This window comes from Paraburkholderia sp. EG286A (assembly GCF_040965375.1).
Lineage (GTDB): Bacteria > Pseudomonadota > Gammaproteobacteria > Burkholderiales > Burkholderiaceae > Paraburkholderia.
In genome coordinates this window covers 1-114,879 of record NZ_JBFRCB010000004.1, presented here as the reverse complement: position 1 = coordinate 114,879, position 114,879 = coordinate 1, and the positions used below count along the sequence as shown (strand labels likewise).

General features: G+C 64.1%; 95 protein-coding genes and 5 pseudogenes (1 of these 100 only partly in view). 54 read left to right on the top strand and 46 right to left on the bottom strand.

Annotated features, from left to right (window positions below; all coding sequences use genetic code 11):
- Positions 1-165, bottom strand: the 5' end (the start) of a protein-coding gene (locus tag AB4Y35_RS19390) for an ABC transporter ATP-binding protein (protein ID WP_368705514.1). The gene continues 834 nt to the left of window position 1, outside the view; the window shows 165 of its 999 coding nt (coding positions 1-165); its start codon is at positions 163-165; its stop codon lies beyond the left edge, outside the window.
- Positions 166-486: 321 nt separating this feature from the next.
- On the opposite strand from AB4Y35_RS19390, the gene AB4Y35_RS19385 reads away from it, so the two are divergent.
- Complete coding sequence (locus tag AB4Y35_RS19385; protein WP_368705513.1) at positions 487-1,290, top strand: transporter substrate-binding domain-containing protein; 804 nt, start codon at positions 487-489, stop codon at positions 1,288-1,290.
- A 70-nt stretch (positions 1,291-1,360) separates the two neighbouring features.
- Here AB4Y35_RS19385 and AB4Y35_RS19380 read toward each other — a convergent pair whose 3' ends face one another.
- Genes AB4Y35_RS19380 through AB4Y35_RS19370 form a run of 3 tightly spaced genes read right to left on the bottom strand, consistent with a single transcriptional unit; the run spans position 1,361 to position 5,416 of the window.
- Positions 1,361-2,683: a cytochrome c gene (locus tag AB4Y35_RS19380; RefSeq protein ID WP_368705512.1), complete on the bottom strand. Its 1,323-nt coding sequence runs from the start codon at positions 2,681-2,683 to the stop codon at positions 1,361-1,363.
- Positions 2,684-2,694: 11 nt separating this feature from the next.
- Positions 2,695-4,959, bottom strand: coding sequence for a molybdopterin cofactor-binding domain-containing protein (locus tag AB4Y35_RS19375; RefSeq protein ID WP_368705511.1), 2,265 nt, complete (start codon positions 4,957-4,959; stop codon positions 2,695-2,697).
- Position 4,960: 1 nt separating this feature from the next.
- A complete protein-coding gene (locus AB4Y35_RS19370) occupies positions 4,961-5,416 on the bottom strand; it encodes a (2Fe-2S)-binding protein (RefSeq protein ID WP_368689981.1) in 456 nt (151 codons plus the stop codon).
- A 499-nt stretch (positions 5,417-5,915) separates the two neighbouring features.
- Here AB4Y35_RS19370 and AB4Y35_RS19365 point away from each other — a divergent pair.
- Positions 5,916-6,212 (top strand): annotated as a pseudogene (locus AB4Y35_RS19365) (lysylphosphatidylglycerol synthase domain-containing protein); the annotation flags it as partial.
- A 156-nt stretch (positions 6,213-6,368) separates the two neighbouring features.
- Here AB4Y35_RS19365 and AB4Y35_RS19360 read toward each other — a convergent pair.
- Positions 6,369-6,590, bottom strand: a complete 222-nt coding sequence (locus AB4Y35_RS19360; protein ID WP_368690012.1) for a dodecin family protein — start codon at positions 6,588-6,590, stop codon at positions 6,369-6,371.
- Positions 6,591-6,893: 303 nt separating this feature from the next.
- Here AB4Y35_RS19360 and AB4Y35_RS19355 point away from each other — a divergent pair, with 303 nt between their 5' ends.
- The 10 genes from AB4Y35_RS19355 (at position 6,894) to AB4Y35_RS19310 (ending at position 17,279) form a co-directional block, all read left to right on the top strand.
- On the top strand, positions 6,894-8,408 hold the full coding sequence (locus tag AB4Y35_RS19355) for an ATPase domain-containing protein (RefSeq protein ID WP_368706112.1): 1,515 nt from the start codon (positions 6,894-6,896) through the stop codon (positions 8,406-8,408).
- On the top strand, positions 8,395-10,464 hold the full coding sequence (locus tag AB4Y35_RS19350; RefSeq protein ID WP_368705510.1) for an ATP-binding protein: 2,070 nt from the start codon (positions 8,395-8,397) through the stop codon (positions 10,462-10,464). Before AB4Y35_RS19355 ends, AB4Y35_RS19350 begins: the two co-directional genes overlap by 14 nt.
- 208 nt (positions 10,465-10,672) lie before the next feature.
- Positions 10,673-10,846 (top strand): hypothetical protein, encoded by a 174-nt coding sequence (locus AB4Y35_RS19345; protein WP_368705509.1) that lies wholly within the window; start codon positions 10,673-10,675, stop codon positions 10,844-10,846.
- Between the two features lie 50 nt (positions 10,847-10,896).
- Complete coding sequence (locus AB4Y35_RS19340) at positions 10,897-12,066, top strand: MFS transporter (RefSeq protein WP_368705508.1); 1,170 nt, start codon at positions 10,897-10,899, stop codon at positions 12,064-12,066.
- A 174-nt stretch (positions 12,067-12,240) separates the two neighbouring features.
- Positions 12,241-13,128, top strand: a complete 888-nt coding sequence (locus AB4Y35_RS19335; protein WP_368705507.1) for a hypothetical protein — start codon at positions 12,241-12,243, stop codon at positions 13,126-13,128.
- 148 nt (positions 13,129-13,276) lie between these two features.
- On the top strand, positions 13,277-13,849 hold the full coding sequence (locus tag AB4Y35_RS19330) for a TetR/AcrR family transcriptional regulator (RefSeq protein WP_368705506.1): 573 nt from the start codon (positions 13,277-13,279) through the stop codon (positions 13,847-13,849).
- Positions 13,850-13,924: 75 nt separating this feature from the next.
- A complete protein-coding gene (locus AB4Y35_RS19325; RefSeq protein ID WP_368705505.1) occupies positions 13,925-14,806 on the top strand; it encodes an NAD(P)H-binding protein in 882 nt (293 codons plus the stop codon).
- 44 nt (positions 14,807-14,850) lie between these two features.
- Complete coding sequence (locus tag AB4Y35_RS19320) at positions 14,851-15,567, top strand: SDR family oxidoreductase (protein WP_368705504.1); 717 nt, start codon at positions 14,851-14,853, stop codon at positions 15,565-15,567.
- 372 nt (positions 15,568-15,939) lie between these two features.
- Positions 15,940-16,776, top strand: a complete 837-nt coding sequence (locus AB4Y35_RS19315; RefSeq protein ID WP_368705503.1) for a hypothetical protein — start codon at positions 15,940-15,942, stop codon at positions 16,774-16,776.
- A gap of 116 nt (positions 16,777-16,892) precedes the next feature.
- Positions 16,893-17,279, top strand: coding sequence for a porin (locus tag AB4Y35_RS19310; protein ID WP_368705502.1), 387 nt, complete (start codon positions 16,893-16,895; stop codon positions 17,277-17,279).
- 12 nt (positions 17,280-17,291) lie between these two features.
- Here the strand turns inward: AB4Y35_RS19310 and AB4Y35_RS19305 are convergent, their stop codons facing one another.
- Positions 17,292-17,786, bottom strand: coding sequence for an SET domain-containing protein (locus AB4Y35_RS19305; RefSeq protein ID WP_368705501.1), 495 nt, complete (start codon positions 17,784-17,786; stop codon positions 17,292-17,294).
- 259 nt (positions 17,787-18,045) lie between these two features.
- On the opposite strand from AB4Y35_RS19305, the gene AB4Y35_RS19300 reads away from it, so the two are divergent.
- From AB4Y35_RS19300 to AB4Y35_RS19290, 3 genes are all read left to right on the top strand, one after another.
- Complete coding sequence (locus AB4Y35_RS19300) at positions 18,046-18,501, top strand: MarR family winged helix-turn-helix transcriptional regulator (RefSeq protein WP_368705500.1); 456 nt, start codon at positions 18,046-18,048, stop codon at positions 18,499-18,501.
- A 262-nt stretch (positions 18,502-18,763) separates the two neighbouring features.
- Positions 18,764-18,955 carry a hypothetical protein gene (locus tag AB4Y35_RS19295; RefSeq protein ID WP_368705499.1) on the top strand — a complete coding sequence of 64 codons (192 nt, stop codon included), beginning with the start codon at positions 18,764-18,766 and terminating at the stop codon, positions 18,953-18,955.
- Between the two features lie 149 nt (positions 18,956-19,104).
- Positions 19,105-19,419: a hypothetical protein gene (locus AB4Y35_RS19290; RefSeq protein WP_368705498.1), complete on the top strand. Its 315-nt coding sequence runs from the start codon at positions 19,105-19,107 to the stop codon at positions 19,417-19,419.
- Between the two features lie 3 nt (positions 19,420-19,422).
- Here AB4Y35_RS19290 and AB4Y35_RS19285 read toward each other — a convergent pair whose 3' ends face one another.
- From AB4Y35_RS19285 to AB4Y35_RS19255, 7 genes are all read right to left on the bottom strand, one after another.
- Positions 19,423-19,836 (bottom strand): VOC family protein, encoded by a 414-nt coding sequence (locus tag AB4Y35_RS19285; RefSeq protein ID WP_368690025.1) that lies wholly within the window; start codon positions 19,834-19,836, stop codon positions 19,423-19,425.
- A gap of 27 nt (positions 19,837-19,863) precedes the next feature.
- The gene (locus AB4Y35_RS19280; protein ID WP_368706111.1) at positions 19,864-20,397 is read right to left on the bottom strand and encodes a helix-turn-helix transcriptional regulator; all 534 of its coding nucleotides are present in this window, start codon (positions 20,395-20,397) and stop codon (positions 19,864-19,866) included.
- A 98-nt stretch (positions 20,398-20,495) separates the two neighbouring features.
- Positions 20,496-20,861, bottom strand: a complete 366-nt coding sequence (locus AB4Y35_RS19275) for a hypothetical protein (protein WP_368705497.1) — start codon at positions 20,859-20,861, stop codon at positions 20,496-20,498.
- A gap of 266 nt (positions 20,862-21,127) precedes the next feature.
- A complete protein-coding gene (locus AB4Y35_RS19270; RefSeq protein ID WP_368690027.1) occupies positions 21,128-21,895 on the bottom strand; it encodes an ABC transporter ATP-binding protein in 768 nt (255 codons plus the stop codon).
- Positions 21,896-21,929: 34 nt separating this feature from the next.
- Positions 21,930-22,643: an ABC transporter permease gene (locus tag AB4Y35_RS19265; protein ID WP_324140692.1), complete on the bottom strand. Its 714-nt coding sequence runs from the start codon at positions 22,641-22,643 to the stop codon at positions 21,930-21,932.
- Positions 22,640-23,329, bottom strand: a complete 690-nt coding sequence (locus AB4Y35_RS19260) for an ABC transporter permease (protein ID WP_069263215.1) — start codon at positions 23,327-23,329, stop codon at positions 22,640-22,642. The genes AB4Y35_RS19265 and AB4Y35_RS19260 overlap by 4 nt, the downstream gene beginning before the upstream one ends.
- A gap of 64 nt (positions 23,330-23,393) precedes the next feature.
- Positions 23,394-24,152 (bottom strand): ABC transporter substrate-binding protein, encoded by a 759-nt coding sequence (locus AB4Y35_RS19255; RefSeq protein ID WP_368705496.1) that lies wholly within the window; start codon positions 24,150-24,152, stop codon positions 23,394-23,396.
- A 266-nt stretch (positions 24,153-24,418) separates the two neighbouring features.
- Here AB4Y35_RS19255 and hutH point away from each other — a divergent pair, with 266 nt between their 5' ends.
- Positions 24,419-25,957, top strand: a complete 1,539-nt coding sequence (hutH, locus tag AB4Y35_RS19250; RefSeq protein WP_368705495.1) for a histidine ammonia-lyase — start codon at positions 24,419-24,421, stop codon at positions 25,955-25,957.
- 49 nt (positions 25,958-26,006) lie between these two features.
- Positions 26,007-27,695: a urocanate hydratase gene (gene hutU, locus AB4Y35_RS19245; protein ID WP_368705494.1), complete on the top strand. Its 1,689-nt coding sequence runs from the start codon at positions 26,007-26,009 to the stop codon at positions 27,693-27,695.
- 53 nt (positions 27,696-27,748) lie between these two features.
- Here hutU and AB4Y35_RS19240 read toward each other — a convergent pair whose 3' ends face one another.
- Complete coding sequence (locus AB4Y35_RS19240) at positions 27,749-28,426, bottom strand: helix-turn-helix domain-containing protein (RefSeq protein WP_368705493.1); 678 nt, start codon at positions 28,424-28,426, stop codon at positions 27,749-27,751.
- Positions 28,427-28,528: 102 nt separating this feature from the next.
- Between AB4Y35_RS19240 and AB4Y35_RS19235 the strand changes: the two genes are divergently transcribed.
- The 4 genes from AB4Y35_RS19235 to AB4Y35_RS19220 are packed head-to-tail and all read left to right on the top strand — an operon-like array spanning position 28,529 to position 32,984.
- Positions 28,529-29,815 carry an MFS transporter gene (locus AB4Y35_RS19235; protein ID WP_368705492.1) on the top strand — a complete coding sequence of 429 codons (1,287 nt, stop codon included), beginning with the start codon at positions 28,529-28,531 and terminating at the stop codon, positions 29,813-29,815.
- 26 nt (positions 29,816-29,841) lie between these two features.
- On the top strand, positions 29,842-31,368 hold the full coding sequence (locus tag AB4Y35_RS19230; protein WP_368705491.1) for an amidase: 1,527 nt from the start codon (positions 29,842-29,844) through the stop codon (positions 31,366-31,368).
- Between the two features lie 2 nt (positions 31,369-31,370).
- The gene (locus AB4Y35_RS19225; protein ID WP_368705490.1) at positions 31,371-31,724 is read left to right on the top strand and encodes a RidA family protein; all 354 of its coding nucleotides are present in this window, start codon (positions 31,371-31,373) and stop codon (positions 31,722-31,724) included.
- 27 nt (positions 31,725-31,751) lie between these two features.
- Positions 31,752-32,984, top strand: a complete 1,233-nt coding sequence (locus AB4Y35_RS19220; RefSeq protein ID WP_368705489.1) for an NAD(P)/FAD-dependent oxidoreductase — start codon at positions 31,752-31,754, stop codon at positions 32,982-32,984.
- 26 nt (positions 32,985-33,010) lie between these two features.
- Here the strand turns inward: AB4Y35_RS19220 and AB4Y35_RS19215 are convergent, their stop codons facing one another.
- The 5 genes from AB4Y35_RS19215 to AB4Y35_RS19195 all read right to left on the bottom strand — a co-directional run bounded on the left by AB4Y35_RS19215 (position 33,011) and on the right by AB4Y35_RS19195 (position 37,388).
- Entirely contained in the window at positions 33,011-33,802 is a 792-nt protein-coding gene (locus AB4Y35_RS19215) for a MipA/OmpV family protein (protein WP_368705488.1), read from the bottom strand.
- On the bottom strand, positions 33,799-34,626 hold the full coding sequence (locus AB4Y35_RS19210; protein WP_368706110.1) for an alpha/beta hydrolase: 828 nt from the start codon (positions 34,624-34,626) through the stop codon (positions 33,799-33,801). Before AB4Y35_RS19210 ends, AB4Y35_RS19215 begins: the two co-directional genes overlap by 4 nt.
- A gap of 94 nt (positions 34,627-34,720) precedes the next feature.
- A complete protein-coding gene (locus AB4Y35_RS19205; RefSeq protein ID WP_368705487.1) occupies positions 34,721-35,497 on the bottom strand; it encodes a DUF4118 domain-containing protein in 777 nt (258 codons plus the stop codon).
- 245 nt (positions 35,498-35,742) lie between these two features.
- A complete protein-coding gene (locus tag AB4Y35_RS19200) occupies positions 35,743-37,077 on the bottom strand; it encodes an AAA-associated domain-containing protein (RefSeq protein ID WP_368705486.1) in 1,335 nt (444 codons plus the stop codon).
- 170 nt (positions 37,078-37,247) lie between these two features.
- The gene (locus AB4Y35_RS19195) at positions 37,248-37,388 is read right to left on the bottom strand and encodes a hypothetical protein (protein WP_368705485.1); all 141 of its coding nucleotides are present in this window, start codon (positions 37,386-37,388) and stop codon (positions 37,248-37,250) included.
- Between the two features lie 1,064 nt (positions 37,389-38,452).
- On the opposite strand from AB4Y35_RS19195, the gene AB4Y35_RS19190 reads away from it, so the two are divergent.
- From AB4Y35_RS19190 to AB4Y35_RS19180, 3 genes are all read left to right on the top strand, one after another.
- Positions 38,453-39,934, top strand: a complete 1,482-nt coding sequence (locus tag AB4Y35_RS19190) for a carbohydrate porin (protein ID WP_368705484.1) — start codon at positions 38,453-38,455, stop codon at positions 39,932-39,934.
- 202 nt (positions 39,935-40,136) lie between these two features.
- Positions 40,137-40,652, top strand: a complete 516-nt coding sequence (locus tag AB4Y35_RS19185) for a hypothetical protein (RefSeq protein ID WP_368705483.1) — start codon at positions 40,137-40,139, stop codon at positions 40,650-40,652.
- Positions 40,653-40,814: 162 nt separating this feature from the next.
- Positions 40,815-41,012, top strand: a complete 198-nt coding sequence (locus tag AB4Y35_RS19180; RefSeq protein ID WP_368705482.1) for a hypothetical protein — start codon at positions 40,815-40,817, stop codon at positions 41,010-41,012.
- Positions 41,013-41,019: 7 nt separating this feature from the next.
- On the opposite strand, the gene AB4Y35_RS19175 is transcribed toward AB4Y35_RS19180, so the two are convergent.
- Together AB4Y35_RS19175 and AB4Y35_RS19170 are read right to left on the bottom strand one after the other, a co-directional pair.
- Positions 41,020-42,060, bottom strand: coding sequence for a hypothetical protein (locus AB4Y35_RS19175; RefSeq protein WP_368705481.1), 1,041 nt, complete (start codon positions 42,058-42,060; stop codon positions 41,020-41,022).
- A gap of 103 nt (positions 42,061-42,163) precedes the next feature.
- A complete protein-coding gene (locus AB4Y35_RS19170) occupies positions 42,164-43,054 on the bottom strand; it encodes a LysR substrate-binding domain-containing protein (protein WP_368705480.1) in 891 nt (296 codons plus the stop codon).
- Between the two features lie 121 nt (positions 43,055-43,175).
- Here AB4Y35_RS19170 and AB4Y35_RS19165 point away from each other — a divergent pair, with 121 nt between their 5' ends.
- The 8 genes from AB4Y35_RS19165 to AB4Y35_RS19130 all read left to right on the top strand — a co-directional run bounded on the left by AB4Y35_RS19165 (position 43,176) and on the right by AB4Y35_RS19130 (position 53,808).
- Positions 43,176-44,024, top strand: coding sequence for a class II aldolase/adducin family protein (locus tag AB4Y35_RS19165; protein ID WP_368705479.1), 849 nt, complete (start codon positions 43,176-43,178; stop codon positions 44,022-44,024).
- A 107-nt stretch (positions 44,025-44,131) separates the two neighbouring features.
- Positions 44,132-45,454 carry an MFS transporter gene (locus AB4Y35_RS19160; RefSeq protein WP_368705478.1) on the top strand — a complete coding sequence of 441 codons (1,323 nt, stop codon included), beginning with the start codon at positions 44,132-44,134 and terminating at the stop codon, positions 45,452-45,454.
- A gap of 540 nt (positions 45,455-45,994) precedes the next feature.
- Positions 45,995-48,508 carry a type VI secretion system Vgr family protein gene (locus AB4Y35_RS19155; RefSeq protein WP_368705477.1) on the top strand — a complete coding sequence of 838 codons (2,514 nt, stop codon included), beginning with the start codon at positions 45,995-45,997 and terminating at the stop codon, positions 48,506-48,508.
- Positions 48,501-50,447, top strand: a complete 1,947-nt coding sequence (locus tag AB4Y35_RS19150) for a hypothetical protein (protein WP_368705476.1) — start codon at positions 48,501-48,503, stop codon at positions 50,445-50,447. Before AB4Y35_RS19155 ends, AB4Y35_RS19150 begins: the two co-directional genes overlap by 8 nt.
- On the top strand, positions 50,437-51,159 hold the full coding sequence (locus AB4Y35_RS19145) for a hypothetical protein (protein ID WP_368705475.1): 723 nt from the start codon (positions 50,437-50,439) through the stop codon (positions 51,157-51,159). The genes AB4Y35_RS19150 and AB4Y35_RS19145 overlap by 11 nt, the downstream gene beginning before the upstream one ends.
- Positions 51,160-51,190: 31 nt before the next feature.
- The gene (locus AB4Y35_RS19140; protein WP_368705474.1) at positions 51,191-51,901 is read left to right on the top strand and encodes a hypothetical protein; all 711 of its coding nucleotides are present in this window, start codon (positions 51,191-51,193) and stop codon (positions 51,899-51,901) included.
- Positions 51,902-52,150: 249 nt separating this feature from the next.
- A complete protein-coding gene (locus AB4Y35_RS19135; protein WP_368705473.1) occupies positions 52,151-52,411 on the top strand; it encodes a PAAR domain-containing protein in 261 nt (86 codons plus the stop codon).
- Positions 52,408-53,808, top strand: a complete 1,401-nt coding sequence (locus AB4Y35_RS19130) for a hypothetical protein (protein ID WP_368705472.1) — start codon at positions 52,408-52,410, stop codon at positions 53,806-53,808. The genes AB4Y35_RS19135 and AB4Y35_RS19130 overlap by 4 nt, the downstream gene beginning before the upstream one ends.
- 85 nt (positions 53,809-53,893) lie before the next feature.
- On the opposite strand, the gene AB4Y35_RS19125 is transcribed toward AB4Y35_RS19130, so the two are convergent.
- From AB4Y35_RS19125 to AB4Y35_RS19110, 4 genes are read right to left on the bottom strand one after another with little or no spacing between them, the layout of a single operon-like run.
- Complete coding sequence (locus AB4Y35_RS19125) at positions 53,894-55,399, bottom strand: efflux transporter outer membrane subunit (protein ID WP_368705471.1); 1,506 nt, start codon at positions 55,397-55,399, stop codon at positions 53,894-53,896.
- Between the two features lie 2 nt (positions 55,400-55,401).
- Positions 55,402-58,629: an efflux RND transporter permease subunit gene (locus tag AB4Y35_RS19120; protein ID WP_368705470.1), complete on the bottom strand. Its 3,228-nt coding sequence runs from the start codon at positions 58,627-58,629 to the stop codon at positions 55,402-55,404.
- A 6-nt stretch (positions 58,630-58,635) separates the two neighbouring features.
- Positions 58,636-61,737: an efflux RND transporter permease subunit gene (locus AB4Y35_RS19115; RefSeq protein ID WP_368705469.1), complete on the bottom strand. Its 3,102-nt coding sequence runs from the start codon at positions 61,735-61,737 to the stop codon at positions 58,636-58,638.
- Between the two features lie 12 nt (positions 61,738-61,749).
- Positions 61,750-62,928 (bottom strand): efflux RND transporter periplasmic adaptor subunit, encoded by a 1,179-nt coding sequence (locus AB4Y35_RS19110; protein WP_368705468.1) that lies wholly within the window; start codon positions 62,926-62,928, stop codon positions 61,750-61,752.
- Between the two features lie 359 nt (positions 62,929-63,287).
- Between AB4Y35_RS19110 and AB4Y35_RS19105 the strand changes: the two genes are divergently transcribed.
- Positions 63,288-64,766 (top strand): PAS domain-containing sensor histidine kinase, encoded by a 1,479-nt coding sequence (locus AB4Y35_RS19105; RefSeq protein ID WP_368705467.1) that lies wholly within the window; start codon positions 63,288-63,290, stop codon positions 64,764-64,766.
- Positions 64,751-66,106 carry a sigma-54-dependent transcriptional regulator gene (locus AB4Y35_RS19100; protein WP_368705466.1) on the top strand — a complete coding sequence of 452 codons (1,356 nt, stop codon included), beginning with the start codon at positions 64,751-64,753 and terminating at the stop codon, positions 66,104-66,106. The genes AB4Y35_RS19105 and AB4Y35_RS19100 overlap by 16 nt, the downstream gene beginning before the upstream one ends.
- Positions 66,107-66,153: 47 nt before the next feature.
- Here the strand turns inward: AB4Y35_RS19100 and AB4Y35_RS19095 are convergent, their stop codons facing one another.
- From AB4Y35_RS19095 to AB4Y35_RS19085, 3 genes and pseudogenes are all read right to left on the bottom strand, one after another.
- Complete coding sequence (locus AB4Y35_RS19095) at positions 66,154-66,972, bottom strand: sulfotransferase (protein ID WP_368705465.1); 819 nt, start codon at positions 66,970-66,972, stop codon at positions 66,154-66,156.
- A gap of 143 nt (positions 66,973-67,115) precedes the next feature.
- Positions 67,116-68,099, bottom strand: a complete 984-nt coding sequence (locus AB4Y35_RS19090; protein ID WP_368705464.1) for an alpha/beta hydrolase family protein — start codon at positions 68,097-68,099, stop codon at positions 67,116-67,118.
- Positions 68,100-68,243: 144 nt separating this feature from the next.
- Positions 68,244-68,441: pseudogene (locus AB4Y35_RS19085) on the bottom strand (ester cyclase); the annotation flags it as partial.
- Positions 68,442-68,691: 250 nt separating this feature from the next.
- Here AB4Y35_RS19085 and AB4Y35_RS19080 point away from each other — a divergent pair.
- The 3 genes and pseudogenes from AB4Y35_RS19080 to AB4Y35_RS19070 form a co-directional block, all read left to right on the top strand.
- A pseudogene (locus AB4Y35_RS19080) lies at positions 68,692-70,959 on the top strand (FdhF/YdeP family oxidoreductase); the annotation flags it as partial.
- Positions 70,960-71,057: 98 nt separating this feature from the next.
- A complete protein-coding gene (locus tag AB4Y35_RS19075; protein ID WP_368705463.1) occupies positions 71,058-71,543 on the top strand; it encodes a GNAT family N-acetyltransferase in 486 nt (161 codons plus the stop codon).
- Between the two features lie 45 nt (positions 71,544-71,588).
- Complete coding sequence (locus AB4Y35_RS19070; RefSeq protein ID WP_368705462.1) at positions 71,589-73,007, top strand: cation:proton antiporter; 1,419 nt, start codon at positions 71,589-71,591, stop codon at positions 73,005-73,007.
- 61 nt (positions 73,008-73,068) lie between these two features.
- Here the strand turns inward: AB4Y35_RS19070 and AB4Y35_RS19065 are convergent, their stop codons facing one another.
- From AB4Y35_RS19065 to AB4Y35_RS19055, 3 genes are read right to left on the bottom strand one after another with little or no spacing between them, the layout of a single operon-like run.
- Positions 73,069-73,500: a CBS domain-containing protein gene (locus AB4Y35_RS19065; protein WP_368705461.1), complete on the bottom strand. Its 432-nt coding sequence runs from the start codon at positions 73,498-73,500 to the stop codon at positions 73,069-73,071.
- 33 nt (positions 73,501-73,533) lie between these two features.
- Positions 73,534-73,716, bottom strand: coding sequence for a hypothetical protein (locus tag AB4Y35_RS19060; RefSeq protein WP_368696471.1), 183 nt, complete (start codon positions 73,714-73,716; stop codon positions 73,534-73,536).
- 51 nt (positions 73,717-73,767) lie between these two features.
- Positions 73,768-74,169 (bottom strand): BON domain-containing protein, encoded by a 402-nt coding sequence (locus AB4Y35_RS19055; protein WP_368705460.1) that lies wholly within the window; start codon positions 74,167-74,169, stop codon positions 73,768-73,770.
- A 155-nt stretch (positions 74,170-74,324) separates the two neighbouring features.
- Between AB4Y35_RS19055 and AB4Y35_RS19050 the strand changes: the two genes are divergently transcribed.
- The 3 genes from AB4Y35_RS19050 (at position 74,325) to AB4Y35_RS19040 (ending at position 75,914) form a co-directional block, all read left to right on the top strand.
- A complete protein-coding gene (locus AB4Y35_RS19050; RefSeq protein WP_110386875.1) occupies positions 74,325-74,486 on the top strand; it encodes a DUF1328 domain-containing protein in 162 nt (53 codons plus the stop codon).
- A gap of 72 nt (positions 74,487-74,558) precedes the next feature.
- Positions 74,559-75,578 carry a chemotaxis protein CheB gene (locus AB4Y35_RS19045; protein WP_368705459.1) on the top strand — a complete coding sequence of 340 codons (1,020 nt, stop codon included), beginning with the start codon at positions 74,559-74,561 and terminating at the stop codon, positions 75,576-75,578.
- Between the two features lie 48 nt (positions 75,579-75,626).
- Entirely contained in the window at positions 75,627-75,914 is a 288-nt protein-coding gene (locus tag AB4Y35_RS19040; protein WP_342923133.1) for a DUF1488 domain-containing protein, read from the top strand.
- On the opposite strand, the gene tkt is transcribed toward AB4Y35_RS19040, so the two are convergent.
- Positions 75,915-78,038 carry a transketolase gene (tkt, locus tag AB4Y35_RS19035; protein ID WP_368705458.1) on the bottom strand — a complete coding sequence of 708 codons (2,124 nt, stop codon included), beginning with the start codon at positions 78,036-78,038 and terminating at the stop codon, positions 75,915-75,917.
- Positions 78,039-78,200: 162 nt separating this feature from the next.
- Here tkt and AB4Y35_RS19030 point away from each other — a divergent pair, with 162 nt between their 5' ends.
- From AB4Y35_RS19030 to treA, 3 genes are all read left to right on the top strand, one after another.
- Entirely contained in the window at positions 78,201-79,229 is a 1,029-nt protein-coding gene (locus tag AB4Y35_RS19030; protein ID WP_368705457.1) for an SDR family oxidoreductase, read from the top strand.
- 224 nt (positions 79,230-79,453) lie between these two features.
- Positions 79,454-79,756 (top strand): chemotaxis protein, encoded by a 303-nt coding sequence (locus AB4Y35_RS19025; protein WP_368690059.1) that lies wholly within the window; start codon positions 79,454-79,456, stop codon positions 79,754-79,756.
- 306 nt (positions 79,757-80,062) lie between these two features.
- The gene (treA, locus tag AB4Y35_RS19020) at positions 80,063-81,757 is read left to right on the top strand and encodes an alpha,alpha-trehalase TreA (RefSeq protein WP_368705456.1); all 1,695 of its coding nucleotides are present in this window, start codon (positions 80,063-80,065) and stop codon (positions 81,755-81,757) included.
- Positions 81,758-81,829: 72 nt separating this feature from the next.
- Here treA and AB4Y35_RS19015 read toward each other — a convergent pair whose 3' ends face one another.
- Both AB4Y35_RS19015 and AB4Y35_RS19010 read right to left on the bottom strand, forming a co-directional pair.
- Positions 81,830-82,321 (bottom strand): methylated-DNA--[protein]-cysteine S-methyltransferase, encoded by a 492-nt coding sequence (locus AB4Y35_RS19015; RefSeq protein WP_368705455.1) that lies wholly within the window; start codon positions 82,319-82,321, stop codon positions 81,830-81,832.
- Positions 82,318-83,766, bottom strand: a complete 1,449-nt coding sequence (locus tag AB4Y35_RS19010) for an AlkA N-terminal domain-containing protein (protein ID WP_368690062.1) — start codon at positions 83,764-83,766, stop codon at positions 82,318-82,320. Before AB4Y35_RS19010 ends, AB4Y35_RS19015 begins: the two co-directional genes overlap by 4 nt.
- A gap of 209 nt (positions 83,767-83,975) precedes the next feature.
- Between AB4Y35_RS19010 and AB4Y35_RS19005 the strand changes: the two genes are divergently transcribed.
- Positions 83,976-84,881 (top strand): TauD/TfdA dioxygenase family protein, encoded by a 906-nt coding sequence (locus AB4Y35_RS19005; RefSeq protein WP_368705454.1) that lies wholly within the window; start codon positions 83,976-83,978, stop codon positions 84,879-84,881.
- 106 nt (positions 84,882-84,987) lie between these two features.
- On the opposite strand, the gene AB4Y35_RS19000 is transcribed toward AB4Y35_RS19005, so the two are convergent.
- The 8 genes and pseudogenes from AB4Y35_RS19000 to AB4Y35_RS18965 form a co-directional block, all read right to left on the bottom strand.
- Entirely contained in the window at positions 84,988-85,392 is a 405-nt protein-coding gene (locus AB4Y35_RS19000) for an avidin/streptavidin family protein (protein ID WP_368705453.1), read from the bottom strand.
- A 339-nt stretch (positions 85,393-85,731) separates the two neighbouring features.
- On the bottom strand, positions 85,732-87,864 hold the full coding sequence (locus AB4Y35_RS18995; protein ID WP_368705452.1) for a phosphocholine-specific phospholipase C: 2,133 nt from the start codon (positions 87,862-87,864) through the stop codon (positions 85,732-85,734).
- Between the two features lie 149 nt (positions 87,865-88,013).
- Positions 88,014-88,280 carry a hypothetical protein gene (locus AB4Y35_RS18990; protein ID WP_368705451.1) on the bottom strand — a complete coding sequence of 89 codons (267 nt, stop codon included), beginning with the start codon at positions 88,278-88,280 and terminating at the stop codon, positions 88,014-88,016.
- Between the two features lie 11 nt (positions 88,281-88,291).
- Positions 88,292-90,355, bottom strand: a complete 2,064-nt coding sequence (locus AB4Y35_RS18985; protein ID WP_368705450.1) for a LamG-like jellyroll fold domain-containing protein — start codon at positions 90,353-90,355, stop codon at positions 88,292-88,294.
- Positions 90,356-90,456: 101 nt separating this feature from the next.
- Positions 90,457-91,347, bottom strand: a complete 891-nt coding sequence (locus AB4Y35_RS18980; protein ID WP_368705449.1) for a LysR substrate-binding domain-containing protein — start codon at positions 91,345-91,347, stop codon at positions 90,457-90,459.
- A 1,096-nt stretch (positions 91,348-92,443) separates the two neighbouring features.
- Positions 92,444-92,542 (bottom strand): annotated as a pseudogene (locus tag AB4Y35_RS18975) (quinone oxidoreductase); the annotation flags it as partial.
- Between the two features lie 62 nt (positions 92,543-92,604).
- Positions 92,605-94,002, bottom strand: coding sequence for a dihydrolipoyl dehydrogenase (locus AB4Y35_RS18970; protein ID WP_368705448.1), 1,398 nt, complete (start codon positions 94,000-94,002; stop codon positions 92,605-92,607).
- A gap of 131 nt (positions 94,003-94,133) precedes the next feature.
- Complete coding sequence (locus AB4Y35_RS18965) at positions 94,134-95,048, bottom strand: LysR family transcriptional regulator (RefSeq protein WP_368705447.1); 915 nt, start codon at positions 95,046-95,048, stop codon at positions 94,134-94,136.
- 125 nt (positions 95,049-95,173) lie between these two features.
- On the opposite strand from AB4Y35_RS18965, the gene AB4Y35_RS18960 reads away from it, so the two are divergent.
- Complete coding sequence (locus AB4Y35_RS18960; protein WP_368705446.1) at positions 95,174-96,097, top strand: DMT family transporter; 924 nt, start codon at positions 95,174-95,176, stop codon at positions 96,095-96,097.
- Positions 96,098-96,213: 116 nt separating this feature from the next.
- The gene (locus tag AB4Y35_RS18955; protein WP_368705445.1) at positions 96,214-97,587 is read left to right on the top strand and encodes an LLM class flavin-dependent oxidoreductase; all 1,374 of its coding nucleotides are present in this window, start codon (positions 96,214-96,216) and stop codon (positions 97,585-97,587) included.
- A 147-nt stretch (positions 97,588-97,734) separates the two neighbouring features.
- Here the strand turns inward: AB4Y35_RS18955 and AB4Y35_RS18950 are convergent, their stop codons facing one another.
- Complete coding sequence (locus tag AB4Y35_RS18950; protein WP_368706109.1) at positions 97,735-98,535, bottom strand: MetQ/NlpA family lipoprotein; 801 nt, start codon at positions 98,533-98,535, stop codon at positions 97,735-97,737.
- Positions 98,536-98,724: 189 nt separating this feature from the next.
- Between AB4Y35_RS18950 and AB4Y35_RS18945 the strand changes: the two genes are divergently transcribed.
- Entirely contained in the window at positions 98,725-100,227 is a 1,503-nt protein-coding gene (locus AB4Y35_RS18945; RefSeq protein WP_368705444.1) for an MFS transporter, read from the top strand.
- On the opposite strand, the gene AB4Y35_RS18940 is transcribed toward AB4Y35_RS18945, so the two are convergent.
- Positions 100,209-101,033 carry a phosphate/phosphite/phosphonate ABC transporter substrate-binding protein gene (locus tag AB4Y35_RS18940; RefSeq protein WP_368705443.1) on the bottom strand — a complete coding sequence of 275 codons (825 nt, stop codon included), beginning with the start codon at positions 101,031-101,033 and terminating at the stop codon, positions 100,209-100,211. The two genes, AB4Y35_RS18945 and AB4Y35_RS18940, sit on opposite strands and share 19 nt — an antisense overlap.
- A gap of 167 nt (positions 101,034-101,200) precedes the next feature.
- Between AB4Y35_RS18940 and AB4Y35_RS18935 the strand changes: the two genes are divergently transcribed.
- The gene (locus AB4Y35_RS18935) at positions 101,201-102,163 is read left to right on the top strand and encodes a fatty acid desaturase (protein ID WP_368690074.1); all 963 of its coding nucleotides are present in this window, start codon (positions 101,201-101,203) and stop codon (positions 102,161-102,163) included.
- 3 nt (positions 102,164-102,166) lie between these two features.
- On the opposite strand, the gene AB4Y35_RS18930 is transcribed toward AB4Y35_RS18935, so the two are convergent.
- Positions 102,167-103,339: an epoxide hydrolase family protein gene (locus AB4Y35_RS18930; RefSeq protein ID WP_368705442.1), complete on the bottom strand. Its 1,173-nt coding sequence runs from the start codon at positions 103,337-103,339 to the stop codon at positions 102,167-102,169.
- Between the two features lie 370 nt (positions 103,340-103,709).
- Between AB4Y35_RS18930 and AB4Y35_RS18925 the strand changes: the two genes are divergently transcribed.
- From AB4Y35_RS18925 to AB4Y35_RS18910, 4 genes are all read left to right on the top strand, one after another.
- Complete coding sequence (locus AB4Y35_RS18925; protein WP_368705441.1) at positions 103,710-104,735, top strand: amidohydrolase family protein; 1,026 nt, start codon at positions 103,710-103,712, stop codon at positions 104,733-104,735.
- 88 nt (positions 104,736-104,823) lie between these two features.
- Positions 104,824-105,552: a substrate-binding domain-containing protein gene (locus AB4Y35_RS18920; RefSeq protein ID WP_368705440.1), complete on the top strand. Its 729-nt coding sequence runs from the start codon at positions 104,824-104,826 to the stop codon at positions 105,550-105,552.
- Between the two features lie 192 nt (positions 105,553-105,744).
- Positions 105,745-107,520 carry a tannase/feruloyl esterase family alpha/beta hydrolase gene (locus AB4Y35_RS18915; protein WP_368705439.1) on the top strand — a complete coding sequence of 592 codons (1,776 nt, stop codon included), beginning with the start codon at positions 105,745-105,747 and terminating at the stop codon, positions 107,518-107,520.
- Positions 107,521-108,043: 523 nt separating this feature from the next.
- Complete coding sequence (locus AB4Y35_RS18910; protein ID WP_321924504.1) at positions 108,044-109,393, top strand: aromatic acid/H+ symport family MFS transporter; 1,350 nt, start codon at positions 108,044-108,046, stop codon at positions 109,391-109,393.
- 121 nt (positions 109,394-109,514) lie between these two features.
- Here the strand turns inward: AB4Y35_RS18910 and AB4Y35_RS18905 are convergent, their stop codons facing one another.
- On the bottom strand, positions 109,515-111,101 hold the full coding sequence (locus AB4Y35_RS18905; protein WP_368705438.1) for a methyl-accepting chemotaxis protein: 1,587 nt from the start codon (positions 111,099-111,101) through the stop codon (positions 109,515-109,517).
- 826 nt (positions 111,102-111,927) lie between these two features.
- Here AB4Y35_RS18905 and AB4Y35_RS18900 point away from each other — a divergent pair.
- The gene (locus tag AB4Y35_RS18900; protein WP_368705437.1) at positions 111,928-114,300 is read left to right on the top strand and encodes a DUF2345 domain-containing protein; all 2,373 of its coding nucleotides are present in this window, start codon (positions 111,928-111,930) and stop codon (positions 114,298-114,300) included.
- A gap of 4 nt (positions 114,301-114,304) precedes the next feature.
- Positions 114,305-114,879, top strand: a pseudogene (locus tag AB4Y35_RS18895) (hypothetical protein); the annotation flags it as partial.

The following is a 114,879-nucleotide window of genomic DNA, read 5'->3' as shown; positions in this document are numbered from 1 at the left end:
GACGATGCCGCAGATGATGCTGATCAGCGTCGTCTTGCCCGCGCCATTTGGCCCCAGCAGCGCGAAGATTTCGCCCCGCTGGATGTCCAGATCGATGTTCGTGAGCGCCCGGAGTCCCGATGCATAGACTTTCGAGAGATTCTCGATGGAGAGGATCGTTTGCATGTGCGTGACATTACCAGAAGCGGGTAAAAGTCACCGGGCGGCCCAACGCGGGACGTCGGAGATCGCCAGGGAAAACCCTCTCATGTCATTCCCATTCGCTGGGAATCGTATCGTTCGGGAATGGGGCGCGCGGTCTCGGCGGCCTCGTCGCTAGTCCCATTCTGCGCGCCGCCTAGCGCGGGAATGTACTCAGTTGTGCGGGCTACGATCGCGCTGCCGATCGTAGTATTCTCTAGCGACGCGGCCTCGGGGGGCGCAGATGTGCCATCACGAAGCAGTGCAGACATCCACATAAAGATCCACATAAAGAGGAGAGGTTGAATGAAGTTGACGAAGCTCCTGTTCACAAGCGCGCTTGCCGTATCGGCTCTGGGATTTACCGCCATTTCCGCCCACGCGGAAGATCTGCTGGATTCCGTCAAACAGGCCGGGGTGCTCAAGATCGGTCTGGAAGGCACCTATCCCCCGTTCGATTCCCGTGACAGCAAGGGCGAACTCGTCGGCTTCGACGTCGACGTCGCGAAGGCCGTGGCGGCCAAGCTCGGGGTCAAGCCCGAGTTCATTCCGACCGAGTGGAGCGGCATCATCGCGGCGCTGCAGGCCGGCAAGTTCGACGTGATCGTCAATCAGGTGACCGTCACGCCGCAACGTCAGCAGGCGCTCGACTTCAGCCAGCCGTACACGTACTCGGCCGCGCAGCTGATCCAGCGCTCCGACGACAAACGCGAATTCAAGACGCTCGACGAATTCAAGGGCGACAAGAAGCTCGGTGTGACGCTCGGCACCAACTATGACCAGATGGCGCGCGCCGTGCCCGGCATCAACGTGCAAACCTATCCCGGCGCGCCCGAGAAGCTGCGCGACCTGGCCGCGAAGCGCATCGACGCGACGATGGACGACCGCCTGATGCTGCCGTACATCATCAAGACGTCGAATCTGCCGCTGCGTCCGGGCGCCGTGTTGCCGGGCGCCGATCAGCAAATGGCCATTCCGTTCCGCAAGGGCAATCCGAAGTTCGAGAAGGCGATCAACGACGCGCTCACCTCGCTCAAGCAGGACGGCACGCTCAAGAAGATCTCCATGCAGTGGTTCGGCCAGGACGTGACGCAACCGCTCTCGCACTAACGCTACAGGCATTTCGCAATACTCGCGCCGGCCGCTTTCCTGGCCGGCGCGCTCGCTGCAACCCTCCTTCCTACCGCGCCGCCTGCGTCCTCGTCCGCAGCTTCGCGACTTCCGCCGCGCCCACTCCGCCTGCCTTGTTGTTCCAGCCCGCACGCACGAACGTGAGTACATCGGCGATCTGCTTGTCGCTTAGGACATCTGCATAAGCGGGCATGGGGTACGGCGCGGGCATGCCCTGGATCACGAGATCGCCCGTGCCGTTGAGCGTGACGTTGATGAGCGACGACGGGTCTTTCTCCAGCACGTTCGGATTGCCCGCGAGCGGCGCGAACATCGGCGCGAAGCCGCGCCCGTCGGCGCCATGGCAATGCATGCAATACGCCGTGTAGACGCGCGCGCCCGCATCGCTCGCCGGGCGCGAGAGCGACACTTTCGTCGCCTGCGCATCATAGGCGTAGGCCGATGCGCCGTCGCCGCCCTTCGCCGGCAGCGACTTCAGGTAGACCGCGATCGCGTTGACGTCCGCGTCGTTCATGGCCTGGGTGCTCTTGTTGACCACGTCGGTCATCGCGCCGAACGCCGAGGCGTGCTGGTTCGCGCCCGTCTTCAGGAACTGCGCGAGGTCCGCTGCGCTCCAGCGCCCGAGGCCCGTGTTGTGCGCGCCGGTCAGGTTCGAGGCGAACCAGCCGTCGAGCAGGGCGCCCGTGAGCCAGGCGTCGCCGCTTTCGTCGAGCGCCTTCTCGTTGAAGCCGATGCCGCGCGGCGTGTGGCACGAGCCGCAATGGCCGAGACCCTGCACGAGATACGCGCCGCGGTTCCATGCCACGTCCTTGCCCGCCTTGTCCTGGTACGCGCCCTTCTCGAGGAAGACGGCGTTCCAGATCTTGAGCGGCCAGCGCATGTTCATCGGCCACCTGATGTCGGCGTCGCGGTTGCTCTGCTTGACCGGCTGCACGCCTTGCATGAAGTACGCGTAGAGCGCGGCGACGTCCTCGTCGCGCACCTTCGCATATGACGGATAAGGCATCGCCGGATAGAGGTTGTGGCCGTCCTTGGCGACGCCCTCGCGCATCGCGCGCGCGAAGTCCGCTTGCGTATAGCCGCCAATGCCGGTGTCCGGGTCGGGCGTGATGTTGGTCGAGTAGATGCGGCCAAGCGGCGTGTTCATGGGCAGGCCGCCCGCGAACGGCTTGCCGTGCGGCGCCGTATGGCACGCCGCGCAGTCGCCCACGGCGGCGAGGTAGGCACCGTGCTGGATCGTGGCGGCGTCGGCGGCGCCCGCCGCGAGGGCGGGGCGCGCGCTCACGCACGCGAATGCCGCGAGCGCGAGCGTGGCGCCGGCAAAGCGGCGCAGGCCGCGGGCTCGTTGGGATGCGTCGATCGTGTTCGTCATGGTTCGCTCCCTCAAGCCGACTGCGCGGACGCGCCCGCGTTCACGAGCTGGCGGCCCACGGGCAGGTGCCGCAGACGTTTTCCGGTCGCCGCATAGATCGCATTCGCCACGGCCGGTATGACCGCCGAGGTCCCGGGCTCGCCGATCCCGCCGGGCGCTTCGGCGCTCTTCACCAGATGCACTTCGATCACCGGCATCTGGTCGATGCGCATGATCCGGTAGTCGGTGAAGTTGGTTTGCGTGACGCGTCCGCGCTCGATCGTGATCTCGCCCCACAGCGCGGCCGTGATGCCGAACACGATGCCGCCCTGGATCTGCGCCTCGATGGTCTCGGGATTCACGGCCATGCCGCAATCTACGGCGCAGACCACGCGGTTCACACGCACCTCGCCGTCGTCCACGGTGACGTCCGCGACCATGCTGAGGAAGCTGCCGAACGCGTGCATCACCGCAACGCCGCGCCCCTGGCCCTTCGGCATGGGTGGTCCCCAGTTCGCGGCGCGCGTGGCCACGTCGAGCACATTGAGCGCGCGCGGCGATTTGCCGAGCAGGTTGCGGCGGTAGGTGACCGGATCGGTTTTCGCGGCCACCGCGAGTTCGTCGATGAAGCTCTCCACCACGAACGTGCCGCGCGTGGGCCCCACGCCGCGCCAGAACGCGGTGGGCACCGCGTGCGGCTCCTGGCGCACGTATTCGATCAACTGGTTCGGCAGGTCGTAGGGCAGGTCGGCGGCGACTTCCACGGCATCGGGATCGACGCCGTGCTGGAACGCGGGGGGCGCAAAGCGCGCCATGATCGAGGAGCCCGCGATGCGGTGCTGCCAGGCCACGGGCTTGCCGTTCGCGTCGAGCCCGGCCGAGAGACGGTCGTAGTAATACGGCCGGTACATGTCGTGCTGGATATCTTCTTCGCGCGTATAGAAGACCTTGACCGGCACGTCGAGCTGTTTGGCGATCTTGACGGCCTGGGTAATGAAATCGGTTTCGAGCCGCCGCCCGAAGCCGCCGCCCAGCAGGTGATTGTGCAGCGTGACCTGCTCGGGCTTCAGACCCGTGACGGCCACGGCTGCGTCCACGGCGCGCGTGGGCACCTGGCTGCCCACCCAGATTTCGCAGCTATCGGGTTGCACGTGGACCGTGCAGTTGACCGGCTCCATCGTTGCGTGCGCAAGGAACGGCTGCTGATAGACGGCGTCGATGCGCGTTTTCGCGCCGCCGAATCCGTGCTGCACGTCGCCATCCTTGCGCGCGACGGCACCCTCGCGTTGCGAGGCGCTCGCGAGATCGGCGACGATCTGCTGCATCGACACGTTCGCGCCCGCGCCCTCGTTCCACTCGACGACGAGCGCCGCAGCGCCCCGTTTCGCGGCCCACGTGTGCGCGCCGACTACGGCCACGGCGTTGTCGATCTTCACGACCTGCGTGACGCCGGGCACCTGCTTCGCGTGCGTGTCGTCGACCTTCGCGAGCGTGCCGCCAAATACAGGGCAGTTCACGATGGCCGCGTAGACCATGTCGGGCAGGCGCACGTCGAGGCCGAAAAGCGCCGAGCCGTCCACCTTCTCGGGCGAGTCGAGGCGCTTTGTGGGCTTGCCGACCAGCGTGAAGTCTTTCGGGTCCTTGAGCGCGACCTTCTGCGGTACGGGCAGATGGGCGGCCGCATCGACGAGCTGGCCATAGGCGATGCGCCGGCCGCTCGCGTCGTGCAGCACCTCGCCCGCTTTGGCGTGGCAGGTGGCCGGATCGACTTGCCACTGCTGCGCCGCCGCCTGGATCAGAACGGTGCGCGCGGCCGCGCCCGCTTCGCGCATGGGCTGCCAGGCAAAGCGAATCGACGTCGAGCCGCCCGTGAGCTGGCCGCCCAGCAGCGGGTCGGTGAAGAGCTTCGCATTGGGCGGCGCGTGATCAATCGTGACGCTATCGAGCGGCACTTCGAGTTCTTCCGCGATCAGCATCGGAATCGAGGTGTACACGCCTTGCCCCATCTCCACCTTCGGGACGATCAGCGTGACCTTGCCCGAGCGGTCGATCTGCACGAACGCGTTCGGCTCGAACACGCCGTCTTGCGGGGCTTCGTTGCCGTCGCCGCCAACGACCGACTGACGCGTCTGGCTGTCACCCTGCGCGCCGGCGGAAAAGCTGATGCCGAGCAGCAGGCCGCCGCCCGCCGCTGCGCCGAGCTTGAGAAACGTGCGGCGCGAGAGTGGGCCACTCATGGAGACATGCTGCTTGCGTTCTGGCGCGCCGTTTTGCGCATCGAGGAGACCCTGTGACATCTCAGGCCTCCTTCGCGGCTTGCTTGATGGCGGCGCGAATGCGCGCATAGGTGCCACAGCGGCAGATGTTGCCCGCCATGGCGGCGTCGATATCCGCGTCGCTCGGGTTCGGATTCGCGGCGATGAGCGCTGTCGCCGACATCACCTGTCCCGATTGACAGTAGCCGCACTGCACGACGTCGATCTCGCGCCAGGCCTTCTGCACCTTCTGTCCGGCGGGGGTGGCGCCGATCGCCTCGATGGTGGTGATCCTGCGGCCCGCAACGGCCGCGACGGGCAGCACGCACGAGCGCGCCGCCTCGCCGTCGAGATGCACCGTGCAAGCGCCGCACTGTGCAATGCCACAGCCGAACTTCGTGCCGGTGAGGCCGACGATGTCGCGCAGGACCCAGAGCAGCGGCATGTCGGGCGGCGCGTCGACCGTATGAGTTTCTCCGTTGATCGTTAGCGTCGTCATGGAGCGGCTCTCCGAGAGTGGGGATTTGTCGTTCTCGATCGTGCAATCGAAGCGTCCGCGCGCCGGCTGTTCTGCGTGGCTTGCCTAATGAGCCAGCCAAAGCGCAGGCCCGTGGGCACGGCCTTTCGATAACCGCACGAGTGTAGCGCCGCCGTTAAATACGTGCAGAAAACGGTTCGGGTGTGGTGACTCGCTTACGGCGTTTCTAAAGCGCTGGTGAGCGTGAATCGCGCGATATCTCCCGCCGCGTAGGTTTCACCGGCGACGCGCATCGTTTGCCGTCGTCGAGTTCGACCGTGGAGTATGGCCCCGGCGTCTGCCAGGTTGCGCAGCGTGTAGATGTTGCCAGGTTCGGCGCCCGGCATATCGGGTCGCTGTGCCACCGAGCCGCTCGCGATGAGCACGGCGTCGAAGGCCCCGGCGATGGCGAGCCTCGTCGTCGATCTTCAGCTAACGCTGATCAGCGAGATGCTCTTTGCTATTGCGGCCATCGCCTGTTCAGTCACTTCAATGCATCGCAACGGCGCTGGAGCTCTGGCTCGCGCTCTATTTTCTCGGAGCGAAAGGAAGCTTTCTGCAGGCAATCGTACTCGAGTCGCTCATCCAGGCGCTCAGTAGTGTCGCGTTCTTTGTGCCTGGCGGACTCGGCGTTCAGGAGGGGGGATTCTTGCTGATCGGCACGGTACTCGGTTTCAATCCGCAGACTTGCCTCGCACTTGCGGGTGCGCGAAGGTTTCGTGACATCATCGTCTTTGTGCCCGGGCTCGTCGCATGGCAAGTCGCGGAATGCGCGTGACGAGCGACGCGCGCCGGCCGGTTCCGCAACAGGCGGCGAAACAGCGAACTCCGGCGCAAGCGCTTCCGATCGTGAAGCGCAGTAGAGGGACCAAAGCGCGCGCCACTTCCCCATTGCTTCACGGCGCCCGGGGCGCAATCGTGGCCTGCGATCTTCTCAGGTCTCGTACTTGAAGGACACGGATACCCGGGTCCGATATTCAACGACCTTGCCGTTTTCGATCTTGATGTCGAGTTTGCAGACTTCGGCGATTCGCAGGTCGCGCAACGACGCGGCTGCGGTTTCCACTGCATTTTTTGCGGCTTCCTCCCAGGAAGTCGTGCTCGTGCCGATGATTTCCGTCACCTTATAGACGCTGGAATCCGTGCTTTTGGTCATGGTCTTTCTCCGTGTTGAGATGGGCGATGGACCGCCACGCGCATTCCGCGTGCCTCGCAGATACGCTGGGAGACACGCTCCATGGCCGCCGCACGGAAACCCGGCGCTCGCTTCGCGATCTCCTCCGGCAGCTTCCATCGGGCGGCGGAAGGAGGGCGGCGGAAGGAGGGCGGCGGAAGGAGGGCGGGCATGCGTTTTGCGCACGTAGCGCGCCGCATTCATTGCATCGAGACGGATTCAGTGAGCCAGGCCGCCCGCGATGCGGGAATAGCGCGTCAAACACCGAGCAGTCAGGAGCGCCTGATGGACGATGAGACCAAAGCCAAGCCGATCGTGCGCACTGGCGTTCCCGGGCTGGACGATGTCCTGGCGGGAGGGCTGACTCAGGGAAACCTGTTCCTTCTCGAAGGGAGCCCCGGCACCGGGAAAACGACCATCGCCCTGCGGTTTCTCCTTGAAGGTGTCGAGGCGGGCGATCAGGGCCTTTACATCACGCTGTCCGAAACGGAGCGGGAATTGCGCGACGGCGCCGCGTCGCATGGCTGGCAACTGGGCGATCGCGTCGCCGTGTTCGAGGTGGTGCCCCCGGAGAGCCTGCTCGATGCGGATCAGCAACAGAGTCTGCTGTATTCGTCCGATCTCGAGCTCGGGGAGACGACCCGCCTGATCTTTGATGCCTTCGAACGAGTTCGGCCCAGGCGGGTCGTCCTCGACAGCCTGTCGGAAATCCGTCTGCTCGCGCAGAGTTCGCTGCGTTACCGCCGCCAGGTGCTCGCCATCAAGCATTACTTCTCGCGACAGGGAGCGACCGTCCTCTTGCTCGACGACCTGACTGCAGATGCCGCAGACAAAACCGTACACAGCGTCGCCCACGGCGTCATCAAGCTCGAAGAACTTGCCCCTGACTATGGAGCCGAGCGGCGCAGGTTGAGGATTTCCAAGTACCGGGGGCAGGCGTTCCGTGGTGGCTATCACGACTTCACCATCAAACGCGGAGGTGTTGCCGTGTTTCCCCGACTCGTTGCCGCGGAACATCGCGTCAGGTTTGCACGCGAGCAAATGACGAGCGGCGTGGCGGAACTCGATGCGCTTCTCGGCGGCGGCATCGAACAGGGCTCGAGCACTTTGGTGTTAGGACCGGCGGGCACTGGCAAAAGCATTTTTGTGCTTCAGTTCATTTCGGCTGCGGTCGCCCGGGGCGAGAAGGCGGCGCTGTTCGCCTTCGACGAAGAACTTGGACTGCTCTTTGACCGGACCCGCGCGTTGGGTTTCGACCTTGAAGCGATGCGCGACGCCGGACGGCTGCATGTGGAGCAGGTCGATGCCGCGGAACTCTCGCCTGGCGAGTTCGCCCAGCGCGTACGCACTTGCGTCGATCACTCCGAGGCCAAAACGGTGGCCATCGACAGCCTCAACGGTTACCAGGCTGCCATGCCGCAGGAGAACGCGCTCGTCCTGCATATCCACGAATTGCTGCAATACCTCAACAGGCAAGGCGCGACGACTTTCCTGACGGTAGCGCAGCATGGGCTCGTTGGCGACATGAAGGCGCCCGTCGACGTCACGTATCTTGCCGACACGGTCATCCTGCTGCGGTATTTCGAGGCACTGGGAAGCGTGCGACGTGCGGTGTCGATCATCAAGAAGCGCACCGGTCGTCACGAGGAGACGATCCGGGAATTTCGCATTGGGCGATTCGGTCTGAACGTCGGGGCACCGCTCGACAGCTTCCAGGGCATCCTGCGCGGTGTACCCACGTTCGTGGGTAACACAGGGCCGCTCATGCCGACGGGCGCCGCTGGCAATGAAAGCACCTGATTTCAATCGCTGTCCCGCACTGGTTTTTACACCTGTTGGGCGAGACGCTGTCGTTGCCACGGCTCTCCTGAAGGAGGCAGGCGCGCTGGCGTGCGTATGTGGCGATTTCGAGCAATTCGTCGCAAAGCTCGGTGAGGGAATTTGTTGCGCGATCGTGACCGACGAGGGGCTGCGAGGTGCCGACCTCAAGCCACTCGAAAACTGGGTTTCGGCGCAGCCCACATGGTCGGACCTTCCGTTCATCATCCTTACGCAGCGCGGGGGCGCGCCGGATCGGGACCCCGAACTGGCCCGACTCGCGGCGACGCTGGGAAACGCGACGTTCATCGAGCGCCCGTTTCATCCGCGGACGTTTATCAGCGCGGTTGGCACCGCGCTGCGTGGCCGGGCGCGGCAGTTCGAAGCCCGTCTGCGTATCGATGAACTGCGCGAAGGCGAGGCGCGCCTGCATACCGCACTCACGGCAGGGAAACTGGGCTCATGGGAGCTGGACCTGTCGACGTTCGCACTCGTGGCCTCGCCTGCGTGTCACGCGATTTTCGGGCTTGCGTCAGGCGAGCCTTTCACGTACACCGATCTCATTGCCGGCATCAGTCGCGACGACAGGCCCCGCATAACCGACGCAATCAATCGCAGCCTCGCGACCGGCTGCGATTTCGCACTCGAACTCTGTACGATCTGGCCAGACGGGACGGTGCATTGGGCGGACATGCGCGCGCGGCTGGTTCGAGACGGCACTCGAAAGATCGCGCGGCTCGTCGGGGTGACATCCGATATCACCCTGCGCAAGGCGGCGGAAGACAGCCTGCAGCGGGTCAACGACATGCTCGAGGCAAGGGTTGCCCAGCGCACTGCGGAGCTCGAGCGTACCCACCAGCTCGTGCTGGACGAGATCCGGCAGCGCGAGCGCGCGGAAGAGTTGCTGCGCCAGGTTCAGAAGATGGAAATGATCGGGCAGTTGACGGGCGGGGTTGCCCACGATTTCAACAACCTGCTGATGGCCATCATGGCCAATCTCGAACTGCTGCGCAAACAGCCGCGGGACGCCATTCGAGCAACGCGACTGATCGACGGCGCGCTTAGGGGAGCACAGCGTGGCGCCGCGCTTACGCAGCGCCTTCTGGCCTTCGCGCGGCAGCAGGATCTCAAGGTCGAGCCGACCCACCTCCCCACCGTGGTTCGTGGCATGATCGATCTCCTGGAGCGGTCGATTGGGCCGCGAGTGGCGCTGGAGCTGAGTTTGCCGGAGGGCATTCCGCTTACCCTTGCCGATGGGAATCAGGTCGAACTCGCGCTCCTGAACCTGGTGGTCAACGCCCGCGACGCGATGCCGGAGGGAGGGGCGTTGTCGATAGCGGTCGATGACATACACACGTGTTGCGACAACGGACTGCCTGCGGGCGATTACGTACGCATCATCGTCACTGATACCGGGAAAGGCATGGATCCGGACACCCTTGCGAAAGCAACCGAGCCGTTCTTTACAACGAAAGAGCTCGGCAAAGGGACGGGGTTGGGTCTCTCGATGATTCACGGACTCGCGCTGCAACTGAACGGCGCCCTGCGCCTCGAGAGCGAGGCGGGACGAGGGACGCGGGTAGAGTTATGGCTGCCCGTTACCTCGCGACGCGTCACGCCCGATGACCTGCAGCACGATGCGCAGCCGGAGGGCAGCGCAATCGATCCGATCCAGGCGAGCATTCTTCTCGTCGATGACGATGCCCTGATCGCAACGAGCACTGCGTACCTCCTTCAGGATATGGGACATGAGGTGATCGAAGCCGACTCGGGCGCAGGCGCACTCGAGATCCTGAAGGCGGGGCGCAAGATCGATCTCCTGCTCACCGACTATTCGATGCCACGAATGACGGGCCTGGAGCTGGCGCTGGCCGCACGCGAGTTGCGCCCGGCACTCCCTGTGATCCTGGCCACTGGCTACGCAGAGCTTCCGCAGGGAGCCGACGTCGAAATCCAGAGACTTCGTAAACCGTATCAGCAACACCAGCTTGTCGCGGAGATAGCGAAGGCCCTTACCAAGGCCAGGGCCATCGGGTAGTGGTCCGACGCCACGTTGCCTATCCCCCTCTTCAATGCCGGTGGTTTCACCGCCAGCCTCGCCACTGTCCGAAAGCCGTGCTCAAGGTTCGGTCGTGCCAGTGCGGCCGTCGAGCCTTAGGCGCGCCTAAACGAGCGACGCTACGGCCGCGCGGAATGTCGCTTGCGCTCGAACCCATCGAGAGCTGAGGAGCTTATCGAGGGACGACATGGAAAAAGCGCAAGACACGTCGCAGCGTAGCGAAACTACACATTTTGACCAGGGAGCCGAGGCATCTCCCTTGCCACTGTGGCAGTACGCGAAGGAAAGCAGGGTGCCCGGCACGAAATCGATACCGCTTCGCGCGGTGGCCATCGACAAGGCCACCCGCGATGGCGCCTGAAGGCTCGCACAGTGGCCGCGCGTACATGGCAGGGCAGGCTGAACCGGCGCATGTCGCTCATCACGGCGGCGGTGCTGCTCGGCGTGATCTACGCGGGGAGCACCATGGTCACGCCGCTCTATCCGCTTTATCAACGCAGCTTCGGCCTTTCCGAACTGACGGTCACGCTCGTCTACGCCACTTACGTAACCGGCAATCTCGTAGCGCTGTTCGCGTTTGGGCGCGTCTCCGATCAGGCAGGGCGGCGCGCCGTCAGCCTCATCGTGCTCGCCGTGGCGATCGTGAGTGCGCTGGTGTTCCTGTTCGCCGTGCACCCCGTCATGCTCTTTCTCGGGCGCGCACTTAGCGGGCTCGCCATTGGTGTTGGCGCAGCGAGCGCAACGGCATGGATCGCGGAGTTGTACGCCGCCGACGACAAGGCGAGTGCGAGCCGGCTCGCTGCGGCCGTCAATCTCGCGGGCCTCGCGGTCGGCGTGCTGATCGCGGGCCTCCTTGCACAGTTCGCGCCGTGGCCGTTGCGCCTGCCCTTCATCGTTTATCTGGCCGTGCTCGTGGTAACGGCAGCATCGACGGCGCTCGCCTGCGAAACGGTCGAATCGCCCACGCATTCGCCCGCGCAGCTTTCGCTCAAGCCACGTGTCGGGGTGCCACGCGATCTGCGCTTCGCTTTCGTGGCGCCCGCCGTGACGGCTTTCGCTACCTTCGCGCTACTGGGGTTCTACGCTGCACTGCTGCCCAATCTGCTCGCCGGGAGCATGCGCATACACAGTCCTGCGCTGAGCGGCGCGGTGGTTGCCGAACTCTTCCTGGCCGGGGCGCTTACGGTCATCGCGACGCCCATGCTTGCGGCGCGGACCGCGATGTCGGCGGGGCTATGGTTTTTGCCGCCCAGCCTCGCCATCCTCCTGTGGGCGCAGATTGACGGCTCGCTCGCCTGGCTACTGGCGGCGACGGCGCTTTGCGGTGTTGCGAGCGCGTGGGGATTTCGCGGTAGTCTCCAGGAGATCAACCGCATCGCTCCCCAGGACAAGCGCGCGGAATTGCTATCGGCCTATCTGTTGTGCTGCTACACCGGAAACTCGGTGCCTGCAGTCGGCGTTGCGCTGCTTGCGGGCGCGGTTGGCCATCTGTGGGCCAATGTGGTGTTCGCAGTCTTCTGTGCCGCGCTCGCGTGCGTCGCACTCGCGGTCGGCGCACGAGTGGCGCGCCGGGCGGCATGAGAGGAGCGGGTGCGAATCAATCGCCGCAGAGGCATGATCCGTGCGCAGAATCCAGAAGACACAATACTTGTGGACGAGATCCACCTAACTCAAGGCATGCTCATGCCCCGTCTCCTTGAACCAGAGATGACCCGGTCTCCCCGATGTTCAGTCACCGGGTGGCTACGCGGTACGGTGTGTATTCTCATCCTCGCCGCATGGTACCCGTCATCCATCGTGCAGGCCGCTCAAACGGTCGACAATGCCACCATCTTGCGCGCCACCTACGAGACCCTGAAACCACAACTCGACCAGAACGCATTTCATCGGAGGCTGTACCTCGATTCCCGCGAGTCCTCATCCACGGTCGCAGGCGAAATCTACGCTGTGATGGACTACCCGTTCACGAAGGTCAGCCGTATCCTCGATGCCCTGTCGCACGGCCCAAAGAACTGGTGCGACATACTGATCCTGCATCCCAATGTAAAGTACTGCCATGTTTCGCATAGCAGCAGCGCAGACACGCTGACTGTCAACGTCAGCCAGGACCAGGTGCCCGAAGAGAAGCTCGCTTCCACTTACCGCCTTCAATTCGAATACGATCCGGCGATGACCAGCCCGGGATATTTCCGGATAAACCTCCACGCCGCGAGCGGACCGCTGGACACCCGCGATTACCAGATCGTTCTGGAAGCGGTGTCTCTCAGAAGTGATCGCACGTTTCTGCACTTGACCTACGCATACAGCTACGGCGTATTCGGGCGTCTCGCCATGAAGGGCTATCTGGCAACTTTCGGTCGCGGCAAGGTCGGATTCACCAATATCGCGGGTCCGTCCGCGACAGAGCCGAAATACGCCGATGGGGTGCGCGGCCTCGTCGAACGCAATACCATGCGTTATTACCTGGCTATCGATGCCTTTATCGGCGAACCGTCCAGCCTGCCCGATACGCGCCTGGAGCAACGCCTGAATGAGTGGTTCAGCGCCAGCGAGCAATATCCGCGACAACTGCACGAAATCGACCGGCAGCATTACATCGATATGAAACAGGCAGAGTGCCGGCGCTTGCAGACAAGCCAGTAGGTCGTGATGCGGTCGTCTCGGACATGAGTGATGCCGAATCGGGTTTCCGGCTGCCCCGCGACGCCCGAACACCCCAAACTCACCTTGACTTCCATTTAGATGATGACTACCATCTAAACAACATCGAATCACGGAGCGGGGTCGCATCATGAGGAAGTCGAAAGTCGAAACGGCGCAGACGCGGGAGCGCATCGTGGAAGTCGCCGCTGAAGCATTCAGGGCGAATGGCATCCACGCAACGGGCCTCGCCGACGTGATGGCCGCCGCCGGGCTTTCGCATGGCGGCTTTTACCGCCATTTCGAGTCGAAGGACCAGCTGGTTGCCGAGGCGTGCGAAGCGGGGCTGGCCGGCATCGTCGAAAACCTCGTCGCCGCTGCGGATGGGGCCACGGGCGAGGACGCGTTCCGGGCGGTCGTGGACGCGTACATGTCCACCGGTCATCGAGACGCGCGCGCGAACGGTTGCCCGCTTGCCGGCATGGGCAGCGAGCTGGCGCGCGCGGACGACGCGACGCGCGCGGCGGCGTCGCGCGGTTTCGACGCGCTCGTCGACATGCTGGCGGCGCGCATGGCGTCACCGGAGGAAGAGGCGGACCGCTCGCAGGCCGTTTTCGCGCTCGCGGCCATGATCGGCGCGCTGACCATGGCGCGCATCATCCCCGATCCGGACGCTTCCGCGTCGCTGCTGGAAGACGTCAGGCAACGCATCGAAACGATCTGAACGAAAACTGTCGCCAGAGACTGGCGATTTATTTCGGGTACACATGTGCATATGCACTTTAACGGAGAGCTCATCATGCAACAGCGTAAATTCCTGATTACCGGCGCCACGGGAAAAACCGGCGTGCACGTGGTCAATAACCTGCTCGAAGCCGGACACGCGGTTCGCGCGATGGTCCGTACGGAAGACGCGCGCAGTGCCGCGCTGCGCGCCGCCGGCGCCGAAGTGGTGGTGGGCGATCTGCTCGATCACGACGACCTGATCCGCGCCACCTCGGGCGTGACGGGCGCTTATCTCTGCTATCCCGTTCGGCCCGGGTTCATTCAGGGCACCGCGTATTTCGCGGACGCCGCGCGCCGCGCCGGTCTCGAAGTCGTCGTGGAAATGTCGCAGATTTCCGCGCGCGAGAATGCGAAGAGCCACGCCGCGCGCGATCACTGGATCGCCGAGCGCGTGCTCGACTGGTCGGGGGTGCCGACCATTCATGTTCGCCCGACCTTCTTTTCCGAATGGCTGATCTTCCCGTGGGTGCGCGACACCATCGTCCAGCAAGGACAGATCACGCTGCCTTACGGCGCGGGTCGCCACGCGCCGATCACCGCCGTTGACCAGGCCCGCTTCATCGCCACGGTGCTCGCGCAACCCTCGGGCCATATTGGCAAGCGCTACGAACTTTGCGGGCCGGTCGAACTCGACCACCAGGGCATTGCCGACGAGATCGGCAAGGTCATCGACCGGAAGATCGCTTATCGCCCCGGTACACTCGATGAATATCGCGCGCATTTGCAGAAGTACGACCTTCCCGAGTTTACGATCCAGCACTTCATCGAAGTCGCTGTCGACTATCAGAACGGCGTGTTCAAGGGGACCGATAGCATCATCGAGGAAGTGACCGGCAAGGCGCCGCAGACGGTCGAGGCGTTCGTTCGCGAGCACCGCGAGCTCTTCCGGGCCTGATTCAAACGAACACTTTGCATGATCAATTTCATTGGAGATTCAAAATGAAAATCAGGAATTCCGTCGTGTTTGTAACCGGTGCAAGCCGTGGCCTCGGTCTGGCCTTTGCACGCGAGGCCCTGGCCCGCGGGGCCGCAAAGGTCTACGCTGGGGTGCGCAACCCGGAAGGCTTCAACGAACCCGGCATCGTTCCGGTCAAGATCGACGTGACGGATCCGGCCTCAGTTACGGCTGCCGCGAAGATCGCCTCGGACGTGACACTGCTCGTGAACAACGCAGGGATTGCGGAAATTCTCGCGTCCCCGCTTGCGGAAGAGGCAGAAGACCAGGCGCGGCGCATCTTCGAAACGAACTTTTATGGCGTGATTCGCACGACACGCGCGTTCGAATCCGTGCTGCCCAGCGACGGCAACGGCGGCGTGATCAACGTGCTCTCCGATGTCTCGTGGCGAGCCGTGCCGTTCCTCGCGCCGTATTCCGCTTCGAAGGCGGCGGCATGGAGCTACACCAACAACATCCGCCTGCACTTCAGGGAGCGCAAGGTCGGCGTGGTCGGCGTGCATGTGGGCTTCGTGGATACCGATCTCACGAAGGATTTCGACGTGCCGAAAGTCAGTCCAGTCGATGTCGTTCGCCAGGCCTACGACGCGCTCGAAGCGGGAGAGAGCGAAGTGCTCGCGGATGCAGGCAGCCGTGAGTTGAAGCAATCGCTTTCGGCGGCGGTGCCGGGGTATATCGATCCTTCGGCGCTGATGGCATAGTGTGCCGTACTCGGCGGCAAAGTGCCGGTGCGCCGCGCGCATGAAGACTGCGCGGCTCCGGCCCTCGATATCGGCCGGATGTAGAGCGAAGTGCCGGAAGCGACAGGTTTCGAATCATCGCTTCGTTCGATAAATGATTCGAACTGCGAATGTTTGAATTCGTGTATCGGCAGTTAAGGCGAGTAGTCCCTCCGTTGCGTTCTCTGTGTGAGATTCCCCACACAACCCGCATTTACGGTCTTGAGCGTCGTGTCAAAACCGCTGATTGTTGAAGAGAGGGCTCCCGCCACGCGAATGTCACGAACATGCTTCGAAGAGCAGCCGGCTGTGCAGTCTCTCGTTTCTTTGAAGCGCAAGCACGCGGAGCCGCACATGTTCAACAGCACCGTACTCGAAGTCGGCATTGGCCTGGTATTCTGCTATTTCGCGGTGAGCCTTGCCGTCAGCACCGTGACCGAGCTTTTCGCGTCGCTTTTGCAGTTGCGCGCGAAGTGTCTGCTATCCGGCGTCAAGCAGATCCTGAACGACCCGCAGTTCAACGGCATGGCGCGCGACCTCTACAACCACGCGCTCGTGAGCCCGCGCGACGCCGGTGACGCGACGAATGCGAGCGACCTGAAGTACAAGCCCTCCTATATTCCGTCGAAGGACTTTGCCCTGGCGATGATCGATATCCTTCGGCGCGCCCCCGGTGCCGACCAGGACATCGGCCAGTCGATTGCCACCATCCAGAACCAGCAGTTGAGGGAGGTGTTGCAGGCGATGTACCGGCACGCCAACCAGGATGTCGGCCAGTTTTCCGACGCGCTCGGCAAGTGGTTCGACAACGGGATGGACAGGCTTTCCGGCACCTACAAGCGCTGGTCGCAGTTCATTTCATTTGCCGTGGCGCTTGTCATCGTGATTGCACTGAACATCGATACGGTTTTTCTGTTCAGGATTCTATGGATGCATCCCTCGCTCGCGGGTGCGCTGCACGGGAACGCGTCTGCCGATGCGGTTTCGCTGATGAACCAGTTGCCGATCGGCTGGCAAAGGGATGGCGCCTACGCCGACGGCGTGGCCTGGATGATCGTCGGCTGGCTGCTCACGGCGAGCGCGACGTTGTTCGGCGCGCCGTTCTGGTTCGACCTGCTGCAAAACGTGACGAACCTGCGTGGAACCGGGCCGTCCACCGACGATGCCGCACGCAAAGCGGCTTCGAACTGAGAGCCCACGGGTTCAATCACCTCTCGGCAAAATCAGCTCGGCATCGAGCCCAACGGTACGCCCCTCCACCACCCGATTGCGTAGCACGAGCGTGCCGCCATGCGCGCTTCGGCTTCGTGTGGACCCGCACACAACTGGGCGGCCTCGACACGATCAACGGCGCGGACAGCCTCGGCCTCGTGCAGAACGGGCAGGGCGCGAGCTTCAGCAACTACGAGGTGAACGCGAGCTACCCGTTCACGCCGCAATTCAGCCTGAACGGCGCGTACACCTACACACAGGGCGCGCTCTCGAGTTCAGGCGGCGAGCATCACCCGCGCTGGCACGAGGTGTCGGTGCAGGCCGACTATTTCCTCTCGAAGCGCACCGACGTCTATGCGCAGGCGAGCCACCAGCACATCAGTGCGGATGGATCGGGTCTGGGTGCGGATATCGGCGGGCAGTCGCCGTCGTCGACGAATCAACAGACGGTTGTCGCGATCGGCATGCGGCACCGGTTCTAGGCGGCGGGCAGCCTAAAGCAGGCTGACAACGCTGACGATGCTACTCACGCCGGTGTCAGCGATAACACCAACGCCAACACCGGCTCCGGCGAGCATCGTCCCACGGCACGCCGGCGCGCCGCAGCGGCAGATGTATTCGCGCACGCTGTCTTCGCAGGCGTCGTCGGGCAGTTCGAGTGCGTAGTCGATGAACAGCTCTTCGCCCGGCAGGATGTCGCGGCACGCGTCGATGAATACGTGACCGTCGATTTCGATGGTTTCGCAGTTCGCCTGGCACGCGTGATTGAGCCAGCGCGCCCAGTTGCCGCCCTGGCCGCCGTCGATCACGCGTCCATCGGAAAGGCCAAAGAGAAACGTATGCGCGCCGTCTTCACGCAGACGATAACGCCGGGCCGCGCTACGCCAGCTCATGATCTTGCCTTTGTATTCGAAGATGCGCTCGCCGGCCCGCAGGGCACGCAACGCATAGACGCCTTTTCCGTGCACCGGCGATTGCCGGACAGTCATTCGTTTGCTCATGGCCATCTTCGCGCGTTGAACGCGTGCAGTATAAGCGGCCACGATGAATGCGAGTGATGAAAATGGATATGGCCAACGACGCTGCGTATGGCGCCTTCGCACAGTGCGTGCACCGTATTGAAGCGGACGGCGTCCGATTCTTCGTTTCTGACAAGTGTGCGCCCCACAGTTGACCTCGCGGGCAGGATCAGGGCAACATACCCGGGTTTCTTTCGCGGGTTTCCGGATCCAATTCTCGAGTGGGCATATGGCAAGCACGAATGAGCCAGGCGCAGACGCCTCGCTGACCTATCGGCTGAAAGCACTGACCAAGATCGCCGACCGCATGAGCAGCGAGATGTCGCGCGACAAGCTGGGGGTGCCGTATCCGGAGGCGAGCATCATCGCCGCGATCGGCACGTTCGGTCCGCAAACCGTGATGGACATCTCGCGGCGCGCCAACCTCGACAAGAGCCAGGCGAGCCGCACGGTCGAGGCCATGCTCTCGAAGGAGATCCTCGCGCGCACGGGCAACGACAAGGACGGACGCAGCGTCATCATTTCGCTCACCGCCGAAGGCCGCAAGATATTCAGGAAGATCGGCCCGACCCTGGACAAGCGCGAAAGCGACCTCTACCACGGGCTGAACGAGGCCGAGCGCGTTGCGCTGCGCTTTTTGCTCGACAAGGTCCTCGCGTCACACGGCTGGGACGCCACGCCCTGACCGCTTCCCGGTTCGCGCCTGAATATCTGGTACGCGAACGTCATTGAATTGTCATCAAATTGCCACCGCGAAGCGTAGCACCGCTTCGCGGTGCGCCAGGCGTTAACGCTCAGTGGCGCCCAAGCATAAAAGAATGGCATTTGAAGCAAAAAGCGCTTCAATGGATTGCCGTATCGTTCGCTCACATCGAAAAACATGCTGGTTGCGCCTGCGAATCGCCGGCCGCCACATGCGGATCTAATTTCATTGGAGCAGGACGGACATGAAAGACATCATCGCGGAAAGCCAGGAGACGAGCGCCGAGGATCGCGCAACACATGCCGTGCCACGCAGCGGCGCGGATCGCGCGAGCCGCGGCGCGGCTGCGCGTTCGCCTTCGAACTGGGCGTGGGCGACGCCGACCAGTCAGTACGACTGGATGGATGGCCACGCGCCGTTCGCTGCGCTCGATTAACAAAAATGTCAATGATCTGAAGAAGGATGCGCTCAATTAAGCGCTCTTACGCGACAGGATGTCGCCTGCGCGCGGATTATTTCGGCACTATAGTTGACTTGTCATGTAACTGAAAGTGAACGGCAGGCAACGCCGGAATGGAGGCAAGGATGTTCAGGAACATTAGCGAAACGTATCTGGACCTGGTGGGCGATCGCACGCGCGTGGAAACCTCACGAGTCACGCAGACACTATTCATGAAGGACAGGCTGGGCAGCCAGCTTCTGGTGATCACCCAGCGGGGCAAGCCGCAGGCCGTATTCCCGGCGACGGATCGCAATATCGAGGTGATCTTGTGTGCTGGCTTGCGCATACACGAATACGTCATGCTCGACGGCGAGATCGACTATCAGGAAATCGCCGAAAGCCGCGACCATTTCGAAGACGCGGCCGAAGGCATCGCCTTCGAAGCCGCGCATGCCTAGCCGCTATGCCTGCTTCGGCGCCTGGATCATCTTCCAGCCGTTGCCGGCAGGATCGCGAAAGCCCGCGTCGACGCTGCCGTAGCGGTCGACCGGCTCCTGGGTGAATTCCACGCCCAGACCCTTCAGGCGCTCGTAGCTCGCGCGGCAGTCCGCCACGGCGAGCACGAGGGGCGGCATGGCGCCCTTGGCGACCATGGCGCGCAGCGTTTGCGCAGTGGCCTCATCGTGAACGGGCGGCCCGGGCAGGAACAGCCCGAGCTGGAACGATGGCTGCTCCGGGTGCTGGACCGTGAGCCAGCGGTACGCGCCATTGCGCACGTCGGTATGCACACGGAATCCGAGTTTGTCGACGTAGAACTTGAGCGCCTCGTCCTGGTCGTCGACGTACAGGCCCACCACATTGATACCCTGATTCATAACACCTCCCTGGTTAGTGATCGCACTTCAGGGCCGCACTTTAGCCTTGCCCGCACGCCGCCGCTTCTCCAAAACTGCTGTGGTGAGGTCGGGGCGCTGCGCGGCTTTCAGCACGCAGGCGGGCACCCGGTCGATCTCGGGCAGGTTGGCCCGCGCCTGAACGCGCATGGCGCTGGGGCTCGAGCCGGTCACGTCGCGAAACGTGCGGCCAAAGGTGCCGAGACTCTCCCAGCCGGTGGCGAAAGCGATATCCGTGATGTCGAGATCGGTGTCGCGCAGCAGGGTGGTGGCCTGCTCGATGCGCCGCGTGAGCAGGTAGCGATGCGGCGGGAGCCCGAAAGCGCGCTTGAAGGAGCGTGCGAAATGCGCTTCGGATACGCCGCTGACCTCGGCCAGGCGCTTGACGGGCCACGCCTCGTGAGAGGCGGCGTCTATGCGGTCTTTCGCGCGCAACAGACGGCGCAGCAGGGCCGGGTCCAGCAGGGGTTCGGCGTCGGGCGGTTCAGGATGCGCGTCGGTGAGCGTGGGCGCATCGGCGTGGAGGGCTGCGCTGGCTGGCATGCATTCGTCTTGAGTGGGCGGCATGCCGGTAGTGTAGGCCCAACGGCGCTCGATCGCCGACGATCGGCTTTCGACTGGTTGGGCCTGCCAGGCGTCGCTCACTGCGATTCGACGAACTCGATGATCTCGCCGTTGTCGCGCTTGAGGTACAGGTCGGCGCCTTTCATGCGCACTTCGTTGCACGAATACGGCATCTTGCTGCCTTTGCTGCAGATCTTGCCGTCCTCGGCTTTCCAGTCGCCGTGGTCGGCAAAGCCTTTGCTCGACTTGAAGTCGTAGTCGCCGTTATTGCCGTACTGCACATGCCACGTGCTGCCGTCGGCGATCTTGATGTCGAATGCCTTGCCCGAGAGGCGTTGCTGGAGGTCGGCCGCGCTGGGGCTCGCGGAACCGTCCGGGAATGCCGCTGCGTCGGCAAAAGCCGTAGCGGGAACGATGAGCAGGAGGGCAAGCAGCTTGTTCATGGGAGGTCTCCTGAAAAGCCGGATTACTGCCTTGCTTCGACACGATGGAGCGGCGCGCTCGTCCAGCGGATAGCCCGACGCGAGGCGTGGAGGCGGGCGTTGGGCGTCGCTCCCGTTGACGTTTTCACTATAGCGCCGGGCGCTTGCGCCAATGTGGCCTGGCGCACACAAGGCGTGTAACCGGGGCAGCACTTCGATGCCCGCGCATCGTTGCACATGCCCCCGAGGTGCGCTGGCGGGCCTCGAAACGACAGCCCGCCACGACCTTACTTCAGCCGTCCCGCGAGGAACTGCTGGAGCCGCTCGCTGCGCGGCGCATTGAGCACGTCCTTGGGGTCGCCTTGCTCTTCGATCTTGCCCTTGTGCAGAAACACGACGTGATTCGACACGTTGCGCGCGAAGCCCATTTCGTGCGTGACGACGATCATGGTGCGGCCTTCCTCCGCGAGCTTCTGCATGACCTTGAGCACTTCGCCCACAAGCTCGGGGTCGAGCGCGGAAGTGGGCTCGTCGAACAGCATCACTTCGGGCTCCATGGCCAGCGCGCGAGCGATCGCCACGCGCTGCTGCTGGCCGCCGGAAAGATGCGAGGGGTACTTGTGCTCGACGCCGGCGGCCAGCCCCACCTTGTCGAGGTACTTGCGCGCGCGGGCCTCGGCTTCGCTGCGGGAGAGGCCGAGCACGCTGACCGGCGCCTCGATGATATTCTCGAGCACGGTCATGTGCGCCCAGAGATTGAAGTGCTGAAAGACCATCGAAAGGCGCGTGCGCATTTTCTGGAGCTGCTTCGGATCGCTCACGCGCAGCGCGCCGCCGCGGTCGGCGCTCGTGCGGATCTCCTCGCCGTTGAGCGTGATGCGTCCCGAGCAGGGCGATTCGAGAAAGTTAATGCAACGCAGGAACGTGCTCTTTCCCGAACCGCTCGATCCGATCAGGCTGATCACGTCGCCAGCCTTTGCCTTGAGCGATACGCCCTTCAAAACCTCGTTCTCGCCGAACTTCTTGTGCAGGTCGTCGACAATCAGCTTGTACATACTCGGTTCACTCCATCAAAACTGCGTGAAATTCTTAGTGGCCTTGCGGCTTCAGATACGCCAGCACACGTGTTTCGAGGCGGCGGAAACCCCAGATCAGGGCGAAGACGATGGACGCATAGAGCGCCGCCGCGATGCCGTACGCCTGGAACGTCATATAGGTGGCGGAATTCGCATCGCGGGCCACTTTCAGGATGTCGGGCACGGTCGCGGTAAACGCCAGCGTCGTGGCGTGCAGCATGAGGATCACCTCGTTGCTGTACGAGGGCAGCGCGCGCCGAAATGCCGAAGGCAGAATGATGCGCGTGTAGATCTTGGTCTTCGACATGCCATACGCCTGGGCCGCTTCGATTTCGCCATACGCGGTCTCGCGAATCGCGCCCGCGAAGATTTCGGTGGCGTAAGCGCACTCGTTCAAGGCAAACGCCAGCAGCGTGCAATTCATGGCACTGCGAAAGAAGTCGCCAAGAACCGGATTGGCCTGCACGAAATGCAGGCTGTAGAGGCCGGTGTAGAAGAGCAGCAGCTGCACATAGAGTGGCGTGCCGCGGAACACGTACGTATAGACCCAAACCGGCCGCGAAAGCCACGGGTTGCGCGACGCGCGCGCAATGGCGAGCGGCACGGCAAGCAGGAAGCCCGCCACGATCGACACGACCAGCAGCCAGAGCGTGATGGCGAGGCCGCTCGTGTTGAAGCCGTCGCTGAACAGATAGTTGGGCCAGTATTGACGAAGCAGTTCGATCACAGCGCTGCCCTCCGCACACCGGTCGAATAGCGCTTTTCGAGGCGGTGCAGTGCCAGGTTGGAAACCGTGGTGATGGCGAGATAGATCGCGCCGGTCACGAGCGTGAAAAAGAAGAACGCCTGGGTGGCCTTGCCCGCGTCCTGTGCGGCCTTCACCACATCGGCGAGACCGATGATCGAGACGAGCGCCGTGGCCTTCACGAGCACCTGCCAGTTATTGCCGATGCCCGGCAGCGCGAAACGCATCATCTGCGGGAACAGAATGCGCGTGAACACGCGCGTGGAACTCATGCCGTAGGCGAAACCGGCTTCGATCTGCCCGCGCGGCACGGCGAGAAACGCGCCGCGGAAGGTCTCCGTGAAGTACGCGCCGTAAATGAAGCCGAGTGTGATGACGCCGGCCACGAACGGATCGATGTCGATCTGGTCCATGCCCATCATGTCGGTCACGTCGTTGAGCCAGATCTGGATGCTGTAGAACAGCAGCAGCATGAGCACGAGATCGGGCACCGCGCGAATGAGCGTGGTGTACGCCGTGCCGATGCGCGCAAGCATGCGGTTGGGCGAGAGCTTCGCGGCAGCGCCCGCAAGCCCGAGCAGAAACGCGGCGCCGAGCGAAAGCACCGCGAGCTTGATGGTTTCCCACGTGCCCGCAAGGAGCAGCGGGCCGAAGCCTTGAAAGACCATGGAAGGTGTCCTCGTTCAGGGGAGCGGCGCTCCCCCTGGTTATTGCAGATGAAGACGGCGGTGCTTAACCGCCGTACACGTCGAAGTCGAAATACTTCGACTCGATCTTCTTGTACGTGCCGTCCTTGATCATGTCGGCGATCGTCTTGTCGATCTTCGCCTTGAGGTCGGCATCGTCCTTGCGCAAGCCGATGGCGGCGGCGCCCGTGGGGATCTCCGCGCCCGCGAACGCAAAGCCTGCGCCACGCGGCGTCTTCAGGAAGCCGAGATTGGCCTGCACTTCGTCTTGCAGCGCGGCGTCGAGGCGCCCCGACTGCAGATCCAGATAGACCTGGTCCTGGTTCTGGTAGGGAATCACGTTGATGCCCTTGGGCGCCCAGTTCTGCTTCGCGTAGGTTTCCTGAATCGAGCCTTGCTCGACGCCCACCGTCTTGCCCTGCAGCGAAGCGATGGTCGGCTGCAGCGGCGAGCCTTGCTTCGCGACGAGGCGAGTAGGCGTGTTGAACAGCTTCGCCGAGAAGGCGATCTGCTGCTCGCGCTGCGGGGTGATCGTGAGCGCGGACAGGGCGCCGTCGAACTTCTTGGCCTTGAGGCCCGGGATCATGCCGTCGAAATCCTGCTCGACCCACACGCATTTGGCGTTCAGGCGCCGGCAGATTTCGTTGCCGAGGTCGATGTCGAAACCGACCAGCTTGCCATCGGTCGCCTTCGACTCGAACGGCGCGTAGCTCGCGTCGGTGCCGAAGCGGATGGTCGACCAGTCTTTCGCGTACGCGCCACCGGCGGCAAGGGCGAGGGCGACACACAAGGCAAGTTTCTTCATGAAGTCTCCGATAGGAATGGTTGGCATGTGGCCGGTCATGGACTGGAGGTTCGGCACGGCAAGTTGTCTATACAATTATCGATGTGTCGGAAAGACCGGCAATCGGTGTTATCACCTGGGGATTTCACTGTGCCACAATCGAAAGATGGCGTAATTCAGGCGTCAGGAAGCGGGAATGCGGGTATACGTGGAGCAGATTGAACTTGTATAGACAAGCTCGCTTCGGTAATCTGATTCCACCTTGTCCAGACAACTTTGACACCGCAATGAACATCAAACTCACTCCCGGCCATCTGACCCTGTCCCAACTGCGCCAGATCGCGCGTGCCGATGAAAACGGCGGCGTGAAGCTCGAACTCGATCCGGCCAGCTTTGCGGCCATCGACGCAGGCGCACGCGCCGTTGCCGAGATCACGGCGAAGGGCGAGCCCGCCTACGGCATCAACACGGGCTTCGGGCGTCTGGCGAGCACGCATATTCCGCGTGAGCAGCTCGAACTGCTGCAGCGCAATCTGGTGCTCTCGCACGCCGTGGGCGTGGGCGAGCCGATGTCGCGTCCGGTCGTGCGTCTGCTCATGGCGCTGAAGCTGTCGAGTCTGGGCCGCGGCCATTCGGGCATTCGCCGCGAAGTGATGGACACGCTCATCACGCTGTTCAATGCCGACGTGCTGCCCGTGATTCCGGTGAAGGGTTCCGTGGGTGCTTCGGGCGACCTCGCGCCGCTCGCGCATATGTCCTGCGTGCTGCTGGGTGTGGGCGACGTGTTCGCGAAGGGCGAGCGCATGAGCGCGGTCGAGGGCCTGCGTCTCGTCGGTCTCAAGCCGCTCGCGCTGCAGGCGAAGGAAGGCCTCGCGCTGCTCAACGGCACGCAGGCTTCCGCCGCGCTTGCGATCTACAACATGTTCGCGATCGAGGACCTGTACCGCACGGCACTCGTCTCGGGCGCGCTCTGCGTGGACGCGGCGGCAGGTTCGGTGAAGCCGTTCGACGCGCGCATTCACGAACTGCGCGGCCATCGCGGCCAGATCGAGGCGGCCTCGGCCTACCGCACGCTGCTCGAAGGTTCGGCGATCAACCTCTCGCACCGCGACTGCGGCAAGGTCCAGGACCCGTACTCGCTGCGCTGCCAGCCGCAGGTGATGGGCGCGTGTCTGGACCAGATGCGCCACGCAGCGCAAGTGCTGCTCGTCGAAGCGAACGCGGTGTCGGACAATCCGCTGATCTTCCCGGAAACGAACGAAGTGCTCTCGGGCGGCAACTTCCACGCGGAACCGGTGGCCTTTGCCGCTGACAACCTCGCGCTGGCCGCCGCCGAAATCGGCGCACTGGCCGAGCGCCGCATCGCGCTGCTGATCGACGCGACGCTTTCGGGCCTGCCGCCTTTCCTCGTCAAGGACGGCGGCGTGAACTCGGGCTTCATGATCGCGCACGTCACGGCGGCTGCACTGGCCTCGGAAAACAAGACGCTCGCGCATCCGGCTTCGGTCGATTCGCTGCCGACTTCGGCAAACCAGGAAGACCACGTGTCGATGGCGACGTTCGCCGCGCGCAAGCTCGCCGACATTGCCGACAACACGGCCAACATCCTCGCGATCGAACTGCTCGCCGCGGCCCAGGGCGTGGACCTGCGCGCACCGCATCACACGAGCCCGGCGCTCGCGCATGTAATGGAGTCGGTGCGCGCCGAGGTGCCGCATTACGACCTCGATCGCTACTTCGCGCCGGACATCGCCGCGATGACGAAGCTCGTGCAGAACGGCGCGATCGCCAAACACAGCCCGCTGGCGTTCGAGTCCGAGCAATAAGCGCCGAAGGCCAGATAAAAACCTGAATAACATCCGAGACGAAGACGTTATGAACCAACCGAACTTCACCGACCCGCGCCTCGACCCGACCCGCACGACCCGCGCACCGCGCGGCAGCGAGAAGGTCTGCAAGACCTGGCTGGCGGAAGCCGCCTACCGGATGCTCCAGAACAATCTGGACCCCGAAGTCGCCGAGCATCCGCATGCGCTCGTGGTGTACGGCGGCATTGGCCGCGCCGCGCGCAACTGGGAGTGCTTCGACCAGATCCTCGCGTCGCTCAAGGACCTGAACGAGGACGAGACGCTGCTGATCCAGTCGGGCAAGCCCGTGGGCGTGTTCCGCACGCATGCCGACGCCCCGCGCGTGCTGCTCGCGAATTCGAACCTCGTGCCGCACTGGGCCACGTGGGAGCACTTCCACGAACTGGACCGCAAGGGCCTCATGATGTACGGCCAGATGACGGCGGGCAGCTGGATCTACATCGGCTCGCAGGGCATCGTGCAGGGCACCTACGAGACGTTCTATTCGGTCGCGAACCAGCACTTCAACGGCGACCCGAAGGGCCGCTGGATCCTCACGGGCGGTCTCGGCGGCATGGGCGGCGCGCAGCCGCTCGCGGCGACGATGGCGGGCTTCTCGATGATCGCGGTGGAATGCGACGAGACGCGCATCGACTTCCGCCTGAAGACGCGCTACGTGGACCGCAAGGCCAAGACCATCGACGAGGCGCTGGCCATCGTCGAGGAAGCGAAGAAAACGGGCAAGCCGGTTTCGGTGGGCCTGCTCGGCAATGCCGCCGACGTGTTCGCCGAGTTCGTGAAGCGCGGCATCACGCCTGACTGCGTGACGGACCAGACGAGCGCGCACGATCCGATCCACGGCTACCTGCCGCAGGGCTGGAGCGTGGAGCAGTGGCGCGAAGCGCAGAAGGTGGCGCCCGAGTCCATCGTAAAGGTCGCGAAGGAGTCGATGGCCCATCAGGTGCGCGCGATGCTCACGCTGCAGGAGCGCGGCGCGGCCACGCTCGACTACGGCAACAACATCCGCCAGATGGCGCTGGAAATGGGCGTGGAAAACGCGTTCGATTTCCCGGGCTTCGTGCCGGCGTATATCCGCCCGCTGTTCTGCGAGGGCAAGGGCCCGTTCCGCTGGGTGGCGCTCTCGGGTGACCCCGAGGACATCTACAAGACCGATGCCAAGGTCAAGGAGCTGATCCCGGACGATCCGCACCTGCACAACTGGCTCGACATGGCGCGCGAGCGCATCGCGTTCCAGGGCCTGCCCGCGCGTATCTGCTGGGTGGGCGTGAAGGATCGCTACCGTCTGGGCCAGGCGTTCAACGAGATGGTCAAGAACGGCGAGCTGAAGGCGCCGGTCGTGATCGGCCGCGACCACCTCGACACCGGCTCGGTGGCGAGCCCGAACCGCGAAACGGAATCGATGAAGGACGGCTCGGACGCGGTGAGCGACTGGCCGCTGCTCAATGCGCTGCTGAACACGGCGGGTGGCGCGTCGTGGGTCTCGCTGCACCATGGCGGCGGCGTGGGCATGGGCTTCTCGCAGCACTCGGGCGTGGTGATCGTGGCGGACGGCACGCAGTCGGCGCACGAGCGTCTGGGCCGCGTGCTGCTCAACGATCCGGCCACGGGCGTGATGCGCCACGCGGACGCCGGCTACGAACTCGCGCAGCAAACGGCGCGCGAAGCGGGTCTCAAGCTGCCGATGCTCGGCCGATGAGCGGCGTGACGCCGCCGTTCAAACGCGGCGGCGTCACGTTTGCGAGCGCTCGCTCAGAGCGTTTCGGGCAGCCGGTGTGAGTCGTTGTCGACGCAACAAACAAGCACCTCGGCATCCTCGGCACCCGTGCTGAGATAGACGTGCCCCACGGCGCTGTCGAAATAGAGGCTGTCGCCGGGCGACAGCCTGAAGACCGTGCCGTTTTCAAAATGCAATTCCAGTTCCCCGCCCAGCAGGAATAGAAACTCCTCGCCGCTGTGGCGGATGTAATCGGGAAACGCGTCCATCGTGCGGGCGTGGATGCGTCCGCGCATCGGCACCATGCGCTTGCCCGTGAGATCGTTGGCGATCATGCCGTACTCGTAGTTCGGCGTGTCGTAGATCATCTGCTTGCCCGCGCGCGTGAGCGACGGCTTCATCGGGCCGGCCGCCTTGCGCTTCCTGCGCCCGAAGATCGTGTCGAAGTCCACGTTCAGCGCGTGCGCGAGTGCCGCGAACTTGTCATAGGTGAGCGCAATGTCGCCGCGTTCGGCCTTCGAAATCGTCGAGACGGCGATTCCCGACAACTCCGATAGCTGCATCAATGTCAGCTCGCGCGCCTTGCGCGCCTCGCGCAGACGCGCGCCAACGGCCGCGTGATCGATTTCCGTTGCCGCCTGCCCGGTTGCTTTCCCGGTTGCGTGCTCAGTTGCGTGCTCAGTTGCGTGATTACGTGCTGCGCTTTTTGCCATGGAAGGGCCGGTTCCCGGTTACGGGTTTTGTCGTATACGAGAAATTATTTTTTCTCGTATATGATAACTCGCATCTCGACTCCCCTTTGAAGGAGCAGCGTCGTGGCCTCAATCGCACTGGGAAAAACGGGTCTTTCGAAGGGCCAGGTCATTGCCGCGACGACGCTGGGCACGGCGCTCGAGTACTACGACTTCACGATCTACAGCTTCTTCGCGATCCAGATCGGCAAGCTGTTCTTTCCCTCTGCATCACCGGTCAACCAGTTCCTGCTTTCCATCGGCCTGTTCGGCGTGGGCTTCGTGGTGCGTCCACTCGGCGGCATCGTCATCGGCGCCTATGCGGACCGCGCCGGGCGCAAGCGCGCCATGGTGCTCACCATCATGATGATGGCGCTGAGCTGCGCGCTGATCGCCTGCGCGCCGCCGTACGCGGTGGCGGGCATCGCCGCGCCGCTCATCGTGCTCGCGGCGCGCCTGATCCAGGGCTTCGCGGCGGGTGGCGAGTTCGGCCCCGGCACCACGCTGCTCGTCGAATATGCGAGCGACAACACGCGCGCCTTCTTCGCAAGCTGGAACTTCGCGGCGACGGCGCTGGGCCTTGCGCTCGGCGCGACGGTCGCCACGCTCGTGAACGTGCTGCTGCCCAAAGAGGCGGTCGACAGCTGGGGCTGGCGCGTTCCATTTCTCGTCGGCATCGTGGCGGCGCCCGTGGGCATGCTGATCCGTCGCCGCCTCGAAGAGACGCTGAGCGCCGCACCGGCGCACGGCGCACGCCGAAGCGGCGCGTTGAACTCGGCGCTCACCACGCATCTGAAACTCACGATACTCGGCACTTTCGCCGAACTCGGCGGTTCGGTCTCCATCTACATCACGGCGTTCTTTCTGCCGAATCACGCTGTGCGCGTGTTGCATCTTTCGTCCACGGCGGCCGTCGCGTCCGGCGTGGTCAGCTCGCTCGTGCTGTTCGTCGCCGCGCCGCTCGTGGGCAAGCTCGCCGACCGCTACACCCGCAAGCGCGTACTCGTGATCTCGCGCGTCGTGCTCCTGCTGAGCGTCTATCCGGCGTTCGCCTGGCTTTCCGCCGCGCCTTCCATGGCGCTGCTCTGCGCGGTGTCCGCCTTCCTCTCCGTGTTCGTGGCGGGGCAGGTCGTGCCGGTGCTCGTGATGATCCCCGAACTGTTCCCGCGCGAAGTGCGGGCCACCGGCATTGCGCTGACCTACGTCGTGAGCGCCTCGATCTTCGGCGGATTTTCGCCACTTGTGGCAAGCTGGATCGTCGCGCGCACCGGCAATCCGCTCGCGCCCGCCTGGTATGTCGCGGCTGCCTGCGCCATTTCGCTGATCCCGCTCGTCTGGCTGCGCGACCGTACCGGCGAGGCCATCGGCTGAACATCTTTTCATCAGGAAACCGAACGATGCTCGACAAGACCGAACTGGTCAGCCTGTCCGCCGTCGAATTGCGCCGCCTGATCGGCGCCAAAGCCATTTCGCCCGTCGAACTGCTCGATGCGTGCATCGAACGCATCGAAGCCGTGAATCCGGCCGTCAACGCGATTACGGCGACCTGTTTCGACGCCGCGCGCGAAGCGGCCAAAGCGGCCGAGCAGGCCGTCATGGACGGCAAGCCGCTCGGCCTGCTGCACGGTCTGCCGCTCGGCGTGAAAGATCTCGAAGACACGGCGGGCCTGCTTACGACCTACGGCTCGCCGATGTCGCGCGGGCACGTGCCTTCGCGCGACGTGGTGCTCGTGGAGCGCCTGCGCGCGGCGGGCGCGATTCTCGTGGCGAAGACCAACGTGCCGGAGCTAGGCGCGGGCGCAAATACGCGCAATCCGGTATGGGGTGCAACAGGCAATCCGTTCAACCCCGCGCTCAATGCCGGCGGCTCGTCGGGCGGCTCGGCGGCAGCGCTCGCGTGCGACATGCTGCCGGTTTGCACGGGCTCCGACACAGGTGGTTCGCTGCGCATTCCCGCCGCGAAGTGCGGGGTAGTGGGCTTCCGTCCGTCGCCGGGGCTCGTGCCCAATTCGCGCCGCCTGCTGGGCTGGACGCCGATCTCGGTGGTCGGGCCGATGGGGCGCGACGTCGCCGAAGCGGCGCTGCAACTCGCGGCAACCGCGGGCGAATCGGCTGGCGATCCGCTGAGCTATGCCGTGGATGTCAACGCGTTCGCCTTGCCTGCGCCCATTGATCCGTCGACGCTGCGCATTGGCTATACCGAAGACTTCGGCTGCTGCGACGTCGACCCGCAGATTCGCGCCGTGTTCCGCGCGCGCATGGCGGAACTCGAACGCATCGTCCATACGTGCGAGCCGGTGGCGTTCGATCTGGGCGACGTGCATCGCTGCTTCGACGTGATCCGCGCGGAGAGCTTCGTCGCGGGCCTGCATGCCGCCTATACGCGCGACCCGGGCGCGCTCGGTCCGAACACGCGCGCGAATTACGAAATGGGCGCGAAGATGTCGCTCTCGGACAGCGCGTGGGCGCAAGCCGAGCAAACGCGCATCTACCAGCGCTTCCAGTGCGCGTTCGCGCGCTACGACGTGATCGTTTCGCCCACCACGCCGGTGACGCCGTTCCCGTGGACCGAGCTCTATGCCGCGCAGATCGACGGCCGCGCACAGGAGAATTACTACCGCTGGCTCGCGCTCACGTACGTCGTTACGCTCACCACGCATCCGGCGCTCGCGCTGCCGTGCGGCGTCGATCACGCGGGCATGCCGTTCGGACTCCAGATCGTGGGTCCGTTCCGCGGCGACATGAAAACGCTCGCCGTCTCGCAGGCGCTGGAAACGGCGTTTTCGGCGTATCCTCATCTGCGTCGTCCGCGCCCCGATCTCGCGCGCCTGACGCAAGCCAATCCGGCGCTGACGTCCATCGTCACGGCGCCTCCCATTTACGACCCGGCCGGCAGCGACGCTGCCGGTCTTTCGGCGGTGTGAACATGAGCAACGATATCCAAAGACTGCAAACCAACGCGCGCATGAGCCAGGTGGTGATCGCCAGCGGCGTGGTGTATCTCTCGGGCCAGGTGCCCGATACCGCAGGCGCGTCGATCGACGTCCAGGCTACCGAAATCCTCACGCGTATCGACAAGCTGCTCGCATCGGCGGGCGTGGACAAAACGCGCGTGCTGACCGCGAACGTGTGGCTCAGCGACCCGAAGCATTTCGACGCGTTCAATGCCATATGGGACGCCTGGGTTCCGCAAGGGCACGCGCCCACGCGCGCCTGTGTGCAGGCCTTGCTGATGCGCCCGGGCCTCGACGTCGAAGTGGCCGTCACCGCGCTCGCCTGAGTGCCTTCGAGCCAGGAACATTGCGTGATGAAATTCGATTCGGTCGTGCTTGGCGGCGGTATCGTCGGCGTCTCGGTGGCCTTGCAGTTGCAGCGGCGCGGTCTCTCGGTCGCGCTCGTGGACCGCAGGGCGCCGGGCAATGAAACATCGCACGGCAACGGGGGATTGATTCAGCGCGAGGGCGTCTACCCCTATGCGTTTCCGCGCGAGCTTGCCACGCTGCTGCGCTACGCGCGCAACCGCTCGACGGACGTGCGCTATCACCCGGGGGCGATGCCGAAACTGCTGCCGTTTCTCTATCGCTACTGGCACCATTCGCGCGCCGATCGGCACGCCGAAATCGCGCGCGCGTATGCCACGCTCATCGAGCATTGCGTGATCGAGCATCGCGCGCTGATCGAGGCGGCGGGCGCACAGGCGCTGTTACGCACCAACGGCTGGATGAAGGTGTTTCGCAGCGCGGCGGCCATGGACGCCACGCTGGCCGAGGCGCAGCGCTGGCAGCGCGAGTACGGCGTGGGCCACGAGGCGCTGGACGCCGCGGCGCTGCGCGCCGCCGAGCCTGCGCTCAGTCACACGCTGGTGGGCGGCGTGCGCTACACCGATTCCGATTCGGTTAGCGATCCGAAGGGATTAGTGACGGCGTACTCGAAGCTCTTCGAACAGCTCGGCGGCCGCTTGCTGATCGGCGACGCCGCGACGCTCGAACCGTCGTGGCGCGTCATGACACAGGATGGCCCCGTGCTGGCGAAGTCGGCAGTCATCGCCATGGGGCCGTGGTCGGGCGATCTCACGGCGCGGCTCGGTTACGAGTTGCCGCTCGCCGTGAAACGCGGCTATCACATGCATTACGCGGTTACGAATGGCGCGAAGCTGAATCAGCCGGTGCTCGACGCCGAAGCGGGCTTCCTGATTACACCGATGGTGCGCGGCACGCGTCTCACGACCGGCGTCGAACTCGGCTTGCGCGATGCGCCCAAGACGCCCGTTCAGCTCGAAGCCGTGGAGCCGCTCGCGCGCGAAATCTTCGCGCTTGGCGCGCGGCTCGATGCCGAGCCGTGGCTGGGCCGCCGCCCCTGCACGCCCGACATGATGCCGATCATCGGGCCTGCGCCGAAGCACGACGACCTCTGGTTCGCTTTCGGCCACGCGCATCACGGCCTCACGCTCGGCCCGGTCACGGGGCGCCTGATCGCGGAAATGATGACGGGCGCGCCGACGGTGGTGGATCCCCGGCCATTTCGCGCCGATCGGTTTTGACGGCGCGCGCACCGGCGCACACGTGGTCAGAACCGGTAATTGAGCCCCGCGAACGCCGTGATCTCGCGGCGGCTCTCGGTGATCGGGCTGTCGGCGGCGTAATGCTGAAGGCGTCCGAACGTCGCGTTCACCGAACCGACCCAGTGCTTCGAGAAGTCATGCGTCATATAGAACGTCATGTGCAGATCGCGAATGCCGGCGCCCGGCGCATAGGTCGGCAAGCCGGATGCCGCACTCTCGTCCGGCGTCACACCGAATAACGTACGCGTGTAGACGCCGTTGGCCCACGTGAGCCCCGGTCCCACCGAGAACAGCCATCCCGTCAGCGGCAGCGACACATACAGGTCGGCCGTTGCCGTCGTGCCTTGCCCGTGGCCGCTGATGTCCTGATACATGGCAACGGCGCCGGTGAACGCCCACGCCGTGTAATCGGCGAAGAGGCGCAGCTTCGGGCCGTCATCGACATTGCTCAGGCCGTGCAGATGCGGGTCGTCCGACACGGTGCGCGACTGGAAGTCGAAGCTCAGCGAAGCGCCCACATGGTAGTTCTCCGCGGAAATCACGTTCACGCCCAGCACGTCCGGCCCTTGCGAGAAGAAGTGGTCGCGGTACGAGATATCGAGCGACGGGAACGGATAGACCTTCATGTGGCGCGCGCCCGGATACTCGGGCGCGAAATAGGCGCCCGGACCGATCGAGACTTTCCACGGCGAGTCGGTTGTTGCGGTGCTGGACGTATCGGTGTCGGCCCACGCGTGCGAGGCCAGGGTCAGCGCGGCGACGCACGCCAGCCCTTTGATTGCTACGGATGGCTTCACGTATTTTTCCTTCCCACTGCCGCCAGTTGGCGCAGGCGCCGGGCGAGCGCCTTGGAGACGACCGGCGCGTCCTTCGCGCCGCGCGCGACTTCGCTCTCGCGCAGGAACAGGGCCGTTTCGCGCGCAACGATCTCGCGTTCGTTGTCCGAGGTGATCATGTGATACGAATCGTCGAGCCAGAGCGTGCGCAGGAAGTTCGAGCCGATGCGGTCGATCACGTGGCGCGGGTTGCGCGGGCTCGACGTTTCGTCGTCGATCGCGTGGATCACGAGCGTGTCGTTCTCGATCGCGGCGACATCCTTGCGGGCCGCGCGCGCGAGGCGCAGCGCCTGATGCAGCGCGGGCAGGGCAATCGTCGAGGGGCCGACCTCGCTGAAGTCGCTGCGCTGCATGGCGCGCGCGATCTTCTTGCGCAGCGCTTCGTTGCGCACGCCGAACGGTTCGGCCTCGCGATAGCGGTAGCGGTGGCGCAGCGGTGTGAAGTATGCCCAGTCGAGCAGGAAGCGATACCACGGGATCGCCCAGCCGTCGTAGGCGAGCGTGAGCGAGAGCAGCACGAGCGACTGCGCGGCGGGCCGCTCGCGAATCAGACGCAGCGCAAGCGCGCCGCCGATCGACAGCCCGCAGATCGAGACGCGCTCGTAGCGCGCCGCCAGGGCGTCGAACTCGCGCGCGGCATTTTCGACCCATTGTTCCATCGGCAACTGGCCGGCGCCGGCGCTATAACCGTCGATGACGGGCGCGCATACCGTGAACCCTTCTCCTTGCAGATAGCGCGCGAGATAGCGCAGCTCGATCGGCGAGCTGGAGAGTCCGTGAAGCATGAGCACGGCGTGGCCGTCGCCTTCGCAGAAGAAGCGCGTGGATTGCACGGCTGGCGCTTCGGCAGCGGCCAGCTCCAAATCGAGCGTCGCCATGTCAGCTCTCCGTGCGCAGCACGAGAAAATCGCCCGCGTGAGTGGTGAAGCGTTCGCAGTTGCAATTGACGTGCCGGTACTCGCGCCTGGGCTGCTCGCTGCGCAGGCGCACGCGATGATGGCCCGGCGACAGGGCGTGCGTGAGGCGCTGCACGTCGTCGGGATGCAGCGCGTCGAAGAGCGGGCCGGGCGCGACTTCGGCGGCGGCCGGCAGCGCTTGCGACATGCTCTGTCCCACGCTCGCGCGCTGGGCGGCATTGCGCTCGAGCCCCTTGATGAGGATGAAGCCTTCGTGATGCTGCGCGAGATGCCGCAGCAGGCGGTGCGTTTCGTCGACGGCGCGGCGCGCCAGCGCGCGTTCGTTGTCGTGACGCAGCAGCATTTCGTAGCGGGACTGGGCGACCGACGTAATCAACTGCGCGCGAAACTGCTCGCGCCGCAGACGCTCGATCAGCGTGATCACGATGATCGTGACGAGCGGGTACGACACCATCAGGATCACATCGCGGGTGTCGAGGAACGTAATGTAATTGTAGGGAGGCACGAACATATAGTCCGCAATGGCGAGACCCAGCGCCATCACGGTCAGCGCAGGCGCGAGGCCGAGGAAGTATTCGACCAGCGAAGCGGCGATACAGAACGTCGTGCCCGGCATCATCGGGCCGAGCAGGGGGTGCAGTGCGAAGCGGATGGCGCTCGCGAGCGCGAGCGCGCCAGCGGCAATGCACCACCGGCGCGGGCCTCTCGGCGCCCAGTGGCGGGCGTTACGGACTTTCATGATTTCCCGGGTCGCCCGCCGCGTGACGGGCCGTCGCGCGCGTATTGCGCATGGGCAATCGCTGACGCTTTAGTTGTAAGCAGTGCAAGGAATTCGACAGGAACGGCGAGAAGCGGCCGCGGTGACCGACCCGTCACCGTCAGCGCTCTGACGAATTTTTGTGTGTGTCGAATATTACCACTGTTTACAAACGTCGGACCAGGCGAAACGAGGCCGCCGAGGGAAACCGTCGCGGGATTCAGACGTCAGGATTCGACGTCGGCGAGGCTGAATATTCCGGTCTTGTCGTTATACGAAAAGATCTCTGCGTAGCGGCCCCAGGCGATCACGGCGTCGAGCGTTTCCTGCGCGGCGTCGTCGGCCAGCAGGTCCTCCAGTTCCTGCTCGAAGCGCACGCGCGGGGCGCGATGTCCGGGGCGCTCGTTGAGCACCGTGCTGATCCGCGCGGCCAGCGGCACGTTGCGCAGCAGATGTTCGGCGAACATCAGCTTGCGCTCCTGCGTATTGAATTCGTTGAAGGTCTTGCCCGCGTGCGTGAGCACCACGTCGCCTTCGCTGACCTCCGCAAAGCCGAGGTGCTGGAGCATTTCCGCGACCGGGAAGAGCTCGTTGACTTCCAGTTGCAGCGTGCGCGCGATTTCCGGCATGTCCGCGCGGCCGTTGTAGGGCGCGGCGGCCAGCGTTTCGATCAGGCCCGCCATCAGGTTGACCGACACGCCCGGCAGCGCGCTGCCCGGCTCGAGTTCGGGTTTGGCCGGCGCGCCCGCCTGGCGCGCGGTCATCTTCGCGTAGATGTCGTCGACGAGCGCGCGGAACGCCGGATCGAGACGATTGCGCGGGTGCTTGAACGCCACCGGAATCTCGGCCACCACGCGGCCCGGGTTCGACGACAACACGAGAATGCGGTCGCACATGAATACGGCTTCCTCGATATTGTGCGTGACGATCAGCACCGACTTGATCGGCAGGCGGCCTTGCGTCCACAGGTCGAGCAGGTCGGTGCGCAGCGTTTCGGCCGTGAGTACGTCGAGCGCGGAGAAGGGCTCGTCCATCAGCATCAGCGTGGGGTCGACCACGAGCGCGCGCGCAAAGCCCACACGCTGGCGCATGCCGCCCGAAAGCTCGCGCGGATAGGCGTTTTCGAAGCCGTCCAGACCGATCAGGTCGATGGCGGCGAGCGCGCGCTTGCGCCGCTCGTGCGGGCCGACGCCGATCGCCTCCAGGCCGGCCTCGACATTTTCCAGCACGGTGAGCCACGGGAACAGCGCGAAGGTCTGGAACACCATCGCGACGCCTTCGGCCGGACCGCGCAGCGGCTTGCCCAGGTAGTTCACGTCGCCGCTGGTGGGCGGAATCAGGCCCGCGATGATGCGCAGCAGCGTGGACTTGCCGGAGCCCGAGCGGCCCAGCAAGCCGACGATCTCGCCTTCACGCAGCGTGACGTCCACGTCGTCGAGCACCAGCTGCTCGCTCGGGTTCTTGCCGAAGCCGCGGCACACGTGCTGGACGCACATCACTTCCTGGCCGGTGCGGGACCGCGTCTGCAGCACGTCGGGAGTGATCGGTTTGAGGTTTTGCATGGGATTGATACTCAATCAAGGCGAACACGGAACTCGGCATACGCGTGCAACTGCCGGTTCAAGGCGAAACGAAAAGCGCGTGAAAGGGAATGGTCAACTCACGGCCACGATCAGGGCGCGCCTCGCTTTTCCAACGATGGCGAATCTTCGTGACCGGAGTTTTGCAGCACTTAGGAAAGCCGGGACTTGAGGCGGCGCCACAGGTCTTTCCATGGGTGACGGCAAACGCGTTCGAGCGAGAGCAGCGCTTCGTAGTGCGCGCGCGCTTCGTTGACGTGAGGCAGATGCGACAAAAGCAGACCGAAAATCATGATGTTTCTCCGGACGTCTGGCGTGTATGGGCGAGTGCGAAGCCCGCAGACGATCGGTCGCCGCGCAGTGCGCGGCTGGATGGGTCTACGTGCTTTCCTCGGACGAGTTCGAAGGCAAGCGGTAAGGGCAACTGTCACTGTCTGGCATGTCGGCTCCTGTTCATGCCGGGCGCAGGCCAGCGCTGCGCCGCGAAGCGGGGGGCAGGCGAACGGCGGCTGCGGGCTCAAGCGCTCGCTAGGTCGCGCCAGGGCGAACGCGTGCGAAGCCCGCGTCGGCATGGCGCTTTGGTTCGGGGTGCACGAAGGAAGACTGCTACGGCGCGCACCGTCTGCCTGCTGGCAGGACGGCGGCTCGGGGAAGGGAGCGGATGTCCTGCCGGTCAGGCAGCGAAACGATTCGAAGATCGACTACTACTGTCCAAGGCATCGGCCCCATTGAGAAGACGGGCGAATTCTAGTCTCGGTAAAAACACCAAGTCAACCAAAATTGCTAAGCAGAGCAGAGATTCAATTCTGAAGGTTGGAGAAACGCGATTGAAAGAAACGGGAGTCTGCGGGACTGTTGCTGGCTGATCTCGTCGTTATGCTTTTTTTACTTGCGTTTTTGTCTGCGTGCCCAATACAATCCGCCCCGTCATAGCAAAGGAGTCCTCCGTGGACGCATGTTCCAGTAGTGGAAGTTCGATGCCGGCCAGCGCCGGCAGCACCACCGCGAGATAGTCGCCGCAGGTTCACTCCTTCGCCGCTAACTCGCTTACGCCGGGTTAGCGCGCTTCGTTACTGACTGGTCTCAGTCGTCTTTGCGACCAGTCTTCCAGCAGCACGCTCCCTCTGATCGATTGCCATTTGCAAGCTTGCTTGCAGGAATGGCTGCGCATTCGCATTTCGTCCGCTTGTCGACGCGGCCGGCATGCGTGCGCCTGCGAGCCGGCGCGTCCTTTATGGCCGCATTCGCGCTTCGCGTAGAAAACCTGCGCGCCGGACACAGTTTCATCAAGCTTCGCAGGCACGCTCTGCGTTGAATAGCGGCTTCGTCCGCAACTGGCTACAGTCCCACAAATACTATGAAAAACATTCTCAAGAGCAGGCTGCTCGGTTCGGGCGCACCCATTACGCTGAGCGCGGTTCTCTCGCTGGGCATCGTGCCCGCCGCCTTCGCACAGACCAGCGGCGACAATGCGCCCGCTCAACCGGCTTCGCCTGCTTCTTCTGCTTCGTCATCGGGTGCATCGGATCAGCAACAAGCGCCCGCTGCCGATCAGAACGCAGCCGCGCCCACGGGTCTTTGGGAACGCTCGAACCTCTTTGGCGACATGGGCGGCTTGCGGCCCTGGCTCGCGCAGTACGGCTTGTCGTTCGGCCTGCAGGAAACCAGCGAGTACATGGGCAACGTGAGCGGCGGAACGAGTCGCGGCGGCGCCTATCAAGGTGTGACTGAGTTCAGCCTCGGCATGGACACGCAAAAAGCGTTCGGTTTGCCTGGCGGCATCTTCAATGTGTCCGGCTTCCAGATTCACGGCACGAGCCTGACTTCGCGCAACCTGCAAACGCTGCAGAACGCGAGCGGCATCGAGGCCGATGCCTCGACCCGCCTGTGGGAGTTGTGGTACCAGCAGACGCTGCCTGGCGGCAAGGTCGACGTGAAGGTCGGCCAGCAAAGCCTCGACCAGGAGTTCATGGTCAGCCAGTACGCGAATCCCTTCATGAACGCGACGTTCGGCTGGTCGGTGCTGCCGTCCGTCGATCTGCCCGCGGGCGGCCCCGCGTATCCGCTTTCGTCGCTCGGCGTGCGCGTGCGGGCTACGCCTACGGACGCGATCACCGTGCTCGGCGGTGTATTCGACGGCAACCCGGCGCCTGGCGACGGCGACCCGCAGAAGCTCAACGCGAGCGGCACGAATTTCAACCTGGGCAATGGCGCGCTGGTGATCGGCGAAATTCAATACGCAATCAATCAGCCGCCTGCCAATAATTCGGATCCCAAACCAGGTGGGATGCCCGGCACCTACAAGCTGGGTTTCTGGTACAACAGCAACCGTTTCGCCGATCCGGCAACGGGCGTGACAGGCGTGGGCGGCTCGGTGAGCCATCGGGGCAATTACAGCATCTATGCCGTGGCGGACCAGATGGTCTGGCGTCCGAGCGCCGACAGTCCGCAGTCGGTGGGCGTGTTCGCGCGCGTGATGGGCGCGCCCGGCGACCGCAACCTGGTCGACCTCGGGGTCAACGCGGGCGTGACGCTCAAGGCGCCGTTCAAGGGACGCGACAACGACGTGGCCGGCCTGGCCGTCGGCTACGCGCACATCGGCTCGCACGCGCAGGACTATGCGAGCGCCCAGGCGTTCTCGACGCCCGGCTACCCGTCGCGCAGCGCCGAGACAGTGCTGGAAGCGACTTACCAGTATCAGATCGCGCCGTGGTGGCAATTGCAGGCAGACTTCCAGTACTTCTTCCGGCCGGCCGGCGGCATTCCGGACCCGCAGAATCCGTCGCGGCGCATTGGCGACGAGGCGGTGTTTGGCCTGCGTACGACGGTCGCGTTCTGACTGGAGGACGCCGCTCCTGCCGCTGGATCGGCGGCGGCAGGAGCGAGCAGGATGACGAAGCGTTGCGTGGCCTGCGTGAAGATATGAGCGAAAGGCGAGGGAAGATACCGATTGGTCGGACTTGTGATTGATCTAGACTCCAGGGGCGAGTGCTGCGCAGCTATTCGATGCGGCACCAGTTTTCAAACGCAGATTTCGTTCCATGAAGCATCCGATCCAGGGATGGCTTTTGGGTGCCTTTCTTCTCGCGCTTGCCAGCGTCTCGGCGGCCGAACCCGCCAAGGCGGCGCACACCCAGAAGCCTGTCCAGAAGCACGTTCAAAAGCACGTCCAGAAGGACGCGAAGGGCCACGCCCCGAAGCACGCCATTGCGGCCGCACCCGCGCCGGCGGCGCCATCCGTCTCTTTGCCCGCCATCGCGAAGCGCTTCGAGTACCAGTCGCCGTTTGAAAGGCAGTACGACGCGCATCTGGCGAAAACCACCGCCGCAACGCCTGGCATTCCGGACGATACCGACGCCACGCTCGATTCGGGGACCAACGGGACGCGCACGCCGGGCGCCCAGGTCGACAGCAATGGGATCCCCAACCAGGCGCTCCACCCGCAAACGCCGCCGCTCGTCACGGTCGGCGACTGGGATCTCTCTGCCGATGCGCATCTTCCGCTGTCGCGCTCGCATGACACCGGAGCGGCGATCAGCGCCCGGCATGGGTTCTAACGCGCTCAAGCAAAAAAGCCACGCCCCCACTTCCTTACCGCCGCGAGGTAATTGGTAAGGCATTGACGTTGTGACACGTTGCTCCCGGGAATGCGAAGGAGGCGAGTCAGTAAGCTGACAAGCTCAACTACCGCAGAAAAATCCTCCCCGGACCCACGCCCCATGTCACAACGACACCCAACCCGTTCGCGCATCCTGGGTCAGCTCCTGCTCCCCGTGCTGCTCAGCTCGACGCTGATGCTGCAGGGCTGCGCGACGACCGCGGAAAATATTGCCCTGGGTTTTGGTATCGGCTCGGTCGGTACCATCTCCGCCTTGGGTTGCCTGCTCGCCTGCCAGATGAACGACGCGCGCTGGTAAGCGGCGCTCAGTAATACATCCAGCGCCCATACTGCGGCGACCAGTACACCCAGCGCGCCGGCGGTTGCTGGTACTGCGCGCCCCACGGTGCGGGCGGCGGGTAGTAAGCGGGCCGGGGCTGCGCGTACACGGGCTGCTGCTGCGGGTATTGCTGCTGGGCGTATTGCTGCGCATACACCGGTTGCTGCTGCTGCTGCTGCGGCGGATAGGCGGGTGGCTGCTGTGCGTAGGCCGGCCGTTGCTGCGCATACGCCGGCTGCTGGGCATAGCCATACGGCTGGGGCGGCGGCGCGTATTGCTGGGCCTGCTGCGGGACCTGTTGCTGGACCCGCGGCTGCGCCGGCTGGTAGTAGGGTTGGGCGTAACCCTGGCCTTGCGTCGAATAGATCTGCGCGGAGCGCGGCGGCTCCGGTTCGTCGACGGTTTCGTCGTTCGCCAGCGACTCCGGCGGCGCGACGTCGTCCTGCGCGGGCGGCGTTGCCGCCACAGCACGATGGTTCGCGCTCGCCTGCGCGTAGGCGTGCGGCTGCGATTGCGGCTGCGCTTGCCGGGCGGCCGCAGCCGGCGCTGCGTTGGCGGCTTTCGCAACGGTGGCGTGTGCGTTCGCCTGCTCGGGAGCCGGCGCCGCCGCCGCGGCCGGAGCCGCGGCGGTGGAGTCCTGGACGTCCTGCGCCTCTTGAGTCTCTGCCGCGCTTTGTTCGCTTTGCGCGGCTTGTCCTTCTCCGAGCGGCTTGACCACGACCGGCACGGTCATGACCGTCGAGACCTCGCCCGCGTCGCTATAGGTGTGCTTGATGTCGAGAATGGGTTTCTGCGCCGCCGCGCCGGCGGCCTTCTTCGCCTGTGCTGCAGCAGGCGCAGCGGCGGGAGCCGCCGTCTGCGCCATCTCCTCCCTGGCTGCCTTGTAGCCCCTGTCATAGGCTGCCTGGACTTCGCGGTCCTGCGCCGCGGCGTCTTCTTCCTTGCTATACGCGTGTGACGCTGCCGAGATTGCGCAGCCCGTTGCAAGCAATGCGATGGCCGTCGCGTGCCGTGCGGTCGTGTCCATGGAGGGACCTCTAATTCTGTTTTTCGATGACTTCATCGTACTACGCGGCTGATGACATTCAAGCGGCGGGAAACCCCCTGGGTATGCAGCCGAACGCAGGCGCTCACCCCGGCGACGCTTGCGCCAGCAACCACTGCCGGAATGCGGCCAGGCGGCTCTGCCTGATGTCGGTCGAGCGGCACGAAAGGAAATGCGTTTCGCGTAAAAAGCGCGTGAAGCGGTCGGCGCCCACCTCCACCAGATCGCCGCGCGCAAGCTCGCGTTCGGCGAGGCGCGTGCTTTCGAGCACGACGCCCATGCCGTCGGCCGCCGCCGAAATCGCGAGCGCCGCGCGATCGAACGAGGGCCGCGGCCGGTCGGTCAACGGCAGGCCGTTCGCGGCGAACCAGTCGCGCCAGGTGACGCGGCTCAACGGGCTGTCGATCAGCGTGGCCTCCTGCATCAACGCTTCCACCGAGCCTGCGCTCGCCAGCAACGCAGGCGAGCACATCGGCACGAGCGGTTCGACGCCTAACGCCACCGTCTCCACACCCGGGCGCTCCAGCGCGCCGCCGTATGAAATCGCCACGTCGATTTCCTGAGCGCGCGTGAGGTCCAGCGGCTCCGGTCCGGTGGAAAGCCGCAGCGTGATGTTGGGGTGATGGCGCGCGAAGTCGGCAAGCCTCGGCCCGAGCCATTTCACGGCGAAACTCGGCGCGCTGTACACGGCGAGCACCTGGGCCTGGGGCGCGAGCGAGACTTCGCTGCAGGCCGACTCGATGACGTCGAAAACGCGGCTCAGGCTGTCGAGCAGGCGTAGCGCCTCGGGGGTCGGATCGATGCGGCGATTGCGTCGGATGAAGAGCGGCCGCCCGAAATACGCCTCGAGTTCCTTGACCTGATGACTGATCGCCGATGGCGTGAGATGGAGTTCGCGTGCCGCGAGCGCGAAGCTCTGGAGCCGTGCCGCGGCTTCGAAGGCGCGCAGCAGCACAAAATTAGGAATTTTGCGCACGTTCGACCCTGAGATAGGTGAATGTGGCTCATGTTTTCATGAACATCCATCGTTTGTCAACGCGTCGAGAGCCGGACAAGATGTCAGCCATCGAACGGAAGGATTGGAAAGGAGACGCAGCATGTCCGAAGTGATGGAGACGGCCCAGGCCACGAAGGCAATCGACCTGAACGGTCGTATCTCGATCTATCAGCCCGAGCAAAAGGATCTGATTTTTCCCGCACTGCCGACGTTCGCGAATCATGCCGAGCACCGGCAGCACCTGAAAGAGCGCCTCGTCGCCGCGTGCCGCGCGTTCGCGCTGCAGGGCTTCGACTACGGCTTCGCGGGGCACCTCACCGTGCGCGATCCGGAGCATCCCGAGCTGTACTGGACCAACCCGATGGCCGTGCACTTCTCGCAGGTCAAGGTCTCGAACCTGATTCTCGCGGACCACGAAGGCCGCGTGGTCGAAGGCAAGTACGCCATCAACCGCGCCGGCTTCGTGCTGCACGCGGCCGTGCACGAAGCGCACCCCGACATCGTGGCGATGTGCCATGCGCATACGGTCTACGGCACCGCCTTCGCGGCGCTCGGCAAGAAGATCGAGCCGATCACCCAGGACGCCTGCGCGTTCTTCGAAGACCACGTCGTGATTGGCGACGAGGCGGGCCAGGTCGCCGTGGAAGTGAAAGCCGGTCACAAGGTCGCCAACGCGTTCGCCGGCGTGAAGGCCGCGATTCACCAGAACCACGGCTTGCTGACGGCCAGCCGTCACAGCATCGAGTCGGCGGCGTTCTGGTTCATCGCGCTCGAGCGTTGCTGCCAGCAGCAGCTGATGGTCGACGCCACCGGCGTCACGCCGCGCCTCGTGCCGGAGGAACGTGCGCGCTATAGCCGCGAGCACGTGGGCAGCGAGTACATCGGCTGGCTGCACTTCCAGGCGATCTGGGATCAGCTGGTGGCGACGCAGCCGGATATGTTTGATTAAGTTGTTTGTTTCGCTCGAGATGTACGCTTGACTGAGCACTGCGGGCCGCCGGCGCAAGAAAACATGCGCGAGCGGCCACGCGCACAATAATCTTCGGAGACAACCCCATGAATACGTCGAGGCCTACGCTCGCCGCGTCCACGTCTTTCCCGAGCGCCGAAACATCGCAGTCGGCGCTCTACGCGAAGGTCGCGTGGCGCCTGGTGCCGCTCTTGTTCCTCTGCTACGTGGCCGCCTATCTCGACCGTGTGAACGTCGGGTTCGCGAAACTGCAGATGCTCAAGGACCTGGGCTTCAGCGAAACCGTGTACGGTCTTGGCGCCGGCATCTTCTTCATCGGCTACTTCATTTTCGAGGTGCCGAGCAACATCATTCTGCACAAGGTCGGCGCGCGCATCTGGATCGCGCGGGTGATGATCACATGGGCAATCATCTCCGGGCTCATGATGTTCGCGACGACGCCCGCCATGTTCTACACGCTGCGCTTTCTGCTGGGTCTCGCGGAAGCGGGGCTCTTCCCCGGCGTGATCCTCTACCTGACCTACTGGTTTCCCGCCGAGCGGCGCGGCAAGATCATCGCGCTCTTCATGACCGGCATTCCCATTTCGGGCGTGATCGGCGGGCCGCTTTCGGGCTGGATCCTGCATTCGATGAGCGGCACGCACGGGCTGGCGGGCTGGCAGTGGCTCTTCGTGATCGAGGCGATTCCCTCGCTCGTGCTCGGCGTCGTGGTGATCCTCATGCTCGACAAGGGCATCGAGCAGGCCAGGTGGCTCACCGACGACGAGAAGCGAACGCTGATCGTCAACATCGCGGCCGATGCGAGCCGCGTGGAGTCCCACTCGTTCCGCGACGGCTTCACGAACCGCATGGTGTGGGTGCTGAGCGTGATCTATCTGTTCTTCATCATGGGGCTTTATGGCGTGGGCTTCTGGCTGCCGACGCTCATCAAGGGCTCGGGTGTGAAGGACCCGCTCACGATCGGTCTGCTGACCACCTTGCCCTACGCGGCGGCGGCAATCTCGATGGTCGTTGTTGGCCGTAGCTCGGACGCACGGCGCGAGCGCCGCTGGCACCTTGCGCTGCCGGGCCTGATCGGCACGGCAGGCTGGATCGTCGCGGTGGCGGCAGGCAGCGGCAACGTCACGCTGGCGATGATTGGCCTTACCGTCGCTACCATGGGCGTGATGACGACGCTGTGCCAGTTCTGGTGCCTGCCTACTGCGGTTCTTGCAGGTGCGGCTGCGGCTACGGGCGTTGCGGTGGTCAACTCCGTCGGCAACCTCGCGGGCTTCGTGAGCCCCTACGTGATCGGCTGGATCATCGACAAGACGCATTCGACCGATCTGGGCGTGTATACGCTGGCGGCGTGTCTTTCGATTGGCGGATTGCTTGTGCTTGGGCTGCCCAAGCGGCTTGTTAATCACTAAGCAAGCTTCAATGGTCCGCACCGTAGCGTTCGGTGTGGACTTCTTCGAATGGCAGGCTTGGGAAATCGCTGTCAAGCCAGTCGTCATGAATCACTCGTAGTCCAGAGCAATTGCGTCACGGTCGATGCTCGCGGCGGGTAGAACCGCCGCTTTAACTCGCCTCGGCGCGATCATCATCGAGATGCAGGGCAGCACGGTGAACGTTGAACGGCGGCGTCGCCGGTGCTTCGGGCCCAGTTCTCTCCAACGATCCCCAGCATGAAGGCCGCTTTCGGCCGCACCACCCAAGCACCGCACGCAATTGCGTCGTGGTCTCGCAGGACGCGTGTGCCAGCGAGGAAAATTCTTACAGTTTTCGGGGATCCACCGACTTGGGTAGTCCCGAGGCTGCCTTGTCGAATGTCAAGCCGAACCGATTTAATACATCGCGCATCGGCGTTGATCCATTTTTCAGACTTGTTCGATTGCGCTGCCTCGAATTCTGAAAAAGGATAAGCGCTGGTGCCGGATAGTCCGTCGCCGTTCAAAGGAGTTGAATCCTTGAATTCACGCGATCCGCTGGTGCGCCCCGGTATCGACATTCACCAGTATTACAGCCTCGACATACCTTCGTCAGCGAGTTCGGCGCTGGCCGACATCTATTCGTTCAAAGGCACGCGTGCCATCGGCGAGCCGACGAAATACACAATCCAGTTCACCCATCCCCAGCACGACCTCTCGCGTAGCGACTACATCAACCGGATGGGCTCGTTTGTCATCCAGCCCCCGCCTGTAAGCCGCTGGAGCGAGCCAGAGGCGCCGCAGCGCGTCCAGGGAATGGTTACCGCCTTCGCGCAGATTGCCAGCAATCATGCTCAATCCCTGTACGAGGTCACCCTCGAATCGCGCCTTGCGCTGCTGTGCAACAGGCCACGCGTTCGCTACTTTTTCGACATGAGCGAACCCGAGGTAATTGAGAGGATTCTCAGAGAACACGAGTTCAACCAGATTTTCGCGGATTACCAGTTCGGCCTTTACCGCTCCTATCGCAAGCGCGCGATTATCGCGCAGTGGGGCGAGGATGATCTTGCATTCATTACGCGCCTGTGCAGGCGCGCCGGCATATGGTTTGTGTGCGAGACGGGCAAGCGCTGTGAGGTCGTGCGCTTCGGGGACGACTACTCGAAGTACATCCACGACAATGCGCGCTTCACGTATCCGTACCAGGAGCTAAACGGCCTTCATACGGTCGCTCGCGAGTCGGTACGGTCTCTGGAGATGCGCGCAACAATGCAACCCGCGAAGTTCTCGGTGCGCAGCTTTAGCCCCGAGCAGCCGAACAACGAGCGAATCAACGGTTCGACTGCGATCAACGGGGACCGGACGACCTACGGCGAGACCTACATGTGGGGGCTCGATCTGGATGACGAAAATGACGCCGCGCGCGAGACGGAACTCAGGCAGGAGGCGGCAATTGCGGAACAGGTCGTCTACCGCGGGACGGGCGACATGCTGGAGCCGTGGCCTTCTTGTGTGCTGAAGCTGTCGAACCGCGATCTGCCTGACGTGAAGTACGGGCTGCTGATTGTCAGCATGACATGCAGCGCGTCGCGCAAGGAAGGCTACAAGGTCGAATTCTCGGCCATTCCGAGCGATCGGCAATTCCGGATACCGCTGAAGGAAGAAACGTGGCCTCGCATTGAGGGCGTGGTTACTGGCACGATTGCTTCGACGAAAGACTACGTGGGGCCATACCTGGACGATCAGGGGCGCTATATCGTCAACCTCCATCCGGATCGCGACCCGCGCACGCCGGGCGTGGAAAGCTGCCCGATGCGGCTGGCAAAGCCATTTGCGGGAGAAGGGCAAACGGGCTTTCACTTCGGCCTTGAACCCGGAACCGTCGTGACGGTGGCGTTTCTGTGGGGTAATCCTGACAGGCCGTTCATATCTCAAGTACTGCATACGGCACTGCACACGGACCCGCTCGTCGTCGGTCATCCATGGGCCATGCGGCACACGATACGCACGCGCAGCAACAACACGCTCCAGATGGACGACCGCAGCGGCGAGGAACATATCAAGCTCGCCACGGAGTGTGGCAAATCTCAGCTTAACCTGGGTCATGCGGTAGATCGCCTGAACAAGGCAAGAGGCGAGGGCTTCGAGCTTCGTACGGACCTTAAAGGGCACGTCCGGGCCGGGGGCGGCCTGCTTTTGTCCGCCAATGAGCAGAAGAAGGCGCAGGGCCAGTTTACGGACATGGACGCCGTATCGAGCCAGTTCAATATCACTCAGGCGCAGGCTCAGGGGCTGGCTGCGGCCGCAACGATGGCAAAGACCGAAATTGCCGACATCAAGGCCGAGAATGAATGGCTGAAAAGCGAACTGGTGGGCCTGAAGAAGGCGGTGCTCGCATTGTCAGCTCCAAACGGCGTTGGGATCGCGACCCCGCAACGCATGATGGTATCGACGGGCAAGGATACGAGTTTCGCCACCTCGTTGGGCTTCAACGTTAGTGCTCTGAAGAACATTGCCCTGGCCGCCGCGGAGACGGTTTCGTTATTCGCGCAACGCACTGGCATCTTTATCGCGGCAATGCGCGGCAAGGTGCAGATTCAGGCGCAGTCGGATGCGATGGAACTTGTTTCGCAATTAGACATGAAATTCTTCAGCGTCGCCGGAACGCTTACCGCGACTGCAGCGAACGGCATTGTCCTGAATGGTGGCGGCTCGGCGTACATCAAGGTTCACGGAGATAACGTCGAAATTGGCGGTGCTGGGGACCTTATCATCAAGGTCCCCGATATGGATAAACAGGGACCGGGATCGCTGTCGCTTCCCTTGCCGAAGTTCAGTCAGACCGATGCGCCGAGCGATGAGCGTTTCATTCTCAGTGACGGCATTACGGGCCGACCGCTAGTGAATCGCGCGTACAAGATTCAGATGGCAGACGGTCGTATCGTTGAAGGCGTCACGACTAAAAATGGTGAAACCTCACTGACACAGAACGACGTTGCGCAGGGCATCAAGTTGATGCTTTCGAAAATCAAAGGGGCCTCATCCAATGGATAAGCAGAACAGCCAACCGGATACCCAGACTGACGCGCGGTCAGGACCGTTTCAGCGCGATGTGATGACCAACGTCGTGCCAATGCAGCGTGACCACCTTGGACGACCTTTCTGGGAGTCATTTCAGTCACCTGCAGGCTATCAGGTGCGCGCCGAAGCGCGCGTGCCGCCGCATATGCCTGGCATCATCATCTTCGTGCATGGTGTGAATTCGGAAGGGGAGTGGTATGACGCGGCTGAAGAGGGTCTCTGTGAGGGCCTAAATGTCAGGCTCGGGCGGACTGAGGATACGAAGCTAAAAGCGAACGCGTATATATCCATTGATCCCCGAACAGGAAAGGCGATCCCTCGCCAGTTCGATCCCGCTGAAAACGGGAATTCGCCGGTGATCCGCTTCTATTGGGGCTATCGAAGCGACTACGCTGAACTACATCGATGGAAGGTGCCATTACGCAATCTTGAAGGCGACAATAATTGGGCACCGGCATGTTTCAAGGATACGGGGCCGTGGTTTTGGGGCGGTGGCGCGTTCCAGAATGGGACAAACAACTTGCAGCAATTGTGGAGTGACAAAGGATTTTCGCGCTATATCTACGGTTTCGACATGGAACACCTTAACACTGAGGTCGATCGCCAACTGCAGGACGCGCCGCCGCGCATTTACTACTCTCGCGCTACGCAGCGTTTGGCGAAACTGATTGACAAAATTCGAGCGAAAAACCCGCGCGACACCATTACGCTAATGTCGCACAGTCAGGGCACCATGATCGCAATGGCCGCGACGCTGCTCTGCAAGGAGCGCGCGCCTGATGCCGTGTTCGTGATGAATTCGCCATTTGCACTGGACGACAAGATAACGGATGTGATGACGTGCGGCGGCGAGCGGCCAACTGCTGAAGCCCGTGCAAATACCTTCAAGGCTGTCGCCAACCGAATCAAACAGGATAAGCATGTCTATACCGAAGCGGCGATGCAGCAGTTGCATGTCGGCGCTTCGCAGGACATGAACTTCTGGCGACCTGACTTGAAACTGAACTATGGTGTACCGGAGCGGGATAACCACGGGCGAATGTATGTCTACTTTACGCCCCATGATCGCGTGATGGGTGCGACACCCATGCAAAGCATCGGCTGGCAGGGCATGGACGACAAGCTGCTTAATGAGCTCGGTGATACCGTCAAACAGCGCATGCTGGCGCGCAGTATGCCAGTTGGCGATGAACCAGGTGTACGCAAATTCGGCTCACTGCCGCCGATCGCGGAGGGTCAACTCGTGCCTGGCGCGAAGCCCGCCGATTTCTGGAACGGCAATCGTCGCGTAGCGGGCGCAGTTTTCGGTTTGCCTTTCTTATGGGCGGTCCCGAACGCAAATAAGACTGTGACGGTGAATGCAGAGAAGGTGCCAAACCCACTGACTGCAGAAGAGATGACATTCTTTGAGAAGTCACGAAAGGACGCGTCAGAATACGGAAAATTCAATGCCGAATTGAATAATCCGAATCTTGGTTCATTTGAAGACAAAACTTTCCCGTACTACGCGTCAATTTACCAGCCGGAAAAATATGCTATGCATGATGATGTGTACGGCAATTCCGGGAAGCAGAGAACAATCGAATCCGGCACAGAAGTGATTGATCGCATTACAAAATACAAGCCTGAGCCGACCAATCACAGTACGCTTCCATCGAATACCGAATTCATGACGCGCGTTGTTGCGTGGGATCTTCCAGTGGGTTTCTGCGATTCCTTCGAGGACCGTGAGTTCTGGATTGATCTAATAAAGGCGGCCGAGTGGACAAGCGGGCACGATACATACTTCGACTACGGTACGTTTGATACGGTTGAAAAGCCTGACTCGATTGACTGGACTACTGTTGCCGAGGAAACCAGCATCGCGGAAGCGAAACGTATTCGATATGGGGAAATTTATCGTGGTTCGTAAGCTCATCGTACTGACCTTTTCCGTCGCTGCTATCGGCTGTGCCGCGAAGCAGCCATGGTCCTTCATCCTCGCAGACTTTCTCTCCGCAAAGGAACTACCCTACGACTCACCGCCACAGGTGATCTATCGCATTGACAACCATCGCTTCGTGACGTTGGAGCATTATCGGGACTGCAACCACGGAGACGCGTTCTACAACGACACGAAGGCCGGAATCCATCGCTATCTCGGGCGAGGAAATGTCGAAAACTTTCAAGGTCGAATCATCAATGCTGATCCAACCGGCCGGAATCTGGTGTTTCCGGCCGCGACTCCACCATCTACCGTGTGCGGTAATGGCGAGCGCGGTTGCAATCCGACGATGGCTTATTCAACTGATGGAGGAAAAACATTTGATGGCGTAGTCTATTCAAGAAATAATTTCGACCCATTTGAATATTCAAAATATTACACAGTATCAGTAACGAAAGAGAAAATTTATGTCGAGAGGAAACTGAGTAGTGGTGATGCGTATGTCACTGAATTTCCAATGGTTCCCGGTATTGACTTGAGCAAGCCGTATCCAGCTGGTGTCACAGGTGACAGCTTTTCGGCATCGACGCGGCCCGACTACCTTGCTGGACTTCACACGCCATCGGGTCAAGATCGCATACGCTGCGACGCCTCGATCAAGCCGACGAACCCCGACGCGCCGCTCGCGCGTGGGCGCTAAATTGAGTGCATTCAATACGGGAAAGACTATCGTGGCTGGAAAATTCGTCGCACTCGCCCTGCCCGTCGCTACCATCGGCTGCGCGGGACAGCAGCCATGGTCTTTCAACCTCGCGGACTTTCTCTCCGCAAAGGAACTACCCTACGACTCGCCACCGCAGGTGATCTATCGTATTGACGACCATCGCTTCGTGACATTGGAGCATTACCGGGACTGTAACTACGGCAATACGTTCTACAACGACACGAAGTCCGGAATCCATAGCTATCTCGGTCGTGGCACTGTTGAGAACTTTCAGGGGCGCGTTATCAACGCTGATCCCACCGGCCGGAATCTGGTGTTTCCGGCAGCGACTCCACCGCATACCGTATGCGGCGATGGCGAACGCGGCTGCAATCCAACGATGGCCTACTCAACAGACGGCGGACGAACGTTTGATGGCATGACCTATATAAAGGGAAGTTTCAACCCCTACGAAGAATCGAAGGATTTCACCATCACCGCGACAACTGATGCAGTTTATGTTACTCGGAAGCTCGGTAACACATCCAGCAAAACAACAACGACGAAGTATCCGATGCGCCATGGATTCGTATATCTTTCAAAAGAAACGTTGCCGGCTGGAATGCACATTGAGCATAGCGTCCCTGCTCCGGGAGGAATGCAAACTCCATCTGGTCAAGATCACATTACATGCGACGCCTCGATCAAGCCGACAAACCCTGATGCTGTTCTGAGATGATAGAAAGCCTGCACAGAAACGAGGTGGAAACTCAATGTGGCTTTCGTTTCGACCATTTTGATGGAAAGGGAAAACCAATTTCCAAATTTTCAGGTGATCCCGTCGTGTCTTTGATAGAACCAGACCGGCCATCGCGGCGCGCTAGAGACTGGTTGTGCAAAGCCATTCGCTAGGAAACTGTCTCGGACCGGTTGTACCTACATGACGCACGACCATGTTGCGTATCGTTGAACTCAATTGAAGGACGCAATGAAAAACCCGGTACGCAAAGACGACAAGACCACGCACGGCGGTGTGGTCAAGACCGCGAGCGCATCATTCAAGATCGGTGGTCACAGGGTAGCCCTGCTTGGCGACATCGTGACCTGTCCCGAACATGGCGATAATCCGATTGTCGAACACGGCGAAGGTTACAAGGAAGGTGGCCGAAAGTGGGTTGTCGATAGGTGTCGCACGCAATGCGGAAGTCTGGTGATCGCAAGCGACTCAGGGATGAAGAACAACACATGAGCATGAAATGGATCGAGCCGAACGTGCCAGAATTTGAGCATGGCAAGCCGCCGCCAGCATGGGTCTACATAGTTGTCTTTGTCCTCGCTTTTGTTGTCTGTCTCATCTGCACGGTATTGAACTGGAAACAGGGCAAGTCGATTATTAGCGCGGAGTTTTTTGTACGTATCCTGCTCGTTCCACTCCTGCTGGGAGGCGCGATGAGCAACTTTCTCCATTTGCATCATGAGGACCGGGTGGAGCGTGTCGATATCTGGAACAACTTGTGCAAACGGACCTATTCTAGCTGGCGACGGTGGGCGCAGGCCCGCGTGGCGATCATCGGCAGCGTTACGCTGACGCCGGAAGACGATTTGGCCGCGCGCATGCTCGGGCTTGAGGGGAACTCCCCAGCGAACAAGGGCAAGACGCTGGCGCTTGCGATAGAGGTGAAGGGGCAGTCGATGTCGCGCACTCAGCGGGTATTGGAGCAACTGGTTACGCCGTTCACGTCCTACATGAACAACAGGGCATGCCGCCATACGTTCAGCATTATCGTCCAGTCGGACCGCGACGATGATCTCAATGATCTGCGGTCGCTGCTGCGCAAACTCGTGCCGACAGATTTCGGATTCGTGGAGATTTCGCGCGTAGCGGACCCGGTCGATATGGGGTTGATCGGGAAGTGGCTTTCCAGCAGCAACGCTCCGGAATACTGCCTGGTGGTCGCATGGCAGCTTCATGCGACGGAAACTGAACCGACCTGCTCTGAAGCCGCTGTATCGATGCTGTTTGCGTCCCGCGCGACCGTTGCGAACAGTAAGGGAAGGCTCAAACCTGAGGCCTGGGTGTTCCGCCCGGCAGCCGCTGCTATGGACAACGTATTTGACGTCCTGAAAACGCTGCTGGCGGCGCAGCAGTCGCCGCTGGAGCGCATCAAGCATTTATGGCTCACGCATTTGCCCGCACAGGGCAAGCACGCAACGCTGACGGCTATGAGGGACGTGAATCTCGATGTTGCGGCCCACGATCTGGACGCTGCCATTGGCTTGCCGGGACCGGTCAATACCCTTCTCGTGCAAGCGCTTGCCGCCCGCATGGTGCAGCATGGTCAGGGTACGCAACTGCTGGCAACGCCCCGCCAGGCGGGAGTGATGCTGAATCTCGTAGGCACAGCCGTCGCACCGGTTGAAGATATCGAGGAGCGGTTGCCTACACCACTTGGCATCAGTTTTATTTTGATGACAACCTGTATCGCCGCACTTGTCATTCTGGCATTCAAGGACGCAGGCGCGTCTGTCGGCTGGTTCATGGGCGTGCTTGGGGGTTTCATCGTGCTCCTGATCGTGCACGCCATTTTTTCTATTGTGAGACGCAATCAGGTAGCAAACGATTTTTATAACGGTTTGCCGTGGTAAGCAAAGCGCGCTGAATTGTGGCGACTTGCACATAAGGGCGCGCCGCTGGGTCGTTGCGGTGGCGGCGTCTCTGGACCAGAGCAGCTCACTGAACCGCCTTCTCGCCGCCATCACCCACCACAGCGGCCCCCGCCTTCTCATCCCACTGCCACCCGCCGCCCAGATTCCTGATCAACGCCACGCTGCTCTGCATCAGCAGCGACTGCGTATCCTTCAAGCTCTGCTGAGCCTGCAGCAACGTGAGCTGCTGGGTGAGCAAGCCTTGTTCGCTGGCGGTGCCCGCACTGAGTTGCGCCTGCGTGCTGGCGAACAAGGCCTGATTGCGCTGATAAATATTCGCGTAAGCGGCTTCCTGCTGCGCGAGATGATTCCACGACGAGAGGCTGTCCTCGACGTTCTGGAACGCGCCCAGCACCGCCTGCCGATAGTTGGCCGCCGCTTCGTCGTAGGTCGCGCGCGCTTCGTGCACGGCTGCCGTGCGCGCGCCGGCGTCGAAGATCGTCGCGGCGATATCCGGCCCGAGCGTCCACACGCGGCTCGGCAGCGAGAACAGATGCGCGAAGGTGTTGTGTTCGAAACCGCCCTCGATGCTCAGGTCCAGTATCGGAAAGAACGCCGCTTCCGCCGCGCCGATCTTCGCATTGGCCGCTGCCGCCGAGCGCTCGGCCTGCACGACGTCGGGCCGCCGCTCAAGCAATTGCGACGGTAGCGCGAGCGGCACGGCCGGGGTGTTGAACGCATAGTCCGTACGCGGCGGCAACGTGAAGCTCGCCGGCGCCACGCCGATCAGCATGGCGATCGCATGCTCGTCCTGCTCGCGCGAGGTTTCGGTGCCCTGCAACGCGGCCACCACGAGTTCGAGCGTGTCCTGCGCGGTCAGCACGTCATCGTTCGATGCGGTGCCCTGCGCATAGGCGGTGCGCGTGATGTCGAGCAGACGCGAATCGATGGCCTGCTGCTGCTTGAGCGAGGCGATGTCGAAGTCGGCCTGGCGCAGCGCGAAGTAGTCGTCGGCGAGGCTCGCGGTGATCGACAGGCGCTCGCCCGCGAGCTGCGCATCGGAGGCTTGCGCGCTCGCCTTGCTCGATTCGATCTCGCGGCGTATCTGCCCCCAGAGGTCGGGCTCCCAACTCGCCGCGGCGCTCACGCTCACGCTGTTGTGCACGCCGGGCACGGTGCCCGTGGTCGAACTCACGCCGCCCGTCGCGGCATTTGTGCCCGTGCCGCTTCTTGTGGCCGACATTCCCGCCGTGACCACGGGAAAGAGGGTTGCCACGCTGGCATCCACCGTGGCCTGCGCGAGCCGGTAGGCGGCTTCCGCCGCGACGATCGACTGATTGGCCTTGAGCGAGCGCTCGATCAGCTGCGTGAGCGTGGGATCGTCGTAGACGGTCCACCAGCTGCTCGACAGGGCAGCCTGCGGATTGACCTGCGCGCGCTGCCAGTCCACGCCTTCCTTGAACGTGGCGGGAATCTCCACCGCAGGCTTGCTGTAGTTGGGGCCGATGGCACAACCCGCGAGCGCGGCGAGCGCGAGCGCCGCCGCACAGCGCCGCAGCTGTGGCATGGCGAAAACGGCTGACGTATTCATGGTCATGCTTCCTTCTTGCGGCGACGCAAGCGTTGATAGGCGCGGTCGAGCCACAGATAGATGACGGGTGTCGTATAGAGCGTGAGCATCTGGCTGAACAGCAGCCCGCCGATGATCGAAATGCCGAGCGGCTTGCGGAATTCGGAGCCGTAGCCCGAGCCGAACACGAGCGGCAGCGCGCCGAGTATCGCGGCGCTCGTCGTCATCATGATCGGGCGGAAGCGAATCAGCGCCGCGCGCTTGATGGCTTCTTCGGCGGCGAGCTTGCGTTCGCGCTCTTCGGTAATGGCGAAATCGATCATCATGATGGCGTTCTTCTTCACGATGCCGATCAGCAGAATCACGCCCACCAGCGCGATGATGGAAAGCTGCGTGTGCGTGACGAGCAGCGCGATCAGCGCGCCCACGCCCGCGGAGGGCAGGGTCGAAAGAATCGTGAGCGGATGCATGAGGTTTTCGTAGAGCATGCCGAGCACGATGTACACGGAAAGCAGCGCCGCCACGATCAGCAGCGGTTCGCTCGCCACTGCCTGCTGGAACACCTGCGCCGTGCCCGCAAAGTTGCCGGTGATGCTCGCCGGCATGCGCAGCTGTGCGACGGCGTCGTCGACTTCGCGCGTGGCTTCGCCGATCGAGGCGCCGGGCGCGAGATTGAACGAGGCCGTGACGGCGGGGAAGGTGCCCTGGTGATTGATCGAGATGGCCGTGCGGTCGATGGTGAAGTGCGCCACGGTGGCGAGCGGCACGAGCGCCTGGCCGTTCGAGAGCACGGCCGTCGAGGGCGTGTTCGTCGTGCTGCCGGGACCCGCCACGGCGGCGGCCGAAGCGGCTGCCGCCGTCGCCGCCGCTTCGCTCGCCGACGTCGCGACGCTCGCCCCCGTCGGGCTGCCGTTGCCGCTCGAGCCGCTCTGGCCCGAACTCGGTGCGCCCGCGGCCACATAAATGCCCTTGAGCGCGGCGGGATCGGTCCAGTACTCGGGGGCGAGCTCCATGACGACGTGGTACTGGTTGGCCGACCGGTAGATCGTCGAGACCTGCCGCTGCCCGAAAGCGTCGTAAAGCGCGTTGTCGATCGAACTGAACTTCACGCCAAGGCGCGCCGCCGCATCGCGATTCACGCCCACGGTGGCCTGCATGCTGTTGTCCTGCTGGTCCGTGTTGACGTCTTCGAGTATCGGCATCTTGTGCATCTGCGCGACCACCTTCGGCACCCACTTGTCGAGGTCGCCCTGGTCGTCGGCGGTCAGCGTGTACTGGTACTGCGCCGCGCTCTGGCGTCCGCCCACCGTGATGTCCTGCGCCGATTGCAGGTAGAGCCGCGCGCCCGGAATGTCGCCGAGCGTGCGGCGGATCTGCGCGATGACCTGGTCGGCGCCCACATGGCGCACGCCGAGCGGCTTGAGCGTGACGAACAGCAGCGCGGTGTTGATCGCGTTCGTGCCGCCGATGAAACCGCCCACGGCCTGAACGTTGGGATTGGCTAGCACCTGCTTCGAGATGGCCCGGAACTTCTGCTGCATCAGCCGGTACGAAATGCTCTGCGAAGCCTGGATCGAACCGATGAGCCGCCCCGTGTCCTCCTGCGGAAAGAAGCCCTTGGGCACGACCACGTAGAGCATCACATTGAGCGCGAGCACGAGGATCGTGACGATGCCCATCAGGAGCGGATGGCGGATCACCCAGCCGAGCGTGCGGGCGTAGAAGCGGTGAAAGCGCGAATCGGGGTATTCCTCTTCGTTGTGCCCCGCGTGTTGTCCGCGCAACGCCACGCTGGAGAGCATCGGCGTGACCGTGAGCGAGATCAGCATCGACATGATGATCGCCACGGAAAGCGACACCGAGAACTCGCGAAAGAGCCGCCCGACGATGCCGCCCATCAACAACAGCGGAATGAACACGGCAACGAGCGAGACGCTGATCGTGAGCACCGTGAAGCCCACTTCGCGCGCGCCCTGCAATGCGGCCTGCACGGGCGGCTCGCCGCGTTCAAGATGCCGCATGATGTTTTCGACCACGACGATGGCGTCGTCCACCACGAAGCCGGTGGAGATCGTGAGCGCCATCAGCGAGAGGTTGTTCAGGCTGAAGCCGAGGAAATACATCACGCCGAAGGTGCCCAGCAGCGAGAGCGGCACGACGATCGCGGGCACGAGCGTCGTGCGCCAGCTGCGGAAGAACGCGAATGTCACCGCGGTCACGAGCAGGATGGAGATCATCAGCGTGACTTCGACGTCGAACAGCGAGGCGCGGATCGTCGTCGTGCGGTCCATCAGGATGTTCAGCTTGATGGTCGGCAGGATCGAGGCTTCGAGAAAGGGCAGCTCGGCCTTGACGTTGTCCACCGTGTCGATGACGTTCGCGCCCGGCTCCTTGTAGACGATCAGGAGTACGGCCGGTTTGCCGTCCGAGAGCCCGTAGTTCTCCAGGTTCTCCACGTCCTGGCGCACGTAGCCGAGATCGGAAATGTGCACTACGTCGTTGCCCACGCGCTTGACGATGATCGGCGCGTAGTCGGCGGGGGTGTACAGCATGTCGTTCGCGCCGATCGTATACGAGACGCCCGCGAGGGCGGCGGAACCCTTCGGCAAGTCCGCGTTCGCATTGGCGATCGCCGTGCGGATCTGTTCGAGGCTCACGCCATAGTGGCTCACGCGGTCGGGGTTCAGCTCGACGCGCACGGCGGGCAGCGCGCCGCCGCCCACGGTCACGTCGCCCACCCCCGGCGTTTGCAGCAGCTTTTGCTGGAGCACCGTGGAGGCGGCGTCGTAGAGTTGCCCGCGCGTGGCCGAGTCGGAGGTGAGGCTGATGATGAGAATCGGCGCGTCGGCGGGATTGACCTTGCGATAGGTCGGGTTGCCGTCGAGGTTCGCGGGCAGGTTGGTGCGCGCCGCGTTGATGGCCGCCTGCACGTCGCGCGCCGCACCGTCGATATTGCGGTTCAGGTCGAACTGCATCGTGATGCGTGTGGCGCCGAGCGAACTCACCGAGGTCATCTGTGTGATGCCCGCAATCTGGCCGAACTGGCGCTCGAGCGGCGTGGCCACCGAAGTCGCCACGGTGTTCGGATCGGCGCCCGGCAAATGCGCGGTCACGTTGATGGTGGGAAAGTCGATCTCGGGCAGCGGCGCGACCGGCAGCAGCTTGAACGCGAGCATGCCGAAGAGCGCGATGCCCACGGCGATCAGCGTGGTCGCGATGGGGCGGCGGATGAACGGTTCGGAGAGGTTCATGGCCGCTTACTCCGCTGCCGTATCTGAAGCCGCACCGGATGCATTGCCCGCGCGCTTGCTGAAGAAGTCCTCCACGCGGTGCAGCGCGAGATACATCACAGGCGTCGAAAAGAGCGTGAGCAGCTGGCTCACGATCAGGCCACCGATGATCGCGATGCCGAGCGGATGCCGCAGCTCCGAGCCCATGCCGGTGCCGAACGCGAGCGGCACCGCGCCGAACAGGGACGCCATGGTGGTCATGAGAATCGGCCGGAAGCGCAGCTCGGCGGCGCGCTGGATCGCCTCGACGGCAGGGAGCCCTTCGTTGCGCTCGAGTTCCAGCGCGAAGTCGATCATCATGATCGCGTTCTTCATGACGATGCCGATCAGGAGCACGATGCCGATCAGCCCGATGATGTCGAACTGCGTGCCGGTGAGCACGAGCGCTGCGAGCGCGCCGAGCGCGGCGGAGGGCAGCGTGGAAAGAATCGTGACCGGATGGATGAAGCTCTCGTACAGAATGCCGAGCATCAAATACACGACGATGATCGCGGCCGCCACGAGAAACGCCTCGTTCGCAAGCGACGCCTGGAACGTGGCCGCCGAGCCTTCGAGCGTGGCCTGCACGGTTGGCGGCAGGCCGATGCGCTGCTCGACCTCCTTCAGATGCGCGAGCGCCGTGCCGAGCGTGTAGCCGGGCGCGAGGTTGAACGACACGTCGGCGTAAGGGAACTGGCCCTGGCGGTTGATCGTGACGGGCGCGGGCACGAGCTTCATGGTCGCCATGGAGGCGAGCGGCGCGACGCCGCCCGACGACGTATCGACGTAGAGACCGTCGAGCACATGCGCGACTGAGTTCGAGGTCGCGTCCGCCGCGAGCACGACGTGATACTGGTTCAGTTGCGTATAGATCGTCGAGACCTGGCGCTGGCCATACGCGTCATATAAAACGTCGTCGATCGCCTGAGGCGTGATGCCGAGGCGCGAGGCGCTCGCACGGTCGAAGGTGAGCTGGATCTGGTTGCCCTGCTGCATCGCCTGGCTTTGCACGTCGGCGAATGCCGGGTCCGCGCGCAGCGCGGCGATCAGCTTGCCGGTCCAGAGGTCGAGCACGGCGGGGTCGGTCGCCTGCAGGCCCACGCGGTAGCTCGTGGTGGAGATCGTGTCGTCGAGCGTGAGGTCCTGCACCGGGTGCAGGAACAGGCGCATGCCGGCGTCGCTGGCGGTGGAGTCGGCGAGGCGGCGAATCACGGCGGCGCTGCTGTCGCGATCGCCCTTGTCCTTCAGGTTGATGAGAATGGTCCCCTGGTTGAGCGTGGGGCTCGTCTGGTTGATGCCGATGAACGACGAAAGGCTCGCGACCGCCGGGTCCTTGAGAATCTGCGCGACCAGTTGTTCCTGCTTCTGCACCATGTACGGAAACGAGATGCCCGGCGCGGCCTGCGAGATGCCTTCAATGAGGCCGGTATCCTGCTCGGGGAAAAAGCCTTTTGGCATGAGGAAAAGGATCGCGAAGGTCAGCGCCGCCGTCGCGGCCACCGAAAGCAGCGTGAGCCCGCGATGCTCCAGCACCCAGCCCAGCGCCTTGACGTAGCGCGCGTTGATCTTGTCGAAGAAGTCGGCGCGCTGCGTTTGTGCGTGCTCCGCGTCGTGCGGCTTGAACATGCGTGAGCACATCATCGGCGTGAGCGTGAGCGACACGAACGCCGAGATCACGATGGCAATGGCGAGCGTGAGCGCGAACTCGCGAAAGAGCCGCCCGACCACGTCGCCCATGAAGAGCAGCGGGATCATCACGGCGATCAACGATACGGAGAGCGAAACGATCGTGAAGCCGATCTGCTTCGCGCCCTTGAGCGCTGCTTCGCGCGGCAGCTCGCCCATTTCCAGGTAGCGCGTGATGTTCTCGATCATCACGATCGCGTCGTCGACCACGAAGCCGGTCGCCACGGTGAGCGACATGAGCGTGAGGTTGTTCAGCGAGAAGCCGAGACCGTAGGCCACCGCAAGCGTGCCGATGAGCGAGAGCGGCACCGTGACCGCCGGAATGACCGTGGCCGCGAGCTTGCGCAGGAAGATGAAGATCACCATCACCACGAGCGCCACGGCCACGCCGAGTTCGTACTCGACGTCGCGCACCGAGGCGCGGATCGTCTGCGTGCGATCGGTGAGCACGGCCACCTTGAGCGTGCCCGGCAGGCTCGCGCGCAGTTGCGGCAAGACCTTCTGCACGCGGTCCACCACGTCGATCACGTTCGCACCCGGCTGGCGCTGGATGTTCAGTACGATCGAGGGCTTGTCGTTGGTCCACGCGGCCTGGCGCACGTCTTCCGCGCCGTTCACGGGATGTGCGACCTGCGAGAGGCGGATGGGCGCGCCGTTCTTGTAGGCGATCACGAGGTCCGTGTACGCATCGGCGCTCTGCAGCTGGTCGTTCGCGCCGATCGAGTACGACTGGTAGCGGCCGTCCAGATTGCCCTTCGCCTGGTTCACGTTGGCGTCTGCGAGCGCGGTGCGCACGTCGTCGAGCGACATGCCGAGCGAATTGAGCGCACCGGTGTTCGTCTCCACGCGCACCGCGGGGCGCTGGCCACCGCTGATCGTCACGAGCCCCACGCCCGAGATCTGCGAGATCTTCTGGGCGAGGCGCGTGTCGGCGAGGTCCTCGATCTTCGTGAGCGGCAGCGTGTCGCTCGTGAGCGAGAGCGTGAGCACCGGCGCGTCGGCCGGGTTCACCTTGCTGTACACCGGCGGATAGGGCAGGTTGGCGGGCAGGTAGCTCGCCGAGGCGTTGATGGCAGCCTGCACCTCCTGCTCCGCGACGTCGAGCGAAAGCGAAAGATCGAATTCGAGTGTGATGACGGAAACGCCGTTCGAACTCGTGGAGTTCATCGACTTCAGGCCCGCCATTTCGCCGAGCTGCACTTCGAGCGGCGCAGTGATGGAGGAACTCACCACGTCGGGCGCAGCGCCGGGATACTGCGTGTAGACCTGAATGGTCGGGTAGTCGACTTCGGGCAGCGCGGAAACGGGCAGCAGGTGATAGCCGAGCAGACCGGCGAGCAGCACGGCCACCATGAGGAGCGAAGTGGCGATCGGCCGCTCGATGAACGGGCGCGAGATGTTCATGGGCGCGCCCTGTCAATGCATGGTTGACGAGGCGGCCGAAGCCGGCGACGCGGGCGATGGGGCCGACGCGGCTGAAACCACACGCACGAGCGTGCCGTTGTCGAGCTTGTCCGCGCCGTCGGTGACCACGCGCTCGCCGGGCTTCACGCTGCCGCCGAGGATGGCGGTGTCGTCGCCGATCACGGGGCCCGCCTTCACGTTGCGCAGCACGGCCTTGTTGCCCGCGCCCACCACGAACACGAAGTCGCCGTTCGTGCCGTGCTGGATCGCCGCCGTGGGGATGACCGGGTTCTGGTCGAGTGTGTCGGCCTGCATGCGAGCATTCACGAACTGGTTCGGAAAGAGCGCGTCGCCGGCATGGTCGAACTGCGCGCGCACCTTGACCGTGCCCGTGGTCGTGTCGACCTGGTTGTCGAGCGCGAGCAGCGTGCCGGTGGCGAGCAGCTTGCGCTTGTCGCGGTCCCAGGCGAACACCTTCACGGCGCCGCGCGCCATCGCCGCGTGAATCTGGCCGAGGTAGTCCTCGGGCACCGCGAAAATCACCGTGGCGGGGTCGAGCTGCGTGATGACGGCCATGCCGGTGGTGCTCGTGGTCGTCACGTAGTTGCCCGGATCGACGAGGCGCAGGCCGATCACGCCATCCACGGGCGAGGTGATGGTGCAGTAGTCCACCTGGACCTGCAGGTTCTTCACATTGCCGGTGTCGGCCGTGACCGTGCCTTCGTCCTGCTTGACCGTGGCCGTTTGCGTATCGAGCGTTTGCTGCGTGATCGAGCCGACCTTGATGAGCGTCTGATAGCGCTGCAGGTTGAGGCGGTCGTTGGCGAGCGTCGCCTGGTCGTGCACGAGCGTGCCCTGGGCCTGCTGAAGCTGCGCTTCGAGCTGGCGCGAGTCGATGTGCGCGATCACCTGGCCTTTCTTGACGTGCTGGCCTTCCTGGAAATTGACCGAATCGAGAATGCCATTGACCTGGGTGATCAGCGTGACCGTGCGGATGGCCGTGACGGTGCCGAGCGCATCGATATAAACCGGCACGTCCGCAAGCTTCACGGCAACGGCCGAAACAGGGATGCCGCGCGGCGCGGCCGCGGTGGTGGCGGCAGGACGCCGGCCATAAAAGAACCACGCTGCGAAAGCGATGAGCAGCACCGCGACGACCAGCGCTGCCCAGCTGATGTGTTTTCTTTTCATAACGCCTCGTTCAGGAACCCGTGTGCGCGCTGCCATCGCCGGGCGGGTTGGAATCGGCCGATCTGAACCACGCGGTGAGGCGTAAAACGCGCGTACTGCTCTGCAAGGGCTATGCCAACGAGGGTCGGACGATGCGCTATGGGTTTGCGGCGGTTCGGCTTGCGCCGCCGCGGCGAGGGTGTCGTGAAAGCCAACAGGCGGTGTCGTGAATCAGGACAAAAAGGGGCGGCAACTTACGCGCGTGGCTGGCGCGTAGCTGGCACATGGCTGGCGCGTGCGCCCGGTCTGGCCTGGCATGGCTTTCGCATCGCATAATGCCCCGTCCCTCGTCACGACTCCAAACCGGAAACTGGACCGATATGCTCCGATCCCTGCGCGGCCGGCTGATCCTGCTGCTCGTTCTGCTAGTGGGCGCGGCGCTGTCCACTGGCATCCTGATGATTGGGCTCTTTCACCAGTCGGCGGCCGCGCAACTGGGCCAGGCCGCCGCCGAGAACAGCCGCGCCTGCGATGCAATCGCGGCCTCGTACCGCGCTTTCAGTGCGGCTCACCCGGAAAAGCTCGCGGCGCTCGACGCCAGCGAAGGCGACGCGTTGCGCGAGCACCTGAGCGACCTCGTGGCGGTGTCGCTGCGCACGCGGCCCGGCGTGCAGGGCGGCGTCTGGAGCCGCGACGCGGGCTCGCTCGCCTATGCCTATCCGACTTACGTGGGCGCGGTGCAGCGCACGGACCCGCCTGCCGGCGAACTGCCGCGTATCCGCACGCTCAACGAGGCGGCGCTCGCGGGCGACCGCGCGACGAGCATGCGCATCAGCGGCCAGACGCAAACGCTGCTGCTGTCGGCTTGCCCGCTGCCGGGGCCGATCCCGCACCTCACCGCCTGGACCATGAGCTGGACGCTCACGTTCGCGGGCCGCAGCTATCACCAGCTGATGGCGGGCCTCGGCGTGCTGCTCGTGACCGTGCTCGCGGCGGCCGCGCTGCTCACGCATCTCACGGTCACCTGGTCGCGCCATGTCTCGCAGATCGAAAGCGCGCTCAATGCCTACGACGTGGCCGAACTGCCCGTGCTGCCTGCCACGCGCGAGCGCGAACTCGACCGCATCGTGCTGGCGCTGAACGAGGCGGCGCGCAGGCTAGCCGCGGCGCGCCAACGTGCCGATACGCTCGCGCGCCAGATGGCGAGCGCCGAGCGCATGGCCGCGATCGGCCGCGTGGCGGCGGGTGTGGCGCACGAGATCCGCAATCCCATCGCGGCCATGCGGCTGAAGGCGGAGAGCGCCGTGGCGGCGGGCCCCGAGCGCCAGCCCCAGGCGCTGCAGGTGATCCTCGGGCAGATCGAGCGCCTCGACGCGCTGGTGCGGCGCCTGCTCAGCATTACCGAGCACGACGAACCCAAGCGCGAGCAGGTCGCGGTCGGGGCGTTCCTCGATGCCCGCGTCGCCCAGCACGTCGAGGTCGCGTCGGCGAAGCAGGTTACGATGACACGCACGGGCGACCTGCGAGAAGCCCGCTTCGATCCCGACCAGATGCAACGCGCGCTCGACAACCTGATCCTCAACGCGATTCACGCGGCGCCGCCCGGCAGCCGCGTCGAAGTGAGCGCGCGCCAAGCGCCGGAAGGCGCGGTGTTCGCCGTGCACGACGAAGGCGCCGGGCCGCCCGCCGCGATCCTCGATCACCTGTTCGAGCCGTTCGTGACCGGCCGCCCGGACGGCACGGGCCTCGGCCTCTCGATCGTGCGCGAAGTGGCGGAGGCGCACGGCGGCGTGGCGCGCTTCACCCGTAGCGCTCGCGCAACGACCTTTGAAATGGTGCTGCCATGGCCCACATCCTGATCGTCGACGACGACGAGACCATGCGCGACGCGCTCGCCGAAGTCGTGCGCGACCTCGGCCACAGCGTCTGCCTCGCCGCGAACGGCACGCTGGCGCTCGAGATGATCGAGCGCGAGAGCGTGAGTGCGATGTTCCTCGACCTGCGCATGCCCGGCATCGACGGGCTCGAAGTGCTGCGCCGTCTGCGCGAGCGGCCGGCGGCGCCCGCCGTTGCCGTGCTGACTGCGCACGCCACGGCGTCCAACACGATCGAGGCGATGCGGCTCGGCGCCTTCGATCACCTCACCAAGCCGATTGGCCGTGACGATCTCGCACAGGTGCTGGAGCGCATGCTGGCCAGCATCGTCGAGCCGCAGCCGGCCGCCGCGAGCGTGGAGCCCGAGACGCTGATCGGCTCGAGCGAGGCGATGCGCACGGTGCAGAAAACCATCGGCGTGCTGGCCGACAGCGACGCCACCGTGCTCATTACCGGCGAAACGGGCACGGGCAAGGAAGTGGTGGCGCGTGCGATCCATGAGCACGGGTTGCACAATCGCGGGCCGTTCGTGGCCGTGAACTGCGCGGCGATTCCGCCCGACCTGCTGGAGAGCGAACTGTTCGGCCACGTGCGCGGCGCGTTCACCGGCGCGAGCGCGGATCGCGACGGCGCGTTTCGCCAGGCCGGGCACGGCACGCTCTTTCTCGACGAAATCGGCGACATGGGCATGGCGATGCAGGCGAAGATCCTGTGTGCGCTGCAGGAGCGCGTGGTGACGCCCGTGGGCGGCCGCGCGGTGCCCGTGCAGGTGCGCGTGATCGCTGCCACGCACCGCGACCTCATGCGCGGCGTGCGCGAGGGCAGCTTTCGCGAGGACCTTTACTACCGGCTGCATGTCGTGCCGATCCATCTACCGCCGCTCTCGGCGCGCATTTCCGATATCGTGCCGCTCGCCGAGTATTTCCTCGCCCGTGCGGGCACGCGCAAGCGCCTTTCCGCCGACGCCGCGGCGCATCTGATCCGTTACGGCTGGCCCGGCAACGTGCGCGAGCTGAAGAACGCCATGGAGCGCGTCGCGGTGATGGTGCGCGGCGAGTACGTGCACGCCACCGACCTCGCGTTTCTCGAAGGCGAGCGCTCGGGCGCCGACCCTGTGATCGACTGGCCCGACGAAGACCTGCCTTCCGCGCTCGCGCGTCTGGAGGAAATGCTGATACGACGCGCGCTCCGGCACAGCAACAACAACCGGACCGACGCGGCGCGCCGGCTGAACGTGAATCGCCAGTTGCTCTATGCGAAGCTCAAGCGCTACGGCATCGAGGTGGCCGACGAAAAGAACATCGAGGGCGGCGAAGGCGAGTAGGGGCATGTCACACGAAACCGCGCATACGGGCGCCGCTCGCGCGAAAGTTATCTGGATTCCGAAATAGTTGCCGGTGCCGAATAGCCGAGTTGCGTCGCCGCCTTTTCCGCGAGCGCGAGGAGTGCGTTGTCCGTTGTTGGCGTAGGCGGCACGACGTAGAGATCGGCGATATCGGTCACCGGATCGCTGAACGGCGTCGGCGCACTGCGCTGGGCGTGCAGAAAATCGCGCATCGGCGCAGGGTCCGCGAGGTCCAGAAAGCGGCTGACGCTTGCTATCGTCGTGTCCGCATCCTCGATGAGATTGCGATAGCCGATCGTCAATGTCTGCTCCTTCGGGATTTCAGCGAAGAAGTCGATGATCTCGGTCACATACTGACCCCATACGCGCACGCCGTCGTTGACGGACCCGATCCAGTGCTTGCGCACCAGCGAATTGGCGACCCAGCCGGGATCGCGATGCAGATGGATGAAGCGCGCGTTGGGCAGCAATTCGTGGATGAGCCTCAGGCACGACCCGGAGCGCGGCAGGCGCTCGATTGCGCCGATGCGGCCGGAAAGAATCGTCGGATCGGCGTAAGGGGGATGCTTGTCGCCCCAGATCGGCGCCGACATGTCGAGGTCTTCACGATAGAAGCGCTCGACCCAGGCGCCGAGCGTGCGGCGGCTATACGCGTTGAAGCGCTCGCGGCAGGCCGCGCCCAGCAGATCGGGGCGCTGGCTGCCCACCTCCAGCATGTCCTTGACCAGCGCGAAAACGCGGCATTCGTTGGTCAGCTGGATATGCGGGTGCGCATTGAGGACCGAGCAGAGAAACGTCGTTCCCGAGCGGGGTGCGCCGACAATGAATAGCGGAAAAGAATGCATTCTGCCCTCGCCCCTGTTGCGTCCTGAGCCATTCCTTCGTTCGCACCGATCTTACCTGCCGACGCTGGCGCGAAACTGACGCCGCGATGGCCAGGGTGACAAAGCGCTGGTGGCTCGGCTACAGCTACATGGCAGCGTGAGAGCTAGCGCAGATTCGCCTGAAAAAATGCGAGCACGCTTGCATCGAACTGCTTATGAAAGGCAACCCGGTCGAAGCCGTGCTCATCCACGCAGATCTCCGGCACTCTCTTTTTCATCGCTGCGGGGCAGGGCGCAAGAAAGGCGAAATGCGCCGAATCGGGCACGAAGTGATAGTCGGGTTTGCGAGGCAGCGTGTTGGCAAGCGCGGGCGCGTTGTGTGGCAATACGCCGTCGCCGCCATACTGCGAAGCCCACACCTGCATGGGCTCCGTCACGTGCTTGAGGTCGCTCGCGGCGGGGAATACGTTGAGCGGATCGGCGAGCACGAACGCCTTGATGCGCGCGTCGACTGCCAGCGGCGTAGGCACCTCGCCACGCGCGATCTCGTCGCAGACCGGCGGCCTCGGGTCCGGGCACGGCACGTCGGCGTGCTTGAAGTCCGGCACGCCGCCCGCTAACACCAGACCCGTATAGCCGCCGCGCGAAAAACCAAAGAAGCCGATGCGTTGCGGATCGATTTTCGCGGCGTCAGGCGCGGCGTCCAGCATGTAATCGATCAGGCGTTTGATATCGGTCGGCCGCTCGACGAACACGGAGAGATCGCCCGAGCGGCCCGGGTCGGCGAACGAATCGCCGGGATGGTTGATTGCGGCCACAACGAAGCCAGCATCGGCCAGCACTTCGGCAAGGTCGTGGTGGCCCAGAAACGAGCCCGTGTGGCCGTGCGAAATGACGATGAGCGGAAGTTTGTCGCCAACGGTCGGACAGTCGCGCCGCCCGTGCAGGATGTATGGACCGAACGGCACGTCTTCGGCGGGCTCGGCGCATGGCGTCCACACCATGGCGTTCAAGGCCGGGCCGTTGGCGTCGGCGGGAATGTCGAGGCGCTTGAAGCCCGCCGCGTGTGCGACCGCGGTGAACAGGCACAAGAGTACGGTCAATATCGAAGCCGCTGCATGCGGAAGTGTTTTGCGGGTTGTTGTCATGGCGCTTCCGGAGTGAGTGAACTCAATGCGCGGGCGTTCGGACTTTGCCGTCCACCAGCAGGGTGCGTTTGTCTCGCCTGACGTCGTATTCGACCGATTGCTCGCGCGTCACGGCGCCATACGACAGGTCGTTCACATAGCGGCCAGCAGTTCGATGTCGAAGCGCAAGTCGGGTATGTCGCGAACGTCCTGTTCCAGCATGGCGCGATATCCCGCGAGGCCAAGCGGACGGCCGTTGTGGATCGCGTCCTGAGCGACGAAATCCCCGAGGGAGCCCCAATCGCGCCGGTTCAGGCAGTCGATGTAGCGCTGGTAAAGGGTGCTCAGTTGCTGTGCGTCCAATACGGTCTCCTGATCGGATGACGAAGCACTCGCGATGGTAGACGAAAGCGGCGTGAGGGGCCTCGAATGCGCCGCATGGGCATGCGAAGTGCGCGCACTGGGGCATTCCCAGTACGCACGCGAAAGCTTGCGGCGACCCGAAGGACTTCTAGCCGAGGCACGACATGGACAAGGCCCCACGTACCCAAAATCCTCCCCGCAGCGAGAACCGGCCAAGCGGACCCAAGGGGCGGGCTTACCCTTATGCCTCGGGGGCTGGGGATCGCTGAAGGCGGTCACGCAGATTCTCGTTCAGGAAAAGACTGTCGTACGCGACGCGAAGATCCTGCCGCATCAAAACAAGCCCGATGGTTTCATGTGCGTGAGCTGTTCGTGGGCGAAGCCTGCGCATCCGCATCCCTTCGAGTTCTGCGAAAGCGGTGCGAAAGCTACCGCGTGGGACACCACGCCCAAACGCGCCGACCGGGCGTTCTTCGAGCGGCACACCGTGAGCGAACTGCTCGACTGGCACGATCACGATCTCGAAGACGCGGGCCGTTTGACCGAGCCGATGCGCTACGACGCGCAGAGCGACCGCTACGTGCCCGTTGCCTGGGAGGAGGCGTTCGCGGCGATCGGCGCGCAGCTGCGCGGCTTCGATCCGGCCAGCGTCGTGTTCTACACCTCGGGGCGGGCGTCGCTGGAAACGTCGTACATGCTGCAGCTGTTTGCTCGCATGTACGGCACCAACAATCTGCCGGACAGCTCGAACATGTGCCACGAGAGCACGAGCGTGGGCTTGAAGCAGGCCATCGGCGTGGGCGTGGGCACGATCGGCCTGGACGACTTCGAACAGGCCGATCTCATGTTCTTCTTCGGCCAGAACGTCGGCACCAACAGTCCGCGCATGCTTCACCAGCTGCAGGATGCGCGCAGGCGCGGCGTGCCCATCATCACGTTCAATCCGCTGCGCGAACCGGGTCTCGTCTCGTTCGCGAATCCGCAGTCGCCGCGCGACATGCTGCTGCCGGGCGACACGAAGATCAGCACGCAATACCACCAGCTGCGGCCGGGCGGCGACAGCGCCGCGCTCGCGGGCATGTGCAAGACCGTGATCGCGGCGGACGACGAAGCCAGGACGCACGGTGCGCCGCCGATGCTGGACCTCGATTTCATTCGCGAGCATACGGTGGGATTCGAGGACTTCGCGGCGTATGTGCGAGCGGCCCAATGGGAAGAGATCGAACGCGAGAGCGGCCTGCCGCGCGCAGCGATCGAAGCGGCCGCGCGCGAGTACCTGCAGGCCAACGCCGTGATCGCTCACTACGGCATGGGTCTCACGCAACATCGCCTGGGTGTGCAGAACGTCCGCATGATCTGCAACCTGCTATTTCTGCGCGGCAATGTCGGCAAGCCCGGTGCGGGGCCTTCGCCTATCCGCGGACACTCGAACGTGCAGGGTCAACGCACGGTGGGCATTACCGAAAGACCGGAGCTTGCGCCGCTCGATCAACTCGCGCGCCAGTTCGCCTTCGAGCCGCCGCGCGGGAAGGGCTTCAATACCGTGGAAGCGTTCGAGGCGATGCTCGAGGGCAAGGTGAACGCCGTCGTCAACCTGGGCGGCAACCTCGTGCGTTCGGTGCCCGACCGCCTGCGCACCGAGCCTGCCTGGCGCAGCCTGCCGCTCAACGTCAGCATTGCGACGAAGCTCAACCGCAGCCACCTCGTTCACGGCGCGCACGCCTATGTATTGCCGTGCCTGAGCCGCATCGAAATCGACCGCACGGGCGGCCGTGAACAGGTCGTGTCGATGGAAGACAGCACGGCGCGTTTTCACGGCTCGCGTGGCGTGGCGGAGCCGGCTTCGCCCGATATCCGCTCGGAGCCGGCGATACTCGCGGGCCTCGCGCACGCCACGCTAGGCGCGCGCTCCTCCGTCGACTGGCGCGCCTGGAGCGAGGACTATGCGCGGGTGCGGGCGGAAATGGCAAAGACGTGGCCGGAGATGTTCCATGACATCGAAACGCGCATGTGGACGCCGGGCGGCTTCGTGCGGCCGCTGCCCGCGCGTTCGCGCGAATGGAAAACGAAGAGCGGCAAGGCCGAGTTCTACGTGCCCGAGAGCCTGTGCGAAGACCCCGATATGCCCGAGAGCGAACCCGACGCCCTGCGCCTCATGACGCTGCGCGCGGACGGCCAGTTCAATACGACGCTCTACAACCACGACGACCGCTTCCGTGGCGTGCGCGGCTCGCGCATGGTGCTGCTGATGAACGGCGACGACATGGTGGCGCGCGGCATCGACGAAGGCGACCGCGTGACCTTGCGCACGCTCGCGAACGACGGGGTGGTGCGCGAAGTGTCCGGCCTCGCCGCGAAACCCTACGACGTGCCGCGCGGCTGTCTCGCGGGCTACTACCCGGAGTGCAATCCGCTGCTGCCGCTCTGGCACTATGCGAAGGAAAGCATGGTCCCGGGGGCGAAATCGATACCGGTTCGCGTGGTGGATATCGCCAAGACTGCGCGCACAGGCGGCTGAGCGAGCCGGCACGCGCCCATGTCGGCCATGGAAGGTCCCCGCGCCCTGGCACCCTCCTTGCGCATCCAGGATGCGACGAGTTCGGGAGGGCATGAGCAATGAAAGACTTATCGACACTCGCAGTGGTGCGAAGAGAGAACGCGTGCACGCTCGATGCGCGCATTCTGCTCGACGAGATGAGCGCCACGCTGGCGCTCTACCGTGGGGACAGCATGCAGTCGCAGTTCTACCTGGGCGACCTGGGTTCGGCCCGCAGCGCCTTTGTGATGGCGCGCACCATGGATGGTCTCGCGATCGGCTGCGGCGCGCTGTGCCGCTTCTCGTTCGAGGTGGCCGAATTCCAGTGCCTCTACCGGCGGCCCGAATGGCCCGGAACCGGCACGGCGATTCTCCGTTTTCTCGAGACGGTCGCGGCCGGGGCGGGCTATCGGCGCGTCATTCTTCAGGCGCGCGACACCAACCTGCGCGCGATCGCGTTCTATCAACGGCACGGTTACGAGCGGGCTAAGCCGTTCGCGGACTGTGCCGGTTTGAGCGACGTGCGGTGCTTCGCGAAGGCACTGCCGCTCCTCGCGGACGAATGACGCTGCGGCGCCGCCCGCACGAGGGGAGGCACAGAGGTTGCGCGAATGCGGGGTTGGTGCGCGGGCAGCGGCCCGCGCGACGCCGCAACCATCGACGAGGAGGGACGTCTTCCGATGCCGGAGGAAGCACCGTGGTTTTTGCTGATCGGCGTGCTGCTGATGTTCGTGGCGCTCGCGCGGGGCCCGATCGCGCGTCTGCCGCTGACGGGCGCCATGATTTATCTGGCCGTTGGCGTGATCGTCGGGCCGGGTGTGCTCGGTCTCGTGCACGCCGATCTTGCGCAGAACGTGCGTACGCTCACTGTGGTGGCGGAGGCCGGGCTCGTGATTTCGCTGTTTTCGGTGGGCATGCACCTGCGCGTGCGGCTGCGCGACCGGCTCTGGTGCTTGCCGCTGCGCCTGGGCGTGCTGGCCATGGCGCTCAGCGTCGCGCTGATGTACGCGTTCGGCGCGGCGCTGGGCGTGGCCAGCGGCGTTGCCTTGTTTCTTGCCGCGGCGCTCGCGCCGACCGACCCGGTGCTCGCCAACGAGTTGCGCGTTCATGAAGCCGGCGACGCCGAGCCCGTGCGATTCGCGCTCTCGGGCGAAGGCGGCCTCAACGACGGCGCGGCGATGCCGTTCGCGCTGCTCGGTCTCGCGCTGTGCGGCGTGCCCGGCGCCGGCACGCAGAACGCGGCGGCATTCGCCGCGTGGGTGGCCTGGGGCATCGTCGGTGCGCTCCTCGTGGGCGCCGTGCTCGCCACGCTGTGCGTGCGGATCGTGTTCCATCTGCGTACGCGCTATGGCGAAGCGGTGGGCCTCGACGGCTTCATCGCGATCGGCCTGATGTCCGTGACCTACGGCGTGGCGCTGCTGCTGCACGCGTACGCGTTCGTGGCCGTATTCGCCGCGGGCGTGGCGCTGCGCCACGAGGAACTGCGCGCGACGGGCGAGCGCCGCCCGGCCGAGGCGCTCGAAAGCGTGCAACTCGGCGAGCGCACCGAAGTCGCGAAAGACCCGCAGCGCGCCCACGTCTGGCTTGCCGAAGGCATGACGGGCTTCACGCTGGAAATCGAGCGGCTGGCCGAGTTCTCGGTACTGCTGATCATCGGCTGTGTGATTTCCGCGCATTGGCGCGAGATGCTCGATCTGCGCCCCGTGCTGTGCGCACTCGTGCTGGTGTTCGTTGCGCGTCCCCTGGCCGTGTTCGCGGCAATGACGGGTTCGCACGCGGACGCGCCGCAGCGCGTGCTGATGGCGTGGATGGGCATCCGCGGCGTGGGCGCGTTTTATTACGCGGTGTGGGGTATCGACGAGGCCGGCGATGTGCTGCGGCCCGTGCTGCCCGCGGCACTCGACGCGATCGTGCTGTCCGTCGTGCTGCACGGCGCGACGGCCGGCTACGTGCTCGAACGCTATTACCGGCGCCAGGAAGCGCACGCGGCAGCGGAGCGCCGCGTGCGCGCGAGGGAAGCATTCGACTAGCCGGCGGGTGGAGCGGGAGGCATCGATGCGGACCTGAGCCGAGCCGCATCCACGCCGATCGTCACGGCACGCGCCGCTGCGAAATGTCTTCGAGCGTATTGGCGATGCGCTCGCGCTGCGTGCCGTCGCAGCGGGTGGCGATGTCGCCGAGCGAGAGCGTGCCCACCAGCTCGCGTTCGTGGTTCACCACCGGCAGCCTGCGCACCTGCGCCTCCGCCATGCGGCGCTGGACGACGTTCACGTCTTCGTCCTCATAGCACCACTGCACGCCCGAGGTCGCCACATGCGAGACCGTTTCCTCGCCCGTGCAGCCCTGGGCGAGCCCGCGCATGGCGAGGTCGCGGTCGGTCACCATGCCGACGATCTGCTCGCCGTCGCACACGGGCAGCGCGCCGATGTCGTGGTCGCGCATGAGTTCGGCGGCGTGCCGGATCGTCGTATCGGGCGCGATATGCACGACCTCGCGTGACATCACTTCGCGAACCTGGGTCATTGTCTTCTCCTTTCGTGGTTGTCGCGTCTCGTCTCATGCAAAGCGTGCCGCGTGCAAGACGCGCACCGGCGGCACGTGCGGCGGGGGATCGCCTTCGGGCAGCGGGGGCGGCGGGCGGTCGTCCGGTTGCGGCGGCAGCGGCGGGCGTTGCGGGTCGTCCAGTGGATCGGGCGGCGGCAAATGAAACGACGTCGTGAAGGCGTACAGCATCGGCATGAAGAACTCCTGTGGAGAGGTCATGGCGGGTAGCGGTGAGACTCTGCGGTGTTACTGCGGTTTGGACACTTTCAGGTCGTTCGTCACGTAGACCACGCCGTCGAGGTCGTGGACCACGCTTTCGGCCTTGTCGCGCTGCGCCTCGTCGGGCACCGTGCCCGTGAGCGTGACGGCGCCGCGCTGGGTGGTGACGTGCACGTCGCTGGAGTTCACGCCGTCTGTGGCCATCAGCGCGGCCTTCGCGTGGGCGGTGATGAACGTGTCGCTCGCCTCGCCGCCGTAACCGGGATTGCCCGCCGCGAGATTGTGCGGCGGCAACTGGTTGGGCCGCGCAATGGGAGGTGATTCGGCGCTGGCGGCCCGCGGGCCACTCTGGGAAAGCGCTACCTGCGCGCCGAGCAAGACACAGAGGCCGGCGAGGCCCGCGCGCAAGGCGCATTGCAACGGGTACATGACTGCCTCCTTCGCTTTGGGAGCCACAGCCGGCTTCTCCCGCAACAGGCGTGCCGCGGGACTGAGCGCTTCCGGGACCCGCGTCGCCCTCGCTAAAACCGGCTCGGGCACAGCCGGTGCGCATACGCCGGGAGACATTTTCAAAGGAGCCGGCAATGCTTTACTACGCGATCGTTTTCTTCGTGATAGCCATCATCGCGGCTGTCTTCGGGTTCGGCGGGATTGCGGCGGGCGCCGCGAGCATCGCCAAGATTCTGTTCTTCATCTTCGTGATTCTCTTTCTGGCGAGTTTGCTGTTTGGCATCACGAGGCGGTAAACATTCCCCGGCGTCGGTCAAGGCGTCACGTCGCCTGGGCATGCACGATGCGCGCGCCGGGGGGAGAGCGGCATGGAACCGTTGAAAATCGTGGTCATCGCCGCTTCGCGCGACGGCTTTTCCGCGCTGCGCACACTCGCGGCCGGGTTCCCGGGCGATTTGCCGGCTGCCGTGTGCGTGGTTTTGCATATTGGCCGCCACAAAAGCACGCTGCCCGAACTGATGTCGCGCAGCGGCCCGCTGCCCGCCGCCCACGCCGCCGACGGCGAAGTGCTGCAGGCGGGCCGGATTTACGTGGCGCCGCCCGACCGGCATCTGATCGTCGAGAAAGGGCGCCTTCGGCTCTCCGATGGCGCACCCGAGAATTTCTCGCGACCCGCCGCCGATCCCTTGTTTCGCAGCGCCGCCATGGCGTATGGCAGCGAGGTGGTCGGCGTCGTGCTGAGCGGCGATCTCGACGACGGCTCAGCGGGCCTCGCAGCGATCAGCGCGTGCGGCGGTGCGTGTCTCGTGCAGGATCCGCAGGAATGCGAAGCGTCGTCCATGCCTGCCGCGGCCTTGCGCGCAGTAGACGGCGCGGCGACGGTGGCCGGCATTCAGGACATGGCTGCCGCGATCGGCGACGCCTTGCGTGCGGCGCCATTGGCTACCCTGGCTAAGGAGCGTGCCATGAAAGCGGGCTCGCAAACTGAAGAAGAGGCGCGTGTGGCCGCGCGCGGGTTCGTTTCGCCCGAAGAGCTCGACACCGTCGGCGAGCGCACGGCCCTCACGTGCCCCGAGTGCGGCGGTACGCTCTGGCAGATCAAGAACGCGCGTCCGCACCGTTACCGTTGCCACACGGGTCACGCGTTTTCGGAGATGTCGCTGGAGGAGGGCATTGTGAGTCAGGTGGAACGCGCACTGTGGACCGCGGCGCGGTCCGTCAGGGAGCACCTGGTGTACGCCCGCGAGCGCAAGGACTGGGCTCAGCGTTCCGGCGACAGCGACGGTCTCGTGATCGAAAGTGCGCGCGTCGCGAGGGCCCAGGAACTCGAAGCCATCATGCTCGAAGCGCTACGCGCGGTGGCGCGTACTTCCGGCGCGAGCGAGTAAGACGCAAGGGGCGGGTTGGTCGGCAAGCATTTCAGGAGTCCATCGAACATGAAAATCACCTTTCCCGAAGGCCCGGTCGAGTACGACACGGAGGAACTCGCGCTAACCTTTGTTGCGGTGGCGGATTCCGTGCCGGTGGACTGTGCCATTACGGCTGAAGCGCTGGAAGACCGCTTCGGCGCGCGATCGCTGCGCGAGCCCGACCTGCGCCAGGCATTCCACCGCAACCGCGACGCGATCGAAGCGGCGGCCGCCCGCCTCATCGAAGAGACGGACGGCAAACCTGTGATGCTTCACAGCGGCTATTTGCGCATGTACGGTGCCGGCAGGCATTGACTACTCACCCGCGCCCGCGCCTGCCTTGCAGCGCGCAATCTGCTTCTTCGCCTCTTCGACCACGCGTTCCGGCGTGAAGCCGAATTTGGTCTTCAGCGCCTTGAGCGGCGCGGAGGCGCCGAACGTGTGCATCACGATCTGCGAGCCGAAGCGGCCGACGTAGCGGTCCCAGCCGAGCGTCGCCGCCTGCTCCACGGCCACGCGTGCATGGATGTGCGGCGGCAGCACTGACTCGCGGTACGCCTCGTCCTCCAGTTCGAAAACGTCCCACGAAGGCATCGAGACCACTCGTGCCGCGATCCCCTCTTGCTTCAGCGTCTCATAGGCGGCAATGCATAGCGAAACTTCGCTGCCCGTGGCGAGCAGCAGCACTTCGGGCTGCTTGCCGTCGGGGGCATCGGCGAGCACGTATGCGCCGCGGCTCACACCTTGCGCGCTCGCATATTTCGTGCGGTCGATCGTGGGCAGCGGCTGACGCGACAACACCAGGCAGGCCGGTTCGCGCGAACGTGCGAGCGCAACGCGCCAGGACTCGGCGACCTCGTTGGCGTCGGCGGGGCGCAGCGTGAGCAGGCCCGGCACAGCGCGCAGCGAGGCGAGCTGTTCGATCGGCTGGTGCGTGGGCCCGTCTTCGCCGAGGCCAATCGAATCGTGCGTGAACACGAAAACTACGGGCAATTCCATGATTGCGGCGAGCCGGATGGGCGGCTTCATGTAGTCGCTGAAAATCAGGAACGTCGATGCGAACGGCCGCAGGCCCGAAAGCGCGAGGCCATTGGAGACCGCGCCCATGCCGTGCTCGCGAATGCCGAAGTGCAGGTTGCGGCCGTCGTAGTGGTCGCGCTCGAAACTGCCCGCGCCTTCGAACTTGAGATTGGTCTTGGTCGAGGGCGCAAGGTCGGCCGCGCCGCCGATCATCCACGGCACGCGTTGCGCAATGGCGTTGAGCACCTTGCCCGACGACTCGCGCGTGGCCATGCCCTTGTCGTCGGCCTCGAAGGTGGGAATATCGGCGTCCCAGCCCTCGGGCAGCTTGCCGTCGAGCATCAGGCCCAGTTCCTTCGCTAGCTCGGGATAGCGCTTCGCGTAGTCGTCGTAGCGTTGCTTCCATGCCTCGTGCGCCGCCTTGCCGCGTGCGCCCATGCCTTGCGCGAAACGCTCGTACACGCCATCGGGTACGAGGAAATGCGCGTCCTCCGGCCAGCCGTACGCGCGCTTGGCAAGGCGCACCTCGTCCTCGCCCAGCGCCTCGCCGTGCGCCGCCGCCGTGTCCTGCCGGTTCGGCGCGCCCCAGCCGATGATGCTCTTCACCACGATGAGCGTCGGCTTGTCGGTCACGGCCTGCGCTTTTTCGATGGCGGCTTCGATGGCTTTGGTGTCGTTGGCGTCGTCCACGTGCAGCGTGTTCCAGTGGTAGCCGCGAAAGCGCGCTTCGACATCGTCGCTGTATGCGAGGTCGGTGTGGCCCTCGATCGTGATGCGGTTGCTGTCGTAGAACCAGATCAGATTCGACAGGCCCAGATGGCCCGCGAGCGACGCCGCTTCGTGCGAGACGCCTTCCATCATGTCGCCGTCGCCGCACACCGCATAGACGCGGTAGTCGAAGATTCTGGCGTCGGCGCGATTGAAGTGCTGCTCCAGCCAGCGCCCGGCCATGGCCATGCCCACGCTGTTGCCGAGCCCCTGGCCGAGCGGCCCCGTGGTCGTCTCGACGCCCGTGGTCATGCGGAATTCCGGGTGCCCCGGCGTCACGCTGTCGATCTGGCGAAAGTGTTTGATATCGTCGAGCGAGACCGCGGGCTTGCCCGTGAGCTTGCCTTTCTCGTCGATGGCTTGCACGCCCGTGAGGTGCAGCAACGAGTAAAGCAGCATGGAAGCGTGGCCGTTCGAGAGCACGAAGCGGTCGCGATTGGGCCATAGCGGCGCGGCAGGGTCGTAACGCAGATGATGCTGCCAGATCTGGTACGCAAGCGGCGCGAGCGCCATGGGCGTGCCGGGGTGGCCGGAATTGGCCTTTTGCACGGCGTCCATCGACAAGGTGCGGATCGTGTCGATGGCGAGACGGTCGAGATCGGACGGGTCGGCCCGGGTGGGCCTGGCGTTCGGCGTGGCATTCGATGGCATGAGCTGGACTCCTCGGCAGGGGCGCGCTGCAAGCGGGCGGCAGTTCGCAAACAGGTCGATGCGCAAATGCGGTGCCGGCCCCCGCACCGCATTTCGATGCCAGACAGGCATAGCCATTGCGGTTCGACACTATCACGTCTGTCCATTTCGGATACCGAGCCGATGCATCGAAAATCCCACCACCAGATCGTTGTCGTGACCGGCGCAGGCGCCGGCGTGGGCCGCGCCGTTGCCGAAGCCTTCGCGCGCGCGGGCTACGACGTCGCGCTGCTTTCGCGCGAACCCGAACGGCTCGCGCGCGCCGCCGCGCAATTACAGGCCGCTTACCGTGGCGTGCGCGCGCTCGCGGTGCCCACCGACGTGGCCGACGCCCGGGCCGTCGAAGCGGCGGCAGCGCGCGTCGAGCGCGAACTGGGCGACATCGACGTGTGGGTGAACGTGGCCATGGCGACCATTTTCGCGCCGCTCTCGTCGATCTCGCCGCGCGACTTCGAGCGCGCCACCCAGGTCACGTATCTCGGTCAGGTGCACGGCACGATGGCGGCGCTCGCGCGCATGCGCAAGCGCAATCGCGGCGCGATCGTCAACGTGGGGTCGGCGCTCGCCTCGCGCGCGATCCCGCTGCAATCCGCGTATTGCGGCGCGAAGTTCGCGGTGCGCGGCTTTACCGACGCCGTGCGATCGGAGCTGATTCACGACGGCCTCGACGTGCACATCTCGCTGGTCGATCTCCCCGCCATCAACACACCGCAGTTCGACTGGGCCGCCAACCGTACCGGGCAGGACGCGCGGCCCGTTGCGCCTGTCTACGAACCCGAGGTCGCCGCGCGCGCCATTCTGTTTGCCGCGCAACATCGGCGGCGCACGCTCTGGCTCGGCTGGTCCACGGTGCGCGCCATCATCGCCGATCTGATCGCGCCGGGGCTGCTCGACCGTTATCTCGCGCGAGCCGGGTATCGCGGGCAATTGACGGGCCACCCGCGCGCGCCCGACGCGCCCGAGAATCTGCATGCGCCCGTGCCGGGCGAGATCGGCGCACATGGCCGCTTCGACCGTGAAGCTCACAATGGCTGCGCGCCGCTCTTCACCGAGCGTCATGTGCATGCGTTGATGGGCGGCGTGGCGATTGGCGTCCTTGGCTTGGCGATGGCGTTTGCGCATTTGCACAGGCAGGCGCGGTCACGCCCGTGATCGCTTCCCCTTTTGTGCACGCTCGCCGCATACCGCCGCTTGAGTTCGGCATGCATGGTGCGCATGAATTCCTGTGTGAACCGTCGATTGAACGAACGTGGTGGACAGACCCGAGTCGTTCGCCATGGAACGATTCAACGACGCGGCGCTCGTCGAAGGGCACGGTTTGCAAGGCACGCGTTCTGCGCGCTTCGTGACCGCATCGACAATACAAGGAGCCTGCCATGAACAGCACGCTGGACCCCGACAACGACCTTCCCGAATCCTTGCCGCCGGGGCACGACACCGGCTCGCTGGGCCCGGGCGATTCATCCGATTCCGGCAGCGACACCCAGGGCGCGAAGCGCCACGAATTCGACCGTGACACCGAACTCGACAATCACGCGCTCGAAGCGGGCGAGGACGAAGCGCAGAGCGACACCGATAGCGCAGGCACGGGTGAACGCGCCGCGGCAGACGGCGACGAATCGCTGGAGCCCGACGGCGACGTGCGTCCGGATCGCATCGACGATCTGGGCGATGTTTAAACGAGTGGGCGCCGACGACAGGGCTGTTGTGACTGGCGCCCGCATTTCTGCCGCATGGGCTGCCCCAGCACGGCCACTGTTACCGATGCGCCGTGTCTTTCCCGCCAGGCCGGCGGCATAAATTTCCGCACAGTCATTCATTGTCATGCCGCAGTTGATTCGGTGTGCGAAGTCATGCGATCCTCTCGTTGCCCGGGATCCGGCGATGCCATTGCGCATCCAGCCGGACCCGCACGCCGCAAACAAACGGCGTGAACGGGCCGGTGCGAGGAGACCAGCGAAGTGCCCCAACACCACGGAGGCAACATGAGCACGCAGCTGCAATCTCGCACCCACGCCGCATCGCCAAACGATGCGCATCGCATTCAAACAAGCTTACAGTCACTCCCGCCCCGAAAGTCACCGCAGCGTTCGCGCACCGCTATCAGTGCGGCCAGTGTCGCCACGCTTTTGCTCGCCTGTGCAAACTGTTTCGCCGACACCCAGGTGGGCGCGCCGCTGCCGCCCGCGCCCGATATTCTGTACGGCGATCTTTTCGTGGCGGTGCAGACCGCGCAGATCTTCCCCGACCAGAAGACCTTCGTCGATTCGACGCCGAACACGGACCCCGCAACCATCGTTCAGCTCTACGAAGCGCAGAAGAACCAACCGGGCTTCTCATTGCTGAATTTCGTAAACCAGTACTTCACGCCGCCGCCGGATCAGAGCATCACGCCGCCGGCGGGGCAGACCCTGCGCCAGCATATCGACTGGCTCTGGACCGGGCTCACGCGCACGACCACGTCGGCGCCCGACAACAGTTCGCTCGTGCCGTTGCCGAAGCCCTATGTCGTGCCGGGCGGGCGCTTCAGAGAGGGCTATTACTGGGACACGTACTTCACGATGCTCGGGCTCCAGGAGTCGGGCCATGAAGATCTCGTCGACGACATGCTCGATAACTTCGCCTACATGATCAACACCTTCGGTCATATTCCGAACGGCAATCGCACGTATTATCTGAGCCGCTCGCAACCGCCGTTCTATTCGTACATGGTGGAGCTCGCGGCGCAGAAGGAAGGCAACAGCGTGTATCAGAAGTACCTGCCCGCGCTGCGCAAGGAGTACGCGTACTGGATGCAGGGCGCGAGCAGCACGCCCCGCGGGCAGGCCACGCGCAACGTGGTCGTGCTGCGCGACGGCACTGTGCTCAACCGGTACTGGGACGAACTCGACACGCCGCGCGACGAGTCGTATATCGAAGACGTCCAGACCGCGCAGCAGGCCACGGGCCGCCCCGCCAACGAGGTCTACCGCGACCTGCGCGCCACGGCCGAAAGCGGCTGGGACTTCAGCTCGCGCTGGTTCGGCGACAACCAGAACCTCTGGACCGTGCGCACCACGTCGATCATTCCCGTCGATCTGAACAGCCTGCTGTTCCATCTGGAGACGACGATCGTGCGCGCCTGCACGGTCGCGCGCGATTTCGGCTGCGTGGGGCAGTTCGCCGGCTACGCCGCGCGCCGCGCCGAAGGTATCAACCATTACCTCTGGAACAACAAGGGCTACTACGGCGACTACGACTGGCAACTCGGCAAGGCGCGCGACAACCAGACGCCCGCGATGATGTATCCGTTGATGGCGGGCGTGGCGTGGCCCGAGCGCGCGAAGAAGACGGCGCAGACGATGCAAAGCGTGCTGCTCCAGCAAGGCGGCCTCGCCACGTCGACCTACAACACCGGCCAGCAATGGGATGCGCCGAACGGCTGGGCGCCGCTGCACTGGATCGCCATCCAGGGCCTCAAGCAATACGGGCGCAGCGATCTCGCGCAGCCGGTCGGCACGCGTTTTCTCGCCGATGTCGAGAACGTCTATAACACGCAGCAAAAGCTCGTCGAGAAATATATCGTGGAGGGCGCGGGTGAAGGCGGCGGCGGGGGCGGCGAATACCCGTTGCAGGACGGCTTTGGCTGGACCAACGGCGTGACGCTGATGCTGCTCGATATGTACGGGGGCGGGCAGTAGGGGTGGAACGGACCGCTTTCGGACCGGCGGCTAAAGCCTGATCCAGCGTTGCGACGCGGTCCATTCGAGTTGTCATTCCAATGGGGCGGCGTGTTCGAGTTCGAGCAGCGCCGCCTTGCGATCCACGCCGCCTGCGTAGCCGGTCAGCGCGCCGTTCGTCGCGACGACGCGGTGGCACGGAACGATCACGGAAACGGGGTTGCGGCCCACCGCGCTTCCCACCGCGCGTGCGTGCCCCGAGTCCAGACGCAAGCGCCTCGCGACCTCCGCATAGGAGATCACCCGCCCATACGGAATCGCTTCTAGCTCTTTCCAGACCCGCCGCTGAAACGGCGTGCCCCGCAATGCAACGGGAAGCCCGAAATCCCGTCTCTCGCCGGCAAAGAACTGCGTGATTTGGCGCTGTGCGTAAAGCGCGAGTGGCGGCGCTCCGGTGCCGATGCGCGTGAGCGACATCTGCGGAAAGTACTTCTGGCCCACGAAAAAGAGGCCGGTCAGGAAATCGTCTTCTACACGCAGCGCGATATCCCCCAATGGACTCGGAATCAGGTAGCCGGGTGTCATCTGAGTTGTCCCTCGAGTTGGCTCCACATATGAAGAGTTGCGTAGGCGCGCCACGGTTCCCATTGTTCGGCGTGGCGGCCGAGTGCGGATGCGCGCGCGTAGCCCAGTCGCTTTTTCAGCTTCAGGTCACACGGCGGAAAGGCATTGGGCCACGCGAGGGCGCGCATGGCGATGTATTGCACGGCCCATTCGCCGATGCCATGAATGTTCCGCAGCGCATGGAGCGTTTCCTCCAGCGGCGCGGCGGGCTCGAGCCTGATGCGTCCCGACGACACTTCGCTTGCGAGCGCAACGATCGTCTCTGCGCGCTTGCGCGTCATGCCCGTGTCTTCGATTGCGGAAACGGGCTCACATGCGAGCTTTGCAGCGGACGGAAAGACGCGGGTCAACGCCTGCGGCGCGCTGACCTGCGTGCCAAAGCGCTCGGCAATGCGTGAGAGGATGCGTTGCGTGCTCGTTGAATGCGGTGATTGCCCGGCCAGGGCGCACACCGCGATCTCGAAGCCGTCCACGGCGCCCGGAACGCGCATACCCGGTTGTCCGTCGGCGAGGTCGCCGAGATGCGGATCGATCAGATCGGGGCGCGAGTCCAGATCGAACAGACGCCTGACGCGCGGCAGAAGCTGCCCCACGACCGGCATCAGCGACATCGGCAAGGTCACTTCGAGCGCGTAGCGTTGTGGCGTGTGCCGGACGCTGAACCACCCGTGGATGTCGTGGCCTTTGTGGCTCAATGCGAGGGTCCGCGTATAGATCTCGTCGCCGATATGCTCGACGCCAGCTATGTGCCGGCGTGCGAGGAACGCGAGAATGCCGGACCAGCAAAACGGCGGCCGATAGCCCAGCGGAAAGGTCACGCTTTCCGCATTCGAAGCATGGGGGGCATCGGTTTCTTTGCGGAACCGCAGTGGGTTCAGGCCGTATTGCTTCAGGAACAGGTCGTTGAATCGCCGCACGCTGCCGAAACCCGCCGTGAGCGCAACGGCGTTCACCGGCAAGCGGGTATCGGTCAGCAGCCGCTTGGCCATCAGCAATCGTTGGGTTTGAGCGAACTCCATCAGCGTCACGCCGAATTGCGCGTCGAAGATCCTGCGCAGATGCCGGTCGGTCACGCCCACGCGTGCGGCCAGGTCAGCCAGGCTGCCGGTATTGAGGAAACCCTCTTCGATCAGCGTCGCGGCGGCGCGCGCGAGCCTGCTCGATACGTCCAGCAGGCCGTTGCCCGGGGCCAGTTCAGGGCGGCACCGCAGACAGGGGCGGAAGCCCGCGCGTTCGGCCGCTGCGGCGTTGGAGAAAAAGTGGCAGTTCTGGCGCTGGGGCGTGCGCACCGGGCAGACCGGGCGGCAGTAAATCCCCGTAGACGAAACGCCGACGAAAAACCAGCCGTCGAAACGGCGGTCCCTCGAGAGCATGGTCTGGTAGCAGGTGTCGGGATCGAGGCGCATGTCGAGACTTTAAAACAGATTCAGTGAGGATTCTGGCCAGATTCGGACATGAGTATTCGGACCCGGAGCGCCGATCAGCCACATATTCGGCGTATGCCTTAACAGCGCCTTTATGACTCGAACGGATAAACGTATTGGATTTGCTTCGTTGTCAGCGGGCGGTCAGATCACGTAGATTGAAGCCATTGCTTACCTGAAAGGCTTGCTGCGTGACTACCCCTGCCCCATTCACCGCCTCCGCCTTATCGAGCGCGCAGGTGTCCCAACGCTTCGACATTCTACCCCTGGATGCGCCGCTCGGCGCGGAAGTGGTCGGCCTCGATCTCACGCAGCCGCTGTCGAGCGAAGACTTCGCGCGCATTCATCGCGCGCACCTCGATCACCATGTGCTGGTGTTTCGCGACCAGCGCATCACGCCGGAGCAGCAGGTCGAATTCAGCCGCCGCTTCGGGCCGTTGCAGATCCACGTGCTGCATCAGTTCGCGCTGGCGGGCCACCCGGAGGTGCTGATCGTCTCGAACATCGTGGAGAACGGCAAGCCCATTGGTCTTGGCGACGCGGGACACTTCTGGCATTCCGATCTTTCATACAAGGAGAAGCCGAGTCTGGGCTCGCTGCTGCATGCGCAGGAGTTGCCCGCGGAGGGCGGCGACACGCTGTTCGCCAACATGCATCTCGCGTGGGAGACGCTGCCTGCCCATTTGCGCAGCGCCGTGGAGGGCCGGCGCGCCGAGCACACCTATCTCGCGCGCTATGCGGAACTCCAGGCGCGCAGCCCGTGGCGGCCGAATCTTACGGCGGAGCAGATCGCGCAGGTGAAGCCCGTTGTGCATCCTGTCGTGCGCACGCATCCGGAAACGGGCCGCAGGGCGCTGTTCGTGAGCGAGCACTTCACGACGCGCATCGTCGATCTACCCGAGGACGAAAGCTGTGCGCTGCTCGACGCCTTGTTCGCGCATAGCGTGCGCGCGGAGCATTGCTACCGCCACGAATGGCGCGAGCACGATCTCGTGTTCTGGGACAACCGTTCGCTCATGCATCTCGCGGCGGGCACGCCCGATCGTCTGCGCCGTAGGCTTTATCGCACCACCATCGAAGGCGACACGCCGTTTTGATGCGTCAGGTACAGCGCAGAATAAAAAGGAATCCATAGTATGTCGCTTTCCGTCGATAGTGCGTTCGCGAAGCGCGCGAATATATGGCGCCGTGCGGGCGCATTCTTCACGCCCTTGCAAACAGGTCCGCGCCAGTCAGGATCGAATGCTGGAAGTCGTCTTCATCCATCGGCGTGCACGAAAGATTCCAGAGCGTGTACATGCAAGCCTGGTTTCCGTCAGCAAGCAGAAGGCCGCTCCAGCCTCTCACCGAGACGTACGTTGGTCCCCAGTTCACGGTGAATGCGATCGCGTCGCCGGCTACTGTCCCGAAGAGCGGAGCGGTGGCTGCCAGTCCGTCGTTGCCCACAGCAGTCTCGTAGGTGCCACTGAAATTCGTGCCGTCAAACTGATCGATCGTCACGACCGAACCCAGTTCATTTTCCCACTTGCCCACCAGTTCAGGCGTAGCGGCTTTCTCACCTTGTGCGATGCGCGACAGCGGACGAAGTGCTCTTCTATCAATCAACATGCATTTTCCCTTTTCATTTTCATACTGCGCATCATTTAATACGGGACGCTCGCCAGACATTCCGGGACAAAAAATATTCACCCGCGAAAGTACACATAGAGTCGCCCTCAGCGGAGGCAACCTGTTGACGGGCATCAGCGTGCGCGTGTGTCGAGATACGCCGATACTCGAGGATCAACTGGGAAATCACTCTCGTTACTGTCGATGCTGCGTATCCATGTATGCGACCCTCGGCGGGCTAGGGGAGGGGTCGGGCTGGGAGAGGGTAGTGGGTGCCGGGCTCGCTCAACGGCCGCGCTATGAGCGGCGGCCCGCCTCTGCACGAACCGCGCCGCACATTTAGCTCCCCATTGCGGGATCGCTGACACTGTCCGCCCCCGTTTCGACCCGCCCCGCAAATCGGCGGGTTACGCCGTTCTCGGCGGCGAGCGTAAAGTCATACCGGCCATTCGATGACGTCAACGACCAGTACGGCTCGACCTGCATGCCGGGGGGAACCGCGTAGGTCCAGGGGCCATCGGTCCGGTACGCGTTCGATGTGACAGTCGTATTGGTGGCGACGCTGCCTGTGTTCATGATGGTCAGATAAACGGCGTTGTTGCCCGTGTCGTAGCATACGCGGACCTCAGGATTGGGCCCGCTTGTCGCTTTGGTAATGTTGCCGGTGAACTGGCGGTGCAGGCCGTTCGGGCCGAGCACCCAAAGATCGTAGGCGCCCGCATCCGCAGCGGCTGGTGTCCAGACATCCGAAAGCTCTTTGCCGGCTTCCACCGTGTAGCGGTGAGGCGGTTTGTCGAGATGCAGCTTGTCGTAGACGTGAAAGACAGCGCCCGCGCTGCCGGTGTTGCTGAAGATGAGCCACACGTTGCCGTTCTTCGTGTCAACGTTGGCGCTGGTGTGCAACTGATACGGCAGCGCACGCGACGGACGCGCCATTAGCGACTGCTTTGGCATCGTCTGGCTCGCGACCGAAGGCACCGGCACCGCGCCAAGCGCGCTTTGCTGCGCACTCTGGGCATCGGCGGCGGATTTGGTCGGTGCGGGCAGAGGCGCGACGGCCGTATCATTTGGATTACTGAAGTTGAAGCAGGAGGTCAGGTCGCCGAATACTGTGCGACGCCACGGGCTGATGTTCGTTTCGCGCACGCCGAAACGCTGTTCGAGGAAGCGCAGCACCGAGGTGTGGTCGAAGACCTGAGAGTTGACGAAGCCGCCCGTGCTCCACGGCGACACGACGAACATCGGCACTCGCGGACCGGGGCCGTATGGCTTGCCGTCCGGTGCGAGCGGTGAAGAGTCGCCCGGCGGATTGGGAAGGGTGAAATATTCGTATTGCGTCGTGACCGTCGACTTGCCGGCATAAGTGCCGTTGCCATTCGGGGAGGGCGGATTGGGCGGAGGCATATGGTCGAAGAAGCAGTCGTTCTCGTCGTAGTTCACGAAGAGCACGGTCTTGCTCCAGACATCGGGGTTAGCCGTGAGCGTGTCGAGCAGTAACTGCAGGTAGTAAGCGCCCTGGCCTGGGGTAGACGATCCAGGGTGCTCGCTATACGCCCCCGGCGAAACGATCCAACTCACCTGCGGCATTTGTCCCGCGGCGATGTCGTTGGCGAGGGCCTGCAGGAATCCGCCATCGGGCATCGTGTTGCCGATGCCTTTGTAGAGCGGCGAAAGCGCCTCCATTGCCGGTGTATAGGGTGCGTTCGGCGAACCGGAAATGGTTTCGTTGACCTTGCGAAACACTGCGAAGCCAGCGAGCGGGTTGTCATTGTAGTTATCGGGCTGGTTCTCGTAGACCTTCCAGCTCACCCCCGCGGCTTGCAGACGCTCCGCGTAGGTGGTCCAGGTCAGGCCCGTCGCCGACGGGCCGAGGCCGTCCCATCCATTGTTGTTGACGACCGCATAGTTAGAGCCGGTGGGGCCGTTCGTGCCGGTCCACATGAAGATGCGGTTCGAGTTGGTGCCGCCGTGCAGCGAGCAGTGGTACGCGTCGCAGATCGTGAACGCGTTCGCGAGGGCGAAGTGAAAGGGGAGGTCGGCGGACTGCAGATAGCCCATCGATACGTCGCCCTTCGATATCGGCCATTGTGTCATGCGGCCGTTATCCCAGGCGCTGTGCGTGTCGGTCCACGAGTGCGCGCCACCCGCAAGCAGCGCATTGCCCTTGGTGCTGTCCAGATAGAACGGCAGCACGGTGCGGCTGCCGTCGCTCTGCTGCCAGACAGTGGAGCCGCCCGGCTGTGGGATCGTGAAGCGGTCGGCGAAGCCGCGCACGCCAGGTAGCGTGCCGAAATAATGATCGAAAGAGCGGTTCTCCTGCATGAAGATCACGACGTGCTGCACGTCGTTGATCGTGCCGGTCGTGTTATTCGCGGGAATTGCGAGCGCGCGCCGGATGGCGGGCGGGAACATGCTGAACGTCGCGCCGGCCGCTGCGGCGCGCAGGAATTGACGGCGATCCAATGAAGTCATGATGTGGTGGGTTTTCTTCTACGTTGTCTTCGCGCGTAGCCGCGCGATACGAGGGCCGAACCGAGGGGCACGAACAGGCGCTTTGCGTGGAGCGCGAACCGTGCGTCGGGCCTGCACTGGGCACGCCTTGCGCGCGGTTCGCGTGACGTTCATGGCGCGCAGTTCAACTGCGTGTTGAGCAGCGGTTGCGAGGCGGCCACGCCAAGGGCCGCGTAGCTGCCCGAGGCGGGTGCCGCCACGATCGCGACCGGCGCGCTTGCGCCACCCGCACCCGTAGCCGCTCGCGCGGAAGACCCGCCGTTCGAACCGGGGCCGCAGGCCGCGAGCAGCGTGCACAGCAGCCCGGTGAGCAGCGCACCTGCGCTGCGGCGCAGGTGCCGTGCGCCGTGCATTGCGAGAAAGCTATTCGCATTCATCGAGGAGTCTCTTACGGGAGAAGGGTGGAGAGCGGCTTGCCCGAAGCGAAGACCGTCTTCAGTTCAGCCTCAGTGACGGTGCGGTTCCAGAGCGCGAGGTCGCTGAACGACTGCACATCCGGGGGCGTAGCCGCGCACTTGCCAGGCGTGTAGGGCGGGGTGTCCTTGCACGCGTTCATGTAGTACTGGCCTGTGCCGTCCTCGTTGAGGCCGAAAGCGCCGAGGCCCGGCAGCTTCGACGCGGTCACCGTGACCGGGGCCGTGTACTTCTCTTCGCCGAGCACTGGATCAAACACGTAGCCCGTCATGGTCTTGCCGACCGTGTCGATTGTGAATGCTACGTAGGCCCACTTGTTCGCGGTGATGGTCGCAGAGTTCATGTCGTTGCGCGTAGTCCCGTCGCCGATATTGAAGCGCACGTTACAACTCGTGCCAGAACCCGGGAACAGCGCGATCGTGAGACCGGGGTTGCCTCCCGAGTAGTAGTTTTTGTTCGAGAAGATTGGCGTGCCGTTGCCCGTGAGATTCTGGCAAGACGTCATGACCCAGAAGCCCATCGTGAACTGCGGCTGTTTCGTCACGTCGTTGTTCTGCACGAGCTTGTAGCCGTCATACCCATTCGTGTCGACGATGTTCGTATCCACCTTGAGACCCTGGCCGCCAAACGGATCTGGCGTAAGCGAGCCGCCGTTCGCATCCGCCGCCCAGGGGCCGAGCGTGCTGGCCGCCATCTTGTCGGCGGCTGGCAGCGCGCCGAATGGATAGTATGTCGAGAGGCCGTTGGTCAGCGTCGTCGCGAGAGGGGGGGGCGGGGGCGGAGGCGGAGGGGGCGCCACATACTCGATCTGGATCAGCGACGCGAGCGGCGCATTGCCCGCGGCCACCACGTAGTTGAACGTATAGGCGCCGGTTGTGCTGACGCCGAGCTGGCTGTCCGTGTACGTCGTCGTGCCTGCAGGGAGCGTGGCGATCTGCTGGCCGTTGCGTAGCACCGAGATCGCGCCGCTCGAAGGCGGGGTCCAACTGAGCACCGTACTCGCATTGTCGCTGCCGGTGACACCGATGAGCTGCGACACCGGCTGCTGGCCGACCAGTTCGCCGCCGTCGAGCGCATACGTCACCGCGCTCGGCAGCGCACTCCAATAGGCGAGCAGCGTGGGCGTGATGTCTGCAATGCTGGCGCGGGTATAGAGGTCCGCGAGCGAGGTGGGGGCGGCCGGATTGGTGAGGCGCCCGTTGGGTTGCTGGTTGATGCCGATGAAGCTCGTCGACTCCGGCGCGAGTGGCAGGGCGTCGGTGCCACCCGCGGCATTGAGGCCGTGGCTGGTTGTCACGAGCACGAGCCAATTCTCCCCGCTGCGTTGCGACACGTCGCCGACGAGCGTGCCGACGGCACTGTCGAGTTGGGCGAGCGTGGCTGAATAGTTCGACGAGTTGAGGCCCCAGTTGAGAGCGGCGTCTTCGGCGGAGTGATACTGGGCGACGACGAGCGAGTAGCCGTTGTCGATCATGCTCTTGCCTTGAGTCGTCACGCAGCTGTCGACTGAGGCGCAGTTGACCACGGTGTCGATGTAGCCGGCGTTCTGGTCGGGCGTCAGGATCGAGGCGAAACCAGGCGAATCGACGGCTGCACCCAACTTGCCCGCACCCGCGGACTTCAATATTGAGAATACGGTGGGCGCGTGCAGCGCCTGGTTTGGCGCGTCGGATTCGATCTGATGGCGGTCGGCCCAGGAACCGGTCACGATCGTGGCCCAGCCGGGCATATCGAGATTCGGTTGCTGGCTGAGCGTGCTGTTCACGCCGCCGCTATAGGCAGGCGCAATGTTCAGCTTCGCGAGGTTCGGCAGAGTGCCGCCCGAGATGCCTGCAGTGAGGGCGCTATAGGTCACGCCGTCGAGCTCGATTACGAGCATCTTGTTGAGAGTGCTGCTGGCTGACCCCGATGATCCGATCGCCGCGTTGCCTGAAAAGGTCCGGTTTGCCGCCGATTGCGTGCTCCCGCCGCCGCAACCGCTGAGCGCGGTGACGAGTGCGAGACCACATGCGGCATAGACGAATGCCTGTCTTGTCATGGTTATCCCCCTGCAAAGATTCGCCGGTGTATCCAGCGATTGAGGGCGATATTAGGCAGCGGGCAAGACGCCTATATTGCGTTCTGCGAAAGATCCCCGATTCACGTATCGGCTTTTTTTATGGGGAGGTCGATGGTCTCGGCCAACGTCGCCATGAATGTGGTGATGAGACGTGCGCCCGAACGGCTGCGCAGGTGGTAAAGATATTCGTATACGGCAGGGCATTCCGGCTCGATGGACACGGAAACGAGCGCTGAGCCGAGGGGCACCTCGCCCGCGGGCATCAGGGCGCAGCCGAGGCCGAGGCGGATCGCTTCGCAGATCGCTTCGCGGCTGCCGATCTCGATGAGCGCCCGAGGCTCCACGCGGCGCTGCCCAAGCGCGGCCTCCGTTGCGTCGCGCGTGCACGAGCCCTGTTCGCGCAGCAGCAGCGTTTCGGCCGCGAGCACGTTCAAGTCGACGCTGCGCTGCCCCGCAAGCGGATGGCGAGGTTCGACGACGAGTACGAGCCGATCACTCGCGATGCGATGCAACTCGAGGCTCTCGTCGTCCACGTGATGGGATGAGACCGCGATATCGACGCGATGCTCCGTGAGCGCGTCGAGCACGGCTTGCGAATTGCCGATCTCGATGCCGATCTGGACGTGAGGATAGCGGCGACGAAATGCGGCGATGGTCGGCAGGACGTAGTAGGGGCCAGTTGTCCCGAGCCGGAAGCTGCCCGCGAACAACTCGCACTCGTTGCGCAGTACGAAGTCGATGTCGCTCTCCGCCTGCGTCATCCGGTCAATGAACGGCATGAGCGCCGCGCCGGTCTTCGTCACGTCGAGGCGGCTGCCGCGCCGGTGAAAGAGTTGCACGCCGTACCGTTTCTCGAGCTGCTGGATGCGCGCTGTGACGGTAGGCTGACTTATCCCCAACCGTCGCGCGGCAGCCGTGACGCTGCCCTGTCGAACCGTTTCGTAGAATGCAGCAAGCAAAGGAGCGAGCATTTTCTGTTTTCCCAGACAGTATCCGGCGGGAGGGGATGCAGCATGTGGGCCGACCGTACACCACCAGTCCAGTCCCACGTTCGTGAGATACGTAAGGACTGGACGCTTTATCCGGGGCACGCGCTACCGAGTTACGAAGTCATTTCCTTGCGGTAGCGATTTGCATACGAGATAACCTGTGCTTCGCCGTTGCGAACACGCTGCCATTGAATTTTGGCTTTGCGGCCAGTACGCGTTGCACCGCCTCCGTCGCGAGGAGGTCTTCTGCGAAGGTGTCGTCGTACATTATCGCCCGACGCTTGACCGACTCGTCGCTGGCAAGAGAATTACGGAAGGATTACGGAACGTGTCGAACACGATATGTGTTTCCGCTTGAGATACGGGGCGGGCGGCACCAGCGAACACCAGTACGTTGTCCAATCCCATGAAGTTGACGGGAAAAACCATCAAAAAAGTCAGACCTTTGGTACCGCCCGGCAGTTCTTCGATCTGCTCGATCGGAGGGCTGTATTGCGACCATGCGTTCGCGTGGTCTCCTGGCAAGTCGTGTTCATTGTCCGTTTTCAGGCCCGCGGAGATGGTGTGCGAGTGCAGGCCGGCGCTGCGATAGCACTCCGCCGTCTTGTCTGCGACGAGGCGCCAATTGCCGGCGGGGTGTATTCCGTGCGGTCCACATAAATGTAATCTCTCACTCGGTCGCCGACATTCTGAACGATTTCCATGGCGTCGCCAAGATCCCGCAGCTTCGAATATGTGCGTCTGAGGTCGTCGCTGGCGAGTGGCGTGTATGTGCTCGAGGTGAGGTGTTCGCGCGCAGAAGATCTCGTTCGGTCGAATTGCTGCCCAGGCGCTTTAAGCAAAAGCTGTTACATAAGGCCACTCAGCAACCGCTTAGTTCTACGAGTCGAAGGAGTCGAGGGATTCAATGCGCGACTGTCTGCTTCACGCGGCGACAATAATCAGATTTGATTGAGTCGGCGCTTTGGGGATTGGCCTGGAGTCCAGCGCGCCGGCGGCGCCACGAAGCGGCGATTGATTTGACGTCCTCGAGAACCTCGCCGTAGTGTCGCTCGTGAATGAAAAGTCGAGAGCCTGCACCATGATGCACGCGGTTCTTACCGCTCAAAAGCGGATAAAGCGTAAACACACCCGAATAAGTCGCCTCACGAAACGACAGCGGCGCGAGCGCATGCGAGTGCTTTCATTGTCAGTGTGTGTGCCGTTGCGGGTTGTAAAGGATAACCAGGCGAAATTCGCCTAGCCCTTGTGATTCAGCTGCGAGGCGGCATCGCGCAGCGCCGTGCGCAAGCCTTCCTCCACCACCGGGTGATAGAACGGCATCGCCACCATGTCGTCCACGCTTAGTCCCATCTGCACACTCCACGCGAGCAGGTGCCCGATATGTTCCGCCGCCGGTCCGAACCATTCCGCACCCACGAAACGCCGCGTCGCGCGATCCACGTATACGTGGCCGATGCCGTGGTTCTTGAGCATCACGCGGCTGCGGCCCTGGTCCTCGAAGCTCACGGCACCCGTCACGAAGCTGCCTTCCACCAGTTCCCGATGTGACTTGCCAACCATGGCGATCTGCGGATCCGAGAACACGATCGCAAGCGGCGCACGGCGCGCAACGGGTTCGACTGCGGGAAAGCGAGCCGCATTGCGGCCCGCGGCGCGGCCCTCGTCGGCGGCTTCGTGCAGCAGCGGCAGCACGTCGTTCGCGTCGCCCGCCAAAAATACCGGCGCGGTGCCGACTTGCAGCGTAGCCGGGTCGAAACGCGGCACGCCGTGCGCGTCGAGTTCGAGCGAGGTGTTTGCAAGGCCCAGGTTCGCCACGTTGGGGTCCCGGCCCGTTGCTGCCAACACGTAATCAAACGTTGTTTCGGAGTGCGTGCCATTCGCGCGGGCGTACCGCAGCGTCACGCCTGCATCGCTGCGCGCAGCCGATACGACGCGTCCCTGTGTCTCGAACTGCATTTCCGCGCCGAACACGCGGTGCGCTTCGCTGATCAGACGCGGGTCCGTGAGCGGGCCTACGCTGCCGCGCGAGCCGCCGTACAACGTGACCCGCACGCCGAGCCGCGCAAGCGCCTGGCCGAGTTCGAGACCGATCACGCCCGCGCCGACCACTGCCACGCTGCGCGGCAAGTCCTCCCAGGCGAACACGTCGTCGTTGACGATCAGCCGGTCGCCGAGTCCGCGGAGCGACTCGGGTACCGTGGGCGTCGAGCCCGTGGCGATCACGACGCTTTTCGCGCGTACCTGCGTGTGCTCGCCAACCTGAAGCAGGCCGTCGTCGATGAAGCGGGCGTGCCCAACGAGGCGGTCCGCTTCGGGCAAGGCGAGCGTGCTGTCCACGACGAAACCGACGAAGCGGTCCCGCTCGCTGCGCACGCGCTCCATCACGGCCCGGCCGTCGATTTCCATGCCGAGCGGATTCACACCGAAACGCGGCGCCATGGTCACCGCGTGCGCCGCCTCGGCCGCCGCGATCAGCAGCTTCGAAGGCATACAACCCACGCGCGCGCACGTCGTGCCGTAAGCGCCGCCTTCAATGATGATTGCGCTTGCACCTTCCGCCTTCGCAGCGCGGTAAGCGGAAAGTCCGGCCGTGCCGGCGCCGATGATGGCGACATCCGTTCGCAGGGTTTGCATCGTGTTTCCTTGAGGGGTTCATGCATTCGTTTCCATGAGCCAGTCTAGGAGGTCCACCCGCGCGGGGGAATGTCGGCGCTGCTCAAGTTCATGCCCGATCGTCTCACGGGCGGCGCGGCGCGAGCCGCCGGTCACTCGGGCATGTGCTGCGCGAGCCAGTCGATCAACACGCGCACCTTCGGCGGCAAAAACCGGTTGGGCGGATAGAGCATCCACACGGGGCCGCTGTATGCGCGGGGCTCCAGCGACCACTCGGGGAGCACGCGCACGAGCAGGCCGTCGCGCAGCGCATCCGCGGCGGCGAATTCGGGCAGGCTCGCAATGCCCCAGTCCGCGAGCGCCGCATCGCGCCGCGCGCCCACGTCGTTGGCGATATAGCGGCCTTTCACCTCGACGGCATGCGTTTGCGTGCCGCGCCGGAAGGTCCAGCGGTTGTCGTCGGGCGTTTCGCCGAGATAGAGGCAGTCGTGGCTGGCGAGATCCTTCGGGTGCTTCGGCGTGCCGTGCGCGCGCAGATAGGCGGGGGACGCGCACGGCATCCACTGCAGCGTGCCGAGCCGCCGCGCCGCGAGCCCCGGCGGCGGCGTGGGCGTAGGGCGAATCACGATATCGACGCTGTCGCGCACGGGATCGACGTCGCGGTCGGTGAAGATGAGCTGCACCGCGACCTCCTCATACGCGCGCAGGAAGCCGGAAATCAGCGGATGAATGACGCTTTGCGCAAACGAAATCGGCGCGCTGATGCTGACGCGGCCATGCGGGCGGCCGGTCAGACGGCTGGCGGCTTGCGCCGCGCTCGCGGCGGCTTCGACCATGTCGGTGCAGTGACGGTAGACCTCGGCACCGGATTCCGTGAGCCGCAGGCTGCGCGTGGAGCGCTCCAGCAGGCGTGTGCCGAGCGCGCGTTCGAGCCGCTGCATCTGGCGGCTCACGGTGGAAGGCGTGCTGCCGAGCTGGCGCGCCGCGACCGAGAAATTACCGGCGTCGACCACGCGGGCGAAGGTGGCCAGATCGGGCAGCAGGGGCAGGATGTCGGCGGGATTCATGCCAGGCAGGGCGAAGTCATCTGTGCATTTGGAGCATAAATGATGTTCCGTGGTATCGGATTATCGCCGCTAAATCATTATCGGACAATGTGTCCGTTCCCGGCTCATCTGCAGGCTCGTTCCCCATGAATGCTCTGACCCGTTCTTCCCGCACCGTCGATCTGCTGCTCGTGGCCGTCGCGCTCATCTGGGGCACGAGCTATGGCGTGGTGAAGGGTGCGTTGCTCGTCTACCCGGTGCTGGGTCTGCTCGCGCTGCGCTTTGGCATCACGTTCGTGCTGTTGTCGCCCGCGTTGCGCGGTCTGCGTCATGTGACATGGCGCGAGCAGATCGGCGTGCTCGTCGCGGGACTCCTGCTGCTCGGCATCTTTCTGGCCGAGACGTTTGGCGTGTCGCTCACGAACGCCTCGAGTGCCGCGTTTCTCATCAGCCTGTGCGTGGTCCTCACGCCGCTCGTGGAGTGGGCGTGGCTCAAGCGCGCGCCGCGTCCGGTGGAATGGGCAGCGGCCGGCGTGTCGCTGCTTGGCGCGCTGCTCCTGACGGGCGGCCATGTGGCGGCGAGCCCCGGCGATCTGCTGGTCGTGCTGGCCGCGCTGCTGCGCGCGCTGGCGACCTGCGCGGTCAAGCGCGTGATGAAGTCGGGCGCCGTGCCGGCGCTCACGGTGACGGCGGTCCAGTCCGCCGTCGTGGCGATCGGCTGCGCCGCGCTCGCGATCACTGTCGCGCCCGAACAGTGGCAACCGCTGCCGCACTGGCAGGGGCACGGCGTGTTCTGGGGCAGCGTGATCTATCTCGTGGCGGGCTGCACGCTGTTCGCGTTCTTCGTGCAGAACTATGCCGTGAGCCGCAGCAGCCCCACGCGCGTGGCGTTGCTGATGGGCAGCGAGCCGGTGTTCGGCGCGCTCTTTGCGTGCGTGTGGTTGGGCGAGCGGCTCACTTTGCCCGCGTGGATCGGCGGCATGCTCATCGTTGCCGCTTCGCTTTTCGCGCTCAAGCGCGAACCCCAGGCCGAGGCGCAGGTTGAAGCGCAGGACGCCGTGAAAGCGTAGGTTCGGCTCACATCCGCAATGCTGATATGCAATTGCGAATTAACTGGTAGGGGATCGAGACGCAGGCTGTTCCAATGGGCATTTGGACCTTCGATGCCGCAGGAGCGAGCCTTACGATGGCGAAGACGAACAAACCCATTTTGCTCAACGCGTTCAACATGAATTGCGTGGGGCACATCAATCACGGGCTGTGGACGCACCCGCGCGACCGCTCGACCGACTACCGCACGCTCGCGTACTGGACGAATCTCGCGCGCACGCTGGAGCGCGGGCTTTTCGACGGGCTTTTTCTAGCGGACATCGTGGGTGTCTACGACGTCTATCAGCGCAACGTGGATGTGACACTGCGCGAGTCGATCCAGTTGCCGGTGAACGACCCCACACTCGTCGTGCCGGCCATGGCCGCCGTGACCGGGCATCTCGGCTTTGGCGTGACGGTGAACCTCACTTACGAGCAGCCTTATTTGCTGGCGCGACGCTTTTCGACGCTCGATCACCTCACGCAAGGCCGCATCGGCTGGAACATCGTGACGGGCTATCTGGACAGCGCGGCGCGCGCCATGGGACTCGAGCAGCAGCTACCGCACGACGAGCGCTACGACCGTGCGGACGAGTACCTGGAAGTCCTCTATAAACTCTGGGAGGGTAGCTGGGAAGCGGACGCCGTGCGGCGCGACAAGGCCGCGCGTGTTTTCGCCGATCCTGCGAAACTGCATCGCGTGGAGCATGCGGGACGTTACTACCGCGTCGACGGCTATCACCTGGCGGAACCCTCGCCGCAGCGCACGCCGGTGCTGTTCCAGGCGGGCAGTTCGGGGCGCGGGCAGCGCTTTGCGGCACGTCACGCGGAATGCGTGTTCATTTCGCCGCCCGGACGCGCCGCCGCGCGCGAGACGGTGCGTGCGCTGCGCGAACAACTGGTGCAGGCGGGGCGCCGGCCCGACGACGTGAAAGTCTTCGTTGGCGCATCGGTGGTGGTGGGCGCGACCGAGCGTGAAGCGCGCGAGAAGTATGCCGACTACCGCCAGTATGCGAGCCGCGAGGCGGGGTTGGCGCATTTCGCGTCGAGCACGGGCATCGATTACGCGCAATACGATCTCGACGCGCCCGTGGATTACGCGCCGGGCAACGCGATCGAATCTGCCACCCGCACGGCGAAGCAACATGGCTGGACGCGGCGCAAGCTGCTCGAGATGTTCGAACTGGGCGGCCGCTATCCGGCGATTGTTGGCAGCGCTTCGCAGGTGGCGGATGAGCTGCAGGCGTGGATCGACGAGGCGGATGTGGATGGCTTCAACTTGAGCCGCACTGTCGTGCCCGAGAGCTATGAGGATTTCGTGGATCTCGTCGTGCCGGAGTTGCAGGCGCGTGGGCGGTATAAGACGGCTTATGCGACGGGGACGTTGCGGGAGAAGTTGTTTGGTGGTGAGGCTACCTTGCCGCAGCGGCATGCTGGGGCGGGGTATCGGTGGGGGACCGAGGTGGTTTGATTGGGATTTTTTTGTTGGAATCTTCGGTGCTTTTGGCCTTTCCTTGTGTTCGCGAAAACAAGGAAAGGCCAATGGGAGAGGCCAAAGCGCCGAGGAGCCGCGAACAAAAAACATCACGGCGCCCCGCGGCAGACCGCACCCACTCCCTTACTGCTGCGGAGCATCCTTCCAGGCAGGCAGCGTAGCCCCGTGATACACAGCACTAATTTCGGAAGCGACATTAGGCTGCTGATAGCTCTCCACGAGCGCATGCACCCAAGCCGCGTTGGCATCCTTCTCATTCACGGCAATGAAGTTGCGATAAGGATTGCCCGTCACCTTCTCCTGAGCAATCCGCTCCTGTGGAATCCTGATCCCCGATTTCACGGCCCAGTCCGTATTGACAACGGCCGCGTCCAGATCGCCAATCGCTCGCCCGACAATACCCGAATCGAGTTCCTTGAGATGGATATTCTTCGGATTCTTCGCGATGTCGCGCGCGGTCGGCAGCAGGCCAACATTGTCGCGCAACGTAATGAGCCCCTGCGCCTGCAACAGCAGCAGCGAGCGGCCTTCGTTGCTCGGATCGTTTGGCACGCCAATGGTCGCGCCCTGCGGCAGGTCCGCCACCGACTTCACCTTGCGCGAATACAGCCCGATCGGCTGCACGTAGGTAAAGCCGACAGGCACGATCTTGTAGCCGCGCGCCTTGATCTGCGCGTCGAGATACGGCTTGTGCTGGAACGAATTGGCGTCGAGGTCGTGGCTCGAAAGCGCTTCGTTGGGCTGCGTGTATTCGGAGAACGTGGTCACCTTGATCGTGAGGCCGCGCTTCGCGGCGTTGGCGGCGACCACGCGCCAAACGTCCTCGTCCTCACCCGACATGATGCCCACGCGCAACGTCTGGTCCGCCGCGTGTGCGAGCGTCGCGCCCCCGAAACTTACGCCCAGCGCGAGCGAAGCCAGCATCGCGCCCAGCAAGGTTCTTTTCTTCATAGGATCCATTATTCGAAGCGTTGTGGATAAGGCGATGCTAGAGAGCGCACTGCAAGCGGACAACCAATTTTCGGAGGATTGCTTAGCTATATTCGTCGTTTTGCGGCGCGCAGCGGCGTGGCTAGGATGCAGCGATTCCATCCATCACGCGAGTCTCGTTCGATGTCCACTCTCGCCGTTCCCGCTTCTGAAGCCGTCGAAGCCGCCGGGCTGGCGCAAGCCCCGCAACATGCCGTGATCCGTTCCGCTCGGGACGTCTCCCGCATTGTCAACGCCGGGGCCGCGCAGGGCAGTAACGCGCGCATCGTGATCGCCATCGCACTGGGCGGCGTATTTCTCGATGCCTACGATCTCACCTCGCTCGCCTATGGCATCAAGGACATCGCGCGCGAATTCTCGCTGTCGCCCGTGCAGGTCGGCTTCGTTTCGGCGGCCATTACGTTCGGCGCGATTCTCGGCGCGCTGTTCGGCGGCTATCTCACGGACCGCATCGGACGCTACCGCGTATTCATGGCCGACATGCTGTTCTTCGTCGTGGCCGCGATCGCGGCCGGCCTCGCACCCAACGCCTGGGTGCTGGGCGGCGCCCGCTTTCTCATGGGCTTCGGGGTGGGGCTCGATCTGCCGGTCGCCATGGCGTTTCTCGCCGAGTTCTCGCGCGTGGCGGGCAAGGGCAACAAGGCGGCCAGCGTGGCGGCGTGGTGCCCCGCATGGTACGCGGCCACGAGCACCTGCTATCTGCTCATTCTCGGCCTCTATGCGATCCTGCCCGAACATCAGCTTGGCTGGCTCTGGCGCATCACGCTCGCGTTCGGCGCGGTGCCGGCGCTCGTCATCATCGCCGTGCGCAGCCGCTATATCAGCGAGTCGCCCGTGTGGGCCGCGAATCAGGGCGATCTGGAAGGCGCGGCGCGCATTCTCAAGCGCGCGTATGGCGTGGATGCCGTGGTCGAACGCGCTGACGCGCCCACGCGAGCGCCGCGTGCCGCCTCGTGGCGCAACTATGGCGTGCTTTTCAACGCCACGTATCGCCGCCGCACGATACTGGCCGCAACGATCGGCGCGGCGTCTTCGTTCGGCTACAACGCCATCATCTTCGGCCTGCCTGTGATCATCGCGAGCTTTCTCCAGCAGGGTCCGCTCACCACCATCGTCGCTTCGCTCACGCTCAACCTCTTGTTCGCATTCGTTGGCGGGTTGATCGGCGTGCGTACCGCGCCCACTGTCGGCGCGTGGAAAATGACCGTGCTCGGCCACACGCTGCAGTTCGTCTCGCTCATTGGTCTCGCACTGATCGGCCATCCGGGCAGCGGCGTTTTCGTCGTGCTCGCCATTCTGCTGCTGGGCGGCTATCTGTTCGGGCAGGGGTTCGGTCCCGGTTCGCATTGCATGACCTATGCATCGCTCAGTTATCCGACCTCGCTGCGCGGCATTGGCGTGGGTTTCAATCAGACGCTCGTGCGCTCCGCCTCCACGGTGTCGCTATTCCTGTTTCCCGTGCTCGCCGCGGCGCTCGGCACCAAGGTCTTCTGGGTGATCGCCATCGCGCCGCTCGCTTCGCTGCTCGTGCTGCTCGCGATCCGGTGGGAACCCTCGGGCTACGACATCGATAGCGAAGACTACGCGGATGCGCCTGACGTTGCGGCTCAACGCAGTTCGGTATAACCCTGACGAGCGGCGGCGTTGGCGAACGCCTCGATCTCGGCGTACGCCTCGCCAGTGAGCCTGGTGAACCCGCGCAGCCGCAGTTTGTGCGCACGTTCGGGGTCGGCCGCAAGAGCGGCGTCGAGCGCATTACGCAGCGCTTGCGCCTGATCCTCGCCGAGCGCGCGTGAGGCGATCAGCGGAAGGCCGGGGGCGCTGGCTGTCATGCCGATGGTTTGCACGCCGTCGAACCGTTCGGGGTGCGAATCGTGCAGCAATGCGAACGTGACGCAGTCGATGGCGCCGACGTCGGCCGCACCGCTCGCCAGCGCGCGTAAGGTGGCCGCGTGCGAGCCTGTCCAGCGCACCGAGGCGAAGAAGCGGCCGTCGCGTGCGAGCGGCGCGACCGCGTGGCGCAACGCGTTCATGCCGCTATGCGAATCCGCGCTGTTGCATGCGGCGCGCAGGCCGCGGCACGCTTCGAGCGTTTGCGCGCCGCGCTCCCACGCCTGCGCCGAAACGGCGAGCACGCTTCGATAGCGCGGGCCTTCGCAACCGGGTGCGTCGAATATCGGGGTCGCAATCAGCCGGACTTCGTTGGCGAGTCCGAGCATGCGGTACGGATACCCGCAGGTCTGCGAGAGCAGCAAGTCCTCGCGGCGCCAGTGAGGCATGAGTTCGCCCTCCGGCGCGTTCTCGATCGCGATGTCGCCCATGTCGAACGAGCGCGCAACGATGGCCAGACTGTCGCTCAATAGCGAGCGCCACGCCGTCGCATGTTGCGGCGTCACGTTGTACATCGGCAGGGAGGTGATCCAGCGGGTCATCGGCGCATTCTACGCCGCACGCACGTGGCGCGTCGCGCAGCGCGATGAGATAAGCAAATGGCAATTCGTTGGTTGGTGAAGCGCCGCGCGTTCGGTAGGGTGAGGACCTGCGTTGCTTTGCTCTCCGTATGGAGTGGCACCATCCTTCATCGCGGGAGCTGGCGAACATGGCCGAATACTTCGACGCAGACCACGCGCGGGAAGTCGCCGCGCTCGCCACCGGATTCACCGCACGCACGGAATGGCCCACGTGGCTGCTGATCGCCGTGATCTACGGCGGCTGGTTTGCGTTGCTGGCGTTCGTGCGTGCAGGTCTGCTCACGCTCGTGGCCGCCACGCCATGCCTCATCGTGCTGTGCGCCTGGCATATGTCGCTCCAGCACGAATTGCTGCACGGTCATCCCACCCGGTTCGCCTGGCTGAACATGGCGCTGGGCTGGCCGCCGCTTGCTATATGGTTTCCCTATGCGGTGTACCGCGAGAGCCATATGGCGCATCATCGCGACGAAGCGTTGACCGTGCCCGGCATCGACCCCGAAACGAACTACGTGCAGCACGCGCAGTGGGCCCGCCTGCCGCGCTGGCATCGCGTGCTATGGCACGCACGCAAGAGCTTCGTGGGCCGGGTGGTGATCGGGCCGCCGATGAGCGTGGCCGCCATGCTCGCCGGCGCGGCGAAAGCGCTGCGAAGCGGCGACTGGCGAGACGTGCCGATGTGGCTCGCGCACTGCGCAGCTGTCGTGCTGCTGCTCGCGTGGGTGCAGCGTTACGCGGGCGTGCCGTGGTGGTGGTATCTCGTCGCTGTCAGCTGGCCCGCGCTCGGGCTCGCGATGGTCCGCTCGCTGTACGAGCATCGCGCGGCGTCGCATCCCAAGGCGCGCATCGCCATCAACGAGGCCGGGCTCGTCATGCGCTTTCTGTATCTGAACAACAACTATCACCTCGTACACCACGATCTGCCGCGCTTGCCGTGGTTTCAGCTGGCGCGCGCCTACCGCATGCGGCGCGACGACTATCGGCACAAATGCGGCGGTTTCGTGATCGAAGGCTACGCCGCGCTGCTCAGGCGTTACGCGTGGCGCGCGACGGATGCCCCCGCGCACCCGTTCGGCGACAACACCGCGCAGTGACGTTCACTCGCGGAACCGTTTGAAAAAGCGGCGAATGTCGGCCGCGAGCAGATCGGGCTCTTCCATGGCGGCGAAATGGCCGCCGCGCGGCATCTCGGTCCATTGCGCGACATTGAACACGCGCTCGAGCCACGACCGCGGCGGGTGATTGATCTCCCTGGGAAAGCGCGCGAAGGCGACGGGCGGCGCCACGCGTTGCCCGGCCGCGAAGCGAAACGGCTGGAGGCGGTTTTCCCAGTACATCTGCATGGACGTGCCGATGCTGCCCGTGAACCAGTACAGCGAAAGGTCCGTCAGCAAGGTGTCCTTCGAGAACCGGCGCTCGATGTCGCCGTCGCAGTCGCTCCATGCGCGAAACTTCTCGCCGATCCACGCGGCCAGTCCCGCGGGCGAGTCGTTGAGCGATGCTGCCGCCGTTTGCGGCTTCGTGCTGTGCATATGCGCGTAGCCGCCCTCCAGCGCTGCCCAGTCGGCCTTTTCGCGCAGATAGTCCTGTTCCGCCTCAGTGAGCGGGGCCTGCGCGGCATCGATTGCAGGCTCGTACGAGCTGGGCAGGAAGTTCAGGTGGATGCCCTCCACGGCCTGGCTGTGCCGCGCGGCGAGCGCGATGGACACACCCGCGCCGAGGTCGCCGCCCTGCGCGCCGAAGCGCTCGTAGCCGAGACCGCGCATCAGCGCGGCCCACAGGTCTGCGATCTGGAACGCGGAGGTGCCGGGTGCCGCCGGCGCGGGTGAAAAGGCAAAGCCCGGCAGCGACGGGGCGACGACATCGAACGCATCGGCCGGGTCCGCGCCGAATGCGGCGGGGTCGCAGAGCCGGTCGAGCAGCGCATGGAATTCGACGAACGAGCCCGGCCAGCCATGCGTGACGACGAGCGGGTAGGGCTTCGGGCCCGCGCCGCGCCGATGCACGAAGTGCACCCGCTGGCCGCCTGCGCCACCCGCACCCCCCACTTCGGCCATGAACTGCGGCAACTGGTTCAGCGCGCGTTCCGCGGCGCGCCAGTCGTATTCATCTGCCCAATACGCGACGAGCTCGCGCAGCCACGCATTATCCGCCCCTTGTTGCCACGCCGGCGACGGCGTAGCGTTGGCCCAGCGCGTGGCGCGCAAACGCCGGCGCAGGTCGTCGAGTGCCTCTTCGGGTACGCGAATTTCAAATCGGTCGATATGCATGGTGGTTCATCCGCACGCTGGCAGGCCGGGGAGCTGACCATTATGAGCGAATTCGCCGCCGCGCATCGGCCGCCCCCAGCGACCCTTCGAATTCCATCCATCGCTTACCAGATGTTTATCGAGGCATCCATTTCATTTATCGGCGTTTGGGCAGCGCGGCGGGGCCGCGAGACGCCTCATCGGGGTAGCGCGGCGCGGCGTAAACCCCACGGCGTCCGTGGTTTCCGCTATTTTCAGCCGTCGGCTGCCGCACCCGCTTATTGGCATGAGCGGTATTTTTTGCACAATCTAGGTAATAGCCCTGGCTACTAGCGCGGTGGGGCCAATTCGTACCGTAGCGCAACGATTCGAATCAGCAGCAGAGGTCCCAATGATCATCGACATCCACGGCCACTACACGACGGCGCCCGCAGCGCTGGAAGCGTGGCGCAAACGCCAGATAGCGGGCATCGCCCATCCGTCGGAGATGCCGAAGGTATCGGAGCTGAAGATCAGCGACGACGAATTGCGCGCATCCATCGAACTCAATCAGCTCAAGCTGATGCGCGAGCGCGGTCTCGATCTGACGATTTTCAGCCCGCGTGCAAGTTTCATGGCCCATCACATTGGCGACTTCGAGGTGTCGAGCACCTGGGCCGCCATCTGCAACGAGTTGTGCCACCGCGTGAGCGAGCTTTTTCCCGACCATTTCGTGCCGGCCGCGATGCTGCCGCAAAGTCCGGGCGTCGATCCCGCCACGTGCGTGGCGGAACTCGTCAAATGCATGGAGCAGTACGGCAACGTGGCGGTCAACCTGAATCCCGATCCCTCGGGCGGCCACTGGACGAGCCCGCCGCTTTCCGATCGCCACTGGTATCCGATCTACGAGAAGCTCGTCGAGTACGACATTCCCGCGATGATCCACGTGAGCACGAGTTGCAACGCGTGCTTCCACACCACGGGCGCGCACTACCTGAACGCGGACACGACCGCATTCATGCAGTGCCTGACGTCGGACCTGTTCCGCGACTTCCCCACGCTGCGCTTCGTGATTCCGCACGGCGGCGGCGCGGTGCCTTACCATTGGGGGCGCTTCCGGGGCCTCGCGCAGGAGCTGAAGAAGCCGCCGCTCAGCGAGCATCTGCTGGACAACGTGTTCTTCGACACCTGCGTGTATCACCAGCCCGGCATCGACCTGCTCACGCGCGTGATTCCCGTGGACAACATTCTGTTCGCGAGCGAGATGATCGGTGCGGTGCGCGGCATCGATCCCGAGACGGGGCACAACTACGACGACACGAAACGCTATATCGAAGCTGCGCATGTCGATGCCGCGGATCGCTACAAGATCTACGAAGGCAACGCGCGCCGCGTGTATCCGCGCCTCGACGCGCGGCTGAAGGCAAAAGGGCTGTGAGCGTGCACGCCGCGGCTCGCAATCCGGGCAATACCAGCGAAGCGCAAGACAAGGCAGCCTCGCTCACTCTCGACTGAAACGGAAGTCAATGACAAAGGACGATGTGAAAAGCAACGCCGCGCTGGCGGGGGTCGGGTCGATGGCGACGCGCCTCCTGCTCGCCGGTCTCGCCGAGCAATACGAGCGCGAAACGGGGCAGCGGCTGACTGTTGCCGCGATAGGCGGCGTGGAAGCCGCGCGGCGCGTGCAGGCCGGCGCGGCGTTCGATTTTGCCGTGCTGGCGTCGGCGGCGATCGACCGCCTGGCGGCGGGCGGGCACCTCATTGGCGCGCGCACGGACGTCGTGCGCTCCGGCATGGCGGCGGCCGTCGCCGCGGGTGCGGCGCACCCGGATATCGGCACTGAAGACGCACTGCGCGAGACGATGCTGCGCGCGGCGCGCATCGGCTACTCGACGGGGCCTAGCGGCGACCATCTGCTGCGGCTGCTCGAGCGCTGGGGCGTGGCCGAAACGCTCGGCCCGCGCCTCGTGATGGCGCAGCCGGGCGTGCCGGTGGCCAGCCTGATCGCGCAAGGAGAGGTCGAGCTCGGGTTTCAGCAATTGAGCGAGCTAAAGGATGTGCCGGGCGTTGACGTGATCGGGCCGCTGCCGGCCGGGGCGCAACTCGTCACGGTCTTTTCCGCGGCGATCTGTGCGGTGTCGCAGCAGCGGCACGCGGCGGCGGACTTCCTCGCGTTCCTCGGTTCGGCACGGGCCGAGGCGACCAAGCGGGCGTTCGGCATGGAGCCGGCCGGCAACGCGGCGTACGGGCTGTAGCAGGGCAGCAGGGCGCCAGCAGGACGGCAATAAGAGCAATAGAAGGAGCAATAAGGCGATTGGATTGGACATCTCATGTCGCACGGTCCACGTATCCAAATTAATTAGGCTTACTAATCAGAAAAAAACAGAATCGGAGGCGTGAAAAGTGAATCAGAAGAACACCAGGACGGACAACCCCAGGAGGCAAGCATGAGAACCCTGCATACCCGGCGGCTCTTCACGAGCGTGCACGCTCGTGCCGCCTCGCTGCTCTCGCTGTGCGCCCTCTTCGCGGCGGCCACGCTCGTGGCCGCGTGCGGCAGCGGTGGCAGTGGCAGCAGTAGCGCCGATGCCTCGAAAGCGCCGCTCGCGGTCGTCGCGCCCGTGGTGGATTGCTCGAAGCTGGCTTCGGTCGACATCACCGATATTGGCGGCACGGGCAGCGCGATTACTTCGGCCAGCGTGACCACGGCGACGATCAACGGCGCTTCGGTCAACTTCTGTACCGTGAAGGGCACGCTCGCGCCTTCGAATACGTTCGAAGTAGCGCTGCCGGTGAACACGTGGACGCAGCGCTTTGCGGCGCTGGGCTGCGGGGGCCTGTGCGGCAACCTGAGCGACCCGACCCAGCAGTCGTCGTTCAGCTTCAGCTACACGTGCCCGCTCGTGCAGGAAGGCGGCTTCGTGACGGCGGCGACCGACATGGGCCACTCGGGCAACGACACGACGTGGACCACGGACCCGCAAAAACAGGCCGATTTCGCCTATCGCGGGCAGCACATCACGACGCTCACGGCGGAGAAGCTCATCAAGGCCTATTACGGGCAGACGCAGAAGTACGCGTACTTCATCGGCTGCTCGGACGGCGGCCGCGAAGCGCTGATGGCCGCGCAACGCTACCCGAACGACTATAACGGCATCATCGCGGGGGCACCGGCGGCGCACTTCCAGATCCAGAACTCGCTGTATCACGGCTGGAGCGTGGAGTCGCAAAGCACGACCGGCGACAGCACCGGCAACGCGACGCTCTACGCCGACAAGGCGCTCGTGCTGCACAAGGCCGTCGTCGCGGCATGCGGCGGCCAGGCGGGTGTGCCCGATGGCCTGATCGCCGATCCGCGCACCTGCAACTTCGATCCCGCCTCGATTCAGTGTGCGCAGGGCGCGACGAACACGAGCAGCTGCCTGACCGCAGCCGAAGTCGCCACCGCGAGCAAAATCTATGGCGGACCGGTGGACGCGACAACGGGCGAGCGCATGCTGGCGGGCTCCCCGCAGATGGGTTCGGAGGAGAACTGGGTCGGCGTGGAAGTGCCGACGACGAATTCGACGGCCACGCCGGTTTCGGTGAAGAGCCTGTTCAGCTACATGATCGTGACGGGTGCCTACAACCTGATCTTCACGGGCTCGCCCAGCATGCCGACCATCGACACCTTCGGCTACGCGGATGCGAGCTTCTACCCGACCTACCTGCAGGCCAACCATCCGCTGATGGACGCGACGAACCCCGACCTGTCGGCGTTCAGGAAAGCGGGCGGCAAGCTGATCCTGTGGCACGGCTGGGCGGATCAGCACATTTCGCCGCTCTTCACGATCCAGTACTACGAAGCGATGCAGAACACGATGGGCGCTTCGAACGTGAGCGATTTCGCGCGAATGTACCTCGTGCCCGGCGTGGCCCACTGCGGCGGCGGCGAAGGCTTCCCGAACATCGACCTCGTCTCGCAGATCACGGCGTGGGCCGAGCAGGGCACCGCGCCGAACGCGGTCATGACGTATCAGACCGATTCGTCGAACAACGTGACGGCCAGCCGCCCGGTTTATCCGTACCCGGCAGTCGCGCAGTTCACGGGCACCGGCGACTGGCACCTCGGCGCGAACTGGACGCAGGGTGCACCGCTGTACAACCAGCCTACGCATAGCTGGGCAGGTTCGAGCTTCTATACGACGTACACGCCGACGACGCAGGGTGTTGCCGCGCCTTAACGGGCAAACTTCGGGCACACTCGCATGATTCATCGTTGAACCGGCCAGCCCTTCGGGGCTGGTTTCGTTTGAATATCGATAAATAAAACGCATGATAAGTGCGGAGCAGGCGCGGCGGTTCGAACGGCGCCGCGGCCTCGAAAAGCGGCGCGCACGAGAGCGCCGCCCGCCGATGTAGCGGCAACTGAATTCCGCACGATCGTCCAGCGCGTTTGCGAATCCTTTCGGAGAACATCGATTTTGCTTATCACGCTGGATTCGATTCCAGCCCCGGGCCGCGTCGGGCAAAGCACCGGCCGAACGCGCCCGGCCTTTACGCGGCGCGGCTTCCCGGGCGGTATCGCGGGTGCGGGCGTGCCGGAATCGCCCATGCGGACGGGCACGGACGTATCCAATATGTGGTTAACCCGCACTTTCAGGCGAGGGGCTGGCCACCTATCGTGCCCCCGACGGATAGCAGTTCGTTGAAATTCGACTCGGGCACGAGCGAGCGGCAGACCACAGAACGGACAGGAGACTACAGATGTCTGGCAGCAAAACAATCGATATCAAGGCGTTCATCGACGAACGCCACATTTCGGCCTACCAGTGGCTACTGGTGGCGCTGTGCTTCCTCGCGGTGACCGCCGACGGCATGGACGTGGCCATCATGGGCTTCGTCGCGCCCTCGATCATTCACGAGTGGGGCATTTCGCGCCCCGAGTTCGGGCTCGTCATGAGCGCGGCGCCCATCGGCCTCGTGATCGGCGCGCTGGCCGCCGGCCCGGCCTCGGACCGCGTTGGCCGCAAGTGGGTGCTGATCACCTCCGTGTTCCTCTTCGGCGTGTTCACGATCCTCACGGCGTTCACGCAGTCGCCGGTTTCGATGGCGGTGCTGCGCGTGCTGACCGGCATCGGTCTTGGCGCGGCCATGCCGAACTCCACGACGCTGCTCTCGGAGTACTCGCCGCAACGCCGCCGCGCGCTGCTCATCACGATCATGTTCACGGGCTTCAATCTCGGCTCGGCGTTGATCGGCTTCGCAGCTGGCTGGCTCGTGCCGAACCATGGCTGGCGCGCGGTGCTGATTTTCGGCGGCGCCATTCCGCTTGCACTCGTGCCGCTGCAGGCCTGGCTGCTGCCGGAATCGGCGCGTCTTCTCGCCGTGCGGGGCGCTACGAGCAAGCGCATTGCCGCGACGCTGAACCGCGTGACCGGCGCGAATTTCGCCGGCGACGAGAACTTCGTTTCGACGGAGCCGCCGCTGCCCACGCGCAAGCCGATTGGCGTGCTGTTCTCGGAAGGCTATGGCGTGATGACCCTCGCGCTGTGGGTCACGTATTTCATGGGCCTGCTCGTCATCTATCTGCTGACTGGCTGGCTGCCCACGCTGATCAAGGACGCGGGCCTCTCCATCACGGTGGCGGCGAACGTCACGGCCATGTTCCAGATCGGCGGCACGATCGGAGCCGTGCTGGTGGGCTGGATCATGGACAAGGTGCGTCCGGCGCGCGTGATCAGCGCGGCGTATGTCGGCGGCGGCATTTGCGTGCTGGCGCTGGCGGGCGTGGGCGCGCTTTCCTCGTCGCTCGCCCTGCTGGTATTCGCCGCGGGCTTCTGCATGAGCGGTGCGCAAACGGGTTTGAACGCCTACGCACCGGGCCGCTATCCGACCGTTGCGCGTGCAACCGGTGTGAGCTGGATGCTGGGCATGGGCCGCTTTGGCAGCATCTTCGGTTCGGCCATCGGCGGTGCGTTGCTGGGCCTTGGCTGGGAATTCGCGGCGATTCTCGCGATGCTCGCCGTACCGGCCGTGCTCGCGGCGATTGCGATCCTGGTTTCGCAGCGTGCACGTCATTCGGAACCGGCTACGCAGGTGAGCGCGGCACACTGAGTCTGGTTTAGCAACAGCGCTGGATTGATCGGCGCGGCGGTGCGGATTGCACTGCCGCGCCGTTTTTTTTGTTTGGCGTGAGAGCGGAGGCATCGCCTCCGCTTGACTGCCGTTCGGTCCGTCAAATCCTGAACGCGCCCACCGTTTCGATCACGGTCTGCGCATTCCTGCCCAGCGTGTTGGCCGAAATCGAAAAGTGATTCACGAGTGCGCTGTCTTGCTGCGTGAGCGCCTCGATATGATCGAGAGCCTGCTTGATCTCGGCGATGCCGGTGCTTTGCTCGCCGCTCGCGGTGTTGATTTCGTCGATCAGCACGTTCACGTCGCGCACGGCCTGAACCGCCTGCTGCATCTTTTCCCGCGCCGTTTCGGTGAGCTGGCAGCCTTCCTGAACCTTCTGCGTCGAGTCGACGATCAGCCCCGCGATTTCCTTGGCGGCCATCGCCGCGCGGCCCGCGAGATTGCGCACCTCGCTCGCCACCACGGCGAAACCGCGTCCGTGTTCGCCCGCGCGCGCCGCTTCCACGGCCGCGTTGAGCGCGAGAATATTGGTCTGGAAGGAAATCCCTTCGATCACCTGAATGATCTCGCCGATCTTGCGCGAGGCCTCGGTAATGCCCTGCATCGTCACCGTCATGGCTTCCACGGCGCGGCCGCTGTCTTCGGTGATGGCGCGCGCCTGGCCCGCACTGGTGGCGGCCTGGCGCGCCGCATCGGCGGTCTGACGCACGTTGGCCGCGATATGCTGCATCGAGGCTGCCGACTGCTCGAGGCTCGCCGCCTGCGATTCGGCTCGCGCCGAGAGCGTCTGGCTGCCTTCGGACACGGTCGCCGTGGCAGCGCTCATTCTCGCCATCTGGTCGCGCGCGTCGCCGACGATGGCGCGCATGTTCAGGCTGACCTGATTGACCGATTGTTCGAGCTTGCCGACCACGCCGGTGGGCTTCCAGGTGTTCTCGACCTTCTGCGTGAGGTCGCCCATGGCGAGTCGCGTGGCGGCACCCAGCAGACGGCGCAGCGGATAGATGAACATGAAGCGCATGCGGTATTCGGCCAGCACGCCGAACGCCACGCAGGCGGCGAGGCCGATCGCCGTGCGCACCGGCGTGATCGACGCGGCGCCGCCGTCGATCAGGACACCGGTGACCATACCGGCTGCGGCGAGACCGCTCGTGAGCAGGTAGGTCTGCGTCTTCATGGTGGGATGCACGAAGCGCGCAAGCCGCCCCACCATGTCCTTGCGAACGATTGCGCCTGCCTGCAGATGGTGCGCCTGCCGGCCGGCTCTTTGCTCTGCGAGCAAGGTCGCGTACAGCGCCTCGGCGGCGCGAACCTGATCGCGCGAAGCGGCGGTGTGAACGGCCCGGTACGCAACGACATGCTGCCCTTCGATGATGGGCGTGACGCCGGTTTGCACCCAGCAATGCCGCCCCTGGCTGAAGCGGTTCTTCAGCACGCCGACCCATGGTTCACGCTTTTTCAGCGTGGCCCACATGTCGCGATACACCTCGGCGGGCATGTCGGGGTGGCGCACGACGTTATGAGGCTGCCCGATCAGGGCTTCGCGGGAAAGGCCGCTGGCTTCGATAAATGCGTCGTTGCAGTAGGTGATCATGCCGCGCGTGTCGGTGGTGGAAACGAGCAGTTTTCCGGGTGGGAGAGCGGCTTCTCCCTGCTGGTTGGGTCGGGTCGATGATTCGGTGTGCACTCGTGGTCTCCGTCGCTTTTTGATTGGGTTGTCCCGCTGTCCGATGCTTATCGGCCGGTGTTTTCGATCATGAATGGGGCGGTTCGAGGGCAAAAAACGTTGCTGCGGCGGAGGAGGGCGATAAATGGAGCGGAGCGTTGGGGCGTGGGCCGGGGTGCTGGGGCTGAAACGCCCGTGGCATAAGGATCGCACCCAGGAAGACGAAGCGTCGGTGGCTTTTCAGTGGGTGTGTGCATGCACAACACCCGATAACTTCTTCGCAAGTCCTGCAAAGCAGATTCGATACGACCGGTCGAAACGTGTTCAGCAAAAGTCGATAGCGACGGCCATTCCGGATGATGTGGCGTAGCCCGGTCTCCCTTCACTGCGTCACGTCAGTTGAGAGCAGACGTGATACGAGTCCAGTTTCGCTCGCTCGAGCTAGAACCCGGCGGCGAGATGTGGCGCAAATCCAATTCGCATTGCGTCCAGCGGTGATCAAGGCTTGTCCGCGTGGATCGCAGAACTCGCTTGCCTGCTCCGCAGGCTGCGCGTCAATTTTTCAATTGGCGGCTGGCGTTAGGACTGGGCGCCCGGGCGGTTACAAACAAAGCTCGGGATGCTTTTGCGTAACGAGGTTCCTCTTGATCGGCTACCGCGAAACTCTGTCTTAAAAAATAAAAGGACTCCGATTTATTGTCATTTAACAGGGATGTTAAAGATTCTGGGGAAGGCCGATGTCTGGTGATTGACGGACCGTGCTTGCAGCCCTAGATTTTTCACGCGATAGCTGCGGACGCAACGATTTTGTTTTTTCGTTCCTTTCAACCGCACAGGAAAGCGTCGAATGAATGCTCTCTCGAAGAATTTCACCGATGCGCTGCGACACCCGAGCGTGCGCGTGACCCAGCATCTCAGGCTGTGGATTGGCAAGCAGGAGAATGATCTCGATGTGCTCGACTTCAAGGTGCGCGGCGGATTTTGCAAGGATTACGTCGTCATTGTCACGGTCACGTCTGTGCGCCTCGACATCGACGGCAAGGATTACGTCGGGCGGCGCGCGGGCCTGCAGGTCGACGAGCGCGCCGCGGTGCCCTCGGCGAACTGGACGACGCCTGCCGATCATGCGGCGGCCACTTTCAATGGGGTGGTGACGCGCTGGAAACGGATCCGCACAAGCCGTGACGAGGCGGCCTACGAGGTGCGCATCGAACCGCGCTTCGCTGCGCTCGGCAAGCGCATGGTCCACTCCGATGTGCTCACCGATGTCACGTTCGAGGAGATGGTCAGGAAGAAGCTGGTCGACGGGCAAAACTTCGACGCCTTCGATGTCGAGTTTCATCTCGAAGGGCCGCAGGAAAAGATGCAGCAGATCGTGATGTACGAGGAGTCGGTTTGGCACTTCATCGCACGTCATGCGAAGCGCAAGGGCATTTTCTGGTTCTACCGGCAGGAGCGCGGCGAGAACGGGCTGCTGGACATCCTCGTGTTCGCGGACAATCCGCGTGCCTATATCCGCTCGGTCAACTTGCCGCTGCTGGCCAGTTCGGGTCTGCACAGCAATTCGCACGAGGCGGCGCAGGAGGTTCATGAGCAGCGTGCCCTGGTGCCGGCGGCGATTGAAGTTTGGGAGCGGAACTACAGGACGCCGGAGGACCCGCTCAGGGCCATGGCGAAAGTCTCCGCGAAGGCGGACGACCGCTCGGTGTTCGGGCAGATCAGCCGCAGCGCGGAGTTCCATCTGACGCAGCAGCAGGGCGAGACGCTCGCTCAGGCGCGACGCGACGAGCAAGTCGCGCGTCAGGTGACGCTCGCTGGCGCTAGCGACGCGAAGGGCATTGCACCGGGCGTAGTGATCAAGCTGACCAACGCGAAGATGCCGAGCGCCGAATACGGCTTCGTGGTGACGTCGTTCAAGATGAAGGGAAGCCGCACGAAGCCCGCTTTTGCGCGCTTCAAGGCGATGCCCGCGCATCTGACCTACCGGCCGGTGTTTGACTACGAGCGGGACTGGCGATTTCTGACGGGGCCTGTCGTCGGCGTGGTCACGACATTGGACTCGACCCCCTACGCATACGTGGACGAATACGGGCGTTATCCCGTTGTACCGAAGTTCCTGCAGGGCTCGAGAAATGCCAATAACAAGCTGCTGAACCTGCGCCTGCTGCGTCCGTCATCGTCCTACCAGGGCGGCTTCCATTCGCCGCTGCTTCCCGCCACCGAGGTTTTGCTCGACGGGGCCCACGGCGATATCGATCGTCTCCATATAACCGGTGCCCTGCACGATTTTTCGCACCCTGATGTCGTCCGAAGCACCGAGGCGCTGTTTAGTTACGCGATCTGGCGCTCGCCGCTTCTCGGGGCAGAGATCGTTTTCAATGACCTGAAGGGCAAGGAAAGCGCGCGTATCGCGACGGTCTACAGCCGGTCTGCGATCAACCAGGGGTACCTGCTCAACAGTAAAAAGCTCCTTCGCGGTGAGGGGTACGAAATTACCTCGAAGTCGTGGGGCACGATGCGCGCGGCGAAGGGGCTGTTCTTCTCGGCGGACGCGGCAGCGGGACCGGATACGCCGCACCTGGAGATGCCTGCCGCCGTCGCGCAACTCAAGGCGGCGCTGCAGCGCGTAACGGACCTCGCGGCGGCGACGACGCAGGCCGGGGCCGATCCTGCCGACCGTGCGACGCAGTCGGCGCTGCTCGACGGCTTGAATCAGCTTCGTGACGCAGGGCTCCTCGCCAGCGCCCCGGCAGGTATGGCGTTCGTGACGCCGCGCTCGGCCCAGCACTCGGCTGGAGAAAACATGATCGTTACGGCGGGCCAGGATCTGGACGTCAGCACCGCCAGGCGGCTACGGATGGCGGCAGGTGAGCTGATTTCGCTATGCGCGCACAAGCTCGGTATCAACCTGACCGCTGCGAAGGGGAAGCTTACGTCCTCGGCGCTCACCGACGGCATGGACCTGTTCGCACAGAAGCAGCTACGCATCGCGAGCGAGAGCGAGGACGTCCAGGTCTTGGCGAAATCGAAAGTCACGCTCAACAGCGGAGGGGCTTCGCTCGTCATCGAGGGCGGCAACATGACCTTCCACTGTCCTGGCGCGTTCACCATCAAGGCGGCCTCGTTCACGTTCGTCGGCCCCGAGAACGTGCCGGCCCCGTTGCCCTCTCTGCCGAAGAGCAGCCTGAAGATTCCCGAACCGTATTCGTCATCCCACTGAAGCCATGATCATCAGCCCTCCCTTTCTTCCGGCGTCGGGCCCGACGGCCAGCGACGCTTCGAAACTGGACCCCATGATGGATATCATCGACCAGTTCGAGATCGGCCATCACGGGGTCTGGCCGGTCACCTTCGACCGGCGTTCTCATTGCGCTATCCATCTGAATCCTGGTACGCAGGGCGCGGGTCGAGCAGAGCCGGTGCGCGCGATCGCTGATGGGGAGGTTGTCGCGTTCCGGGTCTGCAAGAACGGCATCCCGGATGGCGCGACCGATTCGAAGACCGGGCAGCCTTTGCTGAACTCGAACGCCGGCTTCGTTCTTTTGCGGCACAGAACCGACACGGGCGACGGACGCACGATCACGTACTACTCGCTCTACATGCACCTGCTGGACATGACCAGCCAGGAGGATATTGTTCCCCAACCTAACGAGCCACCGGAGACCGGCTCGGCGAACGCGCTACCCAAATGGCTGCTCGATACCGCAGCGGGCAAGGATGGGACGGTCCAGCTGGGCTGCACGAAGAGGGTGTACCGCAAGGACATACTCGGCTACGTCGGCCAACACCAGGGCGTGGC

Excerpts from the sequence above, each read along its gene's own strand:
- AB4Y35_RS19385 (WP_368705513.1), top strand. The coding sequence starts at position 487 with ATGAAGTTGACGAAGCTCCTGTTCACAAGCGCGCTTGCCGTATCGGCT.
- AB4Y35_RS19380 (WP_368705512.1), bottom strand. The coding sequence starts at position 2,683 with ATGACGAACACGATCGACGCATCCCAACGAGCCCGCGGCCTGCGCCGC.
- AB4Y35_RS19375 (WP_368705511.1), bottom strand. The coding sequence starts at position 4,959 with ATGTCACAGGGTCTCCTCGATGCGCAAAACGGCGCGCCAGAACGCAAG.
- AB4Y35_RS19370 (WP_368689981.1), bottom strand. The coding sequence starts at position 5,416 with ATGACGACGCTAACGATCAACGGAGAAACTCATACGGTCGACGCGCCG.
- AB4Y35_RS19360 (WP_368690012.1), bottom strand. The coding sequence starts at position 6,590 with ATGACCAAAAGCACGGATTCCAGCGTCTATAAGGTGACGGAAATCATC.
- AB4Y35_RS19355 (WP_368706112.1), top strand. The coding sequence starts at position 6,894 with ATGGACGATGAGACCAAAGCCAAGCCGATCGTGCGCACTGGCGTTCCC.
- AB4Y35_RS19350 (WP_368705510.1), top strand. The coding sequence starts at position 8,395 with ATGAAAGCACCTGATTTCAATCGCTGTCCCGCACTGGTTTTTACACCT.
- AB4Y35_RS19345 (WP_368705509.1), top strand. The coding sequence starts at position 10,673 with ATGGAAAAAGCGCAAGACACGTCGCAGCGTAGCGAAACTACACATTTT.
- AB4Y35_RS19340 (WP_368705508.1), top strand. The coding sequence starts at position 10,897 with ATGTCGCTCATCACGGCGGCGGTGCTGCTCGGCGTGATCTACGCGGGG.
- AB4Y35_RS19330 (WP_368705506.1), top strand. The coding sequence starts at position 13,277 with ATGAGGAAGTCGAAAGTCGAAACGGCGCAGACGCGGGAGCGCATCGTG.
- AB4Y35_RS19325 (WP_368705505.1), top strand. The coding sequence starts at position 13,925 with ATGCAACAGCGTAAATTCCTGATTACCGGCGCCACGGGAAAAACCGGC.
- AB4Y35_RS19320 (WP_368705504.1), top strand. The coding sequence starts at position 14,851 with ATGAAAATCAGGAATTCCGTCGTGTTTGTAACCGGTGCAAGCCGTGGC.
- AB4Y35_RS19315 (WP_368705503.1), top strand. The coding sequence starts at position 15,940 with ATGTTCAACAGCACCGTACTCGAAGTCGGCATTGGCCTGGTATTCTGC.
- AB4Y35_RS19305 (WP_368705501.1), bottom strand. The coding sequence starts at position 17,786 with ATGACTGTCCGGCAATCGCCGGTGCACGGAAAAGGCGTCTATGCGTTG.
- AB4Y35_RS19300 (WP_368705500.1), top strand. The coding sequence starts at position 18,046 with ATGGCAAGCACGAATGAGCCAGGCGCAGACGCCTCGCTGACCTATCGG.
- AB4Y35_RS19295 (WP_368705499.1), top strand. The coding sequence starts at position 18,764 with ATGAAAGACATCATCGCGGAAAGCCAGGAGACGAGCGCCGAGGATCGC.
- AB4Y35_RS19290 (WP_368705498.1), top strand. The coding sequence starts at position 19,105 with ATGTTCAGGAACATTAGCGAAACGTATCTGGACCTGGTGGGCGATCGC.
- AB4Y35_RS19285 (WP_368690025.1), bottom strand. The coding sequence starts at position 19,836 with ATGAATCAGGGTATCAATGTGGTGGGCCTGTACGTCGACGACCAGGAC.
- AB4Y35_RS19280 (WP_368706111.1), bottom strand. The coding sequence starts at position 20,397 with ATGCCAGCCAGCGCAGCCCTCCACGCCGATGCGCCCACGCTCACCGAC.
- AB4Y35_RS19275 (WP_368705497.1), bottom strand. The coding sequence starts at position 20,861 with ATGAACAAGCTGCTTGCCCTCCTGCTCATCGTTCCCGCTACGGCTTTT.
- AB4Y35_RS19270 (WP_368690027.1), bottom strand. The coding sequence starts at position 21,895 with ATGTACAAGCTGATTGTCGACGACCTGCACAAGAAGTTCGGCGAGAAC.
- AB4Y35_RS19260 (WP_069263215.1), bottom strand. The coding sequence starts at position 23,329 with ATGGTCTTTCAAGGCTTCGGCCCGCTGCTCCTTGCGGGCACGTGGGAA.
- AB4Y35_RS19255 (WP_368705496.1), bottom strand. The coding sequence starts at position 24,152 with ATGAAGAAACTTGCCTTGTGTGTCGCCCTCGCCCTTGCCGCCGGTGGC.
- hutH (WP_368705495.1), top strand. The coding sequence starts at position 24,419 with ATGAACATCAAACTCACTCCCGGCCATCTGACCCTGTCCCAACTGCGC.
- hutU (WP_368705494.1), top strand. The coding sequence starts at position 26,007 with ATGAACCAACCGAACTTCACCGACCCGCGCCTCGACCCGACCCGCACG.
- AB4Y35_RS19240 (WP_368705493.1), bottom strand. The coding sequence starts at position 28,426 with ATGGCAAAAAGCGCAGCACGTAATCACGCAACTGAGCACGCAACTGAG.
- AB4Y35_RS19230 (WP_368705491.1), top strand. The coding sequence starts at position 29,842 with ATGCTCGACAAGACCGAACTGGTCAGCCTGTCCGCCGTCGAATTGCGC.
- AB4Y35_RS19225 (WP_368705490.1), top strand. The coding sequence starts at position 31,371 with ATGAGCAACGATATCCAAAGACTGCAAACCAACGCGCGCATGAGCCAG.
- AB4Y35_RS19220 (WP_368705489.1), top strand. The coding sequence starts at position 31,752 with ATGAAATTCGATTCGGTCGTGCTTGGCGGCGGTATCGTCGGCGTCTCG.
- AB4Y35_RS19210 (WP_368706110.1), bottom strand. The coding sequence starts at position 34,626 with ATGCTTCACGGACTCTCCAGCTCGCCGATCGAGCTGCGCTATCTCGCG.
- AB4Y35_RS19205 (WP_368705487.1), bottom strand. The coding sequence starts at position 35,497 with ATGAAAGTCCGTAACGCCCGCCACTGGGCGCCGAGAGGCCCGCGCCGG.
- AB4Y35_RS19200 (WP_368705486.1), bottom strand. The coding sequence starts at position 37,077 with ATGCAAAACCTCAAACCGATCACTCCCGACGTGCTGCAGACGCGGTCC.
- AB4Y35_RS19195 (WP_368705485.1), bottom strand. The coding sequence starts at position 37,388 with ATGATTTTCGGTCTGCTTTTGTCGCATCTGCCTCACGTCAACGAAGCG.
- AB4Y35_RS19190 (WP_368705484.1), top strand. The coding sequence starts at position 38,453 with ATGAAAAACATTCTCAAGAGCAGGCTGCTCGGTTCGGGCGCACCCATT.
- AB4Y35_RS19185 (WP_368705483.1), top strand. The coding sequence starts at position 40,137 with ATGAAGCATCCGATCCAGGGATGGCTTTTGGGTGCCTTTCTTCTCGCG.
- AB4Y35_RS19180 (WP_368705482.1), top strand. The coding sequence starts at position 40,815 with ATGTCACAACGACACCCAACCCGTTCGCGCATCCTGGGTCAGCTCCTG.
- AB4Y35_RS19175 (WP_368705481.1), bottom strand. The coding sequence starts at position 42,060 with ATGGACACGACCGCACGGCACGCGACGGCCATCGCATTGCTTGCAACG.
- AB4Y35_RS19165 (WP_368705479.1), top strand. The coding sequence starts at position 43,176 with ATGTCCGAAGTGATGGAGACGGCCCAGGCCACGAAGGCAATCGACCTG.
- AB4Y35_RS19160 (WP_368705478.1), top strand. The coding sequence starts at position 44,132 with ATGAATACGTCGAGGCCTACGCTCGCCGCGTCCACGTCTTTCCCGAGC.
- AB4Y35_RS19150 (WP_368705476.1), top strand. The coding sequence starts at position 48,501 with ATGGATAAGCAGAACAGCCAACCGGATACCCAGACTGACGCGCGGTCA.
- AB4Y35_RS19135 (WP_368705473.1), top strand. The coding sequence starts at position 52,151 with ATGAAAAACCCGGTACGCAAAGACGACAAGACCACGCACGGCGGTGTG.
- AB4Y35_RS19130 (WP_368705472.1), top strand. The coding sequence starts at position 52,408 with ATGAGCATGAAATGGATCGAGCCGAACGTGCCAGAATTTGAGCATGGC.
- AB4Y35_RS19125 (WP_368705471.1), bottom strand. The coding sequence starts at position 55,399 with ATGAATACGTCAGCCGTTTTCGCCATGCCACAGCTGCGGCGCTGTGCG.
- AB4Y35_RS19120 (WP_368705470.1), bottom strand. The coding sequence starts at position 58,629 with ATGAACCTCTCCGAACCGTTCATCCGCCGCCCCATCGCGACCACGCTG.
- AB4Y35_RS19115 (WP_368705469.1), bottom strand. The coding sequence starts at position 61,737 with ATGAACATCTCGCGCCCGTTCATCGAGCGGCCGATCGCCACTTCGCTC.
- AB4Y35_RS19110 (WP_368705468.1), bottom strand. The coding sequence starts at position 62,928 with ATGAAAAGAAAACACATCAGCTGGGCAGCGCTGGTCGTCGCGGTGCTG.
- AB4Y35_RS19105 (WP_368705467.1), top strand. The coding sequence starts at position 63,288 with ATGCTCCGATCCCTGCGCGGCCGGCTGATCCTGCTGCTCGTTCTGCTA.
- AB4Y35_RS19100 (WP_368705466.1), top strand. The coding sequence starts at position 64,751 with ATGGCCCACATCCTGATCGTCGACGACGACGAGACCATGCGCGACGCG.
- AB4Y35_RS19095 (WP_368705465.1), bottom strand. The coding sequence starts at position 66,972 with ATGCATTCTTTTCCGCTATTCATTGTCGGCGCACCCCGCTCGGGAACG.
- AB4Y35_RS19090 (WP_368705464.1), bottom strand. The coding sequence starts at position 68,099 with ATGACAACAACCCGCAAAACACTTCCGCATGCAGCGGCTTCGATATTG.
- AB4Y35_RS19075 (WP_368705463.1), top strand. The coding sequence starts at position 71,058 with ATGAAAGACTTATCGACACTCGCAGTGGTGCGAAGAGAGAACGCGTGC.
- AB4Y35_RS19070 (WP_368705462.1), top strand. The coding sequence starts at position 71,589 with ATGCGGGGTTGGTGCGCGGGCAGCGGCCCGCGCGACGCCGCAACCATC.
- AB4Y35_RS19065 (WP_368705461.1), bottom strand. The coding sequence starts at position 73,500 with ATGACCCAGGTTCGCGAAGTGATGTCACGCGAGGTCGTGCATATCGCG.
- AB4Y35_RS19060 (WP_368696471.1), bottom strand. The coding sequence starts at position 73,716 with ATGCCGATGCTGTACGCCTTCACGACGTCGTTTCATTTGCCGCCGCCC.
- AB4Y35_RS19055 (WP_368705460.1), bottom strand. The coding sequence starts at position 74,169 with ATGTACCCGTTGCAATGCGCCTTGCGCGCGGGCCTCGCCGGCCTCTGT.
- AB4Y35_RS19050 (WP_110386875.1), top strand. The coding sequence starts at position 74,325 with ATGCTTTACTACGCGATCGTTTTCTTCGTGATAGCCATCATCGCGGCT.
- AB4Y35_RS19045 (WP_368705459.1), top strand. The coding sequence starts at position 74,559 with ATGGAACCGTTGAAAATCGTGGTCATCGCCGCTTCGCGCGACGGCTTT.
- AB4Y35_RS19040 (WP_342923133.1), top strand. The coding sequence starts at position 75,627 with ATGAAAATCACCTTTCCCGAAGGCCCGGTCGAGTACGACACGGAGGAA.
- tkt (WP_368705458.1), bottom strand. The coding sequence starts at position 78,038 with ATGCCATCGAATGCCACGCCGAACGCCAGGCCCACCCGGGCCGACCCG.
- AB4Y35_RS19030 (WP_368705457.1), top strand. The coding sequence starts at position 78,201 with ATGCATCGAAAATCCCACCACCAGATCGTTGTCGTGACCGGCGCAGGC.
- AB4Y35_RS19025 (WP_368690059.1), top strand. The coding sequence starts at position 79,454 with ATGAACAGCACGCTGGACCCCGACAACGACCTTCCCGAATCCTTGCCG.
- treA (WP_368705456.1), top strand. The coding sequence starts at position 80,063 with ATGAGCACGCAGCTGCAATCTCGCACCCACGCCGCATCGCCAAACGAT.
- AB4Y35_RS19015 (WP_368705455.1), bottom strand. The coding sequence starts at position 82,321 with ATGACACCCGGCTACCTGATTCCGAGTCCATTGGGGGATATCGCGCTG.
- AB4Y35_RS19010 (WP_368690062.1), bottom strand. The coding sequence starts at position 83,766 with ATGCGCCTCGATCCCGACACCTGCTACCAGACCATGCTCTCGAGGGAC.
- AB4Y35_RS19000 (WP_368705453.1), bottom strand. The coding sequence starts at position 85,392 with ATGTTGATTGATAGAAGAGCACTTCGTCCGCTGTCGCGCATCGCACAA.
- AB4Y35_RS18995 (WP_368705452.1), bottom strand. The coding sequence starts at position 87,864 with ATGACTTCATTGGATCGCCGTCAATTCCTGCGCGCCGCAGCGGCCGGC.
- AB4Y35_RS18990 (WP_368705451.1), bottom strand. The coding sequence starts at position 88,280 with ATGAATGCGAATAGCTTTCTCGCAATGCACGGCGCACGGCACCTGCGC.
- AB4Y35_RS18985 (WP_368705450.1), bottom strand. The coding sequence starts at position 90,355 with ATGACAAGACAGGCATTCGTCTATGCCGCATGTGGTCTCGCACTCGTC.
- AB4Y35_RS18980 (WP_368705449.1), bottom strand. The coding sequence starts at position 91,347 with ATGCTCGCTCCTTTGCTTGCTGCATTCTACGAAACGGTTCGACAGGGC.
- AB4Y35_RS18970 (WP_368705448.1), bottom strand. The coding sequence starts at position 94,002 with ATGCAAACCCTGCGAACGGATGTCGCCATCATCGGCGCCGGCACGGCC.
- AB4Y35_RS18965 (WP_368705447.1), bottom strand. The coding sequence starts at position 95,048 with ATGAATCCCGCCGACATCCTGCCCCTGCTGCCCGATCTGGCCACCTTC.
- AB4Y35_RS18960 (WP_368705446.1), top strand. The coding sequence starts at position 95,174 with ATGAATGCTCTGACCCGTTCTTCCCGCACCGTCGATCTGCTGCTCGTG.
- AB4Y35_RS18955 (WP_368705445.1), top strand. The coding sequence starts at position 96,214 with ATGGCGAAGACGAACAAACCCATTTTGCTCAACGCGTTCAACATGAAT.
- AB4Y35_RS18950 (WP_368706109.1), bottom strand. The coding sequence starts at position 98,535 with ATGCTGGCTTCGCTCGCGCTGGGCGTAAGTTTCGGGGGCGCGACGCTC.
- AB4Y35_RS18945 (WP_368705444.1), top strand. The coding sequence starts at position 98,725 with ATGTCCACTCTCGCCGTTCCCGCTTCTGAAGCCGTCGAAGCCGCCGGG.
- AB4Y35_RS18940 (WP_368705443.1), bottom strand. The coding sequence starts at position 101,033 with ATGACCCGCTGGATCACCTCCCTGCCGATGTACAACGTGACGCCGCAA.
- AB4Y35_RS18935 (WP_368690074.1), top strand. The coding sequence starts at position 101,201 with ATGGCCGAATACTTCGACGCAGACCACGCGCGGGAAGTCGCCGCGCTC.
- AB4Y35_RS18930 (WP_368705442.1), bottom strand. The coding sequence starts at position 103,339 with ATGCATATCGACCGATTTGAAATTCGCGTACCCGAAGAGGCACTCGAC.
- AB4Y35_RS18925 (WP_368705441.1), top strand. The coding sequence starts at position 103,710 with ATGATCATCGACATCCACGGCCACTACACGACGGCGCCCGCAGCGCTG.
- AB4Y35_RS18920 (WP_368705440.1), top strand. The coding sequence starts at position 104,824 with ATGACAAAGGACGATGTGAAAAGCAACGCCGCGCTGGCGGGGGTCGGG.
- AB4Y35_RS18915 (WP_368705439.1), top strand. The coding sequence starts at position 105,745 with ATGAGAACCCTGCATACCCGGCGGCTCTTCACGAGCGTGCACGCTCGT.
- AB4Y35_RS18910 (WP_321924504.1), top strand. The coding sequence starts at position 108,044 with ATGTCTGGCAGCAAAACAATCGATATCAAGGCGTTCATCGACGAACGC.
- AB4Y35_RS18900 (WP_368705437.1), top strand. The coding sequence starts at position 111,928 with ATGAATGCTCTCTCGAAGAATTTCACCGATGCGCTGCGACACCCGAGC.